The sequence below is a fragment of the Mesorhizobium sp. M2A.F.Ca.ET.042.01.1.1 genome (assembly GCF_003997405.1).
Classification (GTDB): Bacteria; Pseudomonadota; Alphaproteobacteria; order Rhizobiales; family Rhizobiaceae; genus Mesorhizobium.
Genome location: NZ_RZRX01000003.1, coordinates 1 through 86642, shown reverse-complemented (window position 1 = coordinate 86642; position 86642 = coordinate 1). Strand labels below are relative to the sequence as shown.

At 62.0% G+C, this 86642-nt stretch carries 62 protein-coding genes and 3 pseudogenes; 46 read left to right on the top strand and 19 right to left on the bottom strand.

What is annotated here, in order from left to right; translation table 11 throughout:
* From EOA23_RS01165 to EOA23_RS01125, 9 genes are all read left to right on the top strand, one after another.
* A partial coding sequence (locus EOA23_RS01165; RefSeq protein ID WP_145966391.1) for an amidohydrolase family protein occupies positions 1–622 on the top strand: 622 nt, incomplete at its 5' end.
* 128 nt (positions 623–750) lie between these two features.
* Positions 751–1845 carry an ABC transporter ATP-binding protein gene (locus EOA23_RS01160; RefSeq protein WP_127302628.1) on the top strand — a complete coding sequence of 365 codons (1095 nt, stop codon included), beginning with the start codon at positions 751–753 and terminating at the stop codon, positions 1843–1845.
* Positions 1845–2765, top strand: a complete 921-nt coding sequence (locus EOA23_RS01155) for an ABC transporter permease (RefSeq protein WP_127302627.1) — start codon at positions 1845–1847, stop codon at positions 2763–2765. The genes EOA23_RS01160 and EOA23_RS01155 overlap by 1 nt, the downstream gene beginning before the upstream one ends.
* Positions 2758–3555: an ABC transporter permease gene (locus EOA23_RS01150; protein WP_127302626.1), complete on the top strand. Its 798-nt coding sequence runs from the start codon at positions 2758–2760 to the stop codon at positions 3553–3555. Before EOA23_RS01155 ends, EOA23_RS01150 begins: the two co-directional genes overlap by 8 nt.
* Before the next feature lie 21 nt (positions 3556–3576).
* The gene (locus EOA23_RS01145; protein WP_127302625.1) at positions 3577–4611 is read left to right on the top strand and encodes an extracellular solute-binding protein; all 1035 of its coding nucleotides are present in this window, start codon (positions 3577–3579) and stop codon (positions 4609–4611) included.
* A gap of 70 nt (positions 4612–4681) precedes the next feature.
* The gene (locus tag EOA23_RS01140; protein WP_127302624.1) at positions 4682–5878 is read left to right on the top strand and encodes a serine hydrolase; all 1197 of its coding nucleotides are present in this window, start codon (positions 4682–4684) and stop codon (positions 5876–5878) included.
* A 30-nt stretch (positions 5879–5908) separates the two neighbouring features.
* A complete protein-coding gene (locus EOA23_RS01135; RefSeq protein ID WP_127302623.1) occupies positions 5909–7087 on the top strand; it encodes a serine hydrolase in 1179 nt (392 codons plus the stop codon).
* A 122-nt stretch (positions 7088–7209) separates the two neighbouring features.
* Entirely contained in the window at positions 7210–9531 is a 2322-nt protein-coding gene (locus EOA23_RS01130; protein WP_127302622.1) for a Tex family protein, read from the top strand.
* A gap of 73 nt (positions 9532–9604) precedes the next feature.
* On the top strand, positions 9605–9799 hold the full coding sequence (locus tag EOA23_RS01125; RefSeq protein WP_127302621.1) for a hypothetical protein: 195 nt from the start codon (positions 9605–9607) through the stop codon (positions 9797–9799).
* On the opposite strand, the gene EOA23_RS01120 is transcribed toward EOA23_RS01125, so the two are convergent.
* Positions 9800–10711: a LysR family transcriptional regulator gene (locus tag EOA23_RS01120; protein ID WP_127302620.1), complete on the bottom strand. Its 912-nt coding sequence runs from the start codon at positions 10709–10711 to the stop codon at positions 9800–9802.
* A gap of 103 nt (positions 10712–10814) precedes the next feature.
* Here EOA23_RS01120 and EOA23_RS01115 point away from each other — a divergent pair, with 103 nt between their 5' ends.
* From EOA23_RS01115 to EOA23_RS01075, 9 genes are all read left to right on the top strand, one after another.
* Positions 10815–12011, top strand: a complete 1197-nt coding sequence (locus EOA23_RS01115) for an acyl-CoA dehydrogenase (protein ID WP_127302619.1) — start codon at positions 10815–10817, stop codon at positions 12009–12011.
* A gap of 106 nt (positions 12012–12117) precedes the next feature.
* Positions 12118–15477: a transglutaminase family protein gene (locus tag EOA23_RS01110; RefSeq protein ID WP_127302618.1), complete on the top strand. Its 3360-nt coding sequence runs from the start codon at positions 12118–12120 to the stop codon at positions 15475–15477.
* Positions 15478–15483: 6 nt separating this feature from the next.
* Positions 15484–17895 carry a circularly permuted type 2 ATP-grasp protein gene (locus EOA23_RS01105; protein ID WP_127302617.1) on the top strand — a complete coding sequence of 804 codons (2412 nt, stop codon included), beginning with the start codon at positions 15484–15486 and terminating at the stop codon, positions 17893–17895.
* A gap of 1 nt (position 17896) precedes the next feature.
* Positions 17897–18781 (top strand): transglutaminase family protein, encoded by an 885-nt coding sequence (locus EOA23_RS01100; protein WP_126059650.1) that lies wholly within the window; start codon positions 17897–17899, stop codon positions 18779–18781.
* Between the two features lie 112 nt (positions 18782–18893).
* Positions 18894–19829 (top strand): glycosyltransferase family 2 protein, encoded by a 936-nt coding sequence (locus EOA23_RS01095; protein WP_127302616.1) that lies wholly within the window; start codon positions 18894–18896, stop codon positions 19827–19829.
* Positions 19830–20031: 202 nt separating this feature from the next.
* Positions 20032–21123 (top strand): DNA topoisomerase IB, encoded by a 1092-nt coding sequence (locus EOA23_RS01090; protein WP_127302615.1) that lies wholly within the window; start codon positions 20032–20034, stop codon positions 21121–21123.
* A gap of 111 nt (positions 21124–21234) precedes the next feature.
* A complete protein-coding gene (locus tag EOA23_RS01085) occupies positions 21235–21609 on the top strand; it encodes a YciI family protein (RefSeq protein WP_042640414.1) in 375 nt (124 codons plus the stop codon).
* Positions 21606–22880, top strand: coding sequence for an RNA polymerase sigma factor (locus tag EOA23_RS01080; RefSeq protein ID WP_127302614.1), 1275 nt, complete (start codon positions 21606–21608; stop codon positions 22878–22880). The genes EOA23_RS01085 and EOA23_RS01080 overlap by 4 nt, the downstream gene beginning before the upstream one ends.
* A 182-nt stretch (positions 22881–23062) precedes the next feature.
* Positions 23063–24577, top strand: coding sequence for an aldehyde dehydrogenase family protein (locus EOA23_RS01075; RefSeq protein ID WP_126059654.1), 1515 nt, complete (start codon positions 23063–23065; stop codon positions 24575–24577).
* Positions 24578–24621: 44 nt separating this feature from the next.
* Here the strand turns inward: EOA23_RS01075 and ugpC are convergent, their stop codons facing one another.
* From ugpC to EOA23_RS01040, 6 genes are all read right to left on the bottom strand, one after another.
* Positions 24622–25701: a sn-glycerol-3-phosphate ABC transporter ATP-binding protein UgpC gene (gene ugpC / locus EOA23_RS01070; protein ID WP_127302613.1), complete on the bottom strand. Its 1080-nt coding sequence runs from the start codon at positions 25699–25701 to the stop codon at positions 24622–24624.
* A complete protein-coding gene (locus tag EOA23_RS01065) occupies positions 25688–26626 on the bottom strand; it encodes a PfkB family carbohydrate kinase (protein ID WP_127302612.1) in 939 nt (312 codons plus the stop codon). The genes ugpC and EOA23_RS01065 overlap by 14 nt, the downstream gene beginning before the upstream one ends.
* The gene (locus tag EOA23_RS01060) at positions 26626–27642 is read right to left on the bottom strand and encodes an SIS domain-containing protein (RefSeq protein WP_126064594.1); all 1017 of its coding nucleotides are present in this window, start codon (positions 27640–27642) and stop codon (positions 26626–26628) included. The genes EOA23_RS01065 and EOA23_RS01060 overlap by 1 nt, the downstream gene beginning before the upstream one ends.
* A 2-nt stretch (positions 27643–27644) precedes the next feature.
* On the bottom strand, positions 27645–28490 hold the full coding sequence (locus EOA23_RS01055; RefSeq protein WP_127302611.1) for a carbohydrate ABC transporter permease: 846 nt from the start codon (positions 28488–28490) through the stop codon (positions 27645–27647).
* Positions 28490–29374, bottom strand: coding sequence for a sugar ABC transporter permease (locus tag EOA23_RS01050; protein ID WP_126059657.1), 885 nt, complete (start codon positions 29372–29374; stop codon positions 28490–28492). Before EOA23_RS01050 ends, EOA23_RS01055 begins: the two co-directional genes overlap by 1 nt.
* Positions 29375–29562: 188 nt before the next feature.
* Complete coding sequence (locus tag EOA23_RS01040) at positions 29563–30801, bottom strand: extracellular solute-binding protein (protein ID WP_126081558.1); 1239 nt, start codon at positions 30799–30801, stop codon at positions 29563–29565.
* A gap of 223 nt (positions 30802–31024) precedes the next feature.
* Here EOA23_RS01040 and EOA23_RS01035 point away from each other — a divergent pair, with 223 nt between their 5' ends.
* The gene (locus tag EOA23_RS01035) at positions 31025–32227 is read left to right on the top strand and encodes an ROK family transcriptional regulator (protein WP_127302609.1); all 1203 of its coding nucleotides are present in this window, start codon (positions 31025–31027) and stop codon (positions 32225–32227) included.
* An 11-nt stretch (positions 32228–32238) separates the two neighbouring features.
* Here EOA23_RS01035 and EOA23_RS01030 read toward each other — a convergent pair whose 3' ends face one another.
* Both EOA23_RS01030 and EOA23_RS01025 read right to left on the bottom strand, forming a co-directional pair.
* Complete coding sequence (locus EOA23_RS01030) at positions 32239–33102, bottom strand: hypothetical protein (protein WP_127302608.1); 864 nt, start codon at positions 33100–33102, stop codon at positions 32239–32241.
* 118 nt (positions 33103–33220) lie between these two features.
* On the bottom strand, positions 33221–34087 hold the full coding sequence (locus EOA23_RS01025) for a hypothetical protein (protein ID WP_127302607.1): 867 nt from the start codon (positions 34085–34087) through the stop codon (positions 33221–33223).
* A gap of 377 nt (positions 34088–34464) precedes the next feature.
* Here EOA23_RS01025 and EOA23_RS01020 point away from each other — a divergent pair, with 377 nt between their 5' ends.
* The 11 genes from EOA23_RS01020 (at position 34465) to EOA23_RS00970 (ending at position 49266) form a co-directional block, all read left to right on the top strand.
* Entirely contained in the window at positions 34465–35298 is an 834-nt protein-coding gene (locus EOA23_RS01020; RefSeq protein WP_127302606.1) for a GNAT family N-acetyltransferase, read from the top strand.
* Between the two features lie 126 nt (positions 35299–35424).
* Entirely contained in the window at positions 35425–36195 is a 771-nt protein-coding gene (locus EOA23_RS01015) for an SDR family oxidoreductase (RefSeq protein ID WP_126059661.1), read from the top strand.
* A gap of 80 nt (positions 36196–36275) precedes the next feature.
* Positions 36276–37031 (top strand): SDR family NAD(P)-dependent oxidoreductase, encoded by a 756-nt coding sequence (locus tag EOA23_RS01010; RefSeq protein ID WP_245473945.1) that lies wholly within the window; start codon positions 36276–36278, stop codon positions 37029–37031.
* Positions 37032–37280: 249 nt separating this feature from the next.
* Positions 37281–38534, top strand: a complete 1254-nt coding sequence (locus EOA23_RS01005; protein ID WP_127302604.1) for a sarcosine oxidase subunit beta family protein — start codon at positions 37281–37283, stop codon at positions 38532–38534.
* 13 nt (positions 38535–38547) lie between these two features.
* Positions 38548–38817, top strand: coding sequence for a sarcosine oxidase subunit delta (locus EOA23_RS01000; protein WP_126059664.1), 270 nt, complete (start codon positions 38548–38550; stop codon positions 38815–38817).
* Positions 38814–41693, top strand: a complete 2880-nt coding sequence (locus EOA23_RS00995; protein WP_127302603.1) for a sarcosine oxidase subunit alpha family protein — start codon at positions 38814–38816, stop codon at positions 41691–41693. The genes EOA23_RS01000 and EOA23_RS00995 overlap by 4 nt, the downstream gene beginning before the upstream one ends.
* Positions 41686–42210 carry a hypothetical protein gene (locus tag EOA23_RS00990; RefSeq protein WP_127302602.1) on the top strand — a complete coding sequence of 175 codons (525 nt, stop codon included), beginning with the start codon at positions 41686–41688 and terminating at the stop codon, positions 42208–42210. Before EOA23_RS00995 ends, EOA23_RS00990 begins: the two co-directional genes overlap by 8 nt.
* 52 nt (positions 42211–42262) lie before the next feature.
* Positions 42263–42925, top strand: a complete 663-nt coding sequence (locus tag EOA23_RS00985; protein WP_127302601.1) for a TetR/AcrR family transcriptional regulator — start codon at positions 42263–42265, stop codon at positions 42923–42925.
* 164 nt (positions 42926–43089) lie between these two features.
* On the top strand, positions 43090–44397 hold the full coding sequence (locus EOA23_RS00980; RefSeq protein ID WP_245473943.1) for an RsmB/NOP family class I SAM-dependent RNA methyltransferase: 1308 nt from the start codon (positions 43090–43092) through the stop codon (positions 44395–44397).
* Positions 44398–44959: 562 nt separating this feature from the next.
* Positions 44960–46066: an efflux RND transporter periplasmic adaptor subunit gene (locus EOA23_RS00975; protein WP_189341464.1), complete on the top strand. Its 1107-nt coding sequence runs from the start codon at positions 44960–44962 to the stop codon at positions 46064–46066.
* The gene (locus EOA23_RS00970) at positions 46063–49266 is read left to right on the top strand and encodes a multidrug efflux RND transporter permease subunit (RefSeq protein ID WP_127302598.1); all 3204 of its coding nucleotides are present in this window, start codon (positions 46063–46065) and stop codon (positions 49264–49266) included. The genes EOA23_RS00975 and EOA23_RS00970 overlap by 4 nt, the downstream gene beginning before the upstream one ends.
* A gap of 268 nt (positions 49267–49534) precedes the next feature.
* On the opposite strand, the gene EOA23_RS00965 is transcribed toward EOA23_RS00970, so the two are convergent.
* Together EOA23_RS00965 and EOA23_RS36230 are read right to left on the bottom strand one after the other, a co-directional pair.
* Complete coding sequence (locus EOA23_RS00965) at positions 49535–51568, bottom strand: YgiQ family radical SAM protein (RefSeq protein WP_127302597.1); 2034 nt, start codon at positions 51566–51568, stop codon at positions 49535–49537.
* A 70-nt stretch (positions 51569–51638) separates the two neighbouring features.
* Positions 51639–51844, bottom strand: a pseudogene (locus tag EOA23_RS36230) (efflux RND transporter permease subunit); the annotation flags it as partial.
* Between the two features lie 81 nt (positions 51845–51925).
* On the opposite strand from EOA23_RS36230, the pseudogene EOA23_RS00960 reads away from it, so the two are divergent.
* The 3 genes and pseudogenes from EOA23_RS00960 (at position 51926) to EOA23_RS35505 (ending at position 53254) form a co-directional block, all read left to right on the top strand.
* Positions 51926–52580 (top strand): annotated as a pseudogene (locus tag EOA23_RS00960) (L,D-transpeptidase).
* A 9-nt stretch (positions 52581–52589) separates the two neighbouring features.
* Positions 52590–53102 (top strand): OmpA family protein, encoded by a 513-nt coding sequence (locus EOA23_RS00955; RefSeq protein WP_127302596.1) that lies wholly within the window; start codon positions 52590–52592, stop codon positions 53100–53102.
* 8 nt (positions 53103–53110) lie between these two features.
* Positions 53111–53254 carry a hypothetical protein gene (locus EOA23_RS35505; protein WP_189341463.1) on the top strand — a complete coding sequence of 48 codons (144 nt, stop codon included), beginning with the start codon at positions 53111–53113 and terminating at the stop codon, positions 53252–53254.
* 442 nt (positions 53255–53696) lie between these two features.
* Here EOA23_RS35505 and EOA23_RS00950 read toward each other — a convergent pair whose 3' ends face one another.
* Complete coding sequence (locus EOA23_RS00950; RefSeq protein ID WP_127302595.1) at positions 53697–54152, bottom strand: MucR family transcriptional regulator; 456 nt, start codon at positions 54150–54152, stop codon at positions 53697–53699.
* 1503 nt (positions 54153–55655) lie between these two features.
* Here EOA23_RS00950 and EOA23_RS00945 point away from each other — a divergent pair.
* Genes EOA23_RS00945 through EOA23_RS00930 form a run of 4 tightly spaced genes read left to right on the top strand, consistent with a single transcriptional unit; the run spans position 55656 to position 60430 of the window.
* Positions 55656–56711: a hypothetical protein gene (locus EOA23_RS00945; protein ID WP_127302594.1), complete on the top strand. Its 1056-nt coding sequence runs from the start codon at positions 55656–55658 to the stop codon at positions 56709–56711.
* Positions 56693–58105, top strand: a complete 1413-nt coding sequence (locus EOA23_RS00940; protein ID WP_127302593.1) for a hypothetical protein — start codon at positions 56693–56695, stop codon at positions 58103–58105. Before EOA23_RS00945 ends, EOA23_RS00940 begins: the two co-directional genes overlap by 19 nt.
* Positions 58106–58116: 11 nt before the next feature.
* The gene (locus EOA23_RS00935) at positions 58117–59436 is read left to right on the top strand and encodes a hypothetical protein (RefSeq protein WP_127302592.1); all 1320 of its coding nucleotides are present in this window, start codon (positions 58117–58119) and stop codon (positions 59434–59436) included.
* 1 nt (position 59437) lies between these two features.
* Positions 59438–60430: a trypsin-like serine protease gene (locus tag EOA23_RS00930; protein ID WP_189341462.1), complete on the top strand. Its 993-nt coding sequence runs from the start codon at positions 59438–59440 to the stop codon at positions 60428–60430.
* 17 nt (positions 60431–60447) lie between these two features.
* On the opposite strand, the gene EOA23_RS00925 is transcribed toward EOA23_RS00930, so the two are convergent.
* Complete coding sequence (locus tag EOA23_RS00925) at positions 60448–61953, bottom strand: trypsin-like peptidase domain-containing protein (protein ID WP_127302590.1); 1506 nt, start codon at positions 61951–61953, stop codon at positions 60448–60450.
* Between the two features lie 204 nt (positions 61954–62157).
* On the opposite strand from EOA23_RS00925, the gene EOA23_RS00920 reads away from it, so the two are divergent.
* On the top strand, positions 62158–62697 hold the full coding sequence (locus tag EOA23_RS00920; protein ID WP_127302589.1) for a hypothetical protein: 540 nt from the start codon (positions 62158–62160) through the stop codon (positions 62695–62697).
* Positions 62698–62838: 141 nt separating this feature from the next.
* Here the strand turns inward: EOA23_RS00920 and EOA23_RS00915 are convergent, their stop codons facing one another.
* From EOA23_RS00915 to EOA23_RS00905, 3 genes are all read right to left on the bottom strand, one after another.
* On the bottom strand, positions 62839–63039 hold the full coding sequence (locus tag EOA23_RS00915; protein ID WP_127302588.1) for a hypothetical protein: 201 nt from the start codon (positions 63037–63039) through the stop codon (positions 62839–62841).
* Positions 63040–63412: 373 nt separating this feature from the next.
* Positions 63413–64333 carry a nucleotidyl transferase AbiEii/AbiGii toxin family protein gene (locus tag EOA23_RS00910; protein ID WP_127302587.1) on the bottom strand — a complete coding sequence of 307 codons (921 nt, stop codon included), beginning with the start codon at positions 64331–64333 and terminating at the stop codon, positions 63413–63415.
* Positions 64330–65028, bottom strand: a complete 699-nt coding sequence (locus EOA23_RS00905) for a type IV toxin-antitoxin system AbiEi family antitoxin domain-containing protein (RefSeq protein ID WP_210212461.1) — start codon at positions 65026–65028, stop codon at positions 64330–64332. Before EOA23_RS00905 ends, EOA23_RS00910 begins: the two co-directional genes overlap by 4 nt.
* Here EOA23_RS00905 and EOA23_RS00900 point away from each other — a divergent pair, their 5' ends adjacent.
* Both EOA23_RS00900 and EOA23_RS00895 read left to right on the top strand, forming a co-directional pair.
* Positions 65029–69099, top strand: a complete 4071-nt coding sequence (locus EOA23_RS00900) for a helix-turn-helix transcriptional regulator (RefSeq protein WP_127302586.1) — start codon at positions 65029–65031, stop codon at positions 69097–69099.
* Positions 69100–69477: 378 nt separating this feature from the next.
* Positions 69478–71217 carry a pentapeptide repeat-containing protein gene (locus EOA23_RS00895; protein ID WP_127302585.1) on the top strand — a complete coding sequence of 580 codons (1740 nt, stop codon included), beginning with the start codon at positions 69478–69480 and terminating at the stop codon, positions 71215–71217.
* 226 nt (positions 71218–71443) lie between these two features.
* On the opposite strand, the gene EOA23_RS00890 is transcribed toward EOA23_RS00895, so the two are convergent.
* The gene (locus tag EOA23_RS00890) at positions 71444–73081 is read right to left on the bottom strand and encodes a hypothetical protein (protein WP_127302584.1); all 1638 of its coding nucleotides are present in this window, start codon (positions 73079–73081) and stop codon (positions 71444–71446) included.
* Positions 73082–74183: 1102 nt separating this feature from the next.
* On the opposite strand from EOA23_RS00890, the gene EOA23_RS00885 reads away from it, so the two are divergent.
* On the top strand, positions 74184–74930 hold the full coding sequence (locus tag EOA23_RS00885; RefSeq protein ID WP_127302583.1) for a hypothetical protein: 747 nt from the start codon (positions 74184–74186) through the stop codon (positions 74928–74930).
* 594 nt (positions 74931–75524) lie between these two features.
* Here EOA23_RS00885 and EOA23_RS00880 read toward each other — a convergent pair.
* Positions 75525–75638, bottom strand: a pseudogene (locus EOA23_RS00880) (transposase); the annotation flags it as partial.
* A 142-nt stretch (positions 75639–75780) separates the two neighbouring features.
* Between EOA23_RS00880 and EOA23_RS00875 the strand changes: the two are divergent.
* On the top strand, positions 75781–76404 hold the full coding sequence (locus EOA23_RS00875; RefSeq protein ID WP_127302582.1) for a hypothetical protein: 624 nt from the start codon (positions 75781–75783) through the stop codon (positions 76402–76404).
* A 15-nt stretch (positions 76405–76419) separates the two neighbouring features.
* On the opposite strand, the gene EOA23_RS00870 is transcribed toward EOA23_RS00875, so the two are convergent.
* Entirely contained in the window at positions 76420–77592 is a 1173-nt protein-coding gene (locus EOA23_RS00870; protein WP_127302581.1) for a hypothetical protein, read from the bottom strand.
* A gap of 183 nt (positions 77593–77775) precedes the next feature.
* On the opposite strand from EOA23_RS00870, the gene avs3a reads away from it, so the two are divergent.
* The 4 genes from avs3a (at position 77776) to EOA23_RS00850 (ending at position 86533) form a co-directional block, all read left to right on the top strand.
* Positions 77776–84084: an AVAST type 3 anti-phage nuclease/ATPase Avs3a gene (gene avs3a / locus EOA23_RS00865; RefSeq protein WP_127302580.1), complete on the top strand. Its 6309-nt coding sequence runs from the start codon at positions 77776–77778 to the stop codon at positions 84082–84084.
* 7 nt (positions 84085–84091) lie between these two features.
* Positions 84092–84859, top strand: coding sequence for an AVAST type 3 anti-phage proein Avs3b (gene avs3b / locus EOA23_RS00860; RefSeq protein ID WP_127302579.1), 768 nt, complete (start codon positions 84092–84094; stop codon positions 84857–84859).
* A gap of 86 nt (positions 84860–84945) precedes the next feature.
* Positions 84946–85347, top strand: coding sequence for a hypothetical protein (locus EOA23_RS00855; protein WP_127302578.1), 402 nt, complete (start codon positions 84946–84948; stop codon positions 85345–85347).
* Positions 85348–85735: 388 nt separating this feature from the next.
* A complete protein-coding gene (locus EOA23_RS00850; protein WP_127302577.1) occupies positions 85736–86533 on the top strand; it encodes a zincin-like metallopeptidase domain-containing protein in 798 nt (265 codons plus the stop codon).
* Positions 86534–86642 lie beyond the last annotated feature (109 nt).

Sequence of the window (86642 nt, the reverse complement as noted above, 5' to 3'; positions counted from 1 at the left end):
CGACAGGCGCGGCCTGCAGATCGCCGTGCATTCGATCGGCGACGGCGCGGTTCGCGCGGTGCTCGACGGCTATCAGGCAGCGGCGAAGAAGAACGGCAGGCGCGACAGCCGCCACCGCGTCGAGCATATCGAGGTGATCACGGCGCCCGACGTGCCGCGCTTCGCCGAACTTGGCGTTCTGGCTTCGATGCAGCCGGCGCATCCGCCGGGGGCGATGAACTTCCCGCTGGAGCCGACGATCTCGCGCATCGGCCGCGACAAGTGGCCGTTGAGCTATGCCTGGCGCACGCTGAAAAATGCCGGCGCGCGGGTCGTGTTCGCCTCCGACTGGCCGGTTTCTCCGGTCGATCCGATCCTGTCCATCCAGGCGGCAGTCATGCGCAAGCCTTGGGCGGAAGGCATGCCGGACCAGAGCTTCTCGTTGCGGGAAGCGATCCAGGGCTACACGGTCGAGGGCGCCTATGCGGAGTTCATGGAAGATCGCAAGGGCCGCCTGAAGACCGGCTATCTCGCCGACATCGTCGTCTTGTCGGCCGATATCGAGGCGACGGCGCCGGAAGCGCTGCACACGGTGCGCCCGGTCACCACCATCTGTGGCGGCAAGGTCACCTATCAGGCCTGAGGTGCGGCATGGGAATTGCGTTTGAAAATCAGGTAGCAGCTCCGCAGTTGCCAAGCCGCACGGCTTATGGTGACAATCAAACAGGAACACACCTGCCGGAAAGAGCAGGCTCTCTCAATGGGGTAATCGTGCCGGAACAACCGGGTAAGAACGCGATCGAAGTTCGCGGTGTTCGCAAGGTTTTCGGAACCGGCGAAAACCAGGTAGCCGCCCTCGACACGGTTTCAGTGTCGATCCGCGAAAATGAGTTTTTCACGCTGCTCGGTCCGTCTGGATGCGGAAAGACGACGCTGCTGAGATTGATTGCCGGCTTCGATTTCCCGAGCGCCGGCGAGATCCTGCTGCACGGCCAGGACATCGCGCCGCTGCCGCCGTTCAAACGCCCGGTCAATACAGTCTTCCAGAGCTACGCGTTGTTCCCGCACATGACGGTGGCGCAGAATATCGGCTTCGGGCTGGAGATGCTCGGCAAGCCGAAAGCGGAGATCGAGGCCCGCGTCGCCCAGATGCTGAAGCTGGTCAAGATGGAGGCGCTGAAGGCGCGCCGCACCAGCCAGATCTCCGGTGGCCAGCAGCAGCGCGTCGCGCTCGCCCGCGCGCTGGCGCCGCAGCCGAAGGTGCTGCTGCTCGACGAGCCGTTGTCGGCGCTCGACTACAAGCTGCGCAAGGAAATGCAGATCGAGCTGAAGCGGCTGCAGCACGAGACCGGCATCACCTTCATCTTCGTCACCCACGACCAGGAAGAAGCGCTGACCATGTCCGACCGCATCGCGGTGATGTCGGCCGGCAAGATCCTGCAGGTCGGCACGCCCTGGGATATCTACGACAAGCCCGCGGAACGCTTCGTCGCCGATTTCATCGGCGAGACCAACTTCCTCACCGCGGCCGTCACCGACATCGGCAACGGCAAGGCGCGAGCGACGCTCAAATCCGGCGCCGTCATCGAAGCAACCGTAGCCGACGGCTTCCAGCCGAAAGACAGCGCCACCGTGGTGGTCAGGCCGGAACACGCCAAGCTGGTCAAGGGCAAGGGCGAGCTGTCGGGCACCGTCGCGAACGTCGTCTATTTCGGCACCGACACGCATATCCATGTGCAGTTGGACAGCGGCGAGGCGTTCACCGTGCGCCAGCAGAACACCCGAACCGCCGGCTGTGGCTTCGAGGTCGGCGACGCGGTCGGCATCTCGATCGGCAACGACGCGGCGCAAGTGCTGAGGGACTGATGGCCACCGCGGAACAGATCGCGAGGGAAGCGGAGCGACGCGACGTGCGCACGCGTTGGCTGTTGTCGGCGCCAGCGCTGCTGATCATCCTCGTGGCGGCGACCGGGCCCTTGCTGATCGTGCTCGTCTATTCGTTCCTGACGCCCGGACCTTATGGCGATGTGAAATGGCAGTTTTCGCCAGAGGCATGGGTGTCGGTGTTCATGGAACGCGACATCTTCGACGACACGCTCTCGCTGGCGGCCGCCCACGTCACCATCTTCTGGCGCTCCATCAAGCTTGCGGTAGTGACGACGATCGCCACTTTGGCGCTTGGATTTCCCACGGCCTATTTCATGGCCACACGCAGCGAGAAAACGCGCGACATCTGGCTTTTCCTGATCACCATACCGTTCTGGACCAACCTGCTTATCCGCACGTTCGCGGTGCTGCAGATCATCCGCAATGAGGGCATCATCAACACCCTCCTGATCAAGGCGGGGATCGTCTCGGCGCCGATCCAGATCCTGTTCACCGATACCGCGATCCTGGTCGGCATGGCCTATGTCTACCTGCCGCTGATGGTGCTGCCCATCTATGCCAGCATGGAAAAGCTCGACTTCCGGCTGGTCGAGGCGGGCTACGATCTTTACGCCAATCGTTTCCAGGTGCTGCGGCGCATCATCTTTCCGCTGGTCAAGCCTGGCGTGATCGCCGGATCCATTCTCGTCTTCATCCCGGCGATCGGCGCCTATGTCACGCCAGTCGTGCTGGGCGGCGGCAAGAACATGATGCTTTCAAACCTGATCGAGCTGCAGTTCGGGCAGGGCCGCAACTGGCCGCTTGGCTCGGCGCTGTCGATTGCCGTCATGATCATCGTCATGGTGGCGCTGCTTGCCTACGTTCGAAACGCCGGACGGACCGAGGTGCGCCATGGCTAATTTCTCCATCAAGCACCAGCCCGGCTTCACGGCCATCGCCATGACCTGTTTCGTGGTTCTCTACATGCCGATCGTGGTGCTGGTCGTCTACGCGTTCAACGCCGCGACATCGACCTCCGAATGGGGCGGCTTCTCGCTGAAATGGTTTCAGTCGGCGTGGCAGAACACGCAGGTCATCGATGCCACCTTGCTGTCCTTCCAGATCGGCTCCGTCGCGGCCGTGCTTGCAACCATCGCCGCAACGATGGCTGCGCTGGCGACGACGCGGACGGCCCCGTATCGTGGCCTGACCTTCAAATATGCGGCGATCAACCAGCCTCTGATGGTGCCGGAGATCGTTACCGGCGTGGCGCTGCTGATCTTCTTCTCGCGCATCAAGATATTCACCGGCTACTCTGGCCTCGGTTATCTGGTCGCCGCGCACACGGCGTTCTGCATTCCCTTCGCCTATCTGCCCATCCGGGCCCGGCTGGAAAACATGGACCTGACGCTGGAACGCGCCGCAGCCGATCTCTATGCGACGCCCTGGCAGACCTTTCGCCGCGTCACGCTGCCGCTGCTGTGGCCCGGCATTCTGGCAGGGCTGATGCTGGCTTTCGTCATCTCGCTCGACGACGTCGTCATCACCGAATTCGTCAAGTCCGGCGGCCAGGACACGCTGCCCACCTACATGCTCGGCCAGATTCGCCGAGGGATAACGCCCGAGATCAACGCGATATCGACCGCCTTCCTGCTGCTTTCGGTCGCGATCGTCACGTTGTTTTTCTTCGTCAGCAGGAAACAAGACTGAACAGACAATGGGAGTCAAAGCATGAACTGGAAGACAACAGCGACCGCCATGGCGCTGACATTGCTCGCTTCGACTAGCGTCGTTCGCGCTGACGGTGTCCTGAACATCTACAATTGGGGCAACTACACCAGCCCGGACGTGATCAAGAAGTTCGAGCAGAAATACAACGTCAAGGTGACCATCACCGACTACGATTCCAACGACACGGCGCTGGCCAAGGTCCGCCAGGGCGGCACCGGGTTCGATATAGCGGTGCCGTCCCAGACCTTCGTTCCGATCTGGATCAAGGAAGGCCTCCTGCTCGAGACCGATCCTGGCAAGATGGAAAACTTCAAGAACGTCGCGCCGGAATGGGCCAATCCCGAGTTCGACCCGGGCCGCAAATATTCGGTGCCGTGGGCCTGGGGCACCATCGGCGTGGTCGTGAACACCGACGCCTACAAGGGGCCGGCCGATTCATGGGGTATCATCTTCAACACGCCTGACGAGTTGAAGGGCAAGGTCAACGTCGTTCCAGAAATGAACGATGTCATCTTCGCCGCCATCAAATATCTCGGCGGCCAGCAATGCACCGACGACAAAGCGATTTTGAAGAAGGTGCGTGACACGCTCGTTGCCGCCAAGCCGAACTGGATCGCCATGGAATACAACACCATCGAAAAGATGGGCGCCGGCGACTTCAAGGCCACCAGCGACTGGAACGGCTCTGCGCTGCGCCAGCGGCTGGCCAACCCGGCCATCCATTACAATTATCCGAAGGAAGGCTTCGGGCTGTGGAGCGACAATGTGGTTGTCCTCAAGGAAGCCAAGAACGTCGAGAACGCCAAGCTGTTCCAGAACTTCATCATGGATCCGGAAAACGCTGCCGGTCTTTCGGCCTTCCACCGCTACGCCAATGCCATCACCGGCTCGGAGAAATACATGCCGGCCGACATGAAGGACGCTCCGGAAGTGGTCATTCCGGCCGACGCCAAGCCGCGCGGCGAATTCCAGCGGATGTGCGCTCCCGAGGTCCAGGATATCTACACCAAGATCTGGACCGAACTGCAGAAGTAGCCACTTTGCTTGAACGGACCCGTCGGCACGCGCCGACGGGTCCGTTTTCACGTTGTCAGGGTAGTTGGTCATGGATTCCTATCGCAACTCCGATCCGCGGCCGCCGATCATGCAGGGCTCGCCGCCCAGGCTGGTGCCGCCGAAGCTCGACTGGGATAGGCCGCCATGGAACCGCTGGGCCTTCCAGCACATCCGCGAATTTCTGCCGACGGTCGAGGTGTGGCGCGGCAGCGGCCATCGCCATCGCCTGGAGCGCGCCGAAGTCGACCTCGACGAATTGCCGGTGGTCGATAGCAGCGGAGTGCCGACGACGCTCGCCGGCCTGCTCGACGAGACCTATGCCGACGGCTTCCTGGTGCTGAAGGACGGCAAGGTCGCCTATGAGCGCTATTTCAACGGCATGGACGAGCGCACGCTGCATTTGTCGCAGTCGATGGCGAAGTCGGTCACCGGGTCGGTGTGCGGGATACTGGTCGGGCGCGGTTTGATCGATCCGGCAAAGCTCGTCACCGACTATCTTCCGGAACTCGGTGAGACCGGCTGGGCCGGCGCCACCGTGCAGCACGTGCTCGACATGACGACGGGCGTGCGATTTTCCGAGGAATACACCGATCGCTATTCCGAGATCGGCCAGGTCGATGTCGCAACCGGCTGGAAGCCGATCCCACCTGGCAGCGATCCGCACTTTTCGTGGCCCTCGCACATGTACGAGCTGATCCTGCGGCTGAAGGACCGAGTGCGCCCGCATGGCGAGGCGTTCGAGTACCGCTCGATCGAGACCGACGTGCTCGCCTTCATCATGGAGCGGGTGAGCGGCAAGCGCCTGGCGCAACTCGTCTCGGAGGAGCTCTGGCAGAAACTCGGCGCCGACGAGAGCGCCTGCTTCACCGTCGACAGCGCCGGCTATGCGCTGGCCGATGGCGGCTTCAACGCGACGCTGCGCGACTATGGCCGCTTCGGGCAATTGATCCTCGACAATGGCGGCGGGGTGATCCCGGCCGACTGGATCGAGGCGACGCGCAGCGGCAGGCATGGCCCGAATTTCAGCCCTAGCCTTCCGGACGGCAGCTACCGCAACCAGTTCTGGATCGAGGATTCACACTCGCGCTCGCTGATGTGCCGCGGCGTGTTCGGCCAACTGATCCATATGAGTTGGGAACACAGGATGGTCGTGGTGAAGCTTTCGACCTATCCGGATTTCCTCAACGCCGCCTATTCGGTGGCGACGCAGAAGGCGGTGCACGCCATCGCCGCCGCATTGGCCTGAACTCCTCAAGATAGCAACCGCGAGAGTATCATGACCGGCAAAACCGCGTTTGAGACCCAATATGGCTTTGCCCGCAAGGATGTGCGGCTTGAAACTTGGCGGCTGGCGCCGTTCAACCGATGGTCGTTCCAGAATGTCGGCGAACTGGTGCCGAGCGTGCATGTCGCGGCGGCGCCCGGCGGCGAGGAGCAGGCAAAATCGCTCGGGGCGCTGCTCGAGGAGAACATCTCGTTCGCCGGCGGCAGCGAAACCGTCGAGGGCTTCTTGAAACACTCCGACACGGACGGGCTGACGATCCTGAAGGGCGGCAAGCTGGTCGGCGACTGGTCGGCGCCGCATATGCCGTTCGGAGCGCGCCACATCATCTTTTCTATCAGCAAGTCGGTGACCGCCATTCTTGCCGGCATATTGGAAGGCGAGGGGCTGTTCGATCCCAACGCGCCGGTTATTGAGTACATTCCCGAGGCCAAGGACTCCGCCTATGGCGACGCCAGCGTGCGCCACGTGCTCGACATGACGGTCAGCCTCGATTTCGAGGAAGCCTATCTCGATCCGGAAAGCGCGTTTGCCCGTTACCGCCGTTCGACCTTGTGGAATCCGGGCGGCGGGTCGGAAAGCCTCGCGGCATTCCTGCTGACGCTGGAGCGTCTCGCTGAGCCGCACGGGCAGACTTATCGCTATCGATCGCCTAATTCGGACATGCTGGGCATCCTGGTGGAGCGGGCTTCGGGCAGGCGTGTCAGCCAATTGCTCAGCGAAAAGCTTTGGCTGCCGCTGGGCGCCGCAAGCGACATGTCGGTGACGGTCGACATGGAAGGCACGGCGCGCACGGCCGGCGGCATGTCTATGACGCCGCGCGACCTCGCGCGTATCGGCGAGATGATGCGGCAGGGCGGCACGGCAAACGGCCGCCGCATCGTTCCGGAAGCCTGGGTGCGCGACACCGTCGCCACCGGCGGCAGCTATGAGGCCTGGCAGCGCGGCACGATGGCGTTCCTGTTCCCGAAGGGACGCTACCGCAACAAATGGTACCAGACCGGCCATGACAGCGGCGCCTTCTGCGGCATCGGCATCCACGGCCAGTGGCTCTACGTCAATCCGAAGGCGGAAGTGGTCATCGCCAAGATGTCGTCGCAGCCGGAACCTGTCGATGATCGGCTCGACCTCGACCTCGTCAGCTTCTTCGAGGCGCTGAGCACGATGGTCTGAGCCGTTCGGCGGGTCGCATTCACAGCTGTTTCCTGTGGACCTCCAGGGTCAGTTGAAAACGGCGTGGTTGGCGCGGCCGGCGTCCCGGCCTATGGTCGCCGCTCTTTTCGACAGGGATCGGCATGGCATCGGACATCAAGCGCATCGCAGCAATCATCGCGGCCGAGATCGGCGCACGGCCGGAACAGGCCGCGGCGGCGATCGGACTGCTCGACGAGGGCGCCACGGTGCCTTTCGTGGCGCGTTACCGCAAGGAAGTCACCGGCGGGCTCGACGACACGCAGTTGCGCGACCTTTCCGAGCGGCTCGCCTATCTGCGCGAGCTCGATGCGCGGCGCGAGACGATCGTCAGCTCCGTCCGCGAGCAGGGCAAGCTGACCGAGGAGTTGGAAGCCAAGATCGTCGCGGCAGCCACCAAGGCGGAACTGGAAGACATCTACCTGCCCTACAAGCCGAAGCGCCGCACCAAGGCCGAGATTGCCAGGGAGCGCGGCCTGGGGCCGCTCGCCGAAGCGATCCTGGCCGACCGCTCCAAAATTCCGGCCGAGCTCGCGCTCGCCTATGTCACCGACGAGGTGGCTGACGCCAAGGCGGCGCTTGAAGGCGCGCGCGACATCCTGTCGGAGCAGTTCGCCGAGAATGCCGACCTGGTCGGCAAGCTGCGCGCCTATATGAAGGAACGCGCCTTCCTGCGCGCAAAAGTCGTCGACGGAAAGCAGGAGGCTGGCGCGAAATTTTCCGACTATTTCGACCATGTCGAGCGCTGGTCGGGCGTGCCCAGCCACCGTGCGCTCGCCATGCTGCGTGGCCGCAACGAAGAGGTGCTGTCGCTCGACATCGAGGTCGATGCCGACGACGCCTCGCCGGTGAAACCGGTCGAGCGCATGATCGCCAATGCCTATGCCATCGGCGGCACGCTGCCCGGCGACAAATGGCTGATGGAGGTGGCCGGCTGGACGTGGCGGATCAAACTGTCGCTGCATCTGACGCTCGACCTGATGCGCGACTTGCGTGAACGGGCCGAGGAAGAGGCGATCCACGTCTTCGCCCGCAATCTCAAGGACCTGCTGCTCGCCGCTCCCGCCGGCTCGCGGCCGACGATGGGTCTCGACCCCGGCATCCGCACCGGCGTCAAGGTGGCGGTGGTCGACGGCACCGGCAAGCTGGTGGCGACCACGACGGTCTATCCCTTCCCGCCGAGGAATGACATTCGCGGCACGCAGGCCGAGCTTGCGGCGCTCATCCGCCAGCATAAGGTCGAGCTGATCTCGATCGGCAACGGCACCGGCAGCCGCGAGACCGAGAAGCTGGTCGCCGACATGCTGTCGGACCTGCCCGCCGGCGCCGGGCCGAAGCCGCTCAAGGTTATCGTCAGCGAGGCTGGCGCTTCCGTATATTCAGCTTCAGCGACGGCTGCTGCGGAATTCCCCGGCCTCGATGTCTCGTTGCGCGGCGCAGTGTCGATCGCCAGGCGCCTGCAGGATCCGCTGGCCGAGCTGGTCAAGATCGAGCCGAAATCGATCGGCGTCGGCCAATACCAGCACGATGTCGACCAGTACCGGCTTGGCCGCTCGCTGGAGGCGGTGGTCGAGGATGCGGTCAATGCCGTCGGCGTCGACCTCAACACGGCGTCGGCGCCGCTTTTGGCGCGCGTGTCGGGATTGGGGCCGTCGCTGGCCGAGGCGATCGTTGCGCATCGCGATGCGGCTGGGCCATTTGCCAGCCGCAAGGACCTGCTCAAGGTGGCGCGGCTCGGGCCGCGCGCCTTCGAGCAAAGCGCCGGCTTCCTGCGCATCCCGAATGGCGTGGAGCCGCTCGATGCGTCCTCGGTGCACCCGGAAGCCTATGGCGTGGCAAAGAAGATCGTTGCCGCTTGCGGCCGCGACGTGCGTGCGCTGATGGGTGACAGCGCCGCGCTCAAGGCGCTGGATCCACGCGTCTTCGTCGACGAGCGTTTCGGTCTGCCTACGGTGCGCGACATCATCGCCGAATTGGAAAAACCCGGACGCGATCCGCGCCCCGGCTTCAAGACCGCGACCTTTGCCGAGGGCGTCGACGACATCAAGGATTTGAAGCCAGGCATGCTGCTCGAAGGCACAGTCACCAATGTCGCCGCCTTCGGCGCCTTCGTCGACATCGGCGTGCACCAGGATGGGCTGGTGCATGTCTCGCAACTGGCCGACCGCTTCATCAAGGACGCGCATGAGGTGGTGAAGGCTGGCGACGTGGTGAAGGTGCGGGTCGTCGACGTCGACATCAAGCGCAAGCGCATCGGCCTGTCGATGCGCAAGGATGGCGGCGAAGGTAGCGCGCCGCGTGGCGGCCAGCGCGATCACGGCGGCGGCAAGCCGGCGCCGCGCTCGCCGGCGCCACAGCGCCAGCCGGAAAAGCCTTCGCAGGGCGCGTTCGGCGCGGCGCTCGCCGAGGCGATGAAGCGGAAGTAGCTACTAGGATCGACTGCGTTCCTTGCAATCAGTAGAGCGTTCTATACCGTCCGTGTGTGGAGAGACGCGCGATATGGCAAGTTTCGGTGAAATGAGTGTCCGTGAGCTGGCGCGTCTTTGGGACGAGGGCATGACGAGTGGCAGGTCGGTCGATGCAAACCAGGCTTTCGCCCGGATCAAAAGCAAGCTCGATGCAAAAATTGCCGAAACGCGAGCCGCAATGACACCACGCTTACAGCCGGAAGCCGAGGCGATGAAGCGGAAGTAGCTACCAGGCGAGGACAGCCGGCTCCTTGCCGATCTGGCCCGCCAGCCAGTCGCGAAAGCTGGCAACCGGCGGATGTCCCCGCTTGTCATTCGGTACGACGAGATAATAGGCGCTGCGGCTCTGCATCGGTTGGCCGGGCGCCGGCACCAACTGGCCGCGCTGCAATTCGCCTGAGATCAGGATTTCCGGCAGCAGCGCCACGCCGAGCCCCGCCATGCAGGCCTGCGCGACCGTGCCGAACTGCTCGAACTGCATGCCGGGTCCGGTCGGCGCATCGAGCCCCTGATGTTCGAACCATTCGCTCCAGGCGCCGGGGCGGGTCGCCATATGCAGCAGGGGCAGGCGGCTGATGTCGGCCGGCGTGGCGATGTCGCGGGCGGCGAGGAATTCCGGCGAAACCACCGGCATCACGGTCTCGCGCATCAGAAGCGTGCAGTCGGCATCCGGCCAGTCGGGCATGCCGTGATGGATCGCGGCGTCCAGCCGCTCGCGGGCGAAGTCGAACCGTCCGATGCGGGTGGCGAAGTTGATGGTGATATCCGGGTGCCGGGCGACGAAATCCGGGATCAGCGGCATCAGCCAGCGCGTGCCGAAGGTCGGCAGGATGGCCAGGTTGAGAACGCCGCTATGCCGATTGCTCATCAATCCAAGCGCGGCGTCGCGCAACTGGCCGAGCGCCGAGCGCACCGCTTCCGCATAGATTTCGCCCGCCGCGGATAAGCGGACATTGCGGCTGTCGCGCTCGAACAGCCGGCGGCCGAACTGTTCTTCCAACAGGTTGATTTGGCGGCTGACGGCGCCCTGAGTCAAATCGAGCTCGCGCGCGGCGGCGGTGAAGGAGCCAAGCCGCGCCACCGCCTCGAAGGCCGCAAGGGCGGCGGTGTTGGGCAAAAGGCGGCGCTGAACGTTCATGATACATTACTAACGCTCATTGATCCGCGATGCAATTTCGTTTGATTTTTCGCGTGCGCAGGCGGATAAGCCGGGCACATCAAAATACTGGGAGCCCGAGGCCATGGCCGCCGATAAGAACGCTTTCGTGTGGAACGACCCCTTCCTGATCGAGGACCAGCTTTCCGAGGACGAGCGCATGGTGCGTGACGGCGCGGCCGCCTTCGCTGCCGACAAGCTGGCGCCGCGCATCGAGGAAGCCTATGCCGAGGAGAAGACCGACCCGTCGATCTTCCGCGAGATGGGCGAGGCAGGTCTGCTCGGCATCACCATTCCGGAGGAATACGGCGGGCTCGGCGCCGGATACGTGACCTACGGCCTGGTGGCCCGCGAGGTCGAGCGCATCGATTCCGGCTACCGCTCGATGATGAGCGTGCAGTCGTCGCTGGTCATGTATCCGATCCATGCCTATGGCTCGGAAGCGCAGCGCAAGAAATACCTGCCGAAGCTTGCCTCGGGGGAATGGATCGGCTGCTTCGGCCTCACCGAGCCGGATGCGGGCTCCGACCCGGGCGGCATGAAGACGCGCGCCGAGAAGACGGCGAACGGCTATAAGCTCTCCGGCTCCAAGATGTGGATCTCCAACGCGCCGATCGCCGATATCTTCGTCGTCTGGGCGAAGCTGAAGGGCGAGAACGGCAAGGACGATATCCGTGGCTTCGTGCTGGAAAAAGGCATGAAGGGGCTCTCGGCGCCGAAGATCGGTGGCAAGCTGTCGCTGCGTGCGTCGATCACCGGCGAGGTGGTGCTGGAAGGTGTCGAGGTCGGCGAAGAGGCGCTGCTGCCCAACGCCAGGGGGCTCGGCGGTCCGTTCGGCTGTCTCAACCGGGCGCGCTACGGCATTTCCTGGGGCGCCATGGGCGCGGCCGAGGATTGCTGGCACCGGGCGCGGCAATACGGCCTCGACAGAAAACAGTTCGGCAAGCCGCTCGCCGGCACGCAGCTCTTCCAGAAGAAGCTCGCCGACATGCAGACGGAGATCGCGCTTGGCCTGCAGGGCTCATTGCGCGTCGGCCGGCTGATGGACGAGGGCAAGATGGCGCCGGAAATGATCTCGATCGTCAAGCGCAACAATTGCGGCAAGGCGCTCGACATCGCCCGCCAGGCCCGCGACATGCATGGCGGCAACGGTATCCAGATCGGCTACCACGTGATGCGCCACGCGCAGAACCTGGAGACGGTGAACACCTATGAAGGCACGCATGACGTGCATGCGCTGATCCTCGGAAGGGCGCAAACCGGCATCCAGGCGTTTTTCTAAGCCGGCAAGGCTGCTTAATTTAGTTGCAGCGCAACATCTCTGCTTGGAGAATGGCCAGCATCTATGTCAGGGTTCGGCGGATTGAAACGCCGAACTCCGGGGTACTATGGCAATTCTGGCAACCGTTCATCACCTGACCCATTACAAATATGACCGGCCGGTGGTGCTTGGTCCCCAGGTGATCAGGCTGCAGCCGGCGCCGCATTCGCGCACCAAGGTGCTCAGCCATTCGCTGAAGGTCGAGCCGAAGAACCACTTCGTCAACCTGCAGCAGGACCCCTACGGCAACTTCCTCGCCCGCTTCGTCTTCCCGGAGCCGGTGACCGAGCTTAAGATCGAAGTCGACCTCGTCGCCGACATGACGGTCTACAATCCGTTCGATTTCTTCGTTGAGGAATCGGCCGAGACCTTTCCGTTCGACTACCCGGAAGAGATCAGGGAAGATCTCGCCATCTACCGGAAACCGGAGCCGGCCGGGCCGCTGTTGTCCAAATTCATTGACAGCATCGATCGCAGCCCGACAAACACCGTCAATTTCCTGGTCGATCTCAATGCCAGGCTGCAGCGCGAGATCGCTTATATCGTGCGCATGGAGACCGGCGTCTTCTCGCCGGAGGAGACGCTTGCCGCGGCCAAGGGCTCGTGCCGGGATTCAAGCTGGCTGCTGGTGCAGATCCTGCGCAATCTCGGTATCGCCGCGCGCTTCGTCTCCGGCTATCTGATCCAGCTCAAGCCCGATCTGGTGTCTTTGGACGGGCCGCCCGGAACGTCGGTCGATTTCACCGATCTGCACGCGTGGTGCGAGGTCTATATTCCAGGCGCTGGCTGGATCGGCTTCGACCCCACTTCCGGCCTGCTCACCGGCGAGAGCCATGTGCCGCTGGCGGCGACGCCGCATTATCGCAATGCAGCACCCATCTCCGGCATGGCGAGCTTCGCCAATGTCGATTTCGGTTTCGACATGCGGGTCGACCGCATCGCCGAGCATCCGCGCATCACCAAGCCGTTCTCGGATGAGAGCTGGGAAGCGCTCGATGCGCTCGGCAACAAGGTCGATGCCGTTTTGCGGGAGCAGGACGTGCGGCTCACCATGGGCGGCGAGCCGACCTTTGTGTCGATCGACGATTTCGAGTCCGCCGAATGGAACACGGCCGCCGTCGGTCCGACCAAGCGCGACAAGGCGGACCAGCTCATTCGCCGGCTGCGCGAACGCTTCGCTCCTGGCGGTTTTCTGCATTATGGCCAGGGCAAGTGGTATCCGGGCGAAAGCCTGCCGCGCTGGACCTTCTCGCTCTACTGGCGCACCGATGGCGAGCCGGTGTGGCGCGACCCGTCGCTGATCGCGCGCGAGAATGGTAATGCCGCGATCGGTCCCGAACAGGCCGAAAGCCTGCTCACGGCGATCGCCGGCGAGCTCGGCATCGACAAGGCGATGGTCAGCGAGGCCTATGAGGATCCGGCCGAATGGCTGCTCAAGGAAGGCAAGCTGCCGGATAATGTCGATCCGTCCAATTCGAAGCTGGAAGACCCGGAAGAGCGCAGCCGCATGGCGCGCGTCTTCGAGCGCGGGTTGACCAAGCCATCGGGCTATGTGCTGCCGGTGCAGCGCTGGAACAGCCAGGCCGCTGGCCAGCGCTGGCGCTCGGAGAAATGGAAGACGAGGCGCGGCCGCCTATTCCTGGTGCCGGGCGATTCACCGGTCGGCTATCGCCTGCCGCTCGGTACACTGCCCTATGTGCCGCCGGCGCAATTCCCTTATATCGTGCCGGTCGACCCGTCCGTGCCGCGTGGCGCGCTGCCGGCGCGCGAGGCCATCTTGCCCCAGCCGTCGCCAGCTGAACTGGAAGGCGCGGACGAAATGGCACGCCGCCAGCAGACCGTGTCTTTCACCGCTGCGAGCGCGCAGCAGGACCGCGTCGAGCAGCAACTGACCGAGATCGGCGGCGCGGTGCGCACCGCGCTCACCGTCGAGCCGCGCGACGGCCGGCTCTGCGTGTTCATGCCGCCGGTCGAGGCGTTGGAGGACTATCTCGAACTGGTGGCGGCGGCGGAGAACGCGGCCAAGGCCATCGGCCTGCCGGTCCATATCGAAGGCTACGCCCCGCCGCACGATCCGCGCCTCAACGTCATCCGCGTGGCGCCAGATCCCGGCGTCATCGAGGTGAACATCCACCCGGCCGGCAACTGGCAGGAATGCGTGGCCACCACCACGACGATCTACGAGGAAGCACGGCAGTCGCGGCTCGGCACCGACAAGTTCATGATCGATGGCCGCCATACCGGAACCGGCGGCGGCAACCATGTCGTGGTCGGCGGCGCGACGCCCAATGACAGCCCGTTCCTGCGCCGGCCCGACCTGTTGAAGAGCCTGGTGCTGCAATGGCAGCGGCATCCGTCGCTGTCCTACCTGTTTTCCGGCCTGTTCATCGGTCCGACCAGCCAGGCGCCGCGCTTCGACGAGGCGCGGCACGATTCCCTTTATGAGCTGGAGATCGCACTGGCGCAGGTGCCGCATCCGGACAAGGGCGCAGCACCCTTGCCGTGGCTGGTCGACCGGCTGTTCCGCAATCTCCTGACCGACGTGACAGGCAACACGCATCGCTCCGAAATCTGCATCGACAAATTGTTCTCGCCGGACGGCCCGACCGGCCGGCTGGGGCTGGTTGAGTTCCGCGGTTTCGAGATGCCGCCCAATGCGCGCATGTCGCTCGCGCAGCAATTGCTGGTCCGTGCGATCATCGCTCGCGCCTGGAAGAACCCGCTCGACGGCCGCTTCGTGCGCTGGGGCACGTCGCTGCATGACCGCTTCATGCTGCCGCATTATGTCTGGGCGGATTTCCTCGACGTGCTGGAGGATCTGAAGCTCAACGGCTTCGACTTCCGCCCCGAATGGTTCGCCGCCCAGCTCGAATTCCGCTTCCCCTTCTGCGGCGAGGTTCAGCATGCCGGCGTCAAGCTGGAGCTCAGGCAGGCGCTGGAGCCCTGGCATGTGATGGGTGAGCAGGGTGCGATCGGCGGCACGGTCCGCTTCGTCGATTCCTCGGTCGAGCGGCTGCAGGTGCGGACGGAAGGCCTCAATCCGGAGCGTCACGCCATTGTCTGCAACGGCCGCATCATGCCGATGAAGGTTACCGACACCAGAGAGGTCGCGGTGGCCGGCGTGCGCTTCAAGGCCTGGCAGCCGGCCTCCGGCCTGCATCCGGCCCTGCCGGTCAACACGCCGCTGGTCTTCGACATCTACGACCGCTGGTCGGGCCGCTCGGTCGGCGGCTGCGTCTATCACGTCGCGCATCCGGGCGGCCGCAACTACGACACCTTCCCGGTCAACGGCAACGAGGCCGAGGCCCGACGCCTCGCCCGCTTCGAGCCACGCGGCCATACGCCGGGCGGCTATGTGCTGCGCGACGAAGAAGCCTCTGAAGAGTTCCCGATGACCCTTGACCTCAGGCGGCCGGCGAGACTCTGATCGACAATGGCCAAGGGGAATCAGAAACGGGCGGGCGGCAGGCCGCGGGCGCAGAGCCTGCTGGAACGCTACCGGCCGATCGAAGGCGTCGTCGACGAGATGGTCGACGCGTCGGGCAGCCCGCGTCCGGCCTGGCGTTCCTTCATCGACGCACTCGACGGTTTGGGGGCGGAGCGGCTTGGGCAGCGTTTTGCCCGGGCCGACCAGTATCTGCGCGATGCAGGCGTCTATTACCGCGTCTATGACAAGGCAGGCGCCAATGAGCGGGAATGGCCGCTCGCCTATGTTCCGCTGCTGATCGACGAGCAGGAATGGGCTGAGATCAGCGCCGGACTGGTCCAGCGCGCGGACCTGTTCGAGGCGATCCTGGCCGACATATACGGGCCGAACCGGCTGATCGAGAAGGGCATCCTGCCGGCCGGGCTGATCGCCGCGAGCCCGGAATATCTGCGCCCCATCGCCGGCGTGAGGCCGGCCAGCGGCCATTTCCTGCACATGGTCGCCTTCGAGCTCGGCCGTGGCCCGGACGGCCGCTGGTGGGTGCTGGGCGACCGCACCCAGGCGCCGTCGGGCGCCGGTTTCGCGCTGGAGAACCGTGTCGCCACGACGCGGGCGCTGTCGGACATCTATGGCGAGATGCATGTGCATAGACTTGCCGGCTTCTTCCGCCGCTTCCGCGACGCGCTGAACGGCATGGCCAAGGATGCCAGCGGTCGTGTCGCCATCCTGACGCCGGGGCCGCTCAACGAAACCTATTACGAGCATGCCTATATCGCCCGCTATCTCGGCATCATGCTGCTCGAGGGCGAGGACCTGACCGTCTCCGGCGGTCGGCTGATGGTGCGCACCGTTTCCGGCCTGATGCCGATCGGCGTCTTGTGGCGGCGGCTCGATGCCGCTTTTGCCGACCCGCTGGAGCTCAAGCCGGACTCGCAGATCGGCACGCCGGGGCTTGTCGAGGCGATCCGGCGCGGCACGGTCTCAGCCGTCAATGCGCTGGGCTCGGGCCTGATGGAGACGCGGGCGCTGCTGTCCTTCCTGCCAAGGATCGCACGGGAACTGCAGGCCGACGACCTCAAGCTGCCGAACATCGCCACCTGGTGGTGCGGGCAGGAGAGCGAGCGCGCCCATGTGCTGGCCAATATCGACCGCATGGTGGTCGGTCCGGCGCTGTCTACCCGGCTCGCCTTCGAGGACGACGGCGCGACCCGGCTCGGATCATCCCTGTCGGCCGGCGAGCGGGCCGAGCTTGTCGCGCGGATCGAAGCGGATGGCGCCGGTTTCGTCGGCCAGGAAGCGGTGACGCTGTCGACCACGCCGGTGTTTGTCGGCGGTTTGCTGGAACCACGGCCCGCCAGCCTGCGCGTCTATCTGGCGCGCACGCCGGAAGGCTGGACGGTGATGCCCGGTGGCTTCGCCCGCGTCGGCTTCTCGCTCGACCCGACGGCGATCGCCATGCAGCGCGGCGGTCAGGCCGCGGATGTCTGGGTGGTCAGCGACAGGCCGGTCGAGCGCGAGACGCTGCTGCCGCAGGAACATGAGAGCTTCACCCGCAGCATGCCGGGCAGCCTCCCCAGCCGCGCGGCGGAGAACCTGACCTGGCTAGGACGCTATATCGAGCGCTCGGAAGACACGTTGCGCGTGCTGCGCGCCTATCACGTGCGGCTTGCCGAGACGTCCGATCCGGACATGCCGCTGCTGGCCGATATCAGGGACTATCTTGAGCCGTTCGGGATCGAGGTGGACCAAGCCATTCCGCTGGGATTGATCGGCACGTTGGACAGCGCGGTCTACAGCGCCGGCCAGATTCGTGACCGCTTCTCGCCCGATGGCTGGCTGGCGCTGAAGGACCTCTCGAAGACCGTTCACAAGTTCGCGGAGACGGTCGCGCCCGGAGATGATGCGACACGGGGGATGACTGTGCTTTTGCGCAAGCTCGCCGGCTTTTCCGGCCTGCTGCACGAGAACATGTACCGCTTCACCGGCTGGCGCTTCCTGGAGATCGGCCGCAGGCTGGAACGCGGCATCCAGATTGCCCGCACGCTCAGCCGGCTGACCGGGAAAGGAGCGCCGGAGGGCGCGCTCGACATGATGCTGGAGATCGGCGACAGCGTCATGACCCACCGCCGGCAATATCCGGTGCAGGCCGGGCGGCGCACGGTCATCGACCTGCTGGCGCTCGACCCGCTCAATCCGCGCTCGGTCCTGTTCCAGCTCGAGCGGCTGAAAACCGAGATCGGCATGCTGCCTTCGGTCGGCGGCGAGGGGCACATGTCGACTGCCGCCAAGGAAATCCTGCAGCTCAACACTGCAATCGCGGTGAGGGAACCATCGGACATGACGGCGGATGTGCTTGACGATCTCGCGACCGAGATCGGCAATCTCTATAACAGCCTCGCCAAGGCCTATTTTGGTTAGCATGCTGTACGATATCAGGCTTCACCTCAGCTACGACTATGACGCCGCGGCCGGTGGCAGCCGGCATCAGGTGCGGGTGCTGCCGCCGACGATTGCGGGCGTGCAGCGCGTCGTCGTCGCCTCGCTGTCTTTCGTGCCAAACCCATCTGAGCGCACGGATTTTTCCGATTTCTTCGGCAACAGCGTCACCGCGATCGCCTTTCGCGATGTCCACGACGGCCTCGACATCAAGATGAGCGCACGTGTGTCGGTGTCGCGTCCGGAGCCTGGTCTTGACGTCTCGCCGGATCTGCAGCAGCTCAAAGAGGAACTCGGCTCGGTCCGCTCCCTGTCGCCATCCGCGCCGCATCATTTCCTCGCCGCCAGCGATCATGTCGGCATCGATGCCGCGATCACGGCCTATGCGCGGGAAAGCCTGGCCGGCTCGACGGTGGCTACAGCGGCCGATCTGTGCAATCGCATCCATCGCGATTTCGCCTATGACGGCAAGGCGACCACGGTGCAGACGCGGGCGAGCGACGCCTTCGCGCTGAAGCGCGGCGTCTGCCAGGATTTTTCGCATATCATGATCGCCGGTTTGCGCGGGCTGGGCATCCCCGCCGGCTATGTCAGCGGCTTCCTGCGCACGATCCCGCCCAAGGGAAAGCCGAGGCTCGAGGGCGCCGATGCCATGCATGCCTGGGTCAAGGTATGGTGCGGCCGCGATGCCGGCTGGCAGGAATTCGACCCGACCAACGGCATGCGGGCGAGCAACGACCATATCACCGTCGGCTATGGCCGCGACTATTCCGATGTGGCGCCGATCGTCGGCGTGCTGAAGACGACGGGCGGCCAGGTCGGCGAGCAGGCGGTCGACGTCATTCCGGTTGCCATGGAAAAGGTGTGACGGCAATCCCGATCGCCCGATAGACGCTTCTCAACTGCGCCTGCCGTCGGTATCCTGGGTATGGGATTGACGGGGGGCGCGCCTGCGTGGGTGTGGTGTGCGGCGACAGGGTTTGGAAGAGGTCAGCATCATCATTGCGGCGCACAATGCCGCTCAGACAATTGCTCGGACGCTCGCTTCGCTGGTCTCGGAAAAGGAGATCATCGGTGAAGTGCTGGTGGTCGACGATTGTTCCTCCGACGCCACCGCTGCCGTCGCCACGGAGACGGCGTTGCGGTTTGCCTTGCCGATGCGCGTCATCAAATCGAGCTGCCGCGACGCCGGCGGCTCCAGGAATCTGGCTCTGGAGCAGGCCCGTTGTCCCTGGATCTATATGATCGACGCCGATGATCTTCATCTGGAAGGCGGTCTGCGCGCGTTGCTGGCCAAGGCCGGCGCACGATCAGGGATCGATATGGTGGTCGGCGCCTTCCGTCGGCGGCTCGACGGCGAGGAGCGGTCGACCAAGATGCCGGGCGTCTACACAGCCAGCGGGCTTGCCAATGCCTGCGCCTATCTCGATGGGCGGATACGGTCGATTGCAGTCGGCAGCGCGCTCGTGTCGCGGCGGGTCATTGGCGAAACGAGATTCCCGGTCGGGCTTGCCTATGACGAGGACACGCTGTTTTGGGCGCGCGTCATCGCCAAGGCATCGGTTGCCGTCGTGAGACAACCGATCTTCATCTATTTCGTGTCTGCGGAGCGCTCCGACGATCGTTTCACGGTCAGATCTGCCGGGCGCTTTCTGGAATGGCGCCTGGCGCTGCGCCGGCTCCGGTCCTGCGGCATCGCGGAGCGGTCGCTGAAGGTCAGGGAAGGCCTCATTGCCTTGAAGATCGCGCGCGTTCATTACGCGCGCGGCGATTTCGCCAAGGCGGCAAGATTCCTCAACGTGGCCGAGGCCGCGCCACGGGCGGGCGCGAACGTCTGGCGTTGCATGCGCTATCGATTGAAGGTCACTCTACGGCGCCGGTTCTCGGCGCCAGTCGCCCAACCGCAACGCGCCTGATGGCGTCGAGGCCGGGCCTCGCGACTATCTGGCAGCCGGCAATGGATCCTCAAGCCCATGCCAGCCGGCAATACCTCCCACCCATGTTGGTGATGGAAGGCTGTTGGATGGCGGACGTATCGGTCAGCCGGCAGGGCTGACGCCCTTCTGGAACAAGTCACCGGCGCGCGGCTTTATCTACGGGTCATTTCGCGGAGCCGGCATGTTACAGCATTTACAAGCGTCATCGGACCGTTTGGCGCGGGCCGAGGAAACCCGTAGGAACGGCAATCCCGGCTTGGCCGGGAGCACGTCGCTCAACTATGTAACCGATGCCGATCCCGGCATCCGCAGGTTGAGGAAAGGCGCGGGATTCTCCTATCTAGGACCCGATGGCAGAGCCGTCGACGAAACGACGCTTGCCCGCATCAAGGCGATCGTCATTCCGCCGGCCTGGACGGATGTGTGGATCTCGCCCGATCCGGACGGCCATATCCAGGCGACGGGCAGGGATCAGCGCGGTCGCAAGCAGTATCGTTACCATTCGCAATGGACCGAGGAACGCGACGGCGTCAAATATTCCAGCCTCGTCGCCTTCGCGGAAAGCCTGCCCGCCCTGAGGCGCCAGATCGATGCCGATCTGCGCCGGCGGGGACTGCCCCTGGAGCGGGTCGTCGCCTCGGTGGTCTGGCTGCTCGACAACACCATGATCCGCATCGGCAACGCGGCCTATGCGCGCGACAACAAGAGTTTCGGGCTGACCACGCTGCGCGACCGCCATGTCGAGATCAACGGCTCCAGCCTGCGCTTCGCCTTCAAGGGCAAGTCGGGCAAGGAATGGAAGCTGAAGCTGGTCGATCGCCGCATCGCCAAGGTCGTGCGCGGCGCGCAGGATCTGCCTGGGCAGAAGCTGTTCCAGTATCTGGGTGAGGATGGCGACCGGCGGCCGGTGCGCTCGGAGGACGTCAACCGGTACATCCGCGAGGCTTCCGGCGCCGAATTCAGCTCAAAGCATTTCCGCACCTGGGGCGGCACCATCCATGCCGCGTCGCTGTTTGCCGGGACCGAGCTGCCGGAAAGCAAGACGCAACAAAACCGGGTGATCAACAGCGTCGTCGACAAGGTCGCCGAGCGATTGGGCAATACTCGTGCCGTCTGCCGCAAATGCTACATCCATCCGCTGGTGTTCGAGGCATGGACCGAGGGACGCCTGCTTGACGAGATGGCCGAGGCCAACAAGCGCAAACGCCTGATACAAGGCCTCGACGAGGAAGAAACGCTGGTGCTCAGATGGCTGCAGGCGCATGGCGCCTGACGGTCAGGCGCGAGGGACAGCCAAGTCCGTGATTGCCCGCCGAATTTTTTTATCGACCTTGTGTCGGGAAGGGTCCTAGTGTCGCGTCCTTTGATACGGAAAGGACCTGCCATGCTATACGCCATCCTCTGCTACGCCTCCGAAGACGTCGTCTGCTCCTGGAGCAAGGAACAGGACGACGAGGTCATGGCGAAGATCCTCGACGTGCAGGACAAATACGCCAAGGCCGGCCGGCTCGGGCCCGTGGCGCGCCTTTTGCCGACGACAGCCGCGACGACGCTCAGAAAGGTCAAAGGCGAGGCGGTCGTGCTTGATGGCCCGTTTGCAGAGACCAAGGAACAGTTCCTCGGCTTCTACACGCTCGAATGCCGCGACCTCGACGAGGCGGTCGAATTCGCCCGCGAGCTTTCCGAAGTCAATCCGAGCGGCGGCTCCTACGAGATCCGGCCGGTTTCGGTCTTCAATCCGACAAAGGTCGCGGTATGACGGACCTTGCCTGGATAAGCACGGCGATCAGCAACGCCCGTCCGCAGGCGATGGGCGCGCTGCTGCGCTACTTCCGCGATCTCGACGCCGCGGAAGAGGCTTTCCAGGACGCGTGCCTGAGGGCGCTGAAGAACTGGCCGAAGAACGGGCCGCCGCGCGATCCGGCCGCCTGGCTGATCTTCGTCGGCCGCAACAGCGGCATCGACGCGGTGCGCAAGCGCGCCAAGCAGGCGCCGATGCCGGAAGAGGACCAGATCTCCGATCTGGAGGATGCCGAGGGCGACATGGCCGAGCGGCTGGACGGCGCGCATTACCGCGACGACATCCTGCGGCTCCTGTTCATCTGCTGCCATCCGGATCTGCCGGCGACGCAGCAGATCGCGGTGGCGCTGCGCATCGTCTCCGGCCTCACTGTCAAGCAGATCGCGCGCGCCTTCCTGGTCGGCGAGAGCGCCATGGAACAGCGCATCACCCGCGCCAAGGCGCGCATCGCGGACGCCGGCGTGCCGTTCGAGACGCCGGGCGCCGTCGAACGCTCGGAACGGCTCGCCGCAGTCGCGGCGATGGTCTATCTGATCTTCAACGAAGGCTATTCGAGCAATGGCGGCGAGGCGCCGGCCCGCGCGCCGCTCTGCGAAGAGGCGATCCGGCTTGCGCGCCTGCTGCTCAGGCTGTTCCAGGCCGAACCGGAGATCATGGGGCTGACCGCGCTGCTTTTGCTGCAGCACGCAAGGGCGCCGGCACGGTTCGATGAGCGTGGCGAGATCGTCCTGCTCGAGGATCAGGACCGCTCGCTGTGGAGCCGCAAGATGATCGACGAGGGCCTGGCACTGGTCGACAAGGCGCTGCGCCATCGCAAGCCCGGCCCCTACCAAGTGCAGGCGGCGATCGCGGCGCTGCATGCGCGGGCGGCGACGGCCGAGGATACCGACTGGACCGAGATCGACCTGCTCTATGGCCTGCTGGAGCAGATGCAGCCTTCGCCGGTGGTGACGCTGAACCGCGCCGTCGCGGTCAGCAAGGTACGCGGCCCGGAAGCCGCGCTTGCCATGATCGAGCCGCTGGAAGAGCGGTTGTCGGGCTATTTCCACTTCTTCGGGCTGCGGGGCGGGCTGCTGATGCAGCTTGGCCGCAACGAAGAGGCGCGCATCGCCTTCGATCGCGCCATCGCCTTGGCCAACACCGCAGCCGAGGCTGCGCATATCCGCATGCATATCGATCGGCTGATCAAGGAAAGCAGCGAAAAGTCATCGATCCAGAAGGCGCGCTGATCCGGCTTCACCCTCTGGCCCAATTTCGCAGCCGGGCCTTGGACCATGCCGGGGTGGCGGTTTTTCCCCGAAACGAGTAATGCCACGCCATCAAAGCGCCCAGGCGTCTCCTATCGGAACGTCAAGGACATGGCGCATGGCTCCATTCCCACCCTTCGAGGTGGAACCTGAAAGGGACAAAAATGACGTTAGCGAAGGAAACGGCTTCACTTCTTGAGAAACTCGGCGTCGCCAAAGAGGCGCTTTCGGGCGGCGACCTCATCGTGCACAGCCCGGTGACGGGCGAGCAGATCGCGGCGCTGAAGCAGATTTCGGCGGCGGACGCCGGCAAGGCCATCGACGCCGCGCACAAGGCTTTCCAGGCCTGGCGGCTGGTGCCGGGCCCGAAGCGCGGCGAACTGGTGCGGCTGCTGGGCGAAGAACTGCGCGCGCACAAGGACGAGCTCGGCCGGTTGGTGTCGATCGAAGTCGGCAAGATCCCGTCCGAGGGTCTCGGCGAAGTCCAGGAGATGATCGACATCTGCGATTTCGCCGTCGGCCTTTCGCGGCAATTGTACGGCCTCACCATCGCCACCGAACGCCCCGGACACCGCATGATGGAGACCTGGCATCCGCTCGGCGTCGTCGGCGTGATCTCGGCCTTCAACTTCCCGGTCGCGGTGTGGTCGTGGAATGCAGCGCTCGCCTTCGTCTGCGGCGACGCGGTGGTATGGAAGCCGTCGGAAAAGACGCCGCTGACCGCGCTTGCCTGCGAGGCGATCTTCAAGCGCGCCGCACGGCGCTTCGGCGCCGATGCGCCGGCGGGTTTGCTGCAGGTGCTGATCGGTGACCGCGTCGCCGGCGAGGTGCTGGTCGACCACCCGAAGGTGCCGCTGGTCTCGGCCACCGGCTCGACCCGCATGGGCCGCGAGGTCGGTCCTCGGCTCGCCAAGCGCTTTGCCCGCGCGGTGCTGGAGTTGGGCGGCAACAATGCCGGCATCGTGACGCCCACCGCCGATCTCGACATGGCGCTGCGCGCGATCGCCTTCGGCGCCATGGGCACCGCCGGGCAGCGCTGCACGACGCTGAGGCGCCTCTTCGTGCATGACAGCGTCTATGACGCTTTGCTGCCGCGGCTGAAGAAGGCCTATCAGAGCGTCTCGGTCGGCAATCCGCTGGAAGGCAAGGCGCTGGTCGGTCCGCTGATCGACAAAGCGGCCTTCGACAACATGCAGAAGGCGCTGAAGGAGGCCGAGGCGCATGGCGGCAAGGTGACGGGCGGCGCGCGCGTCGAAAACGGTCATCCGGACGCCTATTACGTGCATCCGGCGCTGGTCGAGATGCCCAGCCAAGTCTCGCCGGTGACGGAAGAGACCTTCGCCCCGATCCTCTATGTGATGAAATATTCCGATTTCGACGAAGCGCTCGAATTGCACAATGCCGTGGGCGCCGGCCTGTCGTCGTCGATCTTCACCCGCGACCTGCAGGAATCGGAGCGCTTCCTCGGTGTCGACGGATCGGACTGCGGCATCGCCAACGTCAATATCGGCACCTCGGGCGCCGAGATCGGCGGGGCATTCGGCGGCGAGAAGGAGACCGGCGGCGGCCGTGAGAGCGGCTCGGACGCCTGGAAGGCCTATATGCGTCGCGCCACCAACACGGTGAATTTTTCCAAGGCGCTGCCGCTCGCGCAGGGCGTCTCGTTCGACATTGATTGACGAAAGGCGCAGGCGCCGCGAACCGCGGCGCCTAATACCGTTCGTCAGAAAGCCTTGCCAGTTGCCGGATCGAACAGGCGAAGCGCGTCCGCGTCGAAGACAAACGCGCAAGGCTGGCCCTTGATGACGCGGGCCTGCGGCGGCAAGGTCGCCGTTAGCCGTTGGGTTCCAGCCCGGGCGGTGGTGACCTGCTCTGGGCCGGTCAGTTCGACGACGTCGATCTCGACCGGCAGCGACGAGTCGGCGCCGCTGCCCAGCCCGAGGCGGAGCGCTTCAGGCCTGATCCCGACCACAACCGAAGCACCGTTGCGGGGGGCTGCGTTGGCGTAGCGTTCCGGCAGCGCCAGCCGCGTATCCGTGCCGATGATGGCGAGCTTGCCGTCCTCGACTGTCGCTTCCAGCATGTTCATCGAAGGCGCGCCGACGAAGCCAGCGACATAGAGCGTCGCCGGCTGGTTGTAGATCTCCTGCGGCGTGCCCAGTTGTTCGATACGGCCGTCGCGCATGACGGCGATCCGCGTCGCCAGCGTCATCGCCTCGATCTGGTCATGGGTGACGTAGACGACGGTCGTCTTGAGCATCTCATGCAGGCGCTTCAGCTCGGTGCGCATTTCCAGGCGCAGCTTGGCGTCCAGATTGGAGAGCGGCTCGTCGAACAGGAAGACCTGCGGCTTGCGCACCAGCGCCCTGCCGATGGCGACGCGCTGGCGCTGGCCGCCGGACAACTGGCCGGGCTTGCGGTCGAGCAGGGTCTCGATCTGCAGGAGCTTCGCGGTCTCGCGCACCGCCTTGTCGCGCTCGGTGGCGGGAACCTTGCGCATCTCCAGGCCGAAGCCGATGTTGCGGCTCACCGTCAGGTTCGGATAAAGCGCGTAGGATTGGAACACCATGGCGATATCGCGGTTCTTCGGATGCACGCCGAGCACCGAACGGCCGCCGATCCGCACGTCGCCGCTGGTTGCCTCGGCAAGACCGGCGATGATGTTGAGCAAGGTGGATTTGCCGCAGCCCGAGGAGCCGAGCAGCACCAGGAACTCACCGTTCTCTAGCGCGATGTCGATGCCTTTCAGCGTCTCGACGCTGCCGTAATTCTTGCGGACATCGCGGATCTCAAGCGCGCTCATGGACGGCATCCTCGAATTGGATCGGCCCGCCATAGTCGCGGGGCAAGGTTGAGATGGCGCGCGAGGCCACGCGGATGGCGGCGGACAGGCACTTTTCAAGGGAGCGTCCCTGTGCCAGGGCGGCCAGGAAGGCGGCGTTGAAGACGTCGCCGGCGCCGATCGTGTCGACGACAGCGACGCGCGGTGCCGGCACTTCGATGAGGTTGCCGTCGGCGCCGATGGCGATCGCGCCGTCCGGTCCGCGTTTGACCACGACGATCGCCCCGTCCTTCATGCCCTGGCGGATCTTGCGCGCGGCCGCTACGGGACTTGCGAGGCCGGCCAATGTCGTCGTCTCGACCTCGTTGAACAGCGCCAGTTCGCAGCGCGACAGCCAGCCGCGCGCCGCCGCGCAGTTCGCTTCAGTCCAGCCGTCGATCGGCCATCCCGTGTCGAGCGCGACGGCGATGCGGTTCGCTTCGGCCCAGCCGAAGAGCGCGCCATAGTCGCGCGTAAGATCGTCGGTGAGAAAGGAACCGCTGAGCAGCGCATAGCCGCCGGCGAGGCGGTTGCCGTCGAGCACCGAAAGCACATCGTCCAGGCTGAAACGGGGCAGGTGGCCGCGCGTGGTGAAGAAGGTGCGCTCGCCATCGGGATGGGTCATGCCGACCGACAATGTGGTGCCTTCGGGACGAACCGGCCATTTCTGCGCGCGGTGCCCGAACGCCTCGCGCAGCCAGCGGCCGAACTGGTCGTCGCCAACATTGGCGGCGATCTCAAAGTCGATGCCCAGCGCCTGCCAGGCAAGCGCGGTGTTGCCGGCCTGGCCGCCGACGCGCAAATCGTCATGATCGACGACGGTCTCGGTGCCGGCCTTCGGCCACGGCACGACCGGGCCGACGATCAGGTCGACATTGACGTTGCCGATCACCGCGAGCGGCCGCATCATTCGCTCCTGGTGATCTTGGTGGTGCGCACAGGCGTCCCGGCATTCTCGACGCGGGTATCGGCGAAGGCGATCATCAGGCGCTGCGCAACCGGCAGCATGGCAAAGATCGCCGCCAGTCCGAAGGCGGGTTTGAAGGCGAGGGTCACGGCGCCTGCGACCGGCGGCTTGCCCGAAGCGTCGAACACGATCAGCGGCGCGCCGGTCTCGACGACGGACAGGGCCATCGCGGTGACGAGGTCGGCGGTCGGATCGTTGCCACGGAAAAGGACGACGCCGATCTTCGGCCCGAGCATTTCCATCGGCCCGTGGCGAAGCTGGCCGCCCTCGAGGGAAAAGCAGGGCAGGCGTGACAGTTCGGTGAAGCCGAGCGCAAGCGCTTCAGCCACGCCTTGCAGCTTGCGCCCGGAGGTGACGATGGTCGCGACCTTGCTCAGCGCCGCCAAGGCTGCATCGATCTCGACCGTTTCAGGCGCCTTGAGCGCCGCGAGCGCGGCGGCGGGGTCTTCGCCAAGCGCCGCGAGGATCGCCAGATGCAGCGCGAAGGTCACGGTCAGGCTGCGGGTCGCGGCAAAGGCAAGCTCGGTGCCGCCGGCGCCGACGAGGCAAGGGACCGTACGGCCAAGGAACGAGCCGGCTTCCAGCGTCAGCCCGAAGGTGTCAGCCTGCGGAACCGCTTCGGCAAACCAGCGCAGCACCTCGGCGCTTTCGCCGGACTGCGAGGTCACGATCACCGTCTTGCCGGCAAGCGGCAGCGGCTGTCCAAGATGCTCCGACAGCGGCAGCGCGATGGCATCGATGCCATGCGCGCGATAGAGCGGCTCGACGGCGCGGGCGACGGCATGCGAGGCGCCCATGCCGAGCAGGACGAGCCTGCCGGTCTTGCTGATGGAGGCGGCGACCTTGGCGGCTGCCTCCCGATTGCTCTCGAACGAGGCGAGCGCATCCTCATGCTGGCGCGCCATTTCGCGGTCGATCGCAAGCAGGCCGGATGGACGTGGTTTTTGAGCAGTCATCATTATCCTTTCACGCCGCCGCTGGTGAGGCCCGAGATCAGCGCGCGCTGCATGACGAGGCCGATCAGCACGGGCGGCAAGGCCGCAAGCACGCCGGCGGTGGCGATCAGTCCGTAATCGGAGACGCGGCCGCCGGCGAGATCGGCGATGGCGACCGTCAGCGTCTTTGCCCGCTGGTCCGAGGTGAAGAGCAGGGCGTAAAAGAATTCGTCCCAGGCGAGCAGCACGGCAAACAGCGCCGATGTCGCGACCACGGGCGCCGCCAGCGGCAAGGTGATGATGCGCCAGGTCTGGAACAGCCCCGCTCCGTCGATCATCGCCGCGGCCTCGATCTCGCGCGGGATGGAATCGAAACCCGATTTCATCAGCCAGGTGGTGAAGGGCGCCAGGATGGTCAGATAGATCAGCGCCAGGCCGAAGACGTTGTTGAGCAGGCCGAGCCAGGACAGGCCCATGTAAAGCGGCACGGAGAGCGCCACCGGCGGCAGCATATAGGTGGCGATCACCATCGACAGCGACCAGCCGACCGAAGGCGTGCGCGAGACGGCCCAGCCGGCCGGCACGGCAAGGACGATCGCAGCGAGGGTCGCCATGCCGGCGACTTCCAGGCTGTTGCGCAACGACGACGTGAAGGCCGCGCCGGCGCTGTTTTCGGCCGTCGACAGGAGTTGCGTGTAGCGCGAGAAGTCGGCCGCCTGCGGCCACCAGCGCAGCGGCTTGGCGGCTAGGTCGGCCGCCGGCGATATGCTCATGACGAAGAGCCAGGCGAGCGGCGCCAGGATGACGACGGCGAGCAGGATGGCGCAGGCATAGACGAAGGCGGTGAAGACGGGGTTCTTGCGTTCCATCAGGTAGCGCTCCCCGCGGTCTTTCTCACTAGCGTCGCATAGGCAACGGCGAGAACGGTGACGAGCAAGGTGACGATCAGCGCCAGCGATGCGCCGGAGCCGGCGCGCTGGAAAGAGAAGGCCTCCTGGTAGACGAGGATCGACAGCGAGCGCGTGCTGTTGGCCGGGCCGCCGCGGGTCATCACCCAGATGATGTCGAAGACCTTGAAGGCCTCGATGGTGCGCAGCACCAGCGCCACCATCAGCGGGCCGGCGAGATAGGGCAGGATGACGAAGCGGAAGCGGTTGAACGGTCCGGCGCCGTCGACAAGCGCGGCGGCGGTGATGTCGCGCGGCACGGCCTGCAGGGCGGCGAGCGCAATCAGCGCAACAAGCGGAAAATTCTTCCAGCAGTCGGCGACGATCAGCGCCGCAAGCGCCGTGCCCGGTTCGCCCAGCCAGGAGCGATAATCGTCGATCAGGTGGAGCTGCGTCAGCGCCGCGTTCAGCGCACCATATTCCGGATTGTAGATCAGCCGCCAGAGCGTGGCGTTGACGACGGTGGGCAGCGCCCAGGGCAGGATCATCAGCCCGCGCAGCACGGCGCGGCCACGGAATTCCTGGTTGAGCAGAAGGGCCGCCAGCACGCCGAGCACCATTTCGGCGGCGACCGAGACGACCGCGAACCAGGTGGTGGTCGAGAGCGTGCGGGTGAAGTTCGAGCTCGTCAGCATCTTGGTGTAGTTGTCGAAGCCGACGTAATTGCCCGCGGTGCCGACCAACTGTGCGTCGGTGAAGGAAAGCCTGACCGTATCGACCAATGGCCAGCCAATGACGGCGACCATGATCACCAGCAGCGGCAGCATCAACAGCCACGCGCGAGTCGTCATCCAGGTGCCTGACATCAGAGGCGCCTCTTTCCCTTCATCCGGTCAGAGCGATTCACCGTTTCACGGAAACGGCGAACCGCTCTATCTCTTTGTTTTAACGCAATTCCGGACGGAAAACCGCTTCACACTTTTCCTGGAATTGCTCTCGAAAATAGCACGGGCGGCGCTCGTGGATGAGGCCGCCCGCGTCGTGGAATGCCAGATCAGAGGCCGCTGTTTTCGGCGGCGGTCTTGAGCGCGTCTTCCGGCGTCGTCTGGCCAAGCAGCGATTCCTGGATCGCCTGCTGCAGGGCCGTCGACAGCTGCTGGTATTTCGGCGTGGTCGGGCGCGGATACATGGCGGCGAGACCGAGCTTGGCGGCGGCGATCAGCTCTTCCTGGCCCTTGGTGACGGCCGGGTCGTCATAGGACGAAGCCCAGATCGGCAGCGAGAGCTTGGCATACTGGTTCTGCGTCGCTTGCGAGGTCATGAACTCGATGTATTTCCAGGCTTCGTCCGGGTGCTTCGACACCGCCGTGATGCCAAGACCCATCGAGCCGTTGACGGCCGAGACCTCGCTGGTGCCGGCGACGCCGGGCGCCGGCACGACGCCGACCTTGCCGGCGACCTTGGAGTCCTTCGGATCGTTGGCCATGTTGTACATGTAGGTCCAGTTCAGCGCGAAGGCCGCATCGCCGTTCTCGAACACCTTGCGGACGTCCTCTTCCAGGAATTCCTTGGAGTTCGGATTGGTGAGGCCCGATTTGTAGCTGTCGACCATGTATTTCAGCGCGGATAAGCCACCGCCATTCTGGAAGTCGGGCTTGCCGTCCTTGAGGAAGTCGCCGCCATAGGCGCTGACCAGCGTCGTGTAATCGCAGACAGCGGCTTCGGCCTGTGACCAGCTCCAGGCGATCGGCGTCTTCAGCAGCCCCTTGTCCTGGATGATCTTGGCCTGCTGGCCGAGTTCTTCCCAGGTCTTCGGCGGTGCCTTGATGCCGGCCTTTTCCAGGATTTCCTTGTTGTAGAACAGGTATTTGGTGTCGAGGATCCACGGCATGCCATAGTATTTGCCGTCATATTGCACGGTGGTCCAGGCACCGGGCAGCACGCCCTTCTTCATGTCGTCGGTGATCTTCGAGGATACGTCGACCAGCACCTTGTTGGTCGCGTATTCGGCCGGCCAGATCACGTCGAACAGCACCACGTCGTAGCCGCCGCCCGAGCCTTGGGCGAGCACGGTCTTGTCGTGCAGGCCTTCATAGGGGACGAATTCGAGGTTCACCTTGATGTCGGGATTGGCCTTGGTGAAGGCCTCCGTCATCGAGCGCACGTCGGCCTCGCTATAGGCGGCCTGCGCCATGAAGAGGGCGTTCAAGGTGGTTTCGGCGAAGGCGTGGGGGACGAACAGCCCACCGACGAACACCGCGCCCAGAAGTGTCTTACCGATCGATTTCAGCATTTGTCTTTCTCCCATTTCGACAGCTGCAAGTGGGCGGCGAAGCTTATGCCGCCGCTTTCTCGAATTGCATCGCGTGTGACCGGATCTGTCCTGAACGGCGCGCGGCGGGAGCTTGAGGCTTTGCCGTCTTCTTGTGGAGCCGCCCGGGTTTCACCTATTAAGTCAATTCGCTTGACTTAATTAGTCGATCAATCCTTTAATCGAGTCAAGAGGGGAAAAGACGGTGCACGATATCAGCCCGATCCGCGCCAAGAGCGGCACCAACCAGGAAGGCACCAGCGCGCACAACCGCCGCGTCATGATCGAGGCGCTGCGGCTCAACGGCGCGCTGTCGCGTGCCGACCTGGCGCGGGCGACGCAGCTTACCAAGCAGGCGGTTTCCAACATCGTCGAGGATCTCGAGCGCGATGGGCTGGTTGTCGCGCTGGACGCAGTGCGCAAGGGTAGGGGGCAGCCCTTCACACCCTACCGGCTGGTGCCCGAGGGCGCCTTCGCCATCGGGCTGCAGATCGACCGGTATTTGACGCGCGTGGTGGTGGTCGACCTCGTCGGCAAGGTCATCGCGCGCGCCGAGGCAGGTCTGCCGCTCGACGAGCCATCAGCCGGCGTCAAGACCATCCTCGGCCTGGTCGACCGCGTCAGGCGCGAGCTGGCTTCCTTGTTCGCCCAGTCCGAGCGGCGGCTGGTCGGCCTTGGCGTCGCCATGCCGGGGCCGTTCGGCCTAAGGGAATCCGACGACACATGGATGATGCCTGCCTGGCAGCAATTCCCGCTGCTCGAGACGCTTGCCGCCGGCACCGGACTGGATGTCGGGCTGCAGAATGACGCGGCGGCCTGTGCAACGGCGGAGCGCATCGTCGGCGCCGCGCATGGCGTCGATCACGCGGTCTGCCTGTATGTCGGCTACGGCATTGCCGCCGGGCTGATCCTCAATGGCGAGCTCTACAATGGCGGCAACGGCAATGCCGGCGAGATCGGCAGGGCGCTGCTGTCGCCGGGCGGTCCAGGCTCGACGCCGTTGGAGCACCGCGCCTCGCTCGCCTCGCTCTACCAGCATCTCGGCCTCGATCCCGCCGAGAGGGGGCTTTACGAGAAGCTCGGCGCGCTGGCGCTCGCGCAGGACGCAAGGGTCATGAGCTGGGTCGAAAGAGCCGCGTCCGACCTGCGCTGGAGCGTGCATCTGATCGAAACGATCTTCGATCCGCAAACCGTCATCCTCACCAGCACCGCGCCCGAGGCGCTGGCCCGGCTTCTGCACCAGGCCATGCATCCGCTTCTGCCGTCGATCGCGGATCGGCCCGCCCGCCGCCTGCCGCGGCTGCAACTGGGCACCACCGATCCCTGGGCGATCGCGGTGGGCGCCGCCGCCGAACCGATCAGCAGGGCCTTCGACCCGCGTTTTTCCGCTATCCTGAAGGCCGGATAGAACGCTGACGATTAGCCGGTCGGCTGCTCCATACAGGCGGCGAAAGCCGCGTCGATGATGGCGAGCTTGACCGCCTGCGCGGTGAGGTACTCGCTGTAGAATTCGTTCGAAATCCACATGACGGAATGGCCGCGCCGCCCAAGCCAGCCGACGCTGCCGAGCGCCTCGGCGTCGCGCAGCTTGCGCGCAAGGTGGGTACGCGACAGCTTCAGCCAACTGGAGAAGTCGCCAATCGACAGCACGCCGGTCGGGATGCGCTCCTGGCCGGCATTCTGCGGGCCGACGCCGGCGATCAGCCAGTCCATGACGACGCCGCCATTGTTGAGCCACGTGAACAGCGAAAAAGTCTGTTGCGGCTCCCGCACAGGTACCGAGGAGATCAGCCCATCCGCGATCAGCGGCTGCAATCGCGCCAACATTTGCGGCCGTGCCTGGAACGTTTCCAGCCGGCTCCCGCCGTCAAGAGCATCAAGCGTGCTCAGATGCATATGAATCCAGCCGATCAACGGCTCCAGGGTTATGGCGGGCAGGTGCAAGGGGCGAATGCGGCCGTCGTCGGCCATTGGACCGACTTCGATGAAATTATAGTGCTGCATTTCCTTGATGAAGGCATGGGCAGTGTTTCGGCTTGCAACTGCATGTTGAACGGTGACGTCGACAAAACGCGCCGCCGTCAGTTCCTTCCGGTAGTCGCTGGGATCCCTGCGGAAATGCAGGGCAAGACCGATATGCGCCATCAGCCAGCGCTGCTGGGTGGCAAAGACCGAGGACGCGCGCGGGTTTCCCTCATAGGCCTGCTGCATCGCCCGGGCCTGTGCCTGAACGCAGGCATTCAGCGCCGGATGACCGGCAATGTCTTCGAAGTTCAGCGCCATCCCCCCAGACTCCGCCAAATATCGCAATATGCGGATGCGGATAGCAGTTTTGGCCGGCACCTGCCAGCGCAACCAGCGGTATTTGTCGGCTGGGTCCGAGAAGCGGTCGTTGCGCCGGTCAGCTCTCGTACCCCTGGGACAAACTGTCGTCGAAAGCCAGGTCGACGACGGCGAGCTTGGACGTCTGCATGACCATGTATTCGTCGAAGAACTGGCGTGAAACCCACATGACGGAATGACCACGCTGGCCGACCCAGCCGATGCTGCCAAGCGCCTCGGCATCGTTGAGTTTCCGCGCCAGGTGGGTGCGTGACAGCTTCAGCCAGTGCGCGAACTCGCTGACCGAGATGACGCTGGTCGGTATCCTGTCGAGATGAGCGTCCTCCGGATCGATACCGGACATCAGCCAGTCCATGACGATGCCGCCATTGTTCAGCCAGATAAACAAGGAGAAAGTCCGCCCAGGCTCGCGCACGCCCTGGCTGGCCAGCAATCCATCGGCGATGAGCGGCTGCAGCCTGGACAGCATCCCGGGTCGATCGAGGAAAGTTGTCAGCCGGTTTCCGCCATCTATGCGGTCGAGCGTCCTCAGATGTGCGTGGATCCAGCCGGTGAAGGTTTCGATGGTGCCTTCGGTGACCCGCATGGGGTGGGCGCGGCCGTCACCGCTGGCCGAAATATACTCGGCGATGTTGTAGCGAAGCATCTCCTTGACAAAGGCCTCGGCCGTGTTGCGGCTGGCCAGCGAATAGCGGCGTACGACCTCGATGAACCGCGCCATCGTCATTTCGGTGCGGCGGTCATTGGGATCGCGCCGGAAATGCAAGGTCAGACCGGCGTGACCGAGCAGCCAGCGCTGCTGGGTGGCGAACACGGCAGCCAGCCGCGGGCTTGTTTCGTATATGTGGATGAGCGCGCGCGCCTGCTCCTGGATACAGCGAAGCGCTGCCGGATGACGGGCGATCTCTGCGGCGCTCAGCGGCATTTCCTGCGGCACTCCAGGCGATTTTCGAAGAACGGCAAATGAAGATTCCCAGTGTTCGCCGGTTGTGTCCAGTTGCCTATTGGAACAACGAAAGGTCAAGTAGCGCGTTTGTTGCTAACTCGTTGCATCGGTTCGGGAAACCCGTCCCAATGATGGTCCGGCCCGCAGCCCTGCGTTGCATAGGCGGCGTTCTGCCGAGCCATGGGAATGATGTCCACCATCTGTCTCCCGGCCTCGGCTGAGCAGGGCGCCGGCAGGCGATCGGCGCCGGCCGGTAATCCAAGGTGAACTGAGTTCTCGTGTGGACTTTGCAGCGAGGAAGCGGCTACCTATCGTGATGCCTTGACGCCATTTGCCGAGGCCGCCCGGGTGAAATGATGCCGAGAACAATCCGGACACTGACCGCCAGCGAAGTGGAAGCGCTCGTCGACTGGGCGGCTGGAGAGGGCTGGAATCCGGGCATCGGCGATGCCGCGGCGTTCCGGACAGCCGATCCCGACGGTTTCATCGGCGCTTTCGTCGACGGAGAGATGGTGGCCGGCATTTCGGCCGTCGCATACGGCCCGGGCTTCGGCTTCATCGGCCTCTATATCTGCCGGCCCGACCGGCGCGGCGAGGGCCATGGCAAGGCGGTCTGGGATGCCGGCATGACACGCCTCGGCAACCGCATCATCGGTCTCGACGGGGTGGCCGAGCAGCGGGCCAATTACCAGCGCATGGGCTTCGTGCCCGCCTATGAGACCGTGCGCTACATCGGTCGCCCCGCCGGATTGCCGGGGGGTGGCGACACACGGCCAGTGACGGCCGGCGACATGGCTGGGATACTCGCCTATGATCGCCAGTGTTTCCCGGCGCCGCGGGAAGCCTTCCTTCGGGAGTGGCTGCGGCAGCCCCGGATTGCGCTGTTCTGTGGCGGATCGGCCGGCATTGCCGGCTACGGCGTGGTCCGCCGATGCCGGGAAGGCTTCAAGGTCGGGCCGCTGTTTGCCGACAGGACGGAGCTTGCCCTGGCATTGCTGGCGGATCTCGCGGGCAGGATCGGCAACGAGGTATTGCATATCGACGTGCCGGCCGGCCAGGTTCAATTCACCGCCATGCTTCAGGCCGCCGGCATGGTCCCGGGCTTTGCGACGACACGCATGTACCAGGGCGGCAAACCCGGCAATGCCCCCTCGACAGTTTTCGGCATCACGACGCTCGAGCTGGGATGATCGGGGGCCGGCGAAGCCACTGAGGTCATTGTTTTGCCTGGCTGGTCCATGCGACAGGGCTCCATGACGTGATTTAGGGACATTGGTGTGCCTTTGCCGGGCGCTGCGTGGCGTGGAGGTTGTCGAATGGCTGGCAGGACGGTTCTGATCGCCGGAGGCGCCGGGGGCATGGGGCTTGCGACCGGACTTCGCCTCGCGGCCGACGGCGAGCGGATCGCGCTCGCCGACCTTCCCGGTCCCAAGCTCGACGCAGCCGTGGCCAAGATGGTCGCGACCGGAGCGGATGCGGTGGGCTTGCCGCTCGACATCCGCTCGGTCGCTGCCTGCCGCGACGTGGTGGCCAAGGCCAGGGACTGGGGCGGCGGCATAGATATCCTGGTCAACGCCGCCGGCGTCTGGCTCGAGGGGCCGGCGAGCGGGGTCGAGGAAGATCAGTGGGACCTTGTGCTGGACGTCAATCTCAAGGGAGCGTTCTTCCTGATCTCGGCGGCTGTCCCGCATCTGGCGGCGGCGCAAGGCGTGATCGTCAACATTGCGTCAGACGCCGGGCTCGTCGGCAACAATGGGGCGGCCGTCTATTGCGCCTCGAAGGGCGGGCTGGTTCTGCTGACCAAGGCTCTCGCGCTGGAACTCGCCCCGCAAGGCATCAGGGTCAACGCCGTCTGCCCCGGCGATACGGCGACGCCGATGATCGAATATCAGGCCAGGACCTATGGCGGGGACGATCCCGACGGCTACAAGCGCCGGCTTCTCGGGCACTATCCGCAAGGGGACAAGGCAAGGTTCATTCAGGTGGAAGAGATCGCATCCTTCATCCACTATCTCTGCCAGCCGGGCGCGGCGCCGATCACCGGGGCCGCGCTGTCGATCGATTTTGGCGTCAGCGCCGGCTATTGAAAGAAAGCCTGGGCGGTTCATCGCGGGTATGATTGCCCGCGCCAGCATGCCAGCATTCCAATCGTGGAGAGGAAATGATCGTGTTCCGCAAATCCCGCAAGGCGCTGGTGACCGGCGCGGGCGCCGCCGACGGCATCGGCGTGGCGGTCGCGCGGGCGCTGGGCGAGGCCGGCCTTTCGGTCGTCATCACCGCTTCGTCGGCGCGCGTCGAGCAGCGGGCCGGGGAACTGCGGGCGGAGGGGCTCGATGTAAGCGCCGTTGTGGCCGACCTGACGGTTTCGGGCGATGTCGAGCGCTTGTGCTCGCAGGCCGGCGAAATCGACGTCCTCGTCAACAATGCCGGGATGGGTACGGTCGCGCAGCCGGCGTTGCAGCGGCGGTTTGTCGATCTCAGCGAAAGCGACTGGGACCGCGGCATCGACGTCAGCCTGAAAACCGCGTTCCTGAGCACGCGCGGATTCCTGGCCGGCATGGTGCAGCGCGGCCATGGGCGCGTCGTCAACATGGCTTCGGTGACCGGACCTTTCGTCTCCAATGAAGGAGAGGCCGCCTATTCCGCGGCCAAGGCCGGCATGATCGGGCTGACGCACGCGCTGGCCCTGGAGGTCGGCCGCAGCGGCGTCACCGTCAATGCCGTCGCGCCGGGCTGGATCGCGACCGGCGCCTCGACGCCGGAGGAACTCGCCGCTGCCCGCAACACGCCGCTCGGGCGCGCGGGCAGTCCCGAGGAAGTCGCCGCCGCGGTGCTGTTTCTGGCGTCGGACGGAGCCAGCTATGTCAACGGCGCCGTTCTCGTCGTGGACGGCGGCAACATCCTGCAGGAACGCAAGGGATAATAGGGCGGAGGGGCGGGGGCGTTGCTTGTCCGCATCGTTGCCGTTGCCGCTTTGAATGGACACAGGTGTACATTCGCGCTAGACATGAGCTTCGCGCTGCCCGTTCGCGGTTCGGCGATCAATGGCAAGGCGAGTGTCCATGGGGCGAGTGTCCAGGGGGCGATTGATGCACAAGCTCGGGCTGCAGACAGGGCGGTCAAGCCTTTACGATGAAGCGACATGCCCGGCCCGTGACGGCGGCTTCAGCGCATGACGAGACATTATTCGGCGCTGTCGCTCTTCAAGGAAGGCATTGCTGGTCAGACTGGGTGGGTGAAGGCCTGGCGCTCACCCGATCCGAAGCCGCGCTATGACGCCATCATCATCGGGGGCGGGGGGCACGGCCTGGCGACGGCCTATTATCTCGCGAAGAATCATGGGGTCACCAATGTGGCCCTGCTGGAAAAGAGCTGGATCGGCGGCGGCAACACCGGCCGCAACACGACGGTGGTGCGCTCGAACTACTTCTACCCCGAAAGCGCGGCGATCTACGGGCTGGCGCACAGCCTCTACAAGACGCTCTCGAAGGATCTGAACTACAATGTGATGTTTTCCGCGCGCGGCATCCTCACACTCGCGCACAGCGAAGCGGCAATGGAAATCGCGGCGCGGTCCGTAAACGCCATCCAAGTCAATGGCATCGACTGCGAACTGTTCTCGGTCGAGGACGTGCGCCGTGTCGTGCCGATCTACAATTTCAGCCCGGACGCCCGCTTCCCGGTCTATGGCGGCACCTGGCAGCCGAGCGGCGGCACCGCCCGTCATGACGCCGTCGCCTGGGGCTATGCGCGCGCCGCGAGCCGCCTCGGTGTCGACATCATCCAGAATTGCGAGATCACGGACTTCATCATCGAGAACGGGCGCTGCCGCGGTGTCGTCACCTCGCGCGGCGCGATCCGGGCCGAGCGCACAGGCATGGCGGTCGCCGGCCATTCTTCGGTGCTGGCGGCGAAGGCGGGGTTCCGGCTGCCGGTCAATTCCTACGCGCTGCAGGCCTGCGTGTCCGAGCCGGTCAAGCCGATCATCGACACGGTGGTGATTTCCCCAGACACCGGCGTCTATGTCAGCCAGTCGGACAAGGGTGAACTGGTGATCGGCGGCGCGCTCGACCGCATCCCGTCCTATGGCCAGCGCGGCAACCTGCCGGTGCTGGAAGGCGTCATCGCCGGCATGCTCGAGATGTTCCCGATCTTCGGCCAGTTGAAGATGATGCGGCAATGGGCAGGCATCGTCGACGTGGTTCCGGATTCTTCGCCCGTCATCGGCGAATCGCCGCTGCCGGGCCTCTTCCTCAATTGCGGCTGGGGCACGGGTGGCTTCAAGGCGATCCCCGCCGGCGGCACGCTGCTTGCCCATCTGCTTGCCACCGGCCAGCACCACGACATCAGCCGGCCCTTCGATCTCGACCGCTTCGCCCGCGGCCGCCTGATCGACGAGGCCGCCGGCTCCGGCATTGCGCATTGAAGGTGTAGAAAAGATGCAGCTCTTTCCCTGCCCGTTCTGCGGGCCGCGCGAAGAAAGCGAATTCCACTATGGCGGCGAGGCCGGCAATCTCCGTCCCGACGGCGCCGATGTGAACGCCGAGCGCTGGGCCGGTTATCTCCACATGCGCGACAATCCGAAGGGACCGACCCGCGAGATCTGGGTGCATATGACATGCGGCGAGTTCTTCGCCATGAGCCGCGACAGCGTCAATCACAAGGTGTCGGGTTCTTCCGTGCTCGGCGAAGCGGAGCACGGAAGATGAGCGCTTCCCGTCTCGCCACCGGCGGCAGCGACATCGACCGCGACCGCCCGCTGAGCTTCACCTTTGACGGCAGGCGCGTCGAGGGTTTTTCCGGCGACACGATCGCCTCCGCCTTGCTCGCGAGCGGCCAGGCCGTGATCGGCCGCAGCTTCAAATACCATCGGCCGCGCGGCATCTGGGGCTCCGGCTTCGAGGAGCCCAACGCGCTGGTCGATGTCGAGAGCCCGGTCGGCCGGGTGCCGAATGCGCGCGCGACGACCGTGCAAGCCGCTGACGGCATCACGGTCAGGAGCGTCAACGCTTCGCCGACGGCCGAGACCGACCGCAACGCGGTTCTGGACCGCTTCGCCCGCTTCCTGCCGGCCGCCTTCTACTACAAGACCTTCATGTGGCCGGACTGGCACCTGTTCGAACCGCGAATCCGCGCCATGGCCGGACTTGGCGTCGTCGATCCGGACTGGCAGCGACGCCAGGTCTCGGACCAGGTCAACCATCATTGCGACGTCCTGGTGGTCGGCGCCGGGCCGGCCGGTCTTGCCGCGGCGGCCAGCGCGGCGGCGGCCGGGCGCTCGGTCGTCCTGGTCGACGACCGGACGCATCCCGGCGGGTCGCTGCGCCATCGCACCGGCGAGGTCGACGGCGTCGAGGGCAAGGCGTGGGTCGAGATGACCGTCGCCAGGCTGAAGGGCGGCGGTCAGCTGGTGCTCAGCGACACCACCGCCTTCGGCCTTTACGACCACAATCTGGTGGCGCTCAACCAGCGGCAGGCCGACGGCAGGCCGGACACGCTGTGGCGCGTGCGGCCCCGCCGCATCGTGCTGGCGACGGGCGCGATCGAGCGGCCCGTGCCGTTCGCCAACAACGACCTTCCGGGAATCCTCTCCGCCGATGCGGCGCTCAGCTATCTGCGCCGGCATGGCGTGCTTGTCGGCCGCGATATCGTGGTCGCGACCAACAATGACAGCGCCTATGAGCCGGCCTTGGCGTTGGCCGCGGCCGGCGCCTCGGTGACGGTGGTCGATTGCCGGCGTGAGGGCGGTGCACAGGCGGAGACCGGTATTCGCGTCCTGGCAGGGCGCACGATCGCGGCGGCGCGTGGGCGCAATGCCGTCCAGGGCGTCCTGCTGGACGACGGCACGACGCTCGCCGCCGATTGCGTCCTCGTCTCCGGCGGCTGGACACCCACGGTGCACCTGTTCTCGCAGGCGAAAGGCAAGCTCGCCTGGAGCGACCAGCTTGCGGCCTTCGTTCCCGGCGAGGCCATCGACGGGATCGGCGTCGCCGGCGCCGTGGCCGGCACGGTCTCGCTCTCGGATGCCTTGGCCAGCGGCGCCGCGGCTCTCGGCGACTTCGGCTCATCGTCTCCGGCGCCTCGCGGCACGGGAGTGGAAGCAACACTCGGCGTCGTCAGCCTGTGGCCGAAGCCCAAGGCCAGCGGCCGGGTCTGGATCGACTACCAGAGCGACGTCACCGCCAAGGATGTCGAGCTCGCGGCGCGGGAGAACTTCGTCTCGGTCGAACACCTGAAGCGCTACACCACGCTCGGCATGGCGACCGACCAGGGCAAGACCTCGAACCTCAACGGCCTGGCGTTGCTGGCGGACATCACCGGGCGCGGCATCGCGGAAGTCGGCACCACGACCTACCGGCCGCCCTTCACGCCTGTTCCGTTCGCCAGCCTTGCCGGTTCGCGCCGGGGCGGCATGCACGCTCCGGTCCGTCGCCTGCCGCTGGAGGCAAATCATCGCGCCGCCGGCGGCGTGTTCCAGGAATATGGCGGTTGGCTAAGGCCTGCCTATTATGGCGGCGGCGAAGCCAGCGCCTCGATCCAGGAGGAGGCGCAGCGGGCCCGGCAATCCGTGGCGCTTTTCGACGGCTCGACGCTCGGAAAGATCGAGGTGATCGGTCCGCGCGCAGCCGAGTTTGTCGACTTCATCTATTACAACACCATGTCGACCCTGAAGCCGGGTCACTGCCGCTACGGCTTCATGCTTTCGGAGAACGGTGTCGTCTTCGATGACGGCGTGTTGGTCCGCCTGGACGAGCATCGCTTCATCGTCTCCTGCTCGTCGTCGCATGTCGCCGCGGTCCATGCGCGCCTCGAGGAATGGCGGCAGGACCGCTTCGGCCGCGATGCGGTCTATATCCACAATGCCACCGCGCAATACGCCACCTTGACCGTTTCGGGTCCCAATGCGCGTCAGCTCGTGGAAGCGCTCGATCTGGGCGCAGCATTGGACGATGCCAGCCTGCCGCACATGGCCGTTGCCGCCGGCCGCTTTGCCGGCGACGAGGTGCGCATCGCCAGGGTCTCCTTCACCGGCGACCGCAGCTACGAGATCTCCATCCGCGCCGACCGGGCGGAGGCGCTCTGGGCAAGGATGCAGCAGGAGGGCCGCGCCTTCGACGCCGTGCTGCTCGGGCTCGAATCGCTGATGATCCTGCGCGCCGAGAAGGGCTATATCGTCATCGGCAAGGACACCGACGGCACCACCATGCCGCATGATCTCGGCGTCGCCGGGCCGCGGACCAAGCGCGCCAGCGAGTTCGTCGGCCGGCGCTCGCTTTTCACCGAAGCGGCAAACGACGCGGGCCGCAACCAGCTCGTCGGCCTTGCGCTGCGCGAAGGCGAGGCGCCGCTGGCGACCGGCGCGCATGGCGTGGAGAAGCGCGACGGCCGCCGCAGAAGCATCGGCTTCGTCACCTCCAGCTATCAGAGTCCGACCCTGGGACGCCCGGTTGCGCTCGCCCTCATCGAAGGCGGCGCGACGCGGCACGGCGAAACCATCGACGTTCAACATCTGGGTGTCGTGCGGCAGGCGACGATCGTCGCGCCTTGCGCCTTCGATCCGGAGGGGAGGCGGCTCCATGCGTAACCTTGCCGAAAAATGGCCGGCGGCGCCCGATTTCGCCAAGGCGACGCTGAGCAAAGATGGCGTCATCGTGAGGACGGTAGGCGGGCTGAACCAGCTTCTGGTCAGCGGCGACCTCGCAGCCTGGTCGAAGGCCTCCGGGCTTGCCGGCGAAGGCGTCGGCGCCGGAGCGGTTGCTAGTGGCGACACATACATGGTGCGGATCGCGCGCGATTGCCTTCTTGCGGTCGGCGAACAGCCGTTCCCCATCGCGGCCGGCTGGCACGCGGCCGGCTTCGCCGTCACGGTCATGGATGCGGGACTGCATGTGTTCGAGATCGAGGGGCCCGACCTGGACCGCCTGATCGCCAGGGGAACGGCGCTCGATCCGGGAGCGGCAAGCCGCTCGGCTTCGATCCTCTTTGCCGGCATAGGCGTTCTGTTCTACCGGTTCGGCAACCCTGAGCGGGCGCGTCTCCATGTCGACCGGGGCCTTGCTCCGTATCTGTGGGAATGGCTCGAACAGGCGCAAGTGTTGTAGCGGGAATGGTTTCGGGTCTATCTAGCCGGCGTTCAATCTTGGCCCGTCCGCGATGCTCTCCGATTCCAATGCTGATGACGTCGTGCGGCGGTCCGGTCTGACCGGCAACACCAAGGTGACGCGCGAGGACTGGATGAACCTCGCGCTTGAGACGTTGATCTCCGAGGGCGTGGAGGCGGTGCGCGTGCTGGCGCTCGGGCAGAAGCTGAATGTCTCCCGTTCCAGTTTCTACTGGTATTTCAAGAGCCGTCAGGACCTGCTCGACCAGCTGCTGGACCATTGGCGCAACAACAACACGCGCTTCATCGTCGAACAGGCCGGCCGGCCGGCCGCGTCGATCACGCAGGCCGTGCTCAATATCTTCGAGTGCTGGCTGGACGAGAAGCTGTTCAATCCGCGGCTGGATTTCGCCGTGCGCGCCTGGTCGCGCCAGTCGGCAAAGGTGCATCGGATCGTCAACGAGGAGGACGACGCGCGCGTCGAAGCCATTCGGGCGATGTTTTCGCGGTATGGCTACGAGGCCACGGAAGCGTTCGTGCGGGCGCGCGTCCTCTATTTCACGCAGATCGGCTATTACTCGCTCGAGATCATCGAGCCGGTCAGCAACCGTCTGTTCCTGACGCCGGCCTATTTGCTCACGCACACTGGCAAGGAACCGCGTGCAGGCGAGGTCGAGGCCTTTGCCGAAAAGATGCTGGCGAAGAGCACCGGCTGAGCGGTTCCGCCGCGTTCACCCGTTGTCCCTCCATGAGCGTAGCGCCGCTGGCGGCGACGCGCGCGAACGATGGCCAGGAGCGGCTCTATCGCCTATATAGGCTTTTTCAGTCTGATCGCCGTTCCGTGACCCCTGCCGCCTGCCTGCAAGCCACAATCGAACTTATGGATGAAGTCGACAGCATCGCGCGTCCCGCCGATGCTGTCGTCTCGGCCTGGTTTCGGGCTCGGCGCTATATCGGCGACAGGGACCGTGGCCAGATTTTGGAGTTGCTTTATGCGCTTCTGCGGCACCATGCACGGCTTGGCTGGTGGCTGGCGAGACATGGGCGCGAGGATAGGCCCCGCAACCGCCTGCTCGCATGGCTCACGCTGAAGGAAAGCGAGACCCCCGATCAGATCAAGCGCCTGTTCAATGGCGCGAAATTCGCGCCTGCCATGCTGACGGATCACGAGCACGCGCTGCTGGTCAAATTGCAGGGAGGCACGATCGACCATCCCGGCATGCCGGAAGAGGTGCGCCTTGAATGCCCGTCCTGGGCGGCCGATCCCCTGCGGCGCCGTTTCGGGGAAGCGTTCGGCCAGGAGATGGCCGCGCTTCTGACGCCGCCGCCGCTTGATCTGCGCGTCAACCCGATCAAGTCGACGCTCGATGCCATGCTCAACGCGCTGAAGGATCTCGGCTTGCGGGCGCAGCCGTCGGCCATCGCTCCTTTCGGCATTCGTGTCCATGAGCGCCCCTCGCTGGCCGGCCTGCCGATGCTGAAAAAAGGCGAGGTAGAGATCCAAGACGAGGGCTCCCAGCTTGTCGCCATGCTGGTCGATGCCCGGCCGGGCGAACGCGTGGTCGATTTCTGCGCCGGAGCCGGCGGCAAGACATTGGCCATCGCCGCGCAGATGAACAACAAGGGCCATGTCGTCGCCTGCGACGTCATGGAAGGCCGTTTGAAGCGCGGCGCCGAGCGTTTTCGGCAGGCAGGATTGCACAATATCGAGACGCGGCTCCTGGCCGGCGAGACGGATCGGTGGATCAAGCGCCACAAGGGTGGTTTCGATCGCGTGCTGGTCGATGCGCCATGCAGTGGCACCGGCACGTGGCGACGCAACCCCGATGCGCGCTGGCGCGCGCAGGAGGAACAAGGTCTGGACAAGCTCGTGTCGCTGCAGGCCCGGATCCTGGCAAGCGCGGCGCGCCTGGTGAAACCCGGCGGACGGCTGGTCTACGCGACATGCTCGATGCTGCCCGAGGAGAATGAGGACCAGGTGGCCGCTTTCCTGGCGGCGCATCCCGCCTTTCGTGTGGTGCCGCTTAATGTGGCCGCGCCGCGGCTGACGAATTCGGCCCATTCCGACTACCTGTCGCTGACGCCCGCGCGCAACGACACCGACGGCTTCTTTGCCGCCGTCATGCAGCGGGAAGTCGCGCTCCCAGTCGGGCCGCCGATATCCATTCGCGATCCATTTCTTGAATGACCCGAAGGGGGCCGGAAGCGGACGGTCCGGTTCTGGGACGACCTAGCGAGAAAGGTGCCATTCCGCTGGCGCCCCCATCTTGGCGGCAACGACGTCGCTTGCCGTTGCCGGAAAACAACTGCGGCGCCGCGTCGGCCGCCTTGCGCCAGCACCTGCCTCTTGACGCTTTCAGCCGTGATACGCTCCTACCAATCGGTCATCAGGCGGTGTGTGGCTGAAGGCGGGTGACGAGCGTGGCGAGTTTGGCTTGACGGTGTGTGTCAAACGAATCCTGATTCCTTTAGATTGCGACTAGACCTAGCCCGGTGGCGAGGCAGCCACAGGATGGACATTTCAGCCCATATGGAAAATGATCATGTGCCGTGCACAACATTGACGTGCTCGGGTCTCGACGAAAAAGGCTGAGCGTAAAAGCGGATCAACCGACCTCCGGGTCCAGCGAGGGGGGACGCAAATGGACACCACAGGCAATGGGCAATTGCGTTGCGACGTGGGCGGGCGACCCCGTCGATCGGCCGGCTGGCTTGCCTGCGCCACCGCGTCGGCGGCATTCCTGCTCGGCATGGCTTTCAGCAGCACTGCGTTTGCGCAGGACCAGCAGCTGCCCGTGGTGACGGCGGCCAAGCCGGTGGTGCGTGACATCATCGAGGACGACGAGTTCGTCGGGCGTTTCGAAGCCGTCGACCAGGTTGCCATCCGTTCGCGCGTCAGCGGCTATCTGGACAAGGTCAGCTTCCAGGACGGCGCACTGGTCAACAAGGGCGACCTGCTCTTCACCATCGACCAGCGTCCGTACCAGGCCGCTTATGATGCCGCCAAATCGCAAGTGGATGTCGCCAAGAGCCTGCTCGAATTCACCAAGATGCAGCTGGATCGCGCCAACGAACTTGCCAAGACCGGCAACATCTCGCCCGCCACGGTCGACGACCGCCGACGGGAATACCTTGCGGCGCAGGCGCAGATGCAGGGCGCGACGGCTGCGCTGACAACGGCCAGCCTGAACATGGAATTCACCGAGATCAAGGCGCCGTTGTCCGGCCGCATCGACCGCCGGCTGGTGTCGGTCGGCAACCTCGTGCAGCCGGATTCCACCTTGCTGACGACCATCGTCACGCGCGACCCGATCGACTTCTATTTCGACGTCGATGAGCGGCTGTATTTCAGCTACGCCCGCGACGCGAAGGCGCGTGGCGGCAGCATGCAGGAAGGCGCCGGCGGGCTCGATGTGCAGGTTCAGGTCGCCGACCGCGCGGAGGCGGTGTTCAAGGGCAAGCTCGACTTTGCCGAGAACCGGATCGACAACGCGACCGGCACAATGCGGGTTCGTGCGACGTTTCCCAACCCCGACGGCGTTCTCCAGCCAGGCATGTTCGGGCGCATCAACGTGCCGGGGTCGCTGCCGCATAGCGGCGTGCTGGTGCCTGACGAGGCGATCGGCGCCGATCAGGATCGTCGCATCGTGCTGCTGGTGGACGAGGCCGGAATGGTGTCGGCGAAGCCCGTGCGCACCGGACCGCTTCTCGACGGCTACCGGGTGATCCGCTCGGGCCTGACCGGCGCCGAGACGATCATCGTCAACGGGCTGATGCACGCAAGGCCCGGCACCAAGGTGAAGGTCGAGATGGTGACGTTGCCGCCCAAGGTCGAAACCGCCGGGTTGCAGCAATGAGGTTCGCGCATTTCTTCGTCGACCGTCCAATCTTCGCATCGGTCGTTTCGATCGTCCTGCTGATCCTCGGCGGGATTGCTTATACCCAGTTGCCGGTCGCGCAATATCCCGAGATTGCGCCGCCGACCATCGTCGTTCGCGCGCAGTATCCGGGCGCCGACGCCCAGACGGTCGCAGCGACGGTGGCAACGCCGATCGAGCAGGAGATCAACGGCGTCGAGGGCATGCTCTACATGTCATCCTATTCGTCGGGCGACGGGTCGATGGCGCTGACCATCACCTTCAAGCTGGGCACCGATCTCGACAAGGCGCAGGTGCTTGTGCAGAACCGCGTGTCGGTCGCCGAGCCGCGCCTGCCCGAAGAGGTCCGCCGCCTCGGCATCACAACCACCAAGAGCTCGCCCGACCTGATGATGGTCGTGCATATGCTGTCGCCCGACAATACCTACGACCAGCTCTACGTCTCGAACTACGCCCGCTCGCGGGTGCGCGACATACTGCTCAGGTTAGACGGCGTCGGCGACCTTATCATCTTCGGCGAACGCGAATATTCGCTGCGCATCTGGCTTGATCCGGAAAAGCTGTCCGCCCTGGGAATGACCTCGGGCGATGTGGTGCAGGCGCTGCGCGATCAGAACGTCCAAGTGTCGGGCGGCTCGATCGGCGCGCCGCCGACCGGCACCGGCACGGCGTTCCAGTACACGGTCACCACGCAAGGCCGTTTCAACGACGCCCGCGACTTCCGATACGTGATCGTCAAATCGACCGACGACGGGCGCCTGATCTCGCTGCAGGACGTGGCGCGCATCGAACTCGGAGCCAAGGATTACGTCACCAACTCCTATCTCAACGGCAAACCGGCGGTCGCGCTCGCTATCTTCCAGCGGCCGGGCACCAATGCGCTCGCCGCGGCCGCGGAGATCCAGGACAAGATGAAGGAGCTTTCCCGCGACTTCCCGAAGGGGCTGAACTACGACATCGTCTACAATCCGACCGAGTTCGTCGCCGAGTCGATCCAGGAGGTCTACAAGACGATCCTCGAGGCGATGCTGCTCGTCATCATCGTCATCATCGTCTTCCTGCAGTCGTGGCGTATGGCGATCGTGCCGATCGTGGCGATCCCCGTGTCGCTGATCGGCACGCTGGCGGTGCTTTACGCCGCCGGCTTCTCGCTCAACATGCTGACGCTGTTCGGCCTCGTTCTGGCGATCGGCATCGTCGTCGATGATGCGATCGTCGTGGTCGAGAACGTCGAGCGCAATATTGCCAGTGGGCTGGCGCCCAATCCGGCGTCGCACCTCACAATGAACGAAGTCGGAACGGCCATCATCGCGATCTCGCTGGTGCTGATAGCCGTGTTCGTGCCGACAGCCTTCATCCCCGGCATTTCCGGGCAGTTCTACCTGCAGTTTGCGATTACCATCGCGGTCTCGACGGCGATCTCGGCGTTCAATTCGCTGACGCTTTCGCCAGCGCTGGCCGCACTGCTGTTCAAGCCGCACCATGCCGCGGCGGCGCCGCCGCGCTTTTTCCTGGCGCGGTTCGGACGGGCGCTCGCCGACGGCTTCAATCGCGGCTTCGACAGGGTCGCCCATCGGTATTCCAGCATCATTCGCGTGCTGGTCGGCTCGCGGATAGCGATCACCGCCATGCTGGCCGTTTTCGCGGCCCTGATCTACGCCACGGTCTACATGGTGCAGACGGTGCCGCGCGGTTTCATTCCGTCGCTCGACCAGGGCTATGCGATCGTCGTCGTCCAGTTGCCCGACGGCGCCTCGCTGTCGAGGACCGATACGGTCATCCAGCAGGCGTCGCAAATCATCCAGAAAACCCCAGGCGTCGACTACGCAGTCGCGTTCGCCGGCTTCTCCGGCGCGACCTTCACCAACGCCAGCAACCAGGGCGTGATCTTCGCCAGATTCAAGCCGTTTGACGAGCGGCTGAAAGCCGGCCAGTCGGCGACCAAGGTCATCGGCAATCTGTTCGGCAGCCTGCAAAGCATCAAGGAAGCCTTCATCATCGCACTGCCGCCGCCGCCGATCCGCGGCGTCGGTAATGCCGGCGGCTTCAAGCTGCAGATCCAGGAGCGCAACAGCGCCGACATGCGGCAGATCCTGGCGCTTGCCTACGAAATCGCCGGCAAGGCCAACAAGACGCCGGGGCTGATGGGCGTGTTCACCACGTTCTCCGCGTCGAGCCCGCAATTCTTCCTGGCGATCGATCGCGACAAGGCGCGCATCCTGAACGTGCCGATCCCCAACATCTTCGAGACGCTGTCGATCAATCTGGGCACTGCGTATGTCAACGACTTCAACGCTTTCGGGCGCGTCTACCAGGTGCGGGCGCAGGCCGACCAGGCGTTCCGCCTCGATCGCGCCGACATCTTGAAACTGAAGGTGCGCTCGGCGACCGGCGCGCTGGTTCCTCTCGGCACGTTGATCGAGATCCACGACGTCACCGGTCCGGCGCTGGTGCAGCGTTACAACATGTACGTCTCGGTGCCGCTGCAGGGCAACGCCGCGCCCGGCGTTTCCACAGGCGACGCGCTGGCATTGATGGAGGGGATCACGGCAAAGACGCTGCCGGCCGGCACCTCCTATGAATGGACCGAGCTCGCCTATCAGGAACGCAACACCGGCAATGCCGCTGTCTATATCTTCGGACTGTCGGTGCTGTTCGTGTTCCTGGCGCTGGCGGCGCAATATGAAAGCTGGGTGCTGCCGTTCGCCATTGTGCTGGTGGTGCCGCTAGGCGTGCTCGCGGCGTTGCTCGGCGTGTCTTTGCGAGGGCTGGACAACAACATCCTCGTGCAGATCGGCCTCATCGTGCTGATCGGGCTTGCCGCCAAAAACGCGATCCTGATCGTCGAATTCGCGCGGCAGGCGCAGGAACGGGGCCTGTCGGTCGCTGAGGCTGCCGTCGAAGCCTGCCGGCTCAGGCTGCGGCCTATCCTGATGACCGCCTTCGCGTTCATCCTCGGTGTCGTGCCGCTGATGATCGCAACCGGCCCGGGTGCAGAAATGCGCCAGTCGCTCGGCACCGCGGTGTTCTCCGGCATGCTCGGCGTCACGTTCGTCGGCCTGTTCCTGACGCCGGTGTTCTACGTCACGCTCAGGTCGCTGTTTTCACGGCGCAAGCCCCGTGCCGACGCGGAGCCCTCGGGGCCGGCCGAGGCGCCATCGGAGGTGGCCGCCGAGTAGGGTTACGAATTCGCCGCGACCGAGCGAACGGCGACGTTTCTTCCTTCCTGTCGAAGGCGAGGTTGGCGATTGTCCGAACTAATGTCGGCCCAACCTCGACGGCTGGTGTCGCTGCCGTTACGACTAGACGCTTGAACCCCCACAACGGTCATTCGCCGAGTCGTTCTCAAACGACTGCATTGGGGCGCCAAGCTGCCGGCGAAATCGGATCTGCTTGTGGGTCGGATCGCCACCCGGCAGGTCAGCTATGCTGACGGACCGTTACGGCTCACTTCTTCGGAAACGGCACGCCCTTGGTGGTGAATCTCTGCCCTCTGCCGATCGGGCGCACGGGGCGCTTGGTGGCGTCGGCCTTGCCGGTGCCGGGCGGCTGGTGGGCGGGCACGAGCTGGTCGGGGCGGGGACCGATAAGGTCGGCGCGGCCCATCTCCTTCAAGGCATCGCGCAGCAGCGGCCAATTGTCGGGGTCATGATAGCGCAGGAATGCCTTGTGCAGCCGGCGCTGCCGCCCGCCGCGAACGGTCACGACCTTGTCGGTCGCGCCGCGCCGCACGCCCTTCAGCGTGTTGACGCCGGTATGGTACATGGCCGTCGCGGTCGCCATGGGTGAAGGCAGGAAGGTCTGCACCTGGTCGGCGCGGTAGCGGTTCTTCTTCAGCCAGAGCGCCAGCTGCAGCATGTCCTCGTCGGTCGTGCCGGGATGGGCGGCGATGAAATACGGAATGAGGTAGTATTTCTTGCCGGCTTCCTTGGCGGCTGCGTCGAACATCTCCTTGAAGCGGTCATAAGTGCCGATGCCGGGCTTCATCATCTTGTCGAGTGGCCCGCGCTCGGTGTGCTCGGGCGCGATCTTGAGGTAGCCGCCGACGTGGTGGGTCACCAGTTCCTTGACATATTCGGGGCTCTTGACGGCGAGGTCGTAACGCACGCCGGAGGCGACCATCACCTTCTTGACGCCCTTGACCTCGCGGACCTTGCGATAAAGCCGGATCAGGTCGTCATGCGAGGTGTTGAGGTTGGGGCAGATATCGGGAAACACGCAGGACGGCAGGCGGCAGGCCGCCTCGATCTTGGGATCCTTGCAGGCCATCCGGTACATGTTGGCGGTCGGCCCGCCGATATCGGAGATCACGCCGGTGAAGCCCGGGGTCTTGTCGCGGATCTTCTCGATCTCGCGCAGGATCGAGCCCTCGGAGCGGTTCTGGATGATGCGGCCTTCATGCTCGGTGATCGAGCAGAAGGTGCAGCCGCCGAAGCAGCCGCGCATCACCGTCACCGAGAACTTGATCATGTCCCAGGCGGGGATTTTTGCATCGCAATAGGACGGGTGCGGCGCGCGCGCATAGGGCAGGTCGTAGACGGCGTCCATCTCCTCGGAGGTTAGCGGGATGGGCGGCGGATTGAGCCACAGGTCGCGGTCGCCATGGCGCTGGACGAGCGGGCGGGCATTGCCGGGATTGGCCTCGCGGTGCAGCACGCGCGAAGCGCGGGCATAGGCATCGCGATTGCCCTCGACCTGCTCGAAGGACGGCAGCCGGATCACGATATCGCCGGGCTTGCGGCTGGCGCCTTCGTCGGCGGAATCGAGATCGTCGGCATGGAGTTCCGTGAAATGCCCGGGCACGCGGCGAAACAGGGCGACGCCCCTGATGCTATCGAGCTGGCGCGGCGTTTCGCCGGCGGCAAGCCGGTTCGCCACCTCGACGACGGCGCGCTCGGCATTGCCGTAGATCAACAGGTCGGCCTTGGCGTCGGCCAGGATCGAGCGGCGCACCTTGTCGGACCAATAATCATAGTGGGCGATGCGGCGCAGCGAGGCTTCGATGCCGCCCAGCACGATAGGCACGTCCTTGTAGGCTTCGCGGCAGCGCTGCGTATAGACGATCGTGCAGCGGTCCGGCCGCTTGCCGCCCTCGCCGCCCGCCGTATAGGCGTCGTCATGGCGCAGCTTGCGATCCGACGTATAGCGATTGACCATGGAATCGAGGTTGCCGCCGGTAACGCCGAAGAACAGCCTCGGCCTGCCCAGCGCCTTGAACGGCTCGGCCGACTGCCAGTCGGGCTGCGAGATGATGCCGACCCGAAAACCCTGGGATTCGAGCAGACGGCCGATGATCGCCATGCCGAAGCTCGGATGATCGACATAGGCATCGCCCGTGACCAGCACGATGTCGCATTCATCCCAGCCGAGCGCCGCCATCTCGGCGCGGCTCATCGGCAGGAACGGCGCAGCCTTCCGGGCATGTGGCTTGCTGCCGGACAACGGAACGATGTTCTTTTGGGCGCTGGCTGTGGTTTCCATCTGCCGACGTATAGGCCGCCGCCAAGGTGAATTCAATTAAGGTCGATCTTGGGCTCCGGAAATGCATTGGGACGATGGAGCGCGCCCGCTTATGGCTTGCGTCGAGCAGGGCCTCAAAACCCGAAAGGCCCGGGCGCCGCAGCAGGAGCGCGTAATTCCACCAAGGGAATGGAGGTCTTGGTTACCACGCCCATCAGCACAACCAGGCCAATTACCACGGGCATTGGAGAAGCTGCTGCCTGCCACCACTGGAGGCAGTCGTGCTCCACCAACTGCGGCAAACTGCAGCATTTTCCACTTTGAGGCGAAATAGTTCTCAACTATGGTCTGCTAGGCTTAAGGCATGGGGGATTGCCGATGGTTCTATCACGCAGGGGTGTCGTGATCGGCGGCCTGGCGCTGGTCGCGGTCGGTGCAACCGGCAATATTGTTCAAGCCGCGACCGCGAAATCCTTTTTCGCCGGCACCTCCATCGACAACAATTTCGTCTATCGAAAGACCAACTTCGCCAAGATAGACAAGAGATGGCATCGCCAGATCGTCAAGTATTTCAGCAGCGAGCCGGTCGGCACCGTCGTGGTCGATACCCGCCACCACTTCCTCTACCTCATCATGGAAAACAAGACCGCCATCCGCTACGGCGTCGGCGTCGGCAAGGAAGGCTTCAAATGGTCGCGCGACGATCGAGCGCCGCGCGCTATGGCCGCAATGGGTCCCGCCGCCCGAAATGCGTAAGCGCAGGCCGGAACTGCCGGACATGATCGCAGGCGGCGCGTCCAACAATCCGCTCGGGCCACGCGCGCTCTATCTGTACCGCGACGGCGCCGACATCGGCTACCGCCTGCACGGTACGCTGGAGCCATGGAGCATCGGCACCGACGCTTCCAGCGGCTGCATCCGCATGTTCCCGGAAGACATAATCGACCTTTACCAGCGGTGCCCGATCGGCACCGCGGTGGAAGTCCTGCCGCACATCGCCGACCAGGCGCCCGCTTCCACCTCTGTCGAATGATGGCGCCTCATGGACCGCATGATTGAAAACACGCGCCGGCTGCTCGCCGCCAGCCTGCTGGTGCTGACCGCATCCTGCTCGACCAGCAACACGCTGGCCCCTTCCACGCCCGACGTCACCAACGCCGAGATTGCCGCCTTCCAGAACGTGCAGCCGGGCAGCGAGGAGGATTTTATCCTTAATGTCGGCCGCCGCACCTATTTCACGAAAGGTTCGGCCGCGCTCGATTCTGTCGCCAAGACCACCCTCGACACCCAGATCGCCTGGTTAGCAAAGTATCCGCGCTGGCTGCTCAAGCTGCAGGGTTTCGCCGACGATCCCGGCGCAAACGAAACGGCGCTGTCGCAGCAGCGTGCCGATGCAGTGATGGGCTACCTCGCCGCCGGCGGCATAGACCGTAGTCGCATGTGGGCCAAGGGTTACGGCAAGGACAGGCTCGTCCGCGACTGTCCCGACACCGCCTGCAGGTCACAGAATCGCCGCGTCGTGTCTAATTTGCGCGATGAGAGGGACGAGCCGTAGAGGGGGACTTGTCTCAGGAGATCGAGCGGCTTTTCAACGCTATTGCCAAGGGCTATGGCGACCCAGCCGTACTGGGGACCTCAACAACGCTGAACGAAGAGCGCAAGAGCGTTTTGGCAGAGTTGGATCGGGTACCCGCTGCGACGGAGTGATCGTGCTGCACCCTGCGGTGCTCGCCCGCTACGAGGGGCAACTGAACCAACTTCGGACCGGGCGTGCCAAGGGCATTGCTTCGTGGCGATTCCGGATGTGCAGGGGCAATGCGTGGCCTGATCGAAACCGTTACGGTGTTTCGAGATTCTCGAAAACCGGCGCGTTGAAGTCGAAATCGCTGGTCGGATGACGGCACTCTTGGGCAACAGCGCCTTCCCCACAGCGTCCAAGGAGTAGGGGGAAGATGGTAGCGGGAGACCGCTACATTGTAAGACCCACTATCGAGGGAGCACACTTCTGCTATCGGCGACGCTCAGTGGCGAACGCAAACGTCGAAGGTCGCCCGGGATAAGATAGTGCCGACCCCGGCACTTTCGAGTGGATCGTCTTGGGTGAAAAACCGGAGCGCCCGAGGTAAGACGCTCCAGGGGCTTGTAGCCACTACGCCCTTGGCCTGCGCTTGGCAGGAGCTTTCTTGGCTGGGGTCGGCTGCGGTTTGCGTCCGAGTCCCGCCGCCTTCGCGAGGGTCGATCTCTGGGCTGCGTAGTTTGGCGCAACCATGGGGTAATCCGGCTTCAGTCCCCATTTTTCGCGATATTCGTCCGGAGTGAGACCGTAGTGTACACTGAGATGTCGTTTCAGCGATTTGAACTTTTTCCCGTCTTCAAGGCAGATGATGTAGTCCGGCGTTACCGACCGTTTCGGATTGATGGCTGGCTCCTGTCTCGGCTGCTCGGCTGCACCCGGCTGGCCAAGGCCTGTCAGTGACGAATGAATCGACGCGATGAGATCTGGCAGCCCCGCAACGGGTAGTGGATTTTGGCTGACATAGGCAGAGACAATATCTGCAGTCAGCCCAACGAGATTGGCCGTTTGGGCTTCGTTTTGATCGCTCAAGTATTCGCTCCTACGATGGGGATACAACTCGTTTCACGTATCTGTCGTATACCGCAATTTTTTGAACGATATCGAGATAAATCCTACCATCGGAAGCTGCGAAATCGCCTCTGACAGAGGCCAAGCTCCCGAAAGCGCTTCTAACCCACTTGGATTCCTGGAAGCTTTCCGGACTTCCCGTCGTGCGCTTCCGGCAGATATGCAGGGTTCTTTGAGAGAAGTGGGTGTGGCTTCTGGAACAGATCGCCGGCAGGCTATGTGGCAACCAAATTCGTGGACCTGCCCGCTTTTGGAATACGATGTCTCTACGCAGGTGCGTTGCTAGCGTTTGCAAATCCGGGTCGCTTCAAACGACCGTTGGCGGAGGTGACGCTTTCCGGGGTGCCGGTCAACTGCAGGATTCTCCGCAATGCGGCTAGCGTGGGCGCTGAGCAAGTTCCACTACAGTCGTTCACCCGAGAAATGGGAGGGGCTATCGCCGCAATTGTAGAATGAGTCGTGTGGGCGTGACGTCGATTGACACGACTCAGCGTACCCTATCCACTTGGGCCTCGATCGTGACCTCGAGGTGACCAGCATCCATGCGGCCGATAGATCCTTACTCGATACAAGGCTAAATCTTAATTACTGCAATAATCCAGTGCTTACAACAATAATACCATACCTAAACTGATATTTACTCGGCCCTACGTTGTAAATTGATAGGCATCGTTCATCTGCCTTATCGCCGTATACTATATTCCTGCAGTAACTATCTCCTTTTATTGACCATGTTCCATCAATACCGCTAACAAGTGTCCTGTTGCCGGTTCCAGAAATATAATATCCCGATAAAATTCGAAATCTATTGACCGCATACCAATATAATACTCCAGAAAATCCGCCAAACATTGAGCCGCTCACTTGCATCCTGTGTCCTAGCAATACGACTTTAATCTCGCCCCCTTTCAGTTTCCTTACCTGAGCGCTAGCGCTGTCTGTCATCACTGAGATGCTGCATAGCATGCAGATATAGGCAATCTTCGCGATACGAGCCATCGACGTCGCCCTTTCCGTAGTGTCCGTTTCGGCAATTTAGCAGACAAAGCCCGCGAGCGCAGCTATTGAAACGTTCCAAGTGTAGCCGCAGGCAAAGGGAGAGCTACGAAGGAAGTCTTTCTAACTGATGGCTCTGCGTGCTTTAGTCTGCAGTGGGCCGAGATGCTCTTCTTGGGTGGAAATCAAAACTGGGGTTGGGCCCATTTGGAAGGGGACGTAGTGCCTCTTCAAAGAGAGTCGGCCGCTTCGAGCCCAGTAGGTGCTTGAGGATCACTAGGGTCCCGTTCGGGTTGCTCAGGCTGTCGATGTATGCAGATGCAATGACTCCCAATCAAATAATTTACAATTGCGTCTGCGAAAAATAGATTGTTATCCACAGATGTGTCGGGAGTGACGGGCTGTAGCTACTGTTTTAGGTTGGTTAACTCTTTATAACTATCATAGATTCAAACATGGGTTATTGAGATGATTCGTTTGACGCTTGCGGCCATTGCCGTGGCATGGCTCTCGTTTGCTTCAACACCTGCCGCGGCGGCGGCGTGCAGAGATGTTAACGATGCCCGCCCGAAAGACTTAGCCGATTTCTGCTCGGCTATGGAGGTCGTCGAAACATATCTTTCGACCTACGCAAGCCAGAATCCGGGGAAAAATCTTCCAACGGAAGCATCGAGGGAGTTAAACGCGTTCATCCCGGCATATCTCAATCGTGCTGGCGAGTATGACAGCGTGGCATTGCTGGTAAATCTTGCGCCCAAGCTGGACGAAATGATTCAGAGTGCCGAGGCGCCGGTGCTGAACGATTCAGAGGTGCGCAGCGCTCTCGGTTCACTTCGTGCGACTCTCAATGACAAACTGTACCAGGTTACGGTTTCGGAGGCTGGCTTGCTCTTGGATCTTGTTCTCAAGATCGCGAAGGAAAAGGCCGCACCAAGTGTAATCCCGAAGGATCCCGGCCTTGTCACCAAAGCCAGGAGCACCATTGACGCCCTAGCAGCGCTAATGCCAGCAGATGACACATACCTTGGGCAGGTGCAGGCTGACGCAGTGGCGCTGATCGGCAAGGTTACCTTGGGCACTCCTGCTCTTATCCAGGACGGCCTGGCCGCAAATCCCAAAGTCGTTCCAGATCTGAAGAAGCTGCGCAGCACGATAGACAAGGTGACCGTCGCGCTTACGCCCCGGATCCACATTTACTATGCGTATTTCGGCGATATTGGCGCCTCGCCGTCTGGGCGCCGCGTTTGCGATGCCACATCGACCATGCGGGGTCGGTGCGAGGCCGGAATGACTTGCAAGCTGCCTGATGCGTTCGAAACGCAGCTATGCGGCTACAATCCCGTCCAGTACGTCGAGGCCCGAGATAGAGGCGCAGTCATTTCTTACGATTGTCAGATCGGGGGGGAGGATTTGTGGACGCGCAATGTCAGGATTCGGCCCGGCAAGCTCATGGAGTCGGATATGCCAAAACCGGTCATTCTTCAAAGCACAGAAATGGAGATCGCATGCGCCCGCACTCCATAAATCGCTCCACGTTAGCTCGTTCTCTAATTTCGGCAGTGTTGTCCCTGCTTTTTGCTGCATCCTGTAGCGTCGTTGAGACGTCGCCGGTCTTCGAGCCAAACGGCTACTACCCCGTTCCCGACCGCAACTGTGAGAGCAGCCTAGGCAGTTATGTGCTGCCCAAGACCAAGCTAGCATTCACGATAAGGCAGAATGTTAACAATCAAGTCAGTGTCCTGCAGCAGATAAAGGAGCTACGGGTACCGGACGATCCTCAACGCTACACCTTCTGCCTCGATTTTCTCGAAAACGGTTTTGCCAATGACAAGGTGCAAGTGCGCCGGACATCGGACTCCGGCACACTTGCGGTTGGTTCGCGGGCCTCGGGTGGCTTTCTTGATCTCGTCGCTTCGCATTCAGTCGACATGACGGGCGTAGTTCTAACCAAGATCATTCGCGCGATCTTCATATACTTGTCTGGAAACGCTGATTTTGTTTCCGGACGGACTGCGGATCTGAGCGATGACAATACTTGGACCACTGTACTCGAACCGACCATCGACCCATTCGACGCGCAGTCCATGGCGCAATGGAACAAGTCAATGCGTCGCTACGGTTTCTGCATCGCGCTTTCAGATTTTACGTTCAACACCGAAACCGTTGAATACGGCAGGTACTGCAGCGACCCTGTCAGCGTAGGCAAGGCAAATCCGCCGCTGAAGCAGGCTCAGATTGCCGCTATCCGCAACGCACCGATCAAGAATGTCCCTGGGATTTACTATCGTCCTCGAGTTGCCTACCCGATCACAATATTCGTCAATCCGGATCCGCTCGGGAGAGGTGAATGGCGGCCCGGTAAGACGGTCTATGTTGAGATGGAGAACATTTCGCCCGTGCTGGCGCTGCGGATCAACAGGGCATTCCTGGCTGTCAAGAAGACAGCCCTCATCTTCGACCAAGGCCGTCTTCGCGATGTCTGCCTGGTAAAAGGCAGCGAGGCGCAAGGTGCTGTGAAGCCGATAGTCGAACTTGTTTCGGACCTCGTCCAGCTTCCATCGGCCACGATTTCTGCCGAGATCGCCCTGCTTCAGAAAAGCCAGTCCGTGTACGCTGCAGAGCAGAAAGTGATCGAAATGCAGAACCGCTTAATCGAGCTGAAGCAAGCTCAGCTCGAGCGCAACGTCGATGCAATAACGAAGCTTGCGACGGAGAATACTGCCAGTGGGCAGGGCGAGTTAGTCTATAGTGACAACGCGTTTCCAAAAGGAACGGAGCCGAAGATTGAAGAGCCGAAGGTTGGTCTCAGCGTGACGCAACTAGATTCGATTTGTGACAAACTCAAAGATAAGAATGGCCCCAAGTTCAGCGCCTATTTCAACGACAGCTTCGCCGATTTTCAGGATAACGAAGAATAGGAGAGCGAAAGATGCACCGGCTCTATGGCGTTGTCCTGGTCGCGCTCCTTGCCATCAGCGGTTGCACTGCGGTGCTTGAGACGCAGAACTACGTGCCTTCACCTGAGACACTCCATCAAGGGTGCATGAGCTCGGCGAATTCCTATTCACTCCCAAAGGGAATCATTGAGCTTCAGGTGGTTGAAAGCGATGGGGCGACCCAGCGATATGATGTTGTTGCGAAGTCAATAAAATGGGTGACCGATCCAGCCTATGGTCCATACTGCCTCGACTACCTTGGATCCGCTTTCGCGGAAGATGCGCTGGGTATCCAGAAAGACAACGCCAGCGAAGCGCTCGTTCGCATAGCCAATCATAGCGTCGACAAATCGAAGGACATAGCGATTTCGTTAATGGAAGCGGCAGGGGATGCTGCGGCGGCCGCCGCAGCTGGTGGTCGCTCCGTAGATCTCGACTCGAAGATTTCGGCAGACGGCAAGACTGCCGTGTATGCCAATTTTGAGCTTGACCCCTTCGACTACAAACAGATGCGAATGATCAACGCTAGCCTCAGGAAGATCGGCTATTGTGTCTTCATTGACGCGCGAGAGAACGTTTTTGCTCCATCGTGGTCGAACGATCTCTGTTCTGAAACGGGATATCCGAGCGCGGCGCCGAACTTCGACTTGAAGGACCCGCTCGGCGCGCAGGCTTTGCCGGATCAGATTGCCTTTTCCAAGCGCGGTATCCTCTACCGCCCTGCGATCGGCTACACCTTAGTCATTATGAGGCGCGATGACCCCACGTCGCACGACTACGCCAGATTCCCATGGTACCAGCAGCGCGCGATTGACCTGCAGCTTCCGAACGGGGCTCCCTTGTTCCTCTTGGAAATCAAGCGTTCCTTCTTCGTCGAGCGAATAACCGACGTCACCTTCGACCATGGGGTGCCGAGCGACATCACCATCGCAAAGAAAAGCGAGTTCAATGCTGTTGCGGATGTGGTTGTACGTGCGGTGCAGATTGCCGTTCAAGTTCCAATGCGGGCTTTGACGATAAGGCTAAACCAAGCGCAAAACGAACAAAAACTGATAGCGGCCAATTCGCAACTAGTTAGGGCGATCGACGAGTATCAACGCGCCAAGCAGACCGTCATAACGCCGAGGACGGCCGTCATGGCTTCCGACGAGGCGCCGTCGGCAGTGCTGGCCACACAGGCTGGCGGCAACCGCAATGCGCTCCAAGTGGACGGGCGTAGCGCGGCCCTTGCCAACTGCATGCTCGACCAGCGCTTCGCCAATGACCCAGACGGATTGGAACTGTGCAAAAGGATTGTGGCGGAGGGACAATAATATGTCCTCGGTGAGGGCAATCGGTTTGGCATTTGCCCTTGCTGTGATGTCTGGCCCGGCTCGGGCAGGAGATCTCATTCTTCACGACTACCTAGCCGTGCAAAAGGGGCAAGCGGAAGATGCCGCGCCACTCAATCCAGAACAAGGGGGCGCTAGTGTGAAGGTGGCCGGAGGCGATCAGGCCGACTGGGCCACAGAGTTCAATTCGCTGGTTAGGATCAATTATCGAACCCCACGCGGGCCAAGTCAGTGCTCCGGCGTTATGATCGGCGACCAGACAGTTCTGACCGCTGGCCACTGCTCCTGTGGCAGCGATTTCGTCTTCACCCTGTCTTCAGGGCTGGCTGACAAACCGACGGAGGAATACAAACTCAATGGCTATGTCCGCCGCTACCCAGGCTTTTCCTGTCAGGCCCCGCTCGACACCCAAAATTCCCGCGATCTGGCCCTGATGTGGCTGAACGATAGGGTACCTGGGCGCGCGCCTCGAATCGTTCATATGCTCGATCTAAAGCAGTCGAATGATGTCTCAAAGCTTGCTGTCGTAGGCTTCGGTCGCGATGAGAACGGGGTCGTCCAGGACGAGCCGCGGATCGGCCAGGTGCCGATCTTCTCGTTCTTTTGTTCTTCTGGGATGGCGGCAGGCTCGATATGCCGGCCGTTTCGCGAATTCGCTTTAGCAGTGACACCAGGAGGGGGAGAAAAGAAGGTCGACACCTGCGAGGGTGACAGTGGCGGCCCTGTGTTTGCGTTTCGGCGCAAGACCAGCCAGGAAGTTGACGGCGAAGCGCGTGTCGTATTGGAAGACATACTGGTGGGTATAACTTCTCGCGCCATGGCTGGTACCCGGAATATTCCTGGACTCAATTGTGGCGGTGGCGGCATCTACACCGCCGTAGGGAACTCCGACATAGTGAACTGGCTGTTGCGCGAGGGGGTTCCGGCCAAGCTTGTGACGCAAACAGATTTGCTTGAAGAATCTCAACCGCAATAAGCATTGGCCTAGCTCGTTCACGGTGCGAGAAATGATTTCAGGTGCAGTGCGGCCTCCTGGGAGTCCTTTGGATCTGCCGTTCGATTTGCAACATAGCAAACGGGAGTCTTGTTGAGGTCAAGTTTGAAGTCACTGAGCCCTCCAACCATCAGTCCGATTACCTTGCCTGTGCTGGAGTCAAAGACAGGCGCCCCGGAGTCACCGTGATAATTGTCGCCGCCAACGAAGAATTGGCCAAATTTCCCGATCGTCGTGATATGGGATTCCTCGGCATCTATACTTAACGGCATGCCTACCGGATAGCCTGCGACCGTAAGTTTAAGCAGTGCCAAAGACATGTCCAGTTTACGATCGTCGGTCTCAAACGGCACGGCCACATCGGGCGGCACCTTTTTTTCAAGATCAAGTTCGATCAGGTCGGAGTTAGCAACGAGATCGCTAGTGTTCGCCTGTTTGAAAAAGTACACATTCTGCGCGGGAAAGTCGGTTCGCGCAGGGCTCTCCAAGCTATCACGCGCCTGGAAACCAAACACGACTGCATATTGCTCGGTCTTAACATTTATCAGTGAAGGGTTGTCCTCCGCGTCCGACGGTATAGCCTGGTCTTTGCTATGCAGGCAGTGGCGTGCCGTCACAAGACGTGTGTTTGACCCAAGGAGGAAAGCGGTACACACTCTGCCCTCTAGGCGCGGGCTGGCGCGATACCGGTACATAAAGCTTTGCTCGTCCTGGCAAGGGAGGTAGCGGACACCGCCGAAAGGAAGTGCAACGCTAGTGGTAGCCAATGTCCAACCCGATGCCGTCGGCTTTAGTTGGTCCCGTTGCACGACGACGCCTACCCCTGGAAGCAAACCGGTTTTGTCGACAATGTACGGCAGCCTTCTGGGAAAGGCCTCTCCGGCTCCGCCTCCGACAAAGATCGGCTTCCCAGGGTAGTTCGGTTGGGTGAAATACCCAGCGCCGTGCTGCGAGTCATCGTTGACAACGTGCTCGACATAGCCAGGCATCGTCTTGAGCAGACTCTGAGCGCGCTCGAAGAATTGCCGATCCTGACTAATCGCGAGCCCTGGTGTAATTTTAGAATCGTAGTCGTGCAGAAGCCGCCCGTAGATCCTTTGCATGGATGAATTCTCCCAGGCATTGGCCTTGATCCTGAGCTTGGCTGTCTCAGCGAGTTTGGCGACGACATCGTCGTTTTCCCGAATGGCCTTGGAGTAAGGGGCAACAAAAAAGTCACTGCCATCATTCGCACCGAGTCCGGTTGTGTCGATGACATCAACAAATCGCTTCTGCAGAGCCATTGGAACGACCGCATCGTGACTCCGAGCAAGCTTTTCGGCCTCAAGGCGAAAAGCCTCGAATCGCTTCGCAATATCACCATCATTCAAATTGAGGCCGGTAGGGTTCTGCTTGTACGGTGTAGTCCCTGGTCCGGATTCTTGAGCATTCGTAGCACCATACGCCAATATGCTCGCACTGAAGATCAAAATCGGCGCATAAGAGCGAAAGTTCCTGAAGGACATTGCTACACACCCGTATGGTTGAAAATATTCCAAATATCCGGTATTATTTCATTGCGGCTCGTTTCGGACAAGTCAAGTGGCGTTGTTTTTTGTTGTGACCGAGGCTTGGGTAACCACGCAAGTTAAGCGAAACCCGCTGACCGTAAGGTCTTCGATAGTGGCCACTCACGATTGATAGTCGCGCTCTAACGGCATGGAGGAGGCATGGCAGATCTACCGCAGGCAACCGTTATAGAATGGAGTGAATTGTCGCAGTTGGCCGTCGTTCCAGCGCAGGCTCGGGTTGCTGCTGTTACCAAAGCCCCTGATGGCCGGTCTGTATCGATTTTGATGGAAGGTCTTGATGCACGTTGCGAGGGAAAGAGCCAGAAATCTGCAACAGCGGTTTTAGTGGCATCAATTGACGCGAAGATTCCAGCTGGCTTGACCTGGACTGCAACTAGGGCAGACTTTAGAGGCCAATTGGTACTGACCAATGGCGGACGAGCAACTGTCCAACTTGGACTAGCTCGAGGCTTCGATAGCCAAACTGTGGTCTCACCACTTGAAGGTGGGGAAGACAGCCTCCAATTCGTCAGGACCATCTACAGCCCCGCCGAAATCTGGCCGCAGGTCGGGGAAACGGACGATGTGTTTTACGCGCCGCTGACCGTTACCATCCAGCTTACGCTCGCTTGTCCGGGAGATCCCAGCGCCGGCCTCGCTGCACTAGACTCTGTAGACGTTGAGCTTTGGGTTCGATGATTGCTACTTAGATAAAACAGAGTCGCAGTTCGGTCGTCTGGGTGCAGACGACGATCGGCTATATGGGCGAGTCGTAGGATTGCAACATCGTCGGACCGCTGCCTTCATTCAGGGGTAACTTGCCATAATCACCGGTTCGAGTCAGCGGCCCGTTTCGTTGCCTCTGTTCGGATGCATCGACCATGTGAGCGCCTTGAAGGCGCGGCTTAGCCCGCCTTTTAAGTCAAGCGCTTGTTTCGATCGCTTGCGGTTGCCGACCGTAGCACTCGACTTGGCGAACAAACCTTTCGATCCTCTTGGCAGAGCCGCAAGCTGTCCGATCAGATGGCGGATCTTGGCCAAGCCGTATTTCGTCTAAGAGGACCATTGCTCCCGCCGCCGTCGACCTTATCGGATGTCGAGTCGCTCGAAGGGGGGCGTCAAAGCGGCGCTACACTTCGTTCCAGTGCTGAGGGGAATTACCCACGGCGAGTTTGCGGTCTCAAAGCCGGTCCCCGCAACCAATTTTATCATAAATCAATAACCGTCCCGGTCTAACCCGGGGCGGTTTTTGTGTTCCGGTCAACGCTGTGCCAAGGGATCCCGGCGGCAATGCGGTAGCCATAAGAGCGTGGACCCGTGACATTGCCCGTACGACACTCTTAATTAAAGTTTCGTTCTGCCGATCGCTGCGTTGCGTACTGTCATCCAGGGATGACCGCAGGCGACGCGCCGATTAACGCCAGGCGCTGCCATCGGGGTCCCAACGTCCGCGCGCGCCTTCTGGGACGCTTAGGCTGGCGATGATCGGTCCGAAAAAGTGTCGAAGCTCACCCAGCAGCTGTGAGAAAGGGGGCGGCTCCATCACAGGCGGCGTGCGGCGCAGAAAGCCTTTCCAGAGGCCTTGCTCCGCAATCGCTGCGAAGGGTTTGGTCAAGCCCACAGGCATCGCCGTCGGAATGGCTGTCCCGCGGCGTTGCAGCGTTCCGCCGACTGCCTCCACGACGTTGGCCATCTCAAACGAAAATATGCGCGTGGCTACCCAGATGTCATGGAAATCCTTGACGCGGCCGTTGGTCTGCCCGAAGCGGATCATTGCCTCGAACTTCTCGGCGATCACTGTCTCGGGCGGGTACATGAGGATGCTGGCTTCCGGAAGGTCCGGCAGGAGGGACGGAAAGATTTCTCGCTTCGGTGGCGGGTAGACGTGATCGCCAAAACCGATGTCGACCTGCACGGGGATGATCGCGCCAGCCAAGGCCGCCTTCAGAGTCAGCCGAGCGCCTTGATACTCGTCGTCTTCGCGGACCGGCTCGACCTTCAGCGTAGCTGGGTCGAACTGGATGCCGTCCTCTGGCAAGGCAATCTGGCAAATGTGTTTGAACAACGCCATCAGGGCGTCGGGGGCGGGATCGCCGAAGCCGAGCAGGTCGAGATCGCCGGTAGGCCGAAGGGCGTGCCTGGGCCAGGTAACGAACAGCATGGCGCCTTTCAGGACATAGCTCTCGGCCGCGTCGGTGTGACTTAGACGGAAAAGCAAACGTTCAATGGCGTATCGCGTCAGGACCCGCTGGAAATCGTCACCGTTTGCTTTCGCGTGGGCGAACAGCCTCGCGCGGATCGACGCGGCTGGATCCTTGATGACTTTGTCCTTCATTGCATCGCCTTGATGAATGGCTCCATTCGACTGGTCACACGGTCGATGGCGGCATACTTTATTAGCTCGCTAACGGTCGTCTTCCGCTGCTTCAGGGCGTCGCGCAGGGCCTCGATCGCCACGTCCTCGCCTACGTGCCGGCGATGCTTGAAACAGTCGGCGACGGTCTTGGCGATGCCGTAGATCGGCACCGGCACCCCTTCGATCATCACTAGCTCAATCGCCGCCGTCAGGGCTTCCCCAGTTGCTCGGACGATTTCAATCTTAAGGTTCCTCGTGTTTGGCGCCCGGCCCTTGTAGGGGATTGTCATCCAGACCGCATGTGGCAGCTGGGTCGTCAGCTCATGGTGACGGAGCGCACTGATAAGGCTGATGACGCCATTCGGGACCAGGCGCGCCGCTTCCGCCAAATTGTGCTCGATATGCTCCCCAACGTGGGCGGAATCCTGATAGAGTCCGCGGCCTAGACGAACTAGGACTCCGGTGTCAGTCAGGCGTTTGAGGTAGATCAGCGGAATACCGGCAGCCTTGAAGTCTCGCGCTCGAGCTATGCCTCGAGCACGGACCAGATCAAGGGCGCGTTCGCGATAACCCATATGACGACCAGCCATAATGTTACCTATTGTCGGCATAAATCGGTTATTGTCAACAAAAGGTAACGGTTGAGATTTTCTTTGTGATGTCATATATTTCATATGACCATGAGAAACTCCAGCCCGCCCACGGAACTTACGCCCAAGCATGTTCGGGCCGCGCGCGCCCTCTTGGCCTGGTCGCAGCAGGATCTCGCGAAGGCGGCGGGCGTGGGAACATCGACCATCGCCGATTTCGAGCGCGGCTCCCGCACACCAGTCGCCAACAACGCTCAGGCTATCCGCACCGCACTGGAGAACGCGGGCATCAGTTTCCTGCCCATGGGCGCTGTCATCGGTCCGGCGGTGCCCTCCACCGCTGGCGGCGCGGTGACAGGCACTCCGGTTCGCTGGGTCAGTGCGCAAGACCTTTCGGAATGGGCTGACCGCACAGACGGTGCGACGAGCCTGCCCGCGCTGCTCGCCAAACTGGTCCAGGCTGCGCTCGACCCCAACATCGAACTGCGTTTCCCCTCCGACGAAGGCGTTCGTCACTCGGGATGGGACGGTGTTACGATCGCCGTCAACAGCAACGCTTATATACCGAAAGGGCACGCGGGTTGGGAACTCAGCGTCCAGCGGCGCAACATCCAGCAGAAGGCGACTGAGGACTACGAGAAGCGGACGGCCGCACCGGGCCCCCTCGATCCCACTACCTCCGCCTATATTTTTGTCACGCTACGGCATTGGCCGCAGAAGGACGCATGGGCCAAGTCCCGTCAGGCAACTGGTCCTTGGCGGGAGGTACGCGTCTATGACGCAAATGACCTGGTGCATTGGATCGAGCAGCATCCGGCAGTTGGCCTCTGGATCGCGTCACGTCTCAACAAGCGGCCGCCCGGAACGCGGGAACTCGATGAGCTATGGCAGGAATGGTCGCTCGCTACCGAGTGGCGGCTGACCGAGGACCTCGTGCTTGCCGACCGGAGCGAGGATTCGGCCGAGGTCCTGCGCTGGCTGCGTGGCGAACCGTCCGTCCTTTCCCTCCAGGCGACTACGACCGAAGAGGTGGCGGCGTTCTTTCACGCTGTGCTGAGCGAACTGCCGGACGATCTCGCGGCGGCCTATCGTGCCCGCACGCTGGTGGTGACGACAGCCGAGACGGCCCGCTCCCTTGGCAATGCCAGGGGACCGCTGATCCTCATTCTCACCGAGCCTGACTCGGGTCTTGCCCGCTCCCTCGCCAAGCGGGGTCATTTCGTGCTCCAAGCTTATGATGAGCGCCTGATCGGACGCGGCGAGGTCCGAGCCTTGGCGCGCCCATCGCGGGAGGGCATCGCCACCGCCCTCCATGCGGCGGGCATCGGTGAACCGCGCGCGCAGGCGCTGGCTCGCGATAGCGCGCGAAATCTAGCCGTCCTGCGTCGGCTAATCCCTGGCGCTCCCGGGCGTCTTCCCTGGTGGGCGGAAGCGACTCCGCCGAAGGCGCTGTTGGCGGCGCTGCTCGCCGGCGGCTGGGTCGAGACCTCGGAGGGTGACCGAGCGCGACTGGCCGAACTTGCAGAACAGCCCTACGACAACGTCATCGCCGACCTTGCGACTTTTGTGGGCGCATTCGACAGTCCGCTGCAGAAGGTCGGTGAAGCGTGGCGGATGGCCTCGCCGTCCGACGCCTGGATCCTGCTGGCCCACTACCTGACGCCCGGCGATCTCAGCCGCTTCGAGAACGTCGCTCAGGCGGTCCTGGGAGCGCCAGATCCTCGTTTTGATATGGAGCCAGACGACCGCTGGATGGCCGACATCCACGGCGTTCGTCCGAGCCATTCAGGCCTGCTGCGACATGGCGTGGGCCAAGTGCTGATCCTGCTGGCACTTTGGGGAGGCAAGATCCGCACCGCCGCAGACGCACCGAGACGCGCGGACGCAATCGTCGCGCGCCTGCTCCGCGGCGCCGATGCCCGGCGCTGGTGGTCACTGTCTGGCGACTTTCGGCTGCTCGCCGAGGCTTCGCCCGATGCATTCCTTAGGGCCATCGAAGACAGTCTCGACCACAACGATCCGCCGATCGGCGCTCTGTTCGGGCACGACGGCGGTGGCACCTTCGGTACCGAGCACCTGTCCGATCTGATGTGGGCGCTGGAATCCCTTGCATGGTCACCCGATTGGATGCCGCGCGTGACTCATGCCCTGGCACGTCTCGACGCGATAGACGTCAAGCCGCGCAAATACATCAACGGACCGATGAACAGCCTGAAGGAGATTCACCTGCTCTGGAGCCCGCAGACCTATGCCACGCAAGAGCAGCGTATTCGCGCGCTCGACCTGATCCGCAAGCACGAGCCGGCGACAGCGTGGAAACTGATGCTCGGCGTGCTGCCGAGCGGTCACGACATCTCAAGCCCGTCGCCCCAGCCGCGCTGGCGCGATTTCAGCATCGACAAGCCGGAAATGGTGACATGGAACCTGATCGGGCAGGGTGCAGCAAGTATCCGCGAACGGCTGATCGCAGACGTTGGCATCGACCCTCAGAGATGGTCGGCAATGCTGGATCGGCTTGGCGACCTTTCGCAGGGCCTGGAACACGTGCTTCAGGCGCTGGAGGCGGCCGAACCCAAAGTCACGAGCAGCCCCGATCGCACCATCTTTTGGGAAAAGCTTCGTGGTGTTCTGCACCACCATCGACAGTTTCCCGACGCACAATGGTCATTGTCGGAAGAAGTGCTGGTAAGACTGGAAGCGATCTACGAGCGCTTTGCACCCAGCGACCCACTGGCTCTGGTGGCTTGGCTGTTCGACAACTCTGTTGCTTTGCCCAAACCGGTCGGCGAAGGGTGGGAAGCCGAGGAGCGTGAGGTGGAGGTTGCGCGCCAGGCGGCCGCCGCAACCCTTTTCAAGAAGAAGGGGATTCCGGCGATCCTCGGCCTGGCTCGACTGGTAGAAAGCGCTGCCTACGTCGGCAAGGCACTCTACGACAGCGGCATCAAGGCCGCCGACCTGGATGCCATGATCGAAGCGGCTGCCAGAAGCGACGATCCGCGCGAACGTCACGTTGCCCATGGCCTCATCATCTCTGCGTTCCGGGACCGCAACGAGGCGTGGGCTGAGGCCCTGATCGCTCGGGTGCAAACGGACGCCTGGGGCCAGGACGCTCTGATGACGGTCCTGCGCGCCCTGCCGAGCGGCCGATGGACCTGGGACCAGGTCGCGTCGATCGGAGGCGAGACGCTGGCTACCTACTGGCGCAGCGCACGGGTCTTTTGGATAGACGGAGACAGCGAAGCCATCGTCTACGCCGTACGCCAACTGATCGACGTGGGTCGTGCCAGTCACGCTCTGATGCTCGTAGGCCGCCGCGATAAGTCGGTCCACCTTCCATCCGCCCTGCTGCTTGAGGTGCTCGAGCAAGCGGCGCGCCAACCGCCGGAGAACCAGGCGGACGGCAACGAGGCTACCATGTTCCAGCACTATGTCGCCGAGACGTTGACGGAGTTGGACACCCGTGACGATGTCGATCGCGATGCTCTGGCGATGCTGGAATGGAATTACCTGCGCGTCCTTGAGCACTCGCGCCGCCCCGCGAAGGTGCTGTTGTCGGTTCTTTCGGAGCAGCCAAAGCTTTTTATCGAAATGCTAAGCGCCGTTTTCAGGCCGAGCGCCGAAAGCGGAATCGAAGAGCCCGAGCCATCCAATCCCGAACAGGCGCGCGCGGTTGCCAGCCAGGCCTACCGGCTATTCGAACTCTGGGACCACATCCCTGGTCGGCGCGAAGGCAGCAGCATAGACGGCGAGGCGCTGGAAGCATGGATCAAGGAGGCGCGCGCGCTGGCCAATTCGGTCGGCCGTCTCGAGATCGCCGATAGCAAGATCGGCCAGATGCTCTCGTCTTCACCTCAGGGCAGGGATGGCAACTGGCCCGCGGAGCCCGTGCGCGACGTTCTCGACCTTTTTCGGAGCAAATCCATGCTGGAGGGGTTTCGCGTTGGCAAGGCAAACCGGCGTGGCGTGACAACTCGCATGCCAGGCGATGGCGGCATGCTGGAGCGGAACGAGGCGACGAAATACCGAGACTGGGCGAAGGCCATCGCCTTCGAGCATCCTTACACAGCCAAGGCACTGAACGAGCTCGCCGACAGCTATGACTGGCAGGCCAAGCGCGAGGACGAGGATGCCGAGCGGCACGACTGGTCCTATTGAATCTGCTAAACGACGGAAGATGGTCTGATCCTGGCGAGTTGCCGGTTCGCTTCTGGCCGCCCTCGAACGGTTCTGCAACGAGGGGTCGACCGGGTTTCTTGGAAGCTTTTCGAAGCATCTCGTGCCGACAGCTGAATTGAGGGCATGTGCGAAGAAGGTCGGAATGCATAAATCATCTACAGGGGTAACGCGCCTCTAAAGGTAAGTGCTTTATTGATCTCCATTGCCGAGGGCTCGCTCTCTTAAAGGTCGTGGTAGTAGAAGATGCATGGCCCGCAGATTGAAGCCGCTTGGCCCCACGCAGCAATTCAATCGTCTCACCGAGATGGGAGGGGCTAACAAGCTAGGATTTTTCCTAAGATCAATGTTACTTTTTCTTTGAATCTCAAGCTGAGAGTTTTCCGTATGCGTGGTCCGGAGCTTTCAAATATCACAATCGTGATATTGGCTTTTTTCATAATTTCTGTTGCGGTGGCGCAAGCACAAGAAAGTGACGCCAAACAGGTTTGTCCCCATAAACCGGGTTGGGCGCCAACCGAGGAAGAGTTAAATGGGCTTATAAGTGTGTCTGCCCAGCTAGGTATGGGGCCGAACCTTTGTAACGTCAACTTGGTTGATGCCAATCTCAGCAATGTCAAGCTAGCTGGAGCCAATTTTAGCAATGCTTTTCTAGGCCGCTCCAACTTACGCGGCGCTGATCTGACCAGCGCCAACCTTACGGACGCCACCTTGGGCCCCTCCGACCTGACAGATGCCAATCTGGCCCGCGCCAACCTGGCAGGTGCAAGGCTAACGGGCGCTAACCTGGCCGGCGCTACCCTTAAAGAAGCCAATCTGACCCGCGCAGACGTAGCGGTTGCGAGCTTGACCAAGGCCGACCTGAGCCGTGCCAATCTGACCGGAGCTAACCTGGCAGCCGCCGTCCTGAACCTCGCCAAACTGACCGGAGCCACTCTGACCCGCACCAACATGAGTCTCACCGACCTAACTGGCACTGATCTGATCGCCACCAACCTCGCAGGTGCCGACCTGAGTCGCGCCAAACTGACCGGAGCCAACCTGACAGGAGCGGACCTCTCCGGCGTAGATTTGACAAGCGCCAAAATGGCGGGCGCCTACCTGACCGATGCAAATTTAGCCAAGGCCACATTGGCCAAAGCTGAATTGACCAATGCAGAGCTGACCGGTGCTAACCTGACCGGGGCTACTCTTGTTGGAGCCGACTTGAGTCACGCAAAACTAATTCGCGCTGAACTGTCAGATGCCTCCCTGACGGGAGCCAACCTCTTTGGCGCAGACTTGACCAGCGCCAATCTTTCCGGCGCCGATCTGTCTGATGCAAACTTGACAGGAGCGGCGCTACTCCACGTCAATCTGAAAGGTGCCGGGCTTGCATATGCAACGTTGTCAGATTCGATTTATGCTCCTGCCTCAGCGCCGCCAGACGCATACGTGGCAGGCATCCGAGGCCTCGAATCCTTGGCATATCCGAAAGGCGAGGAAATTGGCCTCGTACAGCTTCGAGAATTACTACAGAAAGCGGGACTTCGCGAGGGGGAGCGCCAAGTCACCTATGCCATCGAAAGCGGCAAAACGAAGCACGCCCTTCAAGATTGGCGGATAGACCGACAAGGCGCTATTGAGGGTCTGTTCCGGCTTGTTGCGTTTGACTGGACCACCGCCTATGGCCTTCATCCTAGCCGGGCTTTGAGTCTTCTCCTTGGGTTTTGGCTCCTTTCAATTCCTGTCTATTGGTGGTCAATCAGGGATCGTTCTCGTGCGATGGACGACCGCGCGGGGATCTACCGCATCTGGCCGAAAGAACGCATCGAGGTTCACAATAGCCACCCAGGTTTGATTGCTGATATAAAGATTGAACGCCTTCGCGGTGGTAAGTTAGACGCACTCGGATGGGCTATGTGGTACTCGCTTCTCTCAGCCTTCCATCTCGGCTTCCGCGAATTCAATGTCGGCAATTGGATAAGTCGTTTGCACCCACGCCAGTTTGCGCTCGAGGCCACAGGCTGGGTTCGCACTATGTCTGGCTGTCAATCGCTCCTTAGCCTTTACCTGCTGGCCATCTGGGTATTGACCTACTTTGGCCGACCATTTCCGTGATGGACGGGTCAGATAGATTAATATAATCAGCTATTTACGGGATTCTGTAGGTGAAATTGCACACGAAAGTTCTACTTCCCCTTCTTTTTTGTTCCCACGACACAGCAGCCGACAGCCCATTGGACGCTCTTTGTGCCGACGGAGGTGACCCGATCCAACGCGGGTGTTTGCCGGACTGTTCGTGAATCAATCTGTTTGCCGCGATATTCGAGCGGCGAGGCCTTCTCTAGTAATTCTTTAATGAAGAAGGGCATGAAGTGAGTTCATTAATCTGCTTTCTTGTAATGTTCGGCGTGTTAATCGTGTATTTTTTCTTCTGAAGATTCAATATAGATATCTGCCCGGGTTTGTTCGTGGATTTAGTCCCAATGTACTTGATGTCAATACCCGCCCTCATCAGCGAGAGTGCGACCTTTTTTAGATCTGAAATGCGCGTATTTGGTCCGCAGATCAAGGCGTTTGACAAAGCTCTCGCGTGTTCTGGGCCGACGTAATCAAGTTTAGTGTACTCGATCGAGTTCTTTTCAAGGGCGTCAATCACTCTTTTTCGATCCGCCGGCTTTTCATAGTAGGCGACTAGCTTGTCACCGGTATCTGGTCTTGCATCCTCTACCGCAGGTTGGCGACTCGCAGCTTCGGAGGAAGCGGTGTCACCGTACGTCGTTGTAGAAACAAACGGAGGGTCTTCTCCGACATAAGTGAGCACGACAGTGGGCTTTTCCTTCTTGATGTATTTTTCCTTGCCTAGCGTCCATGTCAGAACCCACTTGTTGTCCAAGATGGGTATTGCCTCGGTTTTAGGCAGCTTTGACGTCTGTGCGATGACGGCATTCACCTGGCCTTCCACCGACTGCGGGTCAACCCGACTCCACTTCCCTATGTAGTTGTCTGGGTCAAACTCGCTGGTATCGAACCTTGGCTCCCCCGTTGTTTCATCGGTTAGGATCTTCCCCTCTGCATCGCGCGCCCATGTTGTTTTCGTCAAGCAGTCGATGTCGCGAGCCGAGATACATTGCACGGACTCATATGCGTCTTGGGCCTCTGGAGAATAGGCCTTCAGCTTGTCAGTGCCGGCTTGGACGACTACTGCACCCGCAGACTTCAGGAAGCCGTCTCTGATCGCTTGCTCGTCACCGCCGGCAGCCGCAACTGCCACCCCGCCGGCGGCGCCGGCCATGGCGGCCTTCTTAATGATCTCTCCTGTTGTGCCTGCCGGCATCTGCCCAATTGACGAGCCAGTCTGCGAGGTTACGGCAGCCAACAGTCCGGCGCGGATTGCCATGTCAGCGTTACCGGTTTGGCGATATGTCGACCACGCGGCGTATGCGGCAGCCCCGGCAGGTCCGCCATATGTGGCTGCTGCTGTGGCGGCAGCCGCGTTGATTACCTTGCTTTCCTGGGTTGCTTTTGCAAAGTTCTCTTCGTCGGACTTGAGTGGCTCCGTTCCAAGCCCCCACATAGCGTCGACAACTTTTCCGTCTCTCAATCGCTTAGCTGCATTGTTTGCAGCATCTACTTCAGCCTTGGCTTGATTTTCCACAAAATGCTCGACCGCCTTGCCGGCATCAATGGCATCATCAAAACTTCGCTTTCCCTGATCACCGACATCGCGCCACCCCTTCACATAGGTCGCTGCTGCGTCGCCTGCGGCCTTGTAGGTGGTGCTGATCGTATCCTCACCAGCCTTCTGAATCGTGGCGAACGCGTCACCGTTGGCTTTCTGCAAAGTCCGGACCGTGTCGCCGGCCGCTTTCTTTATGGTCGTCAGCGTATCGCCGCCGAGCTGCTGGACTGTGCGCGACGCGTCGGCGCCGAGCTCGTCGACTTTTTTTTGAATAGGCGGCGGCAACGGCAGTGGCGTCACGGGAACTACCGAGCCAGGCTTCGTGGTGCCGGGGATGGGGACCGGGATAACGCAGCCTATTCGCCTCACACACATGCAGGCGCCGAAGACGCATTGTTCGTCGTTACACTCTGGGCAACTAGCAGCGGCTGGTGTTGCGAGCAGCACCGGTAGGAGAGTGACCAACACGATCCAAAAGCGGCAAGTAGACCACATAAGCGATCTCCTTATTTACCACCTGCACTTGATCAAGCGTTTTCACTGCTTTTACAGTCCATAGTGTACTGAAACGCATCTAAGCGCAATAGATACGCAGGTGAAAATAACGGAAGCTGAGGCGCTGGCTCGGCATACGGGCCTAATTTGCAGTGGGAGGCAATATGCAAATGTTGCAGGTTGTCTACTCTAGTCCCAGTGCCAGAAGCATTGACCATTCAGTGCAATAAAACCGATTTGGTGGTAGACGCCTCCATTGACGGCTGGGACCATATCCAGCTCCACCGCCGGGTTTGATCGGGCACCGCAAGCAGTGTCCACGTGTTAGGCTGGGGGTTGGTTTCGGTTCGATATAGATGTTGGGTAGCGCCAACTAATGTCCGAAATCGGCCGCGTACAGACGTAGAGCCAGCCGCCTTGTGACCTCAAGAACGGTTATCTGAGCTGTCAATTGAGGCGGCTGAGGCATCGGTTGCCCCGGCACTATCGTCCGCGTAAACTCTGGGTCTGAGATTTGACTGTCGGCCATTCATCTTGGCTTGCGCCAGAATTCTCACAAAGGTCTCTCCAGTCCTTTGCGCCAACGTCCTTCAAGATTACTGATCTGGCGAGGGCGTTTTCGGTTGGACCAAAAAAACAGATATCGAATTTTCAGGTATTTTTTAAAAGCAAGAGCGCAGGAAGGCTTGCAGTTGCCAATCCAAGTATCGCCGTGATGAGCTCAAACGCATGAGTTGCTAGATCAATCATAGGGTTATTCTAAGCGATTAGCCGGAATGACGCAAGGCCATACCGTCTGGCGCGCATCGGCCGCTCGCTCTGAATGGCCTGAGTTCAGAGGCGTGATGCCAAATGACAGGTAGTTCGTAGCCGACTAGAGTGCCGGGCGGGCTCTCGGGAATCTGCCATGATCGTCGACCAGAAGCATCCCATCTCTTGGTCACTCGTCAAGCGCGGCGCAGATGGCCGGAAAGTGATGACGGATACCGCAATCACAAAACCATTCCTCTATCACATGTTGGAATGGCGTTACGCCAAGCTGACTTTCGAAACTAACAAACTGCGGCTCTCGCCCGTTCGATGTTGGCAGGACCCCTATGAGCGGTGGTGGTGCGATCGTCTGTTCAATCGCCCCGGTCCCTTGTCGGGATTTCAATCGTACGGCTCGTGTTGGACCACGGGTGCACATGACGAACCGCGTTGGCGGATGGCAGGCTTTGGTCCCGACAAGGAAACTCCTATTGTCCGAATCCGCTGTCGGGTGGACGTGATGGTGAACGCGGCAAAGAGCCTCATCGAGAACAGCGCCGGTTCCGCTTTTCTAGGCCGCGTCCAGTATCGTGGCGAGAGAACTCTCGTTCGTCTGGCTCAGTCGGTCGCAGAAGGATCGAAGAAAGAAGTTACCCGGATGGCCGCGACCATGCTGTTGCACAAGCGGCGTGCCTTCAAGTTCGAAGACGAAGTGAGACTCCTTTGGCTGGACAAGCAGGCCCTGAGAGAGGGTGTCTATATCGACATCGAGGCGAAGACGTTCATCAATCAAGTGATGATTACACCTCACGCAAGCCCGGCTGAAACGGCGAACATCAAACGGGAGATGAAGGCTTTTGGCGTACCTTGCTTCGCGTCTGGTGTGTTGAAGTCGCCGCGTTAGCTCGGTCTGCGAATCCTTGTGCCTCACGCAGTTCGTTCCCATTTATGTTGGGTCGAAACCGGGATTTTAACGCATGGGCGGACGCTATGGTGAGGTACGCGGAAGTTCGAAGATTGAGACCTACCTCGAATATGTCCATCAGGTCGAACGATCCGACATGCTCCCACACAATAACCCAGACCCGCGCTACAAGAAGCAGTGTAAGCGAGAGATGGTTCAAGACCCTGAAACCGGGGAGTGGGTCTTAGCCTTCCACCAGCATACCTAGTTGGTGATTTGATTCCCCGGAGTTAGGTGGCTGCTTTGCAAGCAATTTTGAAGTGGCCGCCGGATCGGAGCAAAGAAGCGTGCGGCGTGTGAGTTGAGGCCGCACAAAGGCACGCTTCGGGTGGACGAGTAGGAATTGATGCGAAGACTTTCGACCCTAAATCTCGGCATTGGCACCCATGCTGCCACAGTGCCGCCGATCTGGTCGGGGCAAGCTTCCATGTCGTCGCTCCCCGTTCGGGCGAAGAACCCGCTCGGGCTCTGGTCCTAAGCATTGGCCTCCGGTCGGGCCTGCATTGGCTGGGTAATGCAGGTCTGCCCGATTTGTCGGTCGGAGCCGGCGAAGAGCAGGGCTTTGCGACCGATGGCTATGCCGCTTAGCGCTCGCTCGGCGGCATTGTTGGGCAGGCGGATCAGGCCATCATCGAGGAGGCTGGTGAAGGCGGATAGTGTTCCAACTGCTTGCTAATGCCATGGCGGCCGTTGGCAAAGCCGGTATGGCGCCGTAGCTCTCGTGTGGCCGTCTGCCTGGATCTTCGCTACGGGTCGATGCAACGGTGATTTTCGATTCAAGCGGTTACCTATGCCCCAAGATCTATTGCCTCGAATTTTTCAGGCAGACATCCATCGTTTCTACACGCGCGTCATGCTGCCTGCGCTGGACAATCTGCCACTACGTAGCGGCGTAAAGACCAGCGGGTCTGCGGCATCCATGGCGGAGTTTCTCGAACATGCCCAAGTACACACGTCAAACATGCTCGCTTTCGAAGCGCGACGCTGCTTCGCGCTCACACTTGACGGCCTCTTTGAGCGCCAACTCCGGATTTGGGCAAGGGTGCATGTCCCGGACGATCGGCGTCCCGGTATTGCCGCCGTGGAAGTCAATAAACTTGTCCGAGACGTGGGTTTGCGTCATGGCCTCGATCTGGAAACAGGGCAGGTGAGGGCGACAATCGAGGAATTGCATCTGTTAGGAAACGCCGTGCGGCATGGCGACGGAGGCTCTCTGACCAAGTTGCGTGACCGTGCTCCTCATCTTTGGCACTATGCGGACAGCGCCGTCGCTGCAAAGTCGGAAGAGCATGCCATTCTCAGCGAAGGCATTCAGCTCTCCGACAGCGGCCTCACGCGTTACGTGCGCGCTCTAACGCGGTTTTGGGGATTGGCTGACCGGGAGCCGGGCGCCGTGGTCGACGTGCCGTATTGATGGCGGGCTTGAAAGTTAGGTGGTCGCCGCTTGCGCAAATCGTGCCGCGAGCTGGCCTGGTATTGTGTCATAGCTTCCGGCCTTTTCCACATGTCGAGCGAGGGCGGCAAATGTTTCCGATTTCTGCCGGGCAAGCCTGAAGGCTTCATAGGTTCGCTTGTCGACGTAGGTCACATCTACATAGGCGGCGAGGCAGGCCAGATAGCGGTCTGTCAGTTCACTGCCGTCCCACTCATGCGTGTCAGGGTGAAAGCGTCGAATGGCATTGTAGATGATGCCCGAGGGCAATCGGTCCTCCTTTACCCGCGCAATGAGCTCCGGCCAGGGTAGTTTCAGCCGCACGTTCAGCACTTCCAGCTTCCTGCGGAAAACTGCCATGTCGCCAAGGTCGACGAGGGTTGTGTCAGGGCCGATATCTGACAGATCAAATCCCCAAGCTTGCAGAATCCGAAGCCCCGGGTTGTCGGGGTGGACGATTTCCGCGCCGATGCGTATGACGTCTTCAATGAAAGCGCGCGATGTATCGTCCGCGTCGGGAATGCGCTTGTCGCCGCGCTGCCGGATATCTGCTGCAAGGCGGCCATGGAGGCGCTGAAACTGCTGCAACATGTCATCCGGCGCGCGAATCCGATCCTTCAAAAGGTCCATGATTCTTGCATTGGCGTTGTCGGCGAAGTCGGATTTGGAAATCGCAACCACTTCACGGGTGCGCTCTTCGCTGTGCCTAAAACTTTCACGCAAAATCGTCCAGCTTTCGAGAAACGGCCGCACAAGGTCAGCGCCGCTGGTGAGGCGAAACATATTTTTTGCCGCTTCTTCACGCACCAGTGCGGCGCTCGCAGCCGGATTCTGGAATGCGGCGGCAATTTCGAAGGATTGCAGGCTGGCGACGGAGCCAACAATGTCTTCCTTCTGGAACGAGGTGATGGAGGCCACCAGCGGCAGCGACTGAAGGTACGCGGCACGTTGCGCGGCCACTTCCTCGCTTCGGTGCGAGAACAGCTCCTGAAAATGATGCCATGACAGCAGCAAAACACTACCGGTTTCCATGAAAGCCTGATCGAAGGTTTCGGCCCGCCTAACGCGCGCGCTGTCCTTACCCGCCTTGTCCCCGGCGATCGCGCCGAGATGGGAAGAATCCAGGGCAACGAATTTCGGGAGAAGAAACTTACGGCCAAGCGTTTCCAATATGGGTTCCTACCAGAGGTTACCGTCATCGTAAGCCGGTCAAATACGCTGGGAAGTAGTAATCTACAGCCAATTGAAGCGGTTAGCTGAAAGTTTTCGTTTGGAAGTATTAGCCCAGACTATGATTGCGAATCAGAATCGCACAAACTTCCGATCACGCCATCATGACGAGTTGATAATCCCTTGCGCAAGCCTGCGAAAAAGAAGGTCACGACGGCCAATCTGGTTAGGCCCAGCCGTGACGGTGACCAGTTTCATTACCTGTGGGCTGCGCGCCGCTGCCTTAATCTTCTTCCTCCCGGATCGGACCTCAAGTCGGTTACTGTCGAGGGCGCATCCCCGTCAGACAGGACTGCAAAGGGACCAATTACAGCCGGAGAGGAAGTGATCGATCTCGCCGAGTATTTCGGGGATCGTGATTTTGCTAGGGCAACCCTTGTTCGCTATATCCAGCTCAAACATTCGACCGAGGCTCCAAACAAGCCATGGCCGGCAAGCGGGCTTGAAAACACGATCACCGGCTTTGCCAAGCGATACAAAGCCATTCTTACGGCATCGGTTAAGACCGGAAGACTCCCGACCCTCGAGTTTCTTTTCGTATCGAACCGGCCAATCAGCCAGCCATTCACGGAAGCGGTCGAGAACGCCGCGAAAGGATTTGCGGTTAAGCCAGCTGATTTGAAGAAGCTGGAAACGTATACCGGGCTGAAGGGAGCCAAACTCGCTGACTTCTGCAAATTGCTGAAGCTTGAGGGCAGACATGATGCACTGTGGGATCAGCGAAACATCCTCTTCCAGGATGTCAGCCAGTATTTGCCGGATGCCGATGTCGATGCACCGACGCAACTGAAGGAACTGGTGAACCGCAAGGCGCTCTCCGAGGCGGCATCCAATCCCAGTATTGAACGGATGGACGTGTTGCGGGCCTTGAAGGCTGACGAGGGGCGTCTTTATCCCGCGCCCTGTCTTATCGAGCAATTGAGCGACGCCATCCCGCGCAAGCAAGAAGGCGACCTGATCAAGGCCATTGTTCGCGCCGGAAGCAGGCCGGTGGTGGTGCATGCCGAGGGAGGGATCGGCAAGTCGATTTTCGCCAGCCGCATTCATCTCGGGCTGCCACCCGGCTCTGAGAGCGTTCTCTATGATTGCTTCGGAAACGGCCAGTATCGCAGCGCAACCGGGTACCGTCATCGCCATAAGGATGCGCTCGTCCAGATCGTCAACGAGCTCGCCGGCAAGACCTTATGTCACTTGCTGATTCCGACCTTGCATGCGGGCGCGGTCGACTATCTTAAGAAATTCATCTTTCGGCTCGAACAAGCCGTTAGCCTTCTTCGCGCGAAGAACCCGCGGGCCTTGCTGTGCATTATCATCGATGCCGCGGATAACGCGCAGATGGCGGCGGAGGAAATTGGCGAGGCGCGGGCATTCATCCGCGATTTGCTAAGAGAACAGATACCGGACGGCGTGCGTATCGTTGCGCTCTGCAGGTCGCATCGCCAGGATAAGCTGGACCCGCCGCCAAACGCGCTGCCGCTTGAGCTGGAAGCTTTCGACCGGGATGAGACCGCCGCACATCTGCGTCACGCTTTTCCGGACGCCAGTGAACAGGACATTGACGAATTTCATCGCCTCAGCTCGAAAAACCCACGTGTGCAGGCGCTGGCCCTTTCAGGTGGTGGGACCTTGGCAGAAATTCTGCGTGAGCTAGGCCCCAATCCGACCACGGTCGAAAAGGCGATTGGAAACCTGCTGGCTGCAGCCATAGCCAAGATGCGCGATGAAGCCGGCGCGGTGGGGAAGACCCAGATTGACAGCATATGCGCGGGCCTTGCGGCCTTGCGGCCACTTGTTCCCATAGCCGCTTTGTCTTCAATGTCCGGTGTTCCAGCCTCCGCCATCAAGAGCTTTGCATATGATCTTCGGCGTCCGCTTATTGTTACGGGCGAGACTATCCAGTTTTTTGATGAACCCTCCGAAAGCTGGTTCAGGGAACGATTTAAGCCGACGGCCGCCGATCTCGGCGCATTCATCGCCAGCATCAAGCCGCTTTCTTCTGGTAGCGCCTATGTTGCAGCGGCACTGCCGCAACTGATGCTGGAAGCGGGACAGTTTGAAGAGTTGGTGGCACTCGCGCTCTCTTCGGAAGCGTTGCCGGAACTCAATCCGCTCGACCGGCGGGATGTCGAACTTCAGCGCCTGCAATTTGCACTGAAAGCGAGCCTTCGCGCCAAGCGCTATCTCGATGCTGCCAAACTTGCCTTAAAGGCCGGCGGCGAGACGGCAGGTGATGAGCGCCAACGGGCACTTCTCCAAGCAAATACGGATCTGGTTTCGGCCCTCATGGAAGCCGGTCGCGCTCAAGAACTCGTTTCGCGGAAGATTTTTGGATCGCGTTGGGTCGGCTCGCACAATGCCTATGAAGCGGCGCTGATGTCCGGCTATGCCGAGCTACAGGGCGATGCGCGCAGCCGGTTACGCATGGCCACGGAGTGGGTGCGCAACTGGTCGCGGCTTCCCGACAAGGAACGCGGCCGCGAAACCATGACCGACAAAGATATCGGCGAAATGGCCATCGCATACTTCAACATCCACGGCGCACGCGCATGCGCCAACAGCATAATGGGGTGGACGCCGTCGTCGGTTCCTTTCAACGTCGGCCGGTACCTTGCGCATCGCTTCGTCGATCACAGTCGCTACAAAGACCTTGACGACCTTGCGCTTGCCGCAGGCGACAACATCTATCTCCTGCTGGCTATTGTCGTGGAATTGCGTGAGGTCGACCGCATGCCTCCAAAAGAGGCTCTTGCAAAGTGCCTCAAGCAATTGTGCAAGCCATCGGTCACATTCGACGCGGGCGACAACTGGAACGCTCACGACCGCCCGCTGATGGCGGTGACCGCGTTGGTCGAGGCATGCCATCGCCTGTCTGTCGGCACGACAACGGTACTTGCAAAGCTTTTGTCGCGCTATCTGCCCAAGGAGCCACCACGGGGACTAGGCGCCCGTTTCAATGATGCGCGGGCACCGATCATTCTCGCCTACGCCCTGCACGCGGCATTGCTCGGAAAGACGCTGAATTTGCTCGACCTTGCGCATGCCGAGCTTCGTGCGGAGATTGAAAAGGAAAACAATTATTCCCAGTCGCAAGAAGCCCAGGAGTTCAAAGAAGACGTCGGGGCCTTGTTGCCATGGCACACGCTTTGGGCGGAACGGCTGGTAAAAAGGGCCGGCAAGGCAGGGCTGGCGAGCGCCATTTCGCGGACAATCACGGAATCTGCTTCTGCCGCGCGGATCAACCACCGCGAAGAGTGGCGCACCGCCGATCAAGTTGCCGACCTCTGGTTGTCCATCTTGGTGCATGCCAAGGCGACCGACCGCGCATCCATTCAGAGGCTTATTGACTGGACCGCAGGGCTAAAGAGGCCCCTTTATACCCCGACGCTCGCACGGCTTGCACGTTCCATGGCGCGTTCTGCAGGGCTATCAGCTCATGCGCTTCAATACGCGGCGCAAGCATTTCAACTGACAAGGGATGAGCGCGAGGACGCCGATTCAAAAGCCGAAATGTATGTAACCTTGGCAAGGTCGGTGCTCGCCACAAGCCGGTCGGAAGCCGAGGCGTACTTCAATCAGGCTGTTGAGGTTGCCAGCAAGGTTGGCAACGAAAATGTGGACCGCTGGGCAGCGCTTTTGGATTTGGCCGAAGCTGCCGCCGATCAGGCGCAACCGGCGCCTGAAATGGCATACAACCTCGCGCGCTGCGCCGAAGTGACCTACGACTACGTTGCACGGGATAAGCATTTCGACTGGCATCGGACAGTTGAGGCCATCGCAGCTCTCTGCCCCGTATCATCCTTCGCCATATTGAGCCGGTGGCGCGACCGTGCCTTTGGCCGGCCCGGCAGGGTTTTGGCGGCAGCCGTTGAATTCCTTATCGAACGAAAAGTGCTGGACGCGCGAAAGGCCCTACCTCTGATCGGATTCCGTGCGGAATGGAATGAGGCGGGTATACTCGCTTCCGCACTCGATGCCTGTCGGACGAACGCCGAGAAACAGTCAGTAGCGGATCTCGGCTACCACTACATCAAGATGCAGGGACACACTCTTGCGACGTGGTACAAGGTTCGGGACCTGTTCGCCAAGCACCGTATCGTCGCGCCTGATTTGCAAACACGCCTTGACCACCACGAGCGCCATCAGAGAAAGCAGGATGAGGACAATGAGCAGGGCAGCAGGGGCCGCCCATCAAAACACTGGAACGAAGATGCCAAAAAAAAGGATTGGCGCGCGATTTTCCGGGGCGTCAATCCGGTCGTGGCAAACGAACTCTCGAAAGCCCAGCAGCGCTTCCGCAAATCCGAGCCGCCATACCATCAAGATCAATTTTTCCAGCAGGCCATTGCACGCATTCCGAGCGGGAAAGAAGCGGAATTTGTTACCGCTTTGGCCGAGGCGCCGGAATTTGACCTTTACCACCTCCGGAGCTTCCTCGAGACGTTTCCCGCCGCGTGGAAAACAAGGCTTTCCGTCAAGGCAGCCCTGGCTGCCGCTTTACGAAGCTTTGGTCGCCGCTATTGCCTGGATGTGACTCGCGGCCGCCACTACGAAGTGCTGCCGTTCAAGACCGCCTGTGAATTGGCAGGCGTTCTTGAGGGCGATGTCATCGAAGTCGTTCTGACGGGTATCGGCGAGGTTACTGAGATTTTAGATGTCGGCCGGCTGTTCACGCTGGTGGGCCTGCTTGCCGGCAAGCTAACCCGAAGCGAAGCATCCGACGCGCTTGGCTTCGGCCTGAACCTTTTCGATGCGGTCCTTAAGGATACTGACGGCGACGGGCCGTGGTCTGCCGCGCTCGCGCCTGGAGGGGATATCGATAGCGCGGTTGCGGGGTACATCTTTGGCGCGCTGGCTTCACCCCGCGCTGCAAGACGCTGGGAGGCCGCGCACGTCGTTCATGCTTTCTGCGAGCTTCAGCACCGCTCGGTCATTTCGGCGTTGGTCGCGTATGTTCGCGGCAATGTGGGGGGCGCGTTTGCCGATGCCGGGCTATTTTTCTACAACCTGCATGCGCGTCAGTGGTTTCTGATTGCTCTTGCACGGGCAGCCAGGAATTGCCCCGATATTGTCGCTGCTCATTCTGATTTCATCTTCCAAAATATGCACCCGCCGGAAGCTCACGTTGTCATTCGTGAGTTGGCGAAACGTGCGGCGCTTGCGCTGATCGATGCTGGGTTGCTTGATCCGGAGTTACGCGCACAAATCTTGGCGGTGAACGTATCGCCGATCCCGGCGATTGAAGCACGCTCTTATGAGCGCGGAAGCGCACGTTCGTCGCCGAAGACGTATGACGAAGACCGTTTCTATTTTGACTATGACATGGAATCCTATTGGTTCCCGCCACTGGCGAAGTGCTTCAGCCTTTTGAGCAGCGACATCCAGCGGCGGGTGGCAACCGTCCTTACGGACGATTGGCAGTATCCCGGCCAGTTGGATTGGCGAGAGGATGCGCGAAGCCGCCGGAAGATGTTCGGCTACGAAGACACACGGCATTCGAATAGCTCATACCCAAGTGTTGACGACCTCCGTTTCTACTTAGGTTCCCACGCTACAATGATCGTGGCTGGTCGGCTTCTCGACACGATGCCAACCTATCGTAGCCCCGACTCGACCGAGGACGACTTTTCAGAATGGTTCCGGTCATATCATGACCTGTCCCGCCAGGACGGCTATTGGCTTGCCGACCGGCGAGACCCTATCCCGCTCGATATTCTTTCCTGGAAAAATGGCATCAAAGACACCGACTGGCCCTCATCGGTTGGCCGCGAAGATATAGACCGCGTGTTCTTCCCGTCGCCGGGCGTGGTGACCCCCTGGGGTTATTGGAACGCTTCGTCAGGCAGACAACAGGAAGAGTGCACGATCCGAAGCGCGCTTGTTTCGCGCGAAAGGTCCTCGGCACTCCTCCGTGCCTTGCACAGTGCTGATGACCAGAACGATTACGCAATCCCTGAAGCCACGAGTGACTGGCAAATCAATTCCGGTGCATTTCAGCTGAAAGGCTGGGTTATTGACCGCACCCGTGACCGGGGAATTGACGACAAAGACCCTTGGGCGGGGGAAATTCGCTACCCGGCGCCGCGCCCGTCAAATGAAATTGTTGATGGCATGAAATTGGTAGCCGACCGTGAAGGCCGGCACTGGCGGCTGGACGCAAAGGAACCGGCCACCATGGTGATCGAAACCTGGGGGATATTTCACGAAAGGGACGACGACGCCAGCGACAACCGAGGCAGCCGGGTCCAGGCGTCGTTACCATTCATCCGGCAGCTGTTGCGCAAGCTCGATATGGACATGATCGTTAAAGTGGAAATCGAGCGGCGGCGCAGCTACTCTCGATACGAAAGCCGAGATGACGATGACAACAAGAAAGTCCCGCCCACGGTCCAACTCTTCCTCATCAAATCCGACGGAAGTGTCGAAACATGCTGACGCGATCTTGGCCCTTGGCAAAAAGCTCATCGCCGAACTGAAGCTCGCCGACACCAATGATACGCTGTCGCGCTGGATGGTCCATTACCTTGCGGAGCAAATCAAAAATGCCGAACAGAAAGCTGCGAAGGATCACCCGCAGCGCGTCATAGCGTGCCGCGATGCGATCCTCGCCCTCTGGCAACACAGACACGAGTTGCCAAGCGGCAGCCGCCCGTTTCAGGAACTCGAACCGATAATAAGAACGCTGGCGACGCTTGATTCTGACGCAGGGCCATATCGCTATTTCGCGCCTCCGTTGCCACCCGAGAGTGCGCGCAAAGAAAGCAAGGCATCGCAACGATGGCTGCAATTGGCGGAGCGCCTCGACTATTCTGCGCGCATCCTCATCAGGCAATGCCTGGCGAACGCAGCGGATAACGCAATTGATAAATCTAAGGTATGGGTCGCGCTTGCCCAGAAGGCCGGCCTTGAGCAGATTGAATTGCCGATTTTGCGCATCATCATTGCGGACGGCGACCTTGCCGACGCAACCGATCCCGACGAAGAGCAGCGGAAGCTTCTGAAGGATCGCGCAGACAAGCTACGCGGATTTGTGGAACTCGCAACGACGGTTATCGAGGAATACGACAGTCAACTCAACGGAAAGCCAGGCGCAAAAGCCAAAAAACCCAAAGCCCTTAAGGCGCCTGCTGTTTCCCGTTTGGCCAAGCCTGCACAGTTGATCGTTGAAGAGCGTCGGTCTCGCCGCAAGAGGGCAGGGAAGAAGCTTTAAGCCCTCGATAAACCACCTGACGATTTGTGGGGTCATCCCAAAGCTTGTCTTGCAGACTTGCGATCCTGTCAACTTGGAGGAATCCGATGTCTGATCCTTATGATGACGGGAGAGAGCTTGCCCGGTTTTTTGGCCGTTTTGAGCATGCTCTTAAGCGCACCGGATACTTGAAGAACAGATCCGACGCTCAAGCCGATTGGGATGCTTTCGCCGAGGCGCTTGGCCCGACATTCTTTGCTGACATCGTGAACGCGGGAGTTGCTGCAACGCTTATCGGTGACCCGCCACGAAAGTTGATGAGTGAGGGCCTGACATGGCAGCCGGAGCGCCCCACGCCCCTTGCCAATGTCCACCAGCTCATCGTGCAGGGAGTTTGCCGCGTAAGAAACAGCTACGTTCATGGCGAAAAGTTTCAGGGTGGATCAGAGACCTGGGCAAGAGACGCAACCCTCGTGGGCGAGGCTCTGGCGGTATTGCGTGAGGCGTAGGGACGTGTGCCCGCTGTATCCGCGCTTCTCGCGTAGCGCGGCCAGAAGTTGACGCGAGGCGGCCTCGGAACTGGCCGACATGGGTCATCCTGCTGCACAGGACCGGGCTCTAGGCGCACGCGCCCGAAGCCCCTGCTTCGCAGAGCTACGCAGGGTCTTCGCCCTTCGGGTGACGATCCCTTGCCCAAGATGGGGGCGACAGGGCTCCGCCCTCACGACCCCCAGCAACGACAAAATCGCCATCCCCCAATTCTCACTCCCTCGGCTCCGCCTCAGTCGCTGCGAACCGGTGGTTCCCCCTGACGACTTTCTTGTTGCTCCCCTAACCCGGTCTCGCCGACGGGCAGGGGTTCAGACGGAGCTGAACCCCGAGCCAAAAGAGACCGCCATGAAAACCGACCTTTATCAACAGATCACCGACCAGATTATCCGCGCCCTCGAACAGGGCACGCGCCCGTGGCATCAGCCGTGGAATGCTGGACATGCCGCCGGCCGCATCACCCGGCCGCTGCGCGCGGGCGGCATTCCCTATCAGGGCATCAACGTGCTGATGCTGTGGGCTGCAGCGGTGGAGAAGGGATACGCAACCCTGTTCTGGCTTACCTTCAAACAGGCGCTTGATCTCGGCGCGCATGTCCGCAAGGGCGAGAAGGGCAGCCTTGTGGTCTATGCCGGCCGCATCACCGGCACCGAGACCGACACGGCAACCGGCGAGGAATCCGAAACCTCCATTCCGTTTCTCAAAGGCTATACCGTCTTCAATGCCGAACAGGTGGAAGGCTTGCCCGAGACCTATTATGCGAGACCGGCCCCGCGCGATGAGACGATCACGCGCATTGAACGGGCCGAGAGCTTCTTCGCCGCGCTCGGCGCCGATATCCAGCATGGCGGCAATTCAGCGTGCTACGTCATCTCCCGCGACCAGGTGCGGATGCCGGTCTTTGAAGACTTCCGCGATGCCGAGAGCTATTACGCCACCCTCGGCCATGAAACTGTGCATTGGACGAAGCACCCGACGCGCCTCGACCGGGAGTTTGGGCGCAAGCGCTTCGGCGATGAGGGATACGCCATGGAAGAGCTGGTGGCGGAACTCGGCGCGGCTTTTCTTTGCGCCGATCTTCAACTGACGCCCGAGACGCGCGACGACCATGCGGCCTATGTCGCAAGCTGGCTAAAGTTATGGTGAGGTGAGCATAACTCGAGTTATCCGCAGCAGCCCATAATGTGAAGGAACGTGACCAGATTGGCAGAAGTCCGGAGTTTCTGGCCACATTCCTCCGCATTATTTCAGAGCG

What these genes read in the sequence shown, in the direction of transcription:
- EOA23_RS00855 (WP_127302578.1), top strand. Translation starts at nt 84,946, where the DNA reads ATGTCTGATCCTTATGATGACGGGAGAGAGCTTGCCCGGTTTTTTGGC.
- EOA23_RS00990 (WP_127302602.1), top strand. Translation starts at nt 41,686, where the DNA reads ATGCGTAACCTTGCCGAAAAATGGCCGGCGGCGCCCGATTTCGCCAAG.
- EOA23_RS01020 (WP_127302606.1), top strand. Translation starts at nt 34,465, where the DNA reads ATGCCGAGAACAATCCGGACACTGACCGCCAGCGAAGTGGAAGCGCTC.
- EOA23_RS01140 (WP_127302624.1), top strand. Translation starts at nt 4,682, where the DNA reads ATGGATTCCTATCGCAACTCCGATCCGCGGCCGCCGATCATGCAGGGC.
- EOA23_RS00850 (WP_127302577.1), top strand. Translation starts at nt 85,736, where the DNA reads ATGAAAACCGACCTTTATCAACAGATCACCGACCAGATTATCCGCGCC.
- EOA23_RS00910 (WP_127302587.1), bottom strand. Translation starts at nt 64,333, where the DNA reads ATGAAGGACAAAGTCATCAAGGATCCAGCCGCGTCGATCCGCGCGAGG.
- EOA23_RS01030 (WP_127302608.1), bottom strand. Translation starts at nt 33,102, where the DNA reads ATGGCGCTGAACTTCGAAGACATTGCCGGTCATCCGGCGCTGAATGCC.
- EOA23_RS01115 (WP_127302619.1), top strand. Translation starts at nt 10,815, where the DNA reads ATGGCCGCCGATAAGAACGCTTTCGTGTGGAACGACCCCTTCCTGATC.
- EOA23_RS01005 (WP_127302604.1), top strand. Translation starts at nt 37,281, where the DNA reads ATGACGAGACATTATTCGGCGCTGTCGCTCTTCAAGGAAGGCATTGCT.
- EOA23_RS00920 (WP_127302589.1), top strand. Translation starts at nt 62,158, where the DNA reads ATGGCAGATCTACCGCAGGCAACCGTTATAGAATGGAGTGAATTGTCG.
- EOA23_RS01150 (WP_127302626.1), top strand. Translation starts at nt 2,758, where the DNA reads ATGGCTAATTTCTCCATCAAGCACCAGCCCGGCTTCACGGCCATCGCC.
- EOA23_RS00970 (WP_127302598.1), top strand. Translation starts at nt 46,063, where the DNA reads ATGAGGTTCGCGCATTTCTTCGTCGACCGTCCAATCTTCGCATCGGTC.
- EOA23_RS01015 (WP_126059661.1), top strand. Translation starts at nt 35,425, where the DNA reads ATGGCTGGCAGGACGGTTCTGATCGCCGGAGGCGCCGGGGGCATGGGG.
- EOA23_RS01120 (WP_127302620.1), bottom strand. Translation starts at nt 10,711, where the DNA reads ATGAACGTTCAGCGCCGCCTTTTGCCCAACACCGCCGCCCTTGCGGCC.
- EOA23_RS01125 (WP_127302621.1), top strand. Translation starts at nt 9,605, where the DNA reads ATGGCAAGTTTCGGTGAAATGAGTGTCCGTGAGCTGGCGCGTCTTTGG.
- EOA23_RS01040 (WP_126081558.1), bottom strand. Translation starts at nt 30,801, where the DNA reads ATGCTGAAATCGATCGGTAAGACACTTCTGGGCGCGGTGTTCGTCGGT.
- EOA23_RS00985 (WP_127302601.1), top strand. Translation starts at nt 42,263, where the DNA reads ATGCTCTCCGATTCCAATGCTGATGACGTCGTGCGGCGGTCCGGTCTG.
- EOA23_RS01100 (WP_126059650.1), top strand. Translation starts at nt 17,897, where the DNA reads ATGCTGTACGATATCAGGCTTCACCTCAGCTACGACTATGACGCCGCG.
- EOA23_RS01090 (WP_127302615.1), top strand. Translation starts at nt 20,032, where the DNA reads ATGTTACAGCATTTACAAGCGTCATCGGACCGTTTGGCGCGGGCCGAG.
- EOA23_RS00930 (WP_189341462.1), top strand. Translation starts at nt 59,438, where the DNA reads ATGTCCTCGGTGAGGGCAATCGGTTTGGCATTTGCCCTTGCTGTGATG.
- EOA23_RS01025 (WP_127302607.1), bottom strand. Translation starts at nt 34,087, where the DNA reads ATGCCGCTGAGCGCCGCAGAGATCGCCCGTCATCCGGCAGCGCTTCGC.
- EOA23_RS00975 (WP_189341464.1), top strand. Translation starts at nt 44,960, where the DNA reads ATGGCTTTCAGCAGCACTGCGTTTGCGCAGGACCAGCAGCTGCCCGTG.
- EOA23_RS00935 (WP_127302592.1), top strand. Translation starts at nt 58,117, where the DNA reads ATGCACCGGCTCTATGGCGTTGTCCTGGTCGCGCTCCTTGCCATCAGC.
- EOA23_RS00995 (WP_127302603.1), top strand. Translation starts at nt 38,814, where the DNA reads ATGAGCGCTTCCCGTCTCGCCACCGGCGGCAGCGACATCGACCGCGAC.
- EOA23_RS00940 (WP_127302593.1), top strand. Translation starts at nt 56,693, where the DNA reads ATGCGCCCGCACTCCATAAATCGCTCCACGTTAGCTCGTTCTCTAATT.
- EOA23_RS00945 (WP_127302594.1), top strand. Translation starts at nt 55,656, where the DNA reads ATGATTCGTTTGACGCTTGCGGCCATTGCCGTGGCATGGCTCTCGTTT.
- EOA23_RS01060 (WP_126064594.1), bottom strand. Translation starts at nt 27,642, where the DNA reads ATGACTGCTCAAAAACCACGTCCATCCGGCCTGCTTGCGATCGACCGC.
- EOA23_RS00875 (WP_127302582.1), top strand. Translation starts at nt 75,781, where the DNA reads ATGCCCCAAGATCTATTGCCTCGAATTTTTCAGGCAGACATCCATCGT.
- EOA23_RS00965 (WP_127302597.1), bottom strand. Translation starts at nt 51,568, where the DNA reads ATGGAAACCACAGCCAGCGCCCAAAAGAACATCGTTCCGTTGTCCGGC.
- EOA23_RS00955 (WP_127302596.1), top strand. Translation starts at nt 52,590, where the DNA reads ATGGACCGCATGATTGAAAACACGCGCCGGCTGCTCGCCGCCAGCCTG.
- EOA23_RS01130 (WP_127302622.1), top strand. Translation starts at nt 7,210, where the DNA reads ATGGCATCGGACATCAAGCGCATCGCAGCAATCATCGCGGCCGAGATC.
- ugpC (WP_127302613.1), bottom strand. Translation starts at nt 25,701, where the DNA reads ATGAGCGCGCTTGAGATCCGCGATGTCCGCAAGAATTACGGCAGCGTC.
- EOA23_RS01085 (WP_042640414.1), top strand. Translation starts at nt 21,235, where the DNA reads ATGCTATACGCCATCCTCTGCTACGCCTCCGAAGACGTCGTCTGCTCC.
- EOA23_RS00925 (WP_127302590.1), bottom strand. Translation starts at nt 61,953, where the DNA reads ATGTCCTTCAGGAACTTTCGCTCTTATGCGCCGATTTTGATCTTCAGT.
- EOA23_RS01105 (WP_127302617.1), top strand. Translation starts at nt 15,484, where the DNA reads ATGGCCAAGGGGAATCAGAAACGGGCGGGCGGCAGGCCGCGGGCGCAG.
- EOA23_RS00900 (WP_127302586.1), top strand. Translation starts at nt 65,029, where the DNA reads ATGACCATGAGAAACTCCAGCCCGCCCACGGAACTTACGCCCAAGCAT.
- EOA23_RS01080 (WP_127302614.1), top strand. Translation starts at nt 21,606, where the DNA reads ATGACGGACCTTGCCTGGATAAGCACGGCGATCAGCAACGCCCGTCCG.
- EOA23_RS01065 (WP_127302612.1), bottom strand. Translation starts at nt 26,626, where the DNA reads ATGCGGCCGCTCGCGGTGATCGGCAACGTCAATGTCGACCTGATCGTC.
- EOA23_RS01155 (WP_127302627.1), top strand. Translation starts at nt 1,845, where the DNA reads ATGGCCACCGCGGAACAGATCGCGAGGGAAGCGGAGCGACGCGACGTG.
- EOA23_RS00905 (WP_210212461.1), bottom strand. Translation starts at nt 65,028, where the DNA reads ATGAAATATATGACATCACAAAGAAAATCTCAACCGTTACCTTTTGTT.
- EOA23_RS01135 (WP_127302623.1), top strand. Translation starts at nt 5,909, where the DNA reads ATGACCGGCAAAACCGCGTTTGAGACCCAATATGGCTTTGCCCGCAAG.
- EOA23_RS01050 (WP_126059657.1), bottom strand. Translation starts at nt 29,374, where the DNA reads ATGTCAGGCACCTGGATGACGACTCGCGCGTGGCTGTTGATGCTGCCG.
- EOA23_RS00980 (WP_245473943.1), top strand. Translation starts at nt 43,090, where the DNA reads ATGGATGAAGTCGACAGCATCGCGCGTCCCGCCGATGCTGTCGTCTCG.
- EOA23_RS01055 (WP_127302611.1), bottom strand. Translation starts at nt 28,490, where the DNA reads ATGGAACGCAAGAACCCCGTCTTCACCGCCTTCGTCTATGCCTGCGCC.
- EOA23_RS01000 (WP_126059664.1), top strand. Translation starts at nt 38,548, where the DNA reads ATGCAGCTCTTTCCCTGCCCGTTCTGCGGGCCGCGCGAAGAAAGCGAA.
- EOA23_RS01145 (WP_127302625.1), top strand. Translation starts at nt 3,577, where the DNA reads ATGAACTGGAAGACAACAGCGACCGCCATGGCGCTGACATTGCTCGCT.
- EOA23_RS01110 (WP_127302618.1), top strand. Translation starts at nt 12,118, where the DNA reads ATGGCAATTCTGGCAACCGTTCATCACCTGACCCATTACAAATATGAC.
- EOA23_RS00885 (WP_127302583.1), top strand. Translation starts at nt 74,184, where the DNA reads ATGATCGTCGACCAGAAGCATCCCATCTCTTGGTCACTCGTCAAGCGC.
- EOA23_RS01075 (WP_126059654.1), top strand. Translation starts at nt 23,063, where the DNA reads ATGACGTTAGCGAAGGAAACGGCTTCACTTCTTGAGAAACTCGGCGTC.